The organism is Manganibacter manganicus (genome assembly GCF_002075885.1).
In the GTDB taxonomy this organism is placed as follows: Bacteria; Pseudomonadota; Alphaproteobacteria; order Rhizobiales; family Rhizobiaceae; genus Mesorhizobium; species Mesorhizobium manganicum.
In genome coordinates this window covers 55984-149146 of the sequence record NZ_MDET01000005.1, presented here as the reverse complement: position 1 = coordinate 149146, position 93163 = coordinate 55984, and the positions used below count along the sequence as shown (strand labels likewise).

General features: G+C 59.9%; 88 protein-coding genes, 3 tRNA genes and 6 pseudogenes (1 of these 97 cut by a window edge). 54 read left to right on the top strand and 43 right to left on the bottom strand.

What is annotated here, in order from left to right; all coding sequences use genetic code 11:
* Positions 1-89: 89 nt before the first annotated feature.
* Together BFN67_RS05115 and BFN67_RS05110 are read left to right on the top strand one after the other, a co-directional pair.
* A complete protein-coding gene (locus tag BFN67_RS05115) occupies positions 90-1133 on the top strand; it encodes an IS110 family RNA-guided transposase (protein ID WP_080918558.1) in 1044 nt (347 codons plus the stop codon).
* 290 nt (positions 1134-1423) lie between these two features.
* On the top strand, positions 1424-1654 hold the full coding sequence (locus BFN67_RS05110) for a hypothetical protein (RefSeq protein ID WP_080918557.1): 231 nt from the start codon (positions 1424-1426) through the stop codon (positions 1652-1654).
* A 547-nt stretch (positions 1655-2201) separates the two neighbouring features.
* Here the strand turns inward: BFN67_RS05110 and BFN67_RS05105 are convergent.
* On the bottom strand, positions 2202-3644 hold the full coding sequence (locus BFN67_RS05105; protein ID WP_080918556.1) for a dihydrolipoyl dehydrogenase family protein: 1443 nt from the start codon (positions 3642-3644) through the stop codon (positions 2202-2204).
* Between the two features lie 107 nt (positions 3645-3751).
* Between BFN67_RS05105 and BFN67_RS05100 the strand changes: the two genes are divergently transcribed.
* Entirely contained in the window at positions 3752-4330 is a 579-nt protein-coding gene (locus tag BFN67_RS05100; protein WP_080918555.1) for a TetR/AcrR family transcriptional regulator, read from the top strand.
* A 509-nt stretch (positions 4331-4839) separates the two neighbouring features.
* On the opposite strand, the gene cueR is transcribed toward BFN67_RS05100, so the two are convergent.
* The gene (cueR, locus tag BFN67_RS05095) at positions 4840-5289 is read right to left on the bottom strand and encodes a Cu(I)-responsive transcriptional regulator (RefSeq protein ID WP_080918554.1); all 450 of its coding nucleotides are present in this window, start codon (positions 5287-5289) and stop codon (positions 4840-4842) included.
* Between the two features lie 61 nt (positions 5290-5350).
* Complete coding sequence (locus tag BFN67_RS05090) at positions 5351-7858, bottom strand: heavy metal translocating P-type ATPase (RefSeq protein ID WP_080918553.1); 2508 nt, start codon at positions 7856-7858, stop codon at positions 5351-5353.
* A 162-nt stretch (positions 7859-8020) separates the two neighbouring features.
* On the opposite strand from BFN67_RS05090, the gene BFN67_RS05085 reads away from it, so the two are divergent.
* From BFN67_RS05085 to BFN67_RS05070, 4 genes are all read left to right on the top strand, one after another.
* On the top strand, positions 8021-8215 hold the full coding sequence (locus tag BFN67_RS05085; RefSeq protein WP_080918552.1) for a heavy-metal-associated domain-containing protein: 195 nt from the start codon (positions 8021-8023) through the stop codon (positions 8213-8215).
* Between the two features lie 14 nt (positions 8216-8229).
* Positions 8230-8625 (top strand): CopM family metallochaperone, encoded by a 396-nt coding sequence (gene copM / locus BFN67_RS05080; protein WP_080918551.1) that lies wholly within the window; start codon positions 8230-8232, stop codon positions 8623-8625.
* Between the two features lie 92 nt (positions 8626-8717).
* Positions 8718-9143 (top strand): hypothetical protein, encoded by a 426-nt coding sequence (locus BFN67_RS05075; RefSeq protein ID WP_080918550.1) that lies wholly within the window; start codon positions 8718-8720, stop codon positions 9141-9143.
* 52 nt (positions 9144-9195) lie between these two features.
* Positions 9196-10647: a multicopper oxidase family protein gene (locus BFN67_RS05070; RefSeq protein WP_080918549.1), complete on the top strand. Its 1452-nt coding sequence runs from the start codon at positions 9196-9198 to the stop codon at positions 10645-10647.
* 268 nt (positions 10648-10915) lie between these two features.
* On the opposite strand, the gene BFN67_RS05065 is transcribed toward BFN67_RS05070, so the two are convergent.
* On the bottom strand, positions 10916-11716 hold the full coding sequence (locus BFN67_RS05065; protein ID WP_080918548.1) for a helix-turn-helix transcriptional regulator: 801 nt from the start codon (positions 11714-11716) through the stop codon (positions 10916-10918).
* Positions 11717-11813: 97 nt separating this feature from the next.
* Between BFN67_RS05065 and BFN67_RS05060 the strand changes: the two genes are divergently transcribed.
* The 3 genes from BFN67_RS05060 to BFN67_RS05050 all read left to right on the top strand — a co-directional run bounded on the left by BFN67_RS05060 (position 11814) and on the right by BFN67_RS05050 (position 14184).
* Complete coding sequence (locus BFN67_RS05060; protein ID WP_080918547.1) at positions 11814-13274, top strand: MFS transporter; 1461 nt, start codon at positions 11814-11816, stop codon at positions 13272-13274.
* A 123-nt stretch (positions 13275-13397) separates the two neighbouring features.
* On the top strand, positions 13398-13595 hold the full coding sequence (locus tag BFN67_RS05055; protein ID WP_080918546.1) for a transcriptional regulator domain-containing protein: 198 nt from the start codon (positions 13398-13400) through the stop codon (positions 13593-13595).
* Positions 13596-13602: 7 nt separating this feature from the next.
* Positions 13603-14184 (top strand): DUF2285 domain-containing protein, encoded by a 582-nt coding sequence (locus BFN67_RS05050; RefSeq protein WP_425349744.1) that lies wholly within the window; start codon positions 13603-13605, stop codon positions 14182-14184.
* A 207-nt stretch (positions 14185-14391) separates the two neighbouring features.
* Here BFN67_RS05050 and BFN67_RS05045 read toward each other — a convergent pair.
* Both BFN67_RS05045 and BFN67_RS05040 read right to left on the bottom strand, forming a co-directional pair.
* Positions 14392-14641: pseudogene (locus BFN67_RS05045) on the bottom strand (2Fe-2S iron-sulfur cluster-binding protein); the annotation flags it as partial.
* A gap of 10 nt (positions 14642-14651) precedes the next feature.
* A complete protein-coding gene (locus BFN67_RS05040) occupies positions 14652-14918 on the bottom strand; it encodes a glutaredoxin family protein (protein WP_080918545.1) in 267 nt (88 codons plus the stop codon).
* A 321-nt stretch (positions 14919-15239) separates the two neighbouring features.
* Between BFN67_RS05040 and BFN67_RS05035 the strand changes: the two genes are divergently transcribed.
* From BFN67_RS05035 to kdsA, 7 genes are all read left to right on the top strand, one after another.
* A complete protein-coding gene (locus BFN67_RS05035; RefSeq protein ID WP_425349743.1) occupies positions 15240-15629 on the top strand; it encodes an ArsR/SmtB family transcription factor in 390 nt (129 codons plus the stop codon).
* Between the two features lie 132 nt (positions 15630-15761).
* The gene (locus tag BFN67_RS05030) at positions 15762-18539 is read left to right on the top strand and encodes a heavy metal translocating P-type ATPase (RefSeq protein WP_080918544.1); all 2778 of its coding nucleotides are present in this window, start codon (positions 15762-15764) and stop codon (positions 18537-18539) included.
* A gap of 303 nt (positions 18540-18842) precedes the next feature.
* Positions 18843-20102 (top strand): efflux RND transporter periplasmic adaptor subunit, encoded by a 1260-nt coding sequence (locus tag BFN67_RS05025; protein ID WP_080918543.1) that lies wholly within the window; start codon positions 18843-18845, stop codon positions 20100-20102.
* Positions 20099-23269: an efflux RND transporter permease subunit gene (locus tag BFN67_RS05020; protein WP_080918542.1), complete on the top strand. Its 3171-nt coding sequence runs from the start codon at positions 20099-20101 to the stop codon at positions 23267-23269. Before BFN67_RS05025 ends, BFN67_RS05020 begins: the two co-directional genes overlap by 4 nt.
* Before the next feature lie 136 nt (positions 23270-23405).
* Positions 23406-23855, top strand: coding sequence for a MerR family transcriptional regulator (locus BFN67_RS05015; RefSeq protein ID WP_080918541.1), 450 nt, complete (start codon positions 23406-23408; stop codon positions 23853-23855).
* Between the two features lie 41 nt (positions 23856-23896).
* The gene (locus BFN67_RS05010; protein ID WP_342587436.1) at positions 23897-25174 is read left to right on the top strand and encodes an FAD-dependent oxidoreductase; all 1278 of its coding nucleotides are present in this window, start codon (positions 23897-23899) and stop codon (positions 25172-25174) included.
* 64 nt (positions 25175-25238) lie between these two features.
* Positions 25239-26096, top strand: coding sequence for a 3-deoxy-8-phosphooctulonate synthase (gene kdsA / locus BFN67_RS05005; protein WP_111383230.1), 858 nt, complete (start codon positions 25239-25241; stop codon positions 26094-26096).
* A gap of 80 nt (positions 26097-26176) precedes the next feature.
* Here the strand turns inward: kdsA and BFN67_RS05000 are convergent.
* A tRNA-Leu gene (locus tag BFN67_RS05000) sits at positions 26177-26260 on the bottom strand.
* 158 nt (positions 26261-26418) lie between these two features.
* Here BFN67_RS05000 and BFN67_RS24280 point away from each other — a divergent pair.
* From BFN67_RS24280 to BFN67_RS04990, 3 genes and pseudogenes are all read left to right on the top strand, one after another.
* On the top strand, positions 26419-26556 hold the full coding sequence (locus tag BFN67_RS24280; protein WP_158083473.1) for a hypothetical protein: 138 nt from the start codon (positions 26419-26421) through the stop codon (positions 26554-26556).
* A 294-nt stretch (positions 26557-26850) separates the two neighbouring features.
* The gene (locus tag BFN67_RS04995) at positions 26851-27081 is read left to right on the top strand and encodes a helix-turn-helix transcriptional regulator (RefSeq protein WP_080918567.1); all 231 of its coding nucleotides are present in this window, start codon (positions 26851-26853) and stop codon (positions 27079-27081) included.
* Between the two features lie 107 nt (positions 27082-27188).
* Positions 27189-27347 (top strand): annotated as a pseudogene (locus tag BFN67_RS04990) (JAB domain-containing protein); the annotation flags it as partial.
* 78 nt (positions 27348-27425) lie between these two features.
* Here the strand turns inward: BFN67_RS04990 and tig are convergent.
* Entirely contained in the window at positions 27426-28898 is a 1473-nt protein-coding gene (gene tig / locus BFN67_RS04985; protein WP_080918539.1) for a trigger factor, read from the bottom strand.
* A gap of 318 nt (positions 28899-29216) precedes the next feature.
* Between tig and BFN67_RS04980 the strand changes: the two genes are divergently transcribed.
* Both BFN67_RS04980 and BFN67_RS04975 read left to right on the top strand, forming a co-directional pair.
* Positions 29217-29301, top strand: a tRNA-Leu gene (locus BFN67_RS04980).
* A gap of 67 nt (positions 29302-29368) precedes the next feature.
* Positions 29369-29740, top strand: a complete 372-nt coding sequence (locus BFN67_RS04975) for a hypothetical protein (protein WP_080918565.1) — start codon at positions 29369-29371, stop codon at positions 29738-29740.
* A gap of 412 nt (positions 29741-30152) precedes the next feature.
* On the opposite strand, the gene BFN67_RS04970 is transcribed toward BFN67_RS04975, so the two are convergent.
* The 3 genes from BFN67_RS04970 to BFN67_RS04960 all read right to left on the bottom strand — a co-directional run bounded on the left by BFN67_RS04970 (position 30153) and on the right by BFN67_RS04960 (position 32442).
* Entirely contained in the window at positions 30153-30665 is a 513-nt protein-coding gene (locus BFN67_RS04970; RefSeq protein WP_158083472.1) for a DUF2380 domain-containing protein, read from the bottom strand.
* 83 nt (positions 30666-30748) lie between these two features.
* Entirely contained in the window at positions 30749-31330 is a 582-nt protein-coding gene (locus tag BFN67_RS04965) for a GDYXXLXY domain-containing protein (protein ID WP_080918537.1), read from the bottom strand.
* A complete protein-coding gene (locus BFN67_RS04960) occupies positions 31330-32442 on the bottom strand; it encodes a DUF2157 domain-containing protein (protein WP_080918536.1) in 1113 nt (370 codons plus the stop codon). Before BFN67_RS04960 ends, BFN67_RS04965 begins: the two co-directional genes overlap by 1 nt.
* A gap of 237 nt (positions 32443-32679) precedes the next feature.
* On the opposite strand from BFN67_RS04960, the gene BFN67_RS04955 reads away from it, so the two are divergent.
* The 3 genes from BFN67_RS04955 to trmFO all read left to right on the top strand — a co-directional run bounded on the left by BFN67_RS04955 (position 32680) and on the right by trmFO (position 34769).
* Positions 32680-32820 (top strand): DUF1127 domain-containing protein, encoded by a 141-nt coding sequence (locus tag BFN67_RS04955; protein WP_080918535.1) that lies wholly within the window; start codon positions 32680-32682, stop codon positions 32818-32820.
* 47 nt (positions 32821-32867) lie between these two features.
* Positions 32868-33008, top strand: coding sequence for a DUF1127 domain-containing protein (locus tag BFN67_RS04950; protein WP_080918534.1), 141 nt, complete (start codon positions 32868-32870; stop codon positions 33006-33008).
* A gap of 354 nt (positions 33009-33362) precedes the next feature.
* A complete protein-coding gene (gene trmFO, locus BFN67_RS04940; RefSeq protein ID WP_080918532.1) occupies positions 33363-34769 on the top strand; it encodes a methylenetetrahydrofolate--tRNA-(uracil(54)-C(5))-methyltransferase (FADH(2)-oxidizing) TrmFO in 1407 nt (468 codons plus the stop codon).
* Between the two features lie 11 nt (positions 34770-34780).
* Here the strand turns inward: trmFO and BFN67_RS04935 are convergent, their stop codons facing one another.
* Genes BFN67_RS04935 through yajC form a run of 4 tightly spaced genes read right to left on the bottom strand, consistent with a single transcriptional unit; the run spans position 34781 to position 39006 of the window.
* Positions 34781-35623 (bottom strand): phytoene/squalene synthase family protein, encoded by an 843-nt coding sequence (locus BFN67_RS04935; RefSeq protein WP_080918531.1) that lies wholly within the window; start codon positions 35621-35623, stop codon positions 34781-34783.
* A 40-nt stretch (positions 35624-35663) separates the two neighbouring features.
* Positions 35664-36059 (bottom strand): Mth938-like domain-containing protein, encoded by a 396-nt coding sequence (locus BFN67_RS04930; protein ID WP_080918530.1) that lies wholly within the window; start codon positions 36057-36059, stop codon positions 35664-35666.
* Positions 36060-38615, bottom strand: a complete 2556-nt coding sequence (secDF, locus tag BFN67_RS04925; protein WP_080918529.1) for a protein translocase subunit SecDF — start codon at positions 38613-38615, stop codon at positions 36060-36062.
* A 49-nt stretch (positions 38616-38664) separates the two neighbouring features.
* Positions 38665-39006, bottom strand: coding sequence for a preprotein translocase subunit YajC (gene yajC, locus BFN67_RS04920; RefSeq protein WP_080918528.1), 342 nt, complete (start codon positions 39004-39006; stop codon positions 38665-38667).
* A 230-nt stretch (positions 39007-39236) separates the two neighbouring features.
* On the opposite strand from yajC, the gene BFN67_RS04915 reads away from it, so the two are divergent.
* A complete protein-coding gene (locus BFN67_RS04915) occupies positions 39237-40112 on the top strand; it encodes an ATP-binding protein (protein ID WP_080918527.1) in 876 nt (291 codons plus the stop codon).
* A gap of 72 nt (positions 40113-40184) precedes the next feature.
* On the opposite strand, the gene BFN67_RS04910 is transcribed toward BFN67_RS04915, so the two are convergent.
* The 4 genes from BFN67_RS04910 to serS all read right to left on the bottom strand — a co-directional run bounded on the left by BFN67_RS04910 (position 40185) and on the right by serS (position 44394).
* Positions 40185-41525 carry a peptidoglycan DD-metalloendopeptidase family protein gene (locus BFN67_RS04910; RefSeq protein ID WP_425349742.1) on the bottom strand — a complete coding sequence of 447 codons (1341 nt, stop codon included), beginning with the start codon at positions 41523-41525 and terminating at the stop codon, positions 40185-40187.
* A gap of 135 nt (positions 41526-41660) precedes the next feature.
* Complete coding sequence (locus tag BFN67_RS04905) at positions 41661-42317, bottom strand: protein-L-isoaspartate(D-aspartate) O-methyltransferase (RefSeq protein ID WP_080918525.1); 657 nt, start codon at positions 42315-42317, stop codon at positions 41661-41663.
* A complete protein-coding gene (gene surE, locus BFN67_RS04900) occupies positions 42314-43072 on the bottom strand; it encodes a 5'/3'-nucleotidase SurE (RefSeq protein WP_080918524.1) in 759 nt (252 codons plus the stop codon). The genes BFN67_RS04905 and surE overlap by 4 nt, the downstream gene beginning before the upstream one ends.
* Positions 43072-44394: a serine--tRNA ligase gene (gene serS, locus BFN67_RS04895; RefSeq protein ID WP_080918564.1), complete on the bottom strand. Its 1323-nt coding sequence runs from the start codon at positions 44392-44394 to the stop codon at positions 43072-43074. Before serS ends, surE begins: the two co-directional genes overlap by 1 nt.
* A 499-nt stretch (positions 44395-44893) precedes the next feature.
* Here serS and BFN67_RS04890 point away from each other — a divergent pair, with 499 nt between their 5' ends.
* Complete coding sequence (locus BFN67_RS04890; RefSeq protein WP_080918523.1) at positions 44894-46783, top strand: ABC transporter ATP-binding protein/permease; 1890 nt, start codon at positions 44894-44896, stop codon at positions 46781-46783.
* Between the two features lie 3 nt (positions 46784-46786).
* Here the strand turns inward: BFN67_RS04890 and BFN67_RS04885 are convergent, their stop codons facing one another.
* Positions 46787-47224 (bottom strand): MarR family winged helix-turn-helix transcriptional regulator, encoded by a 438-nt coding sequence (locus BFN67_RS04885; RefSeq protein WP_080918522.1) that lies wholly within the window; start codon positions 47222-47224, stop codon positions 46787-46789.
* A 142-nt stretch (positions 47225-47366) separates the two neighbouring features.
* On the opposite strand from BFN67_RS04885, the gene BFN67_RS04880 reads away from it, so the two are divergent.
* On the top strand, positions 47367-49145 hold the full coding sequence (locus BFN67_RS04880; protein WP_080918521.1) for a chloride channel protein: 1779 nt from the start codon (positions 47367-47369) through the stop codon (positions 49143-49145).
* 280 nt (positions 49146-49425) lie between these two features.
* Positions 49426-50790: a magnesium transporter gene (gene mgtE / locus BFN67_RS04875; protein WP_080918520.1), complete on the top strand. Its 1365-nt coding sequence runs from the start codon at positions 49426-49428 to the stop codon at positions 50788-50790.
* Between the two features lie 36 nt (positions 50791-50826).
* Here mgtE and gor read toward each other — a convergent pair whose 3' ends face one another.
* The 3 genes from gor to rpiA all read right to left on the bottom strand — a co-directional run bounded on the left by gor (position 50827) and on the right by rpiA (position 53630).
* On the bottom strand, positions 50827-52218 hold the full coding sequence (gene gor, locus BFN67_RS04870) for a glutathione-disulfide reductase (protein WP_080918519.1): 1392 nt from the start codon (positions 52216-52218) through the stop codon (positions 50827-50829).
* Between the two features lie 117 nt (positions 52219-52335).
* Positions 52336-52914, bottom strand: coding sequence for a DUF2059 domain-containing protein (locus BFN67_RS04865; protein WP_080918518.1), 579 nt, complete (start codon positions 52912-52914; stop codon positions 52336-52338).
* Positions 52911-53630 (bottom strand): ribose-5-phosphate isomerase RpiA, encoded by a 720-nt coding sequence (rpiA, locus tag BFN67_RS04860; RefSeq protein ID WP_080918517.1) that lies wholly within the window; start codon positions 53628-53630, stop codon positions 52911-52913. The genes BFN67_RS04865 and rpiA overlap by 4 nt, the downstream gene beginning before the upstream one ends.
* Before the next feature lie 150 nt (positions 53631-53780).
* Here rpiA and BFN67_RS04855 point away from each other — a divergent pair, with 150 nt between their 5' ends.
* The 4 genes from BFN67_RS04855 to BFN67_RS04840 all read left to right on the top strand — a co-directional run bounded on the left by BFN67_RS04855 (position 53781) and on the right by BFN67_RS04840 (position 56347).
* Positions 53781-54452: a phosphoglycolate phosphatase gene (locus BFN67_RS04855; protein WP_080918516.1), complete on the top strand. Its 672-nt coding sequence runs from the start codon at positions 53781-53783 to the stop codon at positions 54450-54452.
* A 346-nt stretch (positions 54453-54798) separates the two neighbouring features.
* Positions 54799-55083: a type II toxin-antitoxin system RelE/ParE family toxin gene (locus BFN67_RS04850; RefSeq protein WP_080918515.1), complete on the top strand. Its 285-nt coding sequence runs from the start codon at positions 54799-54801 to the stop codon at positions 55081-55083.
* A gap of 10 nt (positions 55084-55093) precedes the next feature.
* Positions 55094-55402, top strand: a complete 309-nt coding sequence (locus tag BFN67_RS04845; protein WP_080918514.1) for a HigA family addiction module antitoxin — start codon at positions 55094-55096, stop codon at positions 55400-55402.
* Positions 55403-55516: 114 nt separating this feature from the next.
* Positions 55517-56347, top strand: a complete 831-nt coding sequence (locus BFN67_RS04840; RefSeq protein ID WP_080918513.1) for a hypothetical protein — start codon at positions 55517-55519, stop codon at positions 56345-56347.
* A 583-nt stretch (positions 56348-56930) separates the two neighbouring features.
* Here the strand turns inward: BFN67_RS04840 and BFN67_RS04835 are convergent.
* Together BFN67_RS04835 and BFN67_RS04830 are read right to left on the bottom strand one after the other, a co-directional pair.
* Positions 56931-57005, bottom strand: a tRNA-Val gene (locus BFN67_RS04835).
* 109 nt (positions 57006-57114) lie between these two features.
* Positions 57115-58959 carry a L,D-transpeptidase family protein gene (locus BFN67_RS04830; protein ID WP_080918512.1) on the bottom strand — a complete coding sequence of 615 codons (1845 nt, stop codon included), beginning with the start codon at positions 58957-58959 and terminating at the stop codon, positions 57115-57117.
* Positions 58960-59144: 185 nt separating this feature from the next.
* On the opposite strand from BFN67_RS04830, the gene BFN67_RS04825 reads away from it, so the two are divergent.
* A complete protein-coding gene (locus BFN67_RS04825) occupies positions 59145-59540 on the top strand; it encodes a rhodanese-like domain-containing protein (protein WP_080918511.1) in 396 nt (131 codons plus the stop codon).
* Positions 59541-59550: 10 nt separating this feature from the next.
* On the opposite strand, the gene BFN67_RS04820 is transcribed toward BFN67_RS04825, so the two are convergent.
* Both BFN67_RS04820 and BFN67_RS04815 read right to left on the bottom strand, forming a co-directional pair.
* The gene (locus BFN67_RS04820; protein ID WP_080918563.1) at positions 59551-59904 is read right to left on the bottom strand and encodes a gamma-butyrobetaine hydroxylase family protein; all 354 of its coding nucleotides are present in this window, start codon (positions 59902-59904) and stop codon (positions 59551-59553) included.
* 31 nt (positions 59905-59935) lie between these two features.
* Positions 59936-60664 (bottom strand): class I SAM-dependent methyltransferase, encoded by a 729-nt coding sequence (locus tag BFN67_RS04815; protein ID WP_080918510.1) that lies wholly within the window; start codon positions 60662-60664, stop codon positions 59936-59938.
* A 222-nt stretch (positions 60665-60886) separates the two neighbouring features.
* Here BFN67_RS04815 and moaA point away from each other — a divergent pair, with 222 nt between their 5' ends.
* The 4 genes from moaA (at position 60887) to BFN67_RS04795 (ending at position 64383) form a co-directional block, all read left to right on the top strand.
* Positions 60887-61882 (top strand): GTP 3',8-cyclase MoaA, encoded by a 996-nt coding sequence (gene moaA / locus BFN67_RS04810; RefSeq protein WP_080918509.1) that lies wholly within the window; start codon positions 60887-60889, stop codon positions 61880-61882.
* A 105-nt stretch (positions 61883-61987) separates the two neighbouring features.
* Complete coding sequence (locus BFN67_RS04805; RefSeq protein WP_080918508.1) at positions 61988-62908, top strand: DMT family transporter; 921 nt, start codon at positions 61988-61990, stop codon at positions 62906-62908.
* A 48-nt stretch (positions 62909-62956) separates the two neighbouring features.
* Positions 62957-63469: a molybdopterin-guanine dinucleotide biosynthesis protein B gene (gene mobB / locus BFN67_RS04800; protein WP_080918507.1), complete on the top strand. Its 513-nt coding sequence runs from the start codon at positions 62957-62959 to the stop codon at positions 63467-63469.
* Between the two features lie 44 nt (positions 63470-63513).
* Positions 63514-64383 carry an NAD(P)-dependent oxidoreductase gene (locus BFN67_RS04795; RefSeq protein WP_080918506.1) on the top strand — a complete coding sequence of 290 codons (870 nt, stop codon included), beginning with the start codon at positions 63514-63516 and terminating at the stop codon, positions 64381-64383.
* 43 nt (positions 64384-64426) lie between these two features.
* Here the strand turns inward: BFN67_RS04795 and BFN67_RS04790 are convergent, their stop codons facing one another.
* The 4 genes from BFN67_RS04790 to BFN67_RS04775 all read right to left on the bottom strand — a co-directional run bounded on the left by BFN67_RS04790 (position 64427) and on the right by BFN67_RS04775 (position 66922).
* Positions 64427-64918, bottom strand: coding sequence for an Lrp/AsnC family transcriptional regulator (locus tag BFN67_RS04790; protein ID WP_080918505.1), 492 nt, complete (start codon positions 64916-64918; stop codon positions 64427-64429).
* 105 nt (positions 64919-65023) lie between these two features.
* Entirely contained in the window at positions 65024-65638 is a 615-nt protein-coding gene (locus BFN67_RS04785) for a uracil-DNA glycosylase family protein (RefSeq protein ID WP_080918504.1), read from the bottom strand.
* 6 nt (positions 65639-65644) lie between these two features.
* Complete coding sequence (locus tag BFN67_RS04780; protein ID WP_080918503.1) at positions 65645-66256, bottom strand: glutathione S-transferase; 612 nt, start codon at positions 66254-66256, stop codon at positions 65645-65647.
* Positions 66257-66298: 42 nt separating this feature from the next.
* Positions 66299-66922, bottom strand: a complete 624-nt coding sequence (locus tag BFN67_RS04775) for a thermonuclease family protein (protein ID WP_080918502.1) — start codon at positions 66920-66922, stop codon at positions 66299-66301.
* 74 nt (positions 66923-66996) lie between these two features.
* Here BFN67_RS04775 and BFN67_RS04770 point away from each other — a divergent pair, with 74 nt between their 5' ends.
* The gene (locus BFN67_RS04770) at positions 66997-68526 is read left to right on the top strand and encodes a sensor histidine kinase (protein WP_080918501.1); all 1530 of its coding nucleotides are present in this window, start codon (positions 66997-66999) and stop codon (positions 68524-68526) included.
* Between the two features lie 17 nt (positions 68527-68543).
* Here the strand turns inward: BFN67_RS04770 and BFN67_RS04765 are convergent, their stop codons facing one another.
* The gene (locus tag BFN67_RS04765; protein WP_080918562.1) at positions 68544-69542 is read right to left on the bottom strand and encodes a nicotinate-nucleotide--dimethylbenzimidazole phosphoribosyltransferase; all 999 of its coding nucleotides are present in this window, start codon (positions 69540-69542) and stop codon (positions 68544-68546) included.
* A gap of 153 nt (positions 69543-69695) precedes the next feature.
* Here BFN67_RS04765 and BFN67_RS04760 point away from each other — a divergent pair, with 153 nt between their 5' ends.
* The gene (locus BFN67_RS04760) at positions 69696-69935 is read left to right on the top strand and encodes a DUF1289 domain-containing protein (protein ID WP_080918500.1); all 240 of its coding nucleotides are present in this window, start codon (positions 69696-69698) and stop codon (positions 69933-69935) included.
* Positions 69932-70636: a TIGR02281 family clan AA aspartic protease gene (locus BFN67_RS04755; protein ID WP_080918499.1), complete on the top strand. Its 705-nt coding sequence runs from the start codon at positions 69932-69934 to the stop codon at positions 70634-70636. The genes BFN67_RS04760 and BFN67_RS04755 overlap by 4 nt, the downstream gene beginning before the upstream one ends.
* Before the next feature lie 113 nt (positions 70637-70749).
* Here BFN67_RS04755 and dusA read toward each other — a convergent pair whose 3' ends face one another.
* Positions 70750-71775 carry a tRNA dihydrouridine(20/20a) synthase DusA gene (gene dusA, locus BFN67_RS04750; protein ID WP_080918498.1) on the bottom strand — a complete coding sequence of 342 codons (1026 nt, stop codon included), beginning with the start codon at positions 71773-71775 and terminating at the stop codon, positions 70750-70752.
* A 111-nt stretch (positions 71776-71886) separates the two neighbouring features.
* Between dusA and BFN67_RS04745 the strand changes: the two genes are divergently transcribed.
* Positions 71887-72957 carry a site-specific integrase gene (locus BFN67_RS04745; protein ID WP_080918497.1) on the top strand — a complete coding sequence of 357 codons (1071 nt, stop codon included), beginning with the start codon at positions 71887-71889 and terminating at the stop codon, positions 72955-72957.
* A gap of 332 nt (positions 72958-73289) precedes the next feature.
* Here the strand turns inward: BFN67_RS04745 and BFN67_RS04740 are convergent, their stop codons facing one another.
* Both BFN67_RS04740 and BFN67_RS04735 read right to left on the bottom strand, forming a co-directional pair.
* Positions 73290-75302 carry a tripartite tricarboxylate transporter permease gene (locus BFN67_RS04740; protein WP_080918496.1) on the bottom strand — a complete coding sequence of 671 codons (2013 nt, stop codon included), beginning with the start codon at positions 75300-75302 and terminating at the stop codon, positions 73290-73292.
* A gap of 9 nt (positions 75303-75311) precedes the next feature.
* The gene (locus BFN67_RS04735) at positions 75312-76265 is read right to left on the bottom strand and encodes a tripartite tricarboxylate transporter substrate binding protein (RefSeq protein ID WP_080918495.1); all 954 of its coding nucleotides are present in this window, start codon (positions 76263-76265) and stop codon (positions 75312-75314) included.
* 316 nt (positions 76266-76581) lie between these two features.
* On the opposite strand from BFN67_RS04735, the gene BFN67_RS04730 reads away from it, so the two are divergent.
* The 5 genes and pseudogenes from BFN67_RS04730 to BFN67_RS04710 all read left to right on the top strand — a co-directional run.
* Positions 76582-77241, top strand: coding sequence for a GntR family transcriptional regulator (locus BFN67_RS04730; RefSeq protein WP_080918494.1), 660 nt, complete (start codon positions 76582-76584; stop codon positions 77239-77241).
* Positions 77242-77467: 226 nt separating this feature from the next.
* Positions 77468-77860, top strand: a complete 393-nt coding sequence (locus tag BFN67_RS04725; protein ID WP_204842124.1) for a RidA family protein — start codon at positions 77468-77470, stop codon at positions 77858-77860.
* A gap of 45 nt (positions 77861-77905) precedes the next feature.
* On the top strand, positions 77906-78811 hold the full coding sequence (locus BFN67_RS04720; protein ID WP_080918492.1) for an alpha/beta fold hydrolase: 906 nt from the start codon (positions 77906-77908) through the stop codon (positions 78809-78811).
* 7 nt (positions 78812-78818) lie between these two features.
* Positions 78819-79958 carry a pyridoxal-phosphate dependent enzyme gene (locus BFN67_RS04715; RefSeq protein ID WP_080918491.1) on the top strand — a complete coding sequence of 380 codons (1140 nt, stop codon included), beginning with the start codon at positions 78819-78821 and terminating at the stop codon, positions 79956-79958.
* A 131-nt stretch (positions 79959-80089) separates the two neighbouring features.
* Positions 80090-80430 (top strand): annotated as a pseudogene (locus BFN67_RS04710) (transposase); the annotation flags it as partial.
* A 276-nt stretch (positions 80431-80706) separates the two neighbouring features.
* Here BFN67_RS04710 and BFN67_RS04705 read toward each other — a convergent pair.
* Positions 80707-82185, bottom strand: coding sequence for an NAD-dependent succinate-semialdehyde dehydrogenase (locus BFN67_RS04705; RefSeq protein WP_080918490.1), 1479 nt, complete (start codon positions 82183-82185; stop codon positions 80707-80709).
* Between the two features lie 258 nt (positions 82186-82443).
* A complete protein-coding gene (locus BFN67_RS04700; RefSeq protein WP_245295158.1) occupies positions 82444-83649 on the bottom strand; it encodes a DmpA family aminopeptidase in 1206 nt (401 codons plus the stop codon).
* Positions 83650-84040: 391 nt separating this feature from the next.
* Between BFN67_RS04700 and BFN67_RS04695 the strand changes: the two genes are divergently transcribed.
* The 5 genes from BFN67_RS04695 to BFN67_RS04675 all read left to right on the top strand — a co-directional run bounded on the left by BFN67_RS04695 (position 84041) and on the right by BFN67_RS04675 (position 89002).
* Positions 84041-84745, top strand: coding sequence for an ABC transporter permease (locus tag BFN67_RS04695; protein WP_080918489.1), 705 nt, complete (start codon positions 84041-84043; stop codon positions 84743-84745).
* A gap of 2 nt (positions 84746-84747) precedes the next feature.
* Positions 84748-85422 carry an ABC transporter permease gene (locus tag BFN67_RS04690; protein ID WP_080918488.1) on the top strand — a complete coding sequence of 225 codons (675 nt, stop codon included), beginning with the start codon at positions 84748-84750 and terminating at the stop codon, positions 85420-85422.
* A gap of 92 nt (positions 85423-85514) precedes the next feature.
* The gene (locus BFN67_RS04685; protein ID WP_139789031.1) at positions 85515-86336 is read left to right on the top strand and encodes a transporter substrate-binding domain-containing protein; all 822 of its coding nucleotides are present in this window, start codon (positions 85515-85517) and stop codon (positions 86334-86336) included.
* 16 nt (positions 86337-86352) lie between these two features.
* On the top strand, positions 86353-87999 hold the full coding sequence (locus tag BFN67_RS04680) for a N,N-dimethylformamidase beta subunit family domain-containing protein (RefSeq protein ID WP_080918486.1): 1647 nt from the start codon (positions 86353-86355) through the stop codon (positions 87997-87999).
* Between the two features lie 142 nt (positions 88000-88141).
* Positions 88142-89002: an NmrA/HSCARG family protein gene (locus BFN67_RS04675; RefSeq protein WP_080918485.1), complete on the top strand. Its 861-nt coding sequence runs from the start codon at positions 88142-88144 to the stop codon at positions 89000-89002.
* A 110-nt stretch (positions 89003-89112) separates the two neighbouring features.
* On the opposite strand, the pseudogene BFN67_RS24700 reads toward BFN67_RS04675, so the two are convergent.
* The 6 genes and pseudogenes from BFN67_RS24700 to speB form a co-directional block, all read right to left on the bottom strand.
* A pseudogene (locus BFN67_RS24700) lies at positions 89113-89322 on the bottom strand (IS630 family transposase); the annotation flags it as partial.
* 16 nt (positions 89323-89338) lie between these two features.
* Positions 89339-89464 (bottom strand): annotated as a pseudogene (locus BFN67_RS04665) (transposase domain-containing protein); the annotation flags it as partial.
* Positions 89464-89838 (bottom strand): annotated as a pseudogene (locus tag BFN67_RS04660) (transposase domain-containing protein); the annotation flags it as partial. The pseudogenes BFN67_RS04660 and BFN67_RS04665, both read right to left, overlap by 1 nt.
* Before the next feature lie 68 nt (positions 89839-89906).
* Positions 89907-90263 carry an IS66 family insertion sequence element accessory protein TnpB gene (tnpB, locus tag BFN67_RS04655; RefSeq protein ID WP_080918483.1) on the bottom strand — a complete coding sequence of 119 codons (357 nt, stop codon included), beginning with the start codon at positions 90261-90263 and terminating at the stop codon, positions 89907-89909.
* Positions 90260-90706: an IS66-like element accessory protein TnpA gene (tnpA, locus tag BFN67_RS04650; RefSeq protein ID WP_080918482.1), complete on the bottom strand. Its 447-nt coding sequence runs from the start codon at positions 90704-90706 to the stop codon at positions 90260-90262. Before tnpA ends, tnpB begins: the two co-directional genes overlap by 4 nt.
* A 240-nt stretch (positions 90707-90946) precedes the next feature.
* Positions 90947-91894, bottom strand: coding sequence for an agmatinase (speB, locus tag BFN67_RS04645; RefSeq protein ID WP_080918481.1), 948 nt, complete (start codon positions 91892-91894; stop codon positions 90947-90949).
* 186 nt (positions 91895-92080) lie between these two features.
* Here speB and BFN67_RS04640 point away from each other — a divergent pair, with 186 nt between their 5' ends.
* Both BFN67_RS04640 and BFN67_RS04635 read left to right on the top strand, forming a co-directional pair.
* Entirely contained in the window at positions 92081-93031 is a 951-nt protein-coding gene (locus tag BFN67_RS04640) for a LysR family transcriptional regulator (RefSeq protein WP_080918480.1), read from the top strand.
* A 116-nt stretch (positions 93032-93147) separates the two neighbouring features.
* A protein-coding gene (locus BFN67_RS04635; protein WP_080918479.1) for a hypothetical protein crosses the window boundary here: on the top strand, positions 93148-93163 show its start. 197 nt of this gene lie beyond the right edge of the window; the window shows 16 of its 213 coding nt (coding positions 1-16); its start codon is at positions 93148-93150; its stop codon lies beyond the right edge, outside the window.

The following is a 93163-nucleotide window of genomic DNA, read 5'->3' as shown; positions in this document are numbered from 1 at the left end:
CCCTTGATGAGGTGGAACGGCCCGCTCCGACAGCATCGAAGTGCTAAAAGGTGGTCGTTGTCGCAAACGCCACAAGGAGGGACCGTTCCGTGAAAGATGTTACCACTATTGGACTGGACTTGGCGAAGCACGTTTTCCAGGCTTTTGGCGCGGATGCCGAGGGCACTCCGCTATTCAACCGGAAGCTTCGTCGCGCCGAGGTGCTGCGTTTCTTCGAGAGATTGCCACGGTGCCTGGTCGGGATGGAAGCCTGCGCCAGTGCGCACTACTGGGCGCGTGAGATCTCGGCCTTCGGCCACGATGTCAGGCTGCTACCGCCTCAATACGTCAAGCCGTTCGTCAAGCGCGGCAAGACCGACGCCGCCGACGCAGAAGCCATCGCTGAGGCGGTGACGCGAAAGACGATGCGGTTCGTCCCGGTTAAGACGGCTGAGCAGCAGGCTGCGGTGATGGTGCTCAAAACGCGGGCCCTACTGGTGCGTCAGAGGACACAAGCGATCAATGCATTGCGCGCCCATTTGGGAGAGCTGGGTATCATCGCTCCGACCGGCATCGCCAACGTCAAAGCATTGGCGCCAATCATCCGGGATGAGGAAGACACCCGACTTCCTCCGGCTGCGCGCTTTGCCCTGACCGAAATCATCAATCAGATCGAGATGCTCGCCACACAGATCGACAAACTCGAACGTGAGATCGTCATCCAGGCCAAGCAGGATGATGAGATGCGGCGCCTCGCGACCATCCCTGGCGTTGGCGCCATTATCGCCATGGCCGTAAAGGCATTCGTTCCCGATCCCGCCGGCTTCAAATCCGCTCGCCACTTTGCAGCCTGGATCGGGCTCACCCCGAAAGCGCATTCCAGCGGCGGCAAAGAACGGTTAGGGCGAATATCGAAGATGGGCAATCCGGTGCTGCGATCATTGCTGACGACGGGGGCGGCATCGGTGCTACGTCATGTGCAGTATCGCGACCGAGTTTGGCCGTGGCTGAAGAACATGCTCACGCGGCGACCCTTCAAGGTCGTGGCGGTGGCGCTCGCCAATAAGATCGCCCGGATGATCTGGGTATTGCTGACCAGAGGTGGAATCTACCGAGATCCAACAGGAATCGAGGCAGGACCTGTCGCCGCATAAGCGCAGGACCGCCGAGACGAGCTGCCCGGCGACCCCCGGCAGGTGAGGTGCACAACAGACGATGAACCACGGGACGAAATCCCGAAACAGGACAGGCCGAAACCCGTGACGCGCACAAAGCGCGCCCCCTTGATCCAGCCACCTGCTTCGCGGACTTCATCGAGGCCAGCGGTCATGACCGCACCAGTAGGCCGGACATATGACCGCACCGTCCTCATGTGGTGAAATCGACTGAAAAGCATCCTTGCACCGCGGGCCGTTCCACATACGCGGGTTGGCTTGGCGCGGCAATGGGTCTCCCGTTCACCTTTGTCGCGCTCGGACTGATGGCCGCATTGGCCGTATCGGTAGCAGTCCGCCTCTGGCCCGCGGCAGATCCCGAAGAACTCGACCATACGCATGAAACGCTTGAAGTGAGCCATCCCCACCTGTTGAATGCGATCACAGTCGACAACGGATATCGGCATCGCCACGCCTTTGTCATTGACCGCCATCATACTGAATGGCCGCGTTTCAGATAATGTCGCCGCATGATCGCGGTTCTGGTGATTGAGTACGCTGGTGGCCTGCTTGAATGTGTCCCTCGCGGCATTCTTTTCCGTCACGCTTGTGACGATGCAGTCTGATCTTGGTAGGATTGATGTTAACCTACATCGCCTTGTCTTTGGTCAGCGCTGCTGACTTAAACAACATAGCTTTCTCAATCGCCAACCGGGTGAGTACCATTGGTATCAAGTGTTTCCATCGGCGCTAAAATACCCCGCTTACGGCATTAGGCCGGAAATCTTACATCGACGCGACCGGACCGACAGTTTTTTATCGCCCTGGTTTGCTTGATAATCTAGGTCCTGCCACCACCGATTGCGTCCAGATCGACTTCGCCGTTTCGGCGATCCTTCCTATCGTCATTTGCAGGCGTCCGGCCGTGAACCCGACAATCGCACCAAGGATATTGGCCATTGCTGGCTTCCACCCAAGAGAGAATGGACAATCGCCCGACCCGTTGCCTACCACCTACAAGAATTGCGGAGGTCTCGGGCCGAGCAACAACCGATCGGAGGAGTACGTTTACCCCTGAAATACGGGAACTGTTTTCGCGACGTTCTTTAGCGACTCCGCCATAGTAAAGTAAGGCGACCATAGCGATGCCAATTGCTTGACTGTATAGCCAGCGGACATGACATAGGCTGCGGCGGCAATGACTTCACCGGCAGATTCGCCAACCATATGCACACCAAGGATTTTATCAGTTTCCCGGTTAGACACCAGCCTGATAATACCACTGGCATGGCGACTGACAATCGCGCGCAGCACGAAGGATACCGGGAACTCTCGGACCTCATAAGGAATTTTTGCTGTTTCTGCTTGTACCGGCGTGATACCTACGGTCGCAACTTCGGGCGCGGTAAAGGTCACGCGCGGTAGTGCAGTATAATCAAGCGAGCGGAACTCTTCCGTCAGGGCGTTGTGCGCAGCAGTTGTGCCCTGCTCGCTAGCAACATAGACCAGTTGCGCTAATCCCGTCACGTCGCCGGCCGCCCAGATACGCGGGTTGGATGTACGCAGGTACTCGTCCACAACCACCTCGTTGCGCGGGCCAATGGTTATGCCGACCCTATCCAGATCAAGGCCGGCGGTGTTTGGGCGCCGACCAGTAGCAAATAAAACTTTATCTGCAAAAAGTTTTAACTCTTCGCCCCTGACCGTGACGGATGCGGCAATACCATTGGAAGCATTTGCAATTCCGGTCAGATTGGCGTCTTCATAAATCTCGATGCCTTCCTCCGATAACGCCTGCTTGAGGACTGCGGATATGACAGTATCCTCGAACGGAGCAATACGTGGCGCCATTTCCACTACAGTAACCTTAGCACCTAGACGCGAGAACATCTGCGCCTGTTCCAGTCCAATCGCGTTCCCTCCTATTACCAACAATGACTCAGGCACACGAGCAAGAGACATCGCCGACGTAGAGGTTAGGTAATCGATCTCGGCAAGACCGGGAATATCGGGAACAAACGGGCTTGCTCCGCTTGCAATCAGAACATGTCTGGCATGAACGTTGATGACGTCATTCGCCTGATTGGTTACAATTACCCGCACAACGGCAGTTGTATCAGAGCTAGAGAAGGAGGCAGTACCGCGTATGACATCAATGCCAGCCTCAGCCGGGCCTTTTACATGAAATGTCTCGCGGAATCCGCCGATCATAAGATCCTTGTCTGCAACAAGTTGCGCCAGATCAACGGCGCCGGCCGAAGTTTCGAGTCCCTGAAACCGCGGTCGCTGTGCCGACAGACGCGTCGCTGCGGCGGCGATCAGAAACTTGGAAGGAACACAGCCGATATTCAGGCAGGTTCCACCCGCTACGCCATTTTCAATCATCGCAACGGTCTTGCCAAGTCGTCGCGCTTCGTTCGCAGCGGCTCTTGCCGCTGATCCCGACCCAATCGTAACCAGATCGTAGGATAAAACCTCTTTTTGATCAATAATTTGTGAGTTTTGTTGCATAAGACACCTCTAGAAACACAAGGAGACCGATTTGTCTCCTTGCCGATAGATAGACAAATCGGTCTCCTTGTGTCAAGATACGATAAAACACAACAGAGACGGGTCGGATGGACAAGAAAGAGCAACTGATCACCACCGCTTTTCAGCTATTCTATCGGCACGGTGTCCACGCGGTCGGAATCAATCGTGTGCTGGCAGAGTCCGGCGTGGCCAAGAAGACTCTCTACAATCATTTTCCTGGCAAGGACGACCTTGTCGCGGCTACAATCGATCACTGCGATCGGCGTTATTTTTCATGGCTAAATGGGCGTCTGGAAAATGTTGAGGACGGAGAGGAAGCATTATGGGCAGTTTTTGATGCGCTTGATGATTTGTTCAAAGGTCGTGATCCATCAGTACAGGCTTTTTACGGATGCTATTTCATCAACGTGGCCGCCGAGTTCAGCGACCCGAATGATCCGATCCATCAGAAATGCGCGCGCAATAAGATGGAAATGATGAAGCTGATAAGATTTCACGTCGCCCAGATGCTTCCCTATGAAGAATCCAAGCTCGAAATATCCGATACAATCGCGATGCTGATCGAAGGTGCCATAGTGAGAGCCCATGTTGCATCCGATGCTGACGCCGCATTGAAAGCCAAAGCGGCTGCGAAGCGACTATTTTCTACACAAGTCAAAGTGTAAGGAACGTGCCGAAGAATTTGTATTTTCTGAGCAAGAAGGCGCGGAAAAAGACCTCATTTAGCGTTGAGGATAACATTTATTCAATCATGTCTGCGCGCAAATCTTCCAGTTTGAACAGCAGATCGTCTGGTACGAACCCGTTCAGTCTCATAGTGCCAATGGTAGATATGGTGCATCATGGGGATTGACTGACACTTCAGCCTTTCGGCGCAACGATAATGGCCGCGGACTGCCTCACCAATAGCCGCATGCCCCAAGTTGCAAAGCGCGAAAGAGTCCCTAGTCTCGCTTAAGATCACTGCCGTTTTGTTTCTGGTACACACAATCCTGCACATATCCTGCGATGTTGCGATTAACTGGATGCTGTTCCCCCGGTCTCTTTAATCTTTGTGCCGCTCCTCTGGCAGGCGGCGCGCAAACCCCAAGCCTGAAACGACAAGTCCCCGCCATATCTGGCAGGGACGAAAACATCAGGCCGCTTAGGTTAGGCGAACGGGCCGAGTGTTACTCTACTGCACGGAACGAGCAATCGCACCGCTGCGCGGCTGGACCGTGAGGTCCTCATCGTCCTGATCGGTTTCAAGACGCTGGAGGATCGGGCAATGCGGGCGATGGTCGCCCTTGCAAGCGTTCACCAGCATCGTGAGCGTGTGCGCCATGTCCTGCATGTCCGCGATCTTCTTCTCCAGCGCGTCGATGTGGCTCTGCGCCAGACGCTTGACCTCGGCGCTCTGCCGCGTTTCGTCGCGCCACAGGCCGAGAAGATCGCTGATCTCGGCGACCGAGAAGCCGAGATCCCGTGCGCGTCGGATGAAGCGCAGCATGTGAATGTCCGTGTCCGAATAGTCGCGGTAGCCGGAAGACTTCCGATCGGCGGCCGGAATGAGGCCAGTCTGCTCGTAGTAGCGGATCATCTTGGCCGAGACGCCGGATGCCTTGGAGGCTTGTCCGATATTCATGCGTTTTCTCCCGTAAGGTACGACAGCCGACCCCGAATATAGGGTCGGCTGCTTCGTTTCATTAGGTTGTGACCTTGAAAGTCTTGAGCCGCAACGCATTGCCGAGCACGAAGACGCTCGACAGGGCCATGGCGCCGGCGGCGAAGACCGGCGACAGTAGGATGCCGTAGGCCGGATAGAGCGCGCCGGCGGCGACCGGGATCAGGGCCGTATTGTAGGCGAAGGCCCAGAACAGGTTCTGCCGGATATTGCCGATCGTCGCCTTGGACAACGCGATGGCGTTCGGCACCCCGGTCAGGCTGCCCGACATCAGCACCACGTCCGCCGCCTCGATGGCGATATCCGTGCCCGTACCGATGGCGAGGCCCACATCCGCCTCGGCGAGCGCCGGGGCGTCGTTGATGCCGTCGCCGACGAAGGCGACCTTGCCGTGCTCGGCCTTGAGGCGACGGATCGCCTCGACCTTGCCGTCCGGCAGCACTTCCGCCACCACCTCGTCGATGCCCAGGCGCGCAGCGATGGCCTTGGCCGTGCGCTTGTTGTCGCCGGTGATAATTGCGACTTTCAGGCCGAGATCGTGCAGAGCCTTGATCGCGGCCGGCGTCGTCGCCTTGATCGGGTCGGCGACCGCGATGATCGTCGCGAGCCTGCCGTCGATCGCGGCATAGAGCGGCGACTTGCCCTCGTTGCCAAGGCGCTCGGCCACGGCAGCGAAGCCCGCAACGTCATGGCCAAGCTCGACCATGTAGCGATCTGCGCCGATCTCAATACGCTTGCCGTCAACCACGGCCTTCACGCCGAAGCCGGTCACCGATTCGAAACCAGACACGGCAGGAAGAGCGATGCCTTCCGCCTCGGCCGCATCCACGATGGCGCGGGCGATCGGGTGTTCCGACTTGGCCTCGACGGCCGCGACCAGACCCAGCACCGTTGTCCGGTTGAACCCGGCGGCCAGCTCGAGGTCGGTCAGGGCCGGTTTGCCCTCGGTCAGCGTGCCGGTCTTGTCGACGGCCACGACCCTGGCGTCCTTCAGCAGTTGCAGCGCTTCACCCTTGCGGAAGAGTACGCCCAGCTCCGCGCCCCGGCCGGTGCCGACCATGATCGAGGTCGGCGTAGCCAGACCCATGGCGCACGGGCAGGCGATGATCAGCACGGCGACCGCATTGACCAGCGCGAAGGTGAGCGCCGGCGACGGTCCGAAATAGAGCCATGCCGCGAAGGTCAGAGCCGCGACGGCGAAGACAGCCGGCACGAAATACATCGTCACCTTGTCGACCAGCGCTTGGATCGGCAGCTTCGAGCCTTGTGCTTCCTCAACCATGCGGATGATCTGCGACAGCACGGTGTTGCCGCCGACCGCCGTGGCGCGGATCGCGAAGGCGCCCTTCTGGTTCACGGTGCCGGCGACGACCTCGCTACCATTCGTCTTGGAAACCGGGATCGGTTCGCCGGTGATCATGGATTCATCGACATAGCTTTCGCCCTCGATGACCTCGCCATCGACCGGGATACGGTCGCCGGGACGGACCTCCACGATGTCACCCGACAGCACGGAGTCGATCGGAAGATCGACCGTCTTGCCGTCACGGCGGACGCGCGCCGTCTTGGCCTGAAGGCCGACCAGACGCTTGATCGCTTCCGAGGTACGCCCCTTGGCGCGGGCTTCGAGCAGCCGGCCGAGCAAAATCAGCGTGACGATGACCGCGGCGGCTTCATAATAGACGTTGATCGTCCCTGCGGGCAGGAAGCCCGGCGCGAAGGTCGCGACCAGCGAATAGCCGTAAGCCGCGAGCGAGCCGACTGCCACCAGCGAGTTCATGTCCGGCGCCAGACGCCAGAGGGCGGGAAGCCCCTTGTCATAGAAGCGGATGCCCGGCACGAACAGCACCAGCGTCGTCAGCACGAACTGGAGATACCAACTGTTCGTCATGCCGATGGTGGATTCGATCACGCCATGCACGCCCGGAATGAGGTGCGAGCCCATTTCCAAAAGGAAGACCGGAGCGGTCAGCACCGCCGCGATGGTGAAGTCGCGGGTCAGCTCGCGGCGTTCGGCTTCCTTCTTCTCGGCGCGGTCATCCGTCTCGGCCTGGCTCGACCCGGTTGCCGCTGAGATCACCTTGGCGTCGTAGCCCGCATTCTCGATCGCCGCAATCACGGCTGCCGTGTCTGCGGTTCCCTGGATCGTGGCCTTCTCGGTCGCGAGGTTGACGACGGCGTTGGTGACGCCCGGCACGGCCTTCAGGGCCTTCTCGACGCGACCCACGCAGGAGGCGCAGGTCATGCCCTCGATCGCGACTTCAAGCGAGGCGGCCGCTTGTGCGGCAGGGCTCTCCGAAACCTCATAGCCGACATCCTCGATGGCCTTGACGAGCGTGGCGCGATCGACGGGAGCATTCGTCGTGATGCTTGCCTTTTCGGTCGCCAGGTTGACGACCGCATCGGCAACGCCGGGGACGGCCTTGAGGGCTCGTTCGACACGACCGACGCAGGATGCACAGGTCATGCCTTCTATTGACAGGGAAATTGCCGCGTTTCTGGTGTCCGCAGTTCGAACGGGGGCATTCATAGCCGCCTCCTTTTCTCGTTCCGAAATTCACGTTCGGACGGAAAATGGGGCTTCCAACCATGGGAAGGTCAATAGCGCATTTTCTTTTTTTTAGCCCTTGACCTTCCCACGGTTGGAAGCACCACCTTGGGCGACATGAGATCAAAACCAAGGAGAAATCTCATGGACCTCAAAATTGAAAACATGACCTGCGGCGGTTGCGCCAAGTCCGTCACCAAGGCGATTCAGTCGGTGGACTCCGCAGCCAAGATCGAGACGAACCCCGCCGCGCGCGCCGTCAAGGTCGAGACGACCGCCACGCCGTCCGCGATCTTGCAGGTTCTTGAAGAAGCCGGCTATCCGGCGACCGCAAACTGAACCGGAGCGAGACCATGAACAAGCTCACTCCGATCTTCATCGCAGGGGCCATCGCTATCGCGGGTGGCCTGGCATTCGCTCAGACCCAGATGAAAACGGACAACAACACGATGCAAGGTCACGACATGTCAGGCATGCAGACGCCAGGATCGGACTCGCCGTCGACGAAGGCATACGAGACCGCCATGGCTGCCATGATGAAGGACATGACGGTGCCCTATACCGGCGACGCCGACGTCGACTTCATGCGCGGCATGATCCCGCACCATCAGGGCGCGATCGACATGGCGAAGGTCGTGCTCCAGTACGGCAAGGATCCCGAGGTCCGCAAACTCGCCGAAGAGGTGGTCAAGGCCCAGGAGGGCGAGATCGCCATGATGAAGAAGTGGCTCGCCGACCGAGGCAAGTAACCAGTGTCGCCTGGAACCGCCATCGTGTGTCATCAAAAAAGACGCTCGGCGGCGGACGCGGCGAGCGCGTGGGAGCGGACCAACCTGGATGAATGCAAGCCGAGGGTGCGGATGATGTTGTCTTGCACGGCGTTTTGACGGCGATGCAACGGCTGTTCATCGCTCTGCTCATGCTCCTTTCCTTCGCCAGCGTGGCGTTGACCGTTCCGGCGCTCGGTGCTCGCTTGGCCAGTAACTCCCACGTAATGATTTCGGAACACGGATCGCAGCGTCCGGCCGCAGATACCGCTGCCGATCCGTGTCAGGAGCATCGAATCTGCAGCGGAAACGATGCCTTCTGTTACGCCCTATGCTCAGGCATGACGCACTGGCTTGCGCCTAAGTCGCCGACAAATGCCCCCGCTCCTACCGCAGCGATCTGGAGCTTTACCGAGATGCCGGACTTCGCCGGCATCGGCCCCGCACGCAACGATCGCCCTCCCAAAGACGGTCTTGCTGAACGCAAGTGGCCTGCCTAGTCGCACGCCGATCTGAATTCAGAGGGAGCATAGTCCTCCCAGGAGACCGAAAATGAAGCTTATCTCACGCCGCGGCTTTCTCGCCGCAAGCGCTGCCACGCTATCCGCAGCAGCTCTACCGCGCTTCGCCAACGCCCAAAGCGCGATGGCCCTCAGCGCCGCAACGCGCGTGCTGGACGTCGACGGGCGCGCCGCCACAGTCTTCGGCCTTGAAGGGGCGAGCGGGCAAGGATTGGTTCTCGACCCCGGACAACGCTTTCGCGTCGACCTGGCCAATCGTCTCGATGTGCCGACCCTGATCCATTGGCACGGCCAGATCCCGCCCAACGAGCAGGACGGCGTTCCGAACGTGCCGCGCCCGATGCTGCAACCCGGTGAAACGCGCTCCTATGACTATGAGCCGCTTCCCGGCACCTACTGGATGCACGCGCATATCCCGCTTCAAGAAATGAATCTGCTCGCTGCGCCGCTGATCGTGCGCAGTGCCGAAGACGTGAAGGCCGACCGCCAGGAGGTCGTGATGTTCCTTCATGATTTCTCGTTCAAGACGCCCGAAGAGGTCATGCAGGAGATCACCGGCGTACATGGCGGCGGCCATGATATGAGCGCGATGGGAGGCCAATCCGATCCCGGCGCGTCGATGGACCATTCCGGCATGAAAATGGATATGCCCTCGATGCAGGGCATGGCCATGGACCTGAACGACTACGATTGGGACGCCTACCTCACCAACGACCGCACCTTGTCCGATCCGCAGATCGTCAGGGTCGAAAAGGGCGGACGGGTAAAGCTTCGGGTGATCAACGGCGCTTCGGCCACCGTCTTCTGGATTGATACCGGCGAGCTTTCGGCGCGGCTCGTAGCTGTCGACGGCCATGCCGTGCAACCGCTTGAAGGCAAACGGTTCGGCGTCGCCATGGGCCAGCGTCTCGATCTTGAGCTGGAGCTTGCCGGAGACGGAGCCTGGCCTGTGCTGGCGTTGCGCGAGGGCGCAAAGCAGCGCACCGGGCTGATCCTCGCAACGTCGGGCGCGACTATTCAGAAGATTCCCGCACTCGGCGACGCGGATGCGCCTGCGTTCGACATCGAGCTTTCGCAAGAGCAGACGCTGCGGGCGTCGGACAATCTGCCACCGCGTGCCGCGCAACGCACCCAGATGGTCATGCTAGGCGGCTCGATGCAGCCCTACCTCTGGACCATCGACGGCAAGGTCTGGGGAGAGCACAAGCCGATTGTCGCAACGACTGGCGAGCGCGTCGAGATCATGTTCCACAATATGTCGATGATGGGCCATCCGATGCACCTGCACGGCCACGTTTTTCAGGTCGTGGAGATCAACGGCAAGCGGTTCGAAGGCGCGCGGCGTGACACCGTCTATGTTCCTCCGATGGGCATGGTGACGGTGGCGCTCGATGCTGGTGAGGCGGCGCGCTGGATGCTGCATTGCCACCACATGCCGCACCTTCAAACCGGCATGATGACCGAGTTCAGTGTATCAGCGTAATAGGGCGCCTGCGCCGCGAGGGATCTTCTTGTAAACCGCCTCGGCATCGCGCGAGCCGTGAGACCGGAGTTCATCAAACTCGGCACGGGCTTCGTGCAATTCCTGCACCTGTCGGGTGTTGCGGCCAGACGCCCATGACAGAACTCAACCGCAGCAGGATCGGGCGTGACCGATGGCGAGCGGCGCGGAGACCCAACATATCGCAGCGACGCCCGCCATCGCGCGGCTCGCCGCGCGAAGACATCTGGACGCTCAACCCTACTGTTCGTCAGGTTTCCGCAGGGTTCGATTTCTGCGCATAGACGACGAGTCGCAGATGCTGCCCGCCATCGACGGTGAGCGAGGTGTGCTCGAACTCTACGGGCTGCCCGCCGACACGGATCATGCGCGTGCCGGTGCAAGGTGCATGAACTTCCTGACTGCGCCACCAGTCTTTGAACTCGGGCGAAACTGCTTCCAGTTCCGCGACCAGCCCTTTGGCATCGGCGTCTTCCCGTGCAACAGCAAAGTCACGGCGGAAGCTGGCGAGCATCGCCGGGGCCTGTTCTTCCCAATGGACGATGGCGTCGCGCAGCGCGGGATCGGTAAAGAGCAGCCGCAGCAGGTTTTGCCGGCCGGAATCGTGGCGGTTGAACCCGAACAGCGAATCGGCGGGACCGTTGAAGGCCAGCACGTCCCAGCGCAGGTTGATGATGTAGGCGGCGTGGGGCGCGAGGTCTTCCACCAACCGCGCGGCGAGCGAAGGCACGATGCAGAACGTCTTGCCGGGTTCTGCCGGCGGACGCTCGTGGGCGAGCAGGAACAGATGCCGTCTTTCGGCGGCATCGAGCTTGAGCACGCGGGCGAGATTGTCGAGGAAATCGGCGGAGACCCCGATCTCGCGGCCTTGCTCAAGCCATGTATACCAAGTCAGTCCCACGCCTGCGAGGGCGGCGACTTCCTCTCGCCGCAGCCCCGGCGTGCGACGACGCTTGGCAGCCGGGAGGCCGACATCTTCCGGCAACAGCCGCTCTCGGCGCGTGCGCAGGAAATCGGCAAGTTCGGATCGGGTTCGCTCAAGGGTGCGCATCGGTTAGCCCATTACAAAAAGCAACAGTATAAGAAGTTAAATTGTAAAAGGATAATGGGCGTGGAATCGCTGGCGCGTCAACACAAGAGGACGCCAGATGAGTTCCGAAGCCTGCACCGCCGAACCGCCTTCCACCATATCGCCCGAAGCCATCCGCCGCCCGCCCTGGCTCGGTCTGTCCATCCTGCTACTCGCGGGGTTCGTGACGATCTTCGATCTTTTCGTGGTCAATGTCGCAATCCCTTCCATGCAGGCCGAACTCGGGGCGAGCCTGTCGCAGATCGGGTTCATCGTGGCGGGTTACGAACTCGCCTTCGGTGTGCTGCTGGTTACGGGCGGACGGCTCGGCGATCTCTATGGGCGGCGGAGGCTGTTCATTCTCGGCATGGCGGGGTTCACCCTCGCATCGTTTCTTTGCGGTATTGCCCCCACCGTGGAAATCCTGATGGGCGCGCGCGTATTGCAGGGGCTGGCGGCGGCGTTGCTCTTCCCGCAGGTCTATGCCTCGATCCGGGTGAACTTCTCCGGCGACGACAGCCGCCGCGCCTTCGGTTTCCTCGGCATGACGCTGGGGCTTGCCGCTATCGCAGGACAAATCGTCGGCGGCTTTCTGGTCGAGGCCAACATCTTCGATCTTGGATGGCGCACGATCTTCCTCGTCAATGTGCCTGTCGGGGTCTTCGCAATTCTGATGGCGCGCTTCATCCCGGAGACGCGCTCGCCCGAGCGCCCGACGCTCGACTGGCCAGGCGTGGCGCTGGTCAGCCTCGGCCTTACCCTGTTGCTCGTGCCGCTGGTGGAATCCCCGACCCATGGCTGGCAGCTCTGGAGCTTCCTGTCGCTCGCCGGGGCCGCAATCCTGCTCGCCACCTTCTACCGCCATCAGGAGTGCCGCCGGAAAGCCGGCCATCAGCCCTTGGTGGACATGGTGCTTATGCGCCAACCCCGCTTCGCGCAAGGCGGACTGCTGGTGCTGCTGATCTATTCGACGGCCTCATCCTTCTTCCTTTGCTTCGCGCTTTTGGTGCAGACGGGGTTCGGCCTCAGCCCGTTCGCGGCCGGCAGCGTCTTCGTGCCGTGCTCGATCGCCTTCGTCATCCTGTCCTTGAGCGCGCCGCGCCTCGTCGCACGCTTCGGCACGCCGGCCATTGCCATGGGGGCGCTCGTCTATGCTGTCTCGTTCGGCGTGCTTATCGGACAGGTGTGGATCGCCGGACCCGATCTGGTGGTCACCCATCTCATCCCGGCGCTGATCGTGATCGGAGGGGCGCAGGCGATGATCATGACGCCGCTGCTCAACCTCGTGCTCGGCTTCGTGGAGGAGCGGCAGGCGGGCATGGCCTCTGGCGTCATCTCGACACTCCAGCAGGTTGGTGCAGCTCTTGGTGTGGCAGCGGTGGGAATCCTGTTCGGTGCGGCTCTCGGGACGGGATTGGACGGACAGGCCGCGCGCTACGCCTCCGCCTTCGTCTCCGGCATGAGTTATAACGTCGCTGCCGCCGTCATCGCCGCGATCCTGCTGGCAAGACTGGCAGTCTATGGACGCCGGACGAACTAAATGTGCTGACCTAATCGATGCGGCGGCCGGCGGCGTTCACCACCAATGAGCGACCTTCAGTTAAGAGTCTCGCCCCTCTTGTGTCGGCCATCCAATCAAGGCGCGGCATGGAGGGAGGATGCTATGCTGCATATCGAGTGGTGGCACCATCCGGCCTACGGGTACATGTCACAGCTTTCTGCCGCCGATTTCGCTTGGGAGCATCTGCGCCGCGACGACGAATATCGCCAAGACTGCCAGACGTTGGCGCTGGCCAGCAGACAAAGCGCGCACCAACTGGAATCGTTTGCGCAGCGCTGGGGCTTGCTGTTTCCCGAGTGACCCTGACTTGGCGGCTGATCTGCAAGCTCTGCTCTGGTCGCCGCGCGTGTATGCGAACGCCTTCATGCTGTTGCCCGTCGCGCATGTAATCGACGCGAACGGGCCGACCATCAAGCTTGCCCATCTCGACGGAATCGACCTGCGCCGCGCGGCCGATGGCTGGCACGGCATCTGGCGTGTCGATGGCATCGCGCATCAATTATGGCTGCCTCGCGCTGCTCCCGACGCTGCAACCTTCTACGGCACGTTCTTACCTTCGGATGCCTTTTACGAACTGCGATCTCATGCGGCCCGGCGATTCTGGCGCTCCGTCGAAGGCCGCCCGCCGGGGCCGGACTTTCGGGCCATGCTCGCCCAACTTCGCCAATGGCACATCCTGTCGCTACGCGCCTTGGACGCACGGCTGCACGGCGCGAGCTATCGCACCATCGCCGAAGCACTACTTGGATTCAGGGGCAACAAGGAGGACTGGGAAATCGCCCCGAGCAAGAACAAGGCTCGCCGCCTCGTTGCACACGGCATCAAGATGATGCGCGGTGGCTATCGGTTGCTGCTGCACTATCCCATCAAGGCAGATGGGCAGCGCTGAACGGGCAACCTGCGAAGCCATATGCAGCGCCTTTTTCCTGCCTGTGCTCAAACCGGGATTGTGATGGATTTATGCTGGAAGTGCGATCTGGCACCAGCTTGATATCGTGCGTGAGGTCGTCGAGGCCGGTGACAGTCGCGTCCAGGCGTCGCGGCGTCTCCACGGCATCGTCGTCATCGCTGCCCAACCAGGCTACGGCCGCATCCGTGTGCGGCAGAGCGCGACATGAAAGGATCAGGCCATCGGCTTTCTCTTCCTCGGTGAGCGCGAAGCGTGAGTGCTGGAGCAATTCCACCTCGCCCTCGATCAGGCGGGACTTGCAGGAGCCGCAGCGGCCGGAGCGGCAACCGTGAGGATAGGGAATGCCGGCGGCGAGCGCGGCGTCGAGGATGGTTTGGTCCTTTTGGACCTCAAGGCTGGTCCGCGCCTGCCGGATATCAACGAACTTGATCGTCATCTGCGTCTCCTCACAGGCCCCCGGCGAGACCGAGCGCCTTGACGAGGCCCGGCTTCTGGCTCAGGAAAGTCCCGTAGAAGACGTCCGATCCTATGATGGTGATCGGAGCGACGCGGACGCCGGTCCGGGCCTTTGCCTCCTCGGCGATCTTCGGGTCGGTGAGGTCGCGTTCCTCGTAGGCGAGGCCCTGTTGGTCGAGCCAGCGTTTGAGCGCGTGGCAGTCCGGACAGGTCGGTGTGGTGTAGATGAGAATCTGGGGTTTGCTGCTCTCTGTCATCGGTCTTGCCCTTCTCTGAATTCGACTCGGTTGCCCCGCCGCCAGGCCGCACAACGGTAGGCGGATTTGGCAAGGTTGTCCGCAGCGTGCGGCTTCCAGCGATTGTAAGGTCAAGACTGTTCTTGCGCGGAAAAGGAAAATTCGAGATGTGACGCAGGGGCAGAGAAGGACTGCGCCAACTGTCCCGCCGATCGACAGCGACCGTGTTTCGCATTGTGATTGCGCGCCCATCCGGTAAACTGGGTGAGACCAATCAACACGGACAGCTCTTGGCGATCAAATGCCGGCAGGTTCCGTCCCGAACTCAGGTAAAGCTTGCAGATGACTGCTATCAAGAAGACGAACGCCAAGAAGCCGGACGATCGTGCGGCCCCCACGCATATGGAGGTTGAAGCTCACCTCCTGCTCCCGTCGCTCTCGCAGAACGAGGTCACGATCCTCGCGGAAACGTTTCGCCTGCTCGGCGATCCCTCACGGTTGAAGATCCTGCTGAGCTGCGTACCGGCGCCCATTTCGGTGGGCGACATCGCCGAGCGGCTCGACCTGTCCGTGACCCTCGTCAGCCACCATCTGCGCCTGCTGCGTGGCGCGCGTCTCGTCAAGGGCGATCGCCAGGGCAAGCAAATCTTCTACGAGATCGCCGACCACCACGTCAGCCATGTTCTTCAGGATATGGCGACGCATATTTCGGAGGACCATGCGGACGACTGATCTGCCTGGAAAAGAGCATAATTTTCCTGAAAACACTTGAATAACTGTTCAATTGTGTTATTGACTCCTTCCGAAGCCGCGCAGGGCGTGTGAGGACGCGCGCCCGCTGCGGCGGCCGGAAAGGAGATCGGAATGACAACTGGACTTTCAACGCCGGGCGCTAATGAACGGCTCGGTTTTCGTGTCGACGGCATGGATTGCGCAAGCTGCGTCGGCAAGATTGAGACGGCCTTGGGCCGTCTGGGGGGTATCTCCGACGTTGCCGTCAACTTCGCGACTGAGACATTGTTGCTCTCGCGCGATGCCACAAGCAAAACGACGTCGAAGGATATCGCCAAGAAGATTCGCTCGCTCGGGTTCGACGTGTCCGAGCTGCCGCCTTCTGCGATTCCCGCCGCGCCTGTGCAGCGCTCCGACGCCCATGCTGGTCATGATCACAAAGGCTGCGCCGGCGATCACGATCACGCAAGCCACGACGATCACAACGGCTGCGGCGGCCACGATCACAAGCACGACCATGGTCATGACGGTCACGATCACGCCGCGCACGGCCATCACGGTGCTTGCGGTGGCGATCAAGACCACGCTCACCACGACCACGAGCACGAGCACGCTCATCACGATCATGATCACGGCCACGGTGGCTGCTCTGGACATGATCACGCGGGCCGCGCGCCAACTCCCCGCGCCGCACCGGCCTCTCCACCCAATGTCTCGATGCGTGTCGAGGGGATGGATTGCGCAAGCTGCGTCGGCAAGATCGAGGTCGCCTTGGCGCGGATGCCAGACGTCTCCGACGTGCGCGTGAACTTCACGACCGAAACGCTCGAACTGACGCTTGCTGCCGGCGCGATCACCAAGGTCGCCGACATCGAAAAGACGATCAAGAGCCTCGGCTTCGGGGTGTCCAACACAGGCGGGCTTTCGGCTTCGTCCGATGCGGCCATCGACGTCGCGCCAGCGATGCGCAATCAGCGCTGGTGGCAGACCCGCAAGGGCAAGCATGTCATTGGGCTCGGTCTGCTGATGGGCTCGGCCTACGCCATTGCCCAATTCTTCCCCCTTTATGCGGAATGGATCTTTGCCGCCGCCGTCGTCGCGGGCGTCATTCCCTTCGCTCGCAAGGCATTCGCGCTCGCGACCTCTGGATCTCCGTTCTCTATCGAGACGTTGATGGTTGTCGCCTCGATCGGCGCCCTCGTGATCGGCGAGGCTGAAGAAGCGGCTGCGGTCGTGTTCCTGTTCGCGGTCGGGGAATTGCTCGAAAGCGTTGCGGCCGGGAGGGCGCGCGCCGGTATAAAGGCCCTTGCATCGCTCGTGCCGAAAACGGCCGTCCTGCTCGATCCGAATGGCGGGCAGCGCAGCGTCCCGGCCACGTCCTTGCGTGTCAGCGATCTGGTTCTGGTGCGGCCGGGCGACCGCGTGCCGGCCGACGGGCAAATCATCCAGGGCGCTTCCAGCCTCGACGAGTCGCCTATCACCGGCGAATCCGTGCCACGCTCGAAGGCCAAGGGAGACAGCATTTTCGCCGGCTCCATCAATGTCGATGGCGTTCTTCAGGTCCGCGTTGAAAAGACGGCTTCCGACAACACGATCTCGCGCATCATCCAGCTCGTCGAGCAGGCGCAGTCCGCCAAGGCCCCGACCGCGCGCTTCATCGAGAATTTCAGCCGCTACTATACCCCGGCGGTGATGCTGATCGCCGCGCTGATCGTCGTCGTCCCGCCGCTCGCGATGGGCGGTGATTGGGACACATGGATCTACCGCGGCCTCGCGCTGCTGCTGATCGCATGCCCCTGCGCGCTTGTCCTCTCGACGCCTGCGGCGATTGCCTCGGGCCTCGCCGTCGGCACGCGCCGCGGCCTCCTGATCAAGGGCGGTAATGCGCTCGAAACCATCGGCAAGGTGAGCGCCATCGCCTTCGACAAGACGGGTACGCTCACTGAGGGCAAGCCGCGCGTCACCGAAGTCTTCGCCTTTGGCAAGAATGAGGAGAGCGATGTTATCGCGTTGGCGGCGGCAGTCGAAAAGGGTTCGAGCCATCCGCTTGCAAAGGCGATCATCGGCCGCGCCGAAACCGATGGCGTCGCCGTTCCCCTCGCACAGGACGCATCGGCGACGGCGGGTAAGGCCGTGCATGCGACTGTTGCCGGCCGTCGCCTCGCCGTCAGCTCCCCGACACATGCCGCCCAGGTGACGACGCTCGGGGGGCTGGAGCGCAGCGCCATCGAGAAGCTCGAAGATCGCGGCAATACCGTTGCCGTCCTTTTCGACGAGCAGGCGAAGGAAGTCCTCGGCCTCATCGCCCTGCGCGACGAACCGCGCCGTGACGCGCGCGAGGGTGTCGCCCAGCTCAAAGCGATGGGGGTCCGCTCCGTCATGCTGACCGGCGACAACCGGCGCACCGCCCAGGCCATTGCCAAGGGTCTCGGTATCGAGTGGAGCGCCGAGCTGCTGCCGCAGGACAAGCTCAATCTCGTGAATGAGATGAAGCGCCAGTCGAAGGTTGCCATGGTCGGCGACGGTATCAACGATGCTCCGGCTCTGGCCTCTGCTGATGTTGGTATCGCTATGGGCGGCGGAACTGATGTCGCCATCGAGACTGCTGATGCGGCCCTCATGAAAAGCCGCGTCACGGATGTCGCCCATCTGGTCGCGCTGTCTCGCGCGACCATGGCGAACATTCACCAGAATGTGGTCTTCGCTCTGGCGCTGAAGGCGTTGTTCCTTGTCACCAGCGTCCTCGGCATCACCGGCCTCTGGATCGCGGTCCTTGCCGATACGGGCGCAACTGCGATCGTTACGCTGAATGCGTTGCGGCTCTTGCGTTTCAAGGGGGCGAAGTCTGCCGATGACGGTCGCGATGAAGGTATGCGTTCTCGCCCCCTCGTCCCGGCCGAAAGCCGCTAGTCCCACGCACTCAAGGAGCCGTCAGCCGGTTAGGACTGGCGGCTTCCCATGACTGGAGCCCGTCGCGGTAACGCTGATCCATCGCGCTCATTCGGGGACGGACTCCACTTCCTCCAAGACGTCGGCGAAGCAAGGCATGCGGTTGGCCGCTGCATGGCTAGGCGGCAGCGTCAAGGGTCCGTTCGGAAAAACTTTTCCAAGGCCCTTGACCTTTCCATCGTTGGAAACCGCACCTTCGCAAAAAAAATGAACGTCGCCGCATCCGGCTGGCCGGGAGCGCGCGTCTTTTGAAGGTGAACGAGAATGAGTAATAAAGCCGCCACCCTATTCCTGGCCGGCGCCGTCATCGCCGGTGGCACGCTTGCCACCGTCTATCGCGACGAGATCGGACCCTACGCCAAAAGCGTTCTGGCGCTTGCTTCCTCGACCGCTGCCTCGGAGGCTGTCGCGCAGCCGGCACAGATGCCTGTTCCGCAGGTGCCGGTTGCCGAGGTCATCACGCGCAAGGTCGCGCCGTCCGTTGAGTTTACCGGTCATCTGGAAGCGGCCAAAGCTATCGAGCTGCGTCCGCGCGTCGGCGGCGCGATCGTCACCGTCAGCGTTCCCGAAGGCGGTCTCGTGCGGCCCGGCGAGCTTCTCTTCCAGATCGATCCGCGACCGTTCGAAGTGGCCCTGAACGCGGCCAAGGCACAGTTGCAGCAGGCAAACGTTCTGCACGATCAGGCCGAGATCGACTTCGGGCGCACCGAAGCGCTGACTTCGAAAGGCAACGCGCCACGCAAGGCTTTCGATGACGCGCAGGCCATGCGGCGTCAACGCCAGGCGCAAGTCGACATCGCCAAGGTTGCCGTCTCGGCCGCCGAACTCGATCTCTCCTTCACCCGCGTCACCGCACCGATTGCAGGGCGCGTCGACCGGGTTCTCATCACAGAAGGCAATCTCGTCACCGGCGGCAATGCAGGCGCTGCGACGCTCCTCACCACGATTGTCGCGACCGACCCGCTCTACGTCTATTTCGACATCGACGAAGCCACCTATCTCGGCTTTGTAGCCAATGCCCGCGCACCCGAGACGGGAACGGTTGCCGGCAAGCTCCCGGTGCATCTGGGCTTGATGACCGATACGGGCTTCCCGCATACCGGCGAACTCGACTTCCTCGGCAACCGCGTGGACCGGAGCACCGGGACGATCCGCGCAAGAGCCATCGTCAAGAACCCGGACGGCAGGCTGACGCCCGGCCTGTTCGCGCGGGTCAAGCTCGTCACGGCCGAACCAGCCCAGACCGTGCTCATCGACGATCAGGCGATCGGTATCGACCAGGGGCGGCGCTACGTTCTCGCTCTCGGGGCCGACAACAAGGCGGAATACCGCCCGGTCGAAATCGGACCCATGATCGATGGCCTGCGCGTCGTCGCGGCGGGTCTCAAGCCAGCCGACAAGATCATTGTGAAAGGACTCGTCCGCCCAGGCATGCAGGTGGTGCCGCAGATGATCTCCATGCTGCCGGGGGATGCTGAGAACGGTGACCAAGCTGCCGCGGGATCGCAGGAGGCGCGTCAATGAATATTCCGCGCTTTTTCGTCGACCGCCCCATCTTCGCGGTCGTTCTATCCGTCCTGATGCTGATCGCCGGTGGTCTGACGCTTCTGAAGCTCCCCCTCAGCGAGTATCCGCAAGTGACGCCACCCACAGTGCAGGTTACCGCAAGCTATCCCGGTGCGAATCCCGAAGTGATCGCCGAAACCGTCGCCGCCCCTCTGGAGCAGGCTATCAACGGCGTCGAAAACATGCTCTACATGAGTTCGCAGGCGGCGACCGACGGACGCATGACCCTGACCATTGCGTTCAAGCAGGGCACCGACCCCGACATGGCGCAGATTCAGGTGCAGAATCGCGTTTCGCGCGCCTTGCCCAGGCTTCCGCAGGAAGTGCAGCGCATCGGGGTCGTGACGCAGAAGACGTCCCCGGACATCCTGATGGTCGTCCATCTCGTCTCGCCCGACAATCGCTACGATCCCCTCTACCTGTCGAACTTCGCGATCCTTCAGGTTCGCGACCAGTTGGCCCGGTTACCGGGCGTGGGTGACGTCATCCTCGGCGGAGCCGGCGAATATTCGATGCGCGTGTGGCTCGATCCGGCCAAGGTGGCCGCGAGGGGGCTGACCGCCAGCGACGTCGTTGGGGCGATTCAGGAACAGAACGTTCAGGTGGCCGCCGGCTCGGTCGGCCAGCAGCCCGAAGCCTCGGCGGCGTTTCAGGTGACGGTCAACACGCTCGGAAGGCTGTCCAGCGAGCAGCAGTTCGGCGAGATCGTCGTAAAGACAGGCACCGACGGTCAGGTCACCCGCTTGCGCGACGTTGCCCGCATCGAGCTTGGCGCAGACTCCTATGCCCTTCGTAGCCTCCTCAACGGCAAGCCGGCGCTCGCGATGCAGATCATCCAAAGCCCCGGCGCGAATGCGCTCGACGTATCGAGCGCCGTCCGCACCACCATGGCCGAACTTCAGAAGGGCTTTCCGGAAGGCATCGAATATCGGATCGCCTACGATCCCACGGTGTTCGTCAAGGCGTCTCTCGAAGCTGTGGTCATGACGCTGCTCGAAGCCGTCGTGCTGGTCGTTATCGTCGTGGTTCTGTTCCTCCAGACGTGGCGGGCGTCGATTATTCCCCTTGTCGCCGTTCCCGTCTCCCTGGTCGGCACATTTGCGCTGATGTATATGTTCGGTTTCTCGCTGAACACGTTGTCCCTCTTCGGCCTCGTTCTCTCGATCGGCATCGTGGTCGACGACGCGATCGTCGTGGTCGAGAACGTCGAGCGCCACATCGCGCTTGGGGAAACGCCGAAAGAGGCGGCGCGCAAGGCCATGGACGAGGTGACGGGGCCGATCGTTGCCATCACCTCCGTCCTGTCGGCCGTGTTCATTCCATCGGCGTTCCTCTCGGGCTTGCAGGGCGAATTCTACCGCCAATTCGCGCTGACGATTGCGATCTCGACTATCCTGTCGGCGATCAACTCACTCACGCTCTCTCCGGCGCTTGCTGGCGTGCTCCTGAAGCCCCACCACGGCGACGTGAAGCGCGATCTCCTGACCCGCGTGATCGACTTCCTGTTCGGCTGGTTCTTCCGGCTGTTCAATCGCTTTTTCGACGGCGCCTCGAACGCCTATGCCTGGTCGGTGCGCCGTGCCGCGAGGCTCAGTGGCCTCGTCCTGCTCGTCTATGCCGGCCTGCTCGGCATGACGTGGGTCGGCTTCCAGACGGTGCCGGGCGGCTTCGTGCCAGCCCAGGACAAATACTACCTCGTCGGCATCGCCCAGCTCCCGACCGGCGCTTCGCTCGACCGGACCGAGGCTGTGGTTAAGAAAATGTCGGAGATCGCGCTTGCCGAGCCGGGCGTGGAGAGTGTCGTCGCGTTTCCGGGGCTCTCGGTCAACGGCATGGTCAACATCCCCAACGCGGCTGTCATGTTTACGATGCTCAAGCCGTTCGACGAACGAAAGGACCCGTCGCTTTCGGCCTTCGCCATCGCCGGCAAGCTCATGGGCAAGTTCAGCCAGATCCCCGATGGCTTTGCCGGCATGTTCCCGCCGCCGCCCGTTCCGGGGCTCGGTTCGACCGGCGGCTTCAAGATCCAGATCGAAGATCGAGCGGGTCTCGGCTTCGAAGCGCTCGCTCAGGCGCAGGGCGCGATCATGGGCAGAGCGATGCAGATGCCCGAGCTGGCCGGAATGCTGGCGAGCTTCCAGGTGAACGCGCCGCAGGTGCAGGTCGATATCGACAGGGTGAAAGCGAAGTCGCAAGGCGTGCCGCTCAACACCATCTTCGAGACGTTGCAGGTCAACTTGGGATCGCTCTACGCGAACGACTTCAATCGCTTTGGCCGCACCTACCGCGTGATGGTGCAAGCGGACGCGCCGTTCCGCATGCAGCCCGAGGACATCGGCCGCCTGAAGGTCCGCAACGCAGCTGGCAACATGATTCCGCTTTCGGCTCTGCTGACCATCAAGCACAGCTCAGGCCCCGATCGTGTCATGCACTACAACGGCTTCCCGTCTGCGGACATCAGCGGCAGTCCCGCGCACGGATACTCGTTCGGGCAGGCCACCGCCGCCATGGAGCGCATCGCATCGGAAACCTTGCCCGTGGGAATGGCCTTCGAATGGACCGATCTCGCCTATCAGGAGAAGCAGGCCGGCAACACCGCCATGTATGTCTTCCCGCTGTCCGTCCTGCTCGCGTTCCTGATCCTCGCGGCGCAGTACAACAGTTGGTCCCTTCCCTTCGCGGTCCTGCTGATCGCGCCAATGGCATTGCTCTCGGCAATCGCCGGGGTGTGGTTCACCGGCGGCGACAACAACATCTTCACGCAAATCGGCTTTGTTGTTCTGGTCGGTCTTGCCGCGAAGAACGCAATCCTGATCGTCGAGTTCGCCCGAGCGAAGGAAGGTGAAGGCGTCGATCCCTTGACCGCCGTCCTCGAAGCGGCTCGCCTGCGCCTGCGACCGATCCTGATGACATCGCTCGCTTTCATCGCCGGCGTGATTCCGCTCGTCATCGCCACCGGGGCGGGCGCCGAAATGCGGCACGCCATGGGCATCGCCGTCTTCGCCGGCATGCTCGGCGTGACGCTGTTCGGCCTGCTCCTGACGCCGATCTTCTATGTGGTCGTGCGCCGGCTCGCGATCAGGCGGAGCGCGTCGCCCCAGCAGGCGACTGAAGCCCACGCCTAAGGAGGTCGGCACACGATTCCGCGCCGGGGCTGCCCGTGGCCGTCGCCGCACCTCGGCGTGGTCGGGCCACGAGGACCTCAGCGATCGAACACACAGCAAAACATCAACACGCGGCTATCCGGAAGGGACTTCAAACATGGATATCGGCATCGGCGAACTCTCTCAGCTCACCGGCGTCAAAATTCCTACGATCCGCTACTATGAGCAGATCGGGCTGCTGCGCGAGCGCTCGCGGAGCAAGGGAAACCAGAGACGCTACGACCACGGCGCGGTTCATCGCCTTCTTTTCATTCGCCGCGCCCGCGATCTCGGCTTCAGCATCGAGGCGATCAAGGATCTGTTTCGACTTGCCGACGTCTCATTCTCAAGTCCGGCCGAAGCGCTCCGCATCGCAAAGGAGCAACTCGCTGCGGTCGAGGAAAAAATCGTTCAACTGGAAACACTCGAAAAGGTGATTCAGCTCGTTGCCGAAAGCGAGAATGACGGGAATCTGATCCCGCTCGATATTTTGCCCTTGAATGACACCAGCCGCGATGGCGATGCTGAGGTGAAAGCTTCAAGCAAAGGCCGCGTATCGATTCACTAGCCTCATCCCAAGGACCCACGACGTTGAGATACTATTCCCATGTGAAAAGGAGCCAGAGCTGTATCGTGGTCGGTGCGGGACCGGCGGGCCTGATGCTCGGTCTCCTACTGGCCCGGTCGGGCGTCGACGTCACGGTCATAGAAAAGCATCAGGACTTCCTGCGGGACTTTCGCGGAGACACCATCCACCCGTCGACCCTCGAAGCGATCCACGAGCTTGGCTTCCTCGACGAGCTTCTCGCTCTTCCCCACCAGAAAGCCTACCAGCTCCACGCCGAGATCGCCGGGCGCAGCGCCACGATCGCCGATTTCTCCAGGCTACCGACGCGCGCCAAGTTCATCGCCTTCATGCCGCAATGGGACTTCCTGAATTTTCTGGCGGAAAAGGCTGGGGAATATCCGCGTTTCCGACTGCAAATGTCGACCGAAGTAACCTCGCTTCGTTGGGACAACGAACGCGTTGTCGGCGTGAACGTGCGCCAGGGCGACCGCGACCTCGTTCTGGAAGCCGATCTCGTGATCGGGGCGGATGGACGCAATTCGATCGTCCGCAAGGCGGCAGGACTTGACGTGCAGAGTTTCGGTACTGCCACCGATCTTCTCTGGATGAAGGTCTCGAAAGAGGCCGGCGATCCCCAGCAGGCGATGGGGCATGCCGGCCCGCGGCAGGGGCTGGTTTTGATCGATCGTGGCGACTACTGGCAATGCGGCTATGTCCTTGCCAAGGGAACCGTCGATACCCTGAAAGCGGAGGGGCTTAGCGCGCTTCGCGCGAGGATTGCCGAAGTCGCGCCATTGCCGAACGATCGCTTTGAAGAAATTCGCTCCTGGGATGACGTCCACCTCCTGAGCGTTCGGATCGACCGGCTGAAGACGTGGTGGAAACCCGGCGTGCTGTGCATCGGGGATGCAGCCCACGCCATGTCGCCGATCGGCGGTGTCGGGGTAAATCTCGCGATCCAGGACGCTATAGCCACGGCCAACACGCTGGCGGAAGCCTTGCGCGAGGGCCGGCTGCAAACATGCTTGCTTGATGCCGTACAGCGCCGACGCAGCTTTCCAACCAAAGCGACCCAGAAGCTGCAATTGATGATGCGCAGTCGCAAGCGAGCGGGTGAGGCGCGCAATACGCGAAGTCGGAAACCTCCACTCTTCATGCGGCTGATAGCCAGGTCATCTCTGCTGCCCCGGCTGACTGGCCGCCTCATTGGGATCGGCTTCCGTCCGGAGCATGTCCGCACCCAACTCGTCGATTGGACCTGTTCGCTGAAAGGCCCTCATAGACAGAAGCCGCACGATGACGCGCTGGAAGACCATTGATCGCACCACATCGAAACCTGCGACCTGTGCCACCGGCCCAGGCGGAGCGACAGTTGAACGAGGAGTGAATGTGAAGACCGTCAGGCTTGGGACGATAGAGTTTTGCAACACTCGACCGATGGTGTTTATGGGCGGCGTGAACGTGCTGGAAAGCCGCGATCTCGCCATGCGGGTGGCGGAGGTGATGACGACGGAGACGACGCGCCTGAACATGCCGTATGTCTTCAAAGCTTCTTTCGACAAGGCTAATCGGTCATCGAACCGATCCTATCGCGGGCCGGGGATCGATGAGGGCCTGAAAATCCTTCAGGAGGTACGCACGAGCTTCGGCGTCCCGGTCCTCACGGATATCCATCTTCCCGAACAGGCTACGGTCGCCGCCGAGGTCTGCGACGTGCTGCAACTGCCCGCGTTTCTGGCGAGGCAAACCGACCTGATCGAGGCGATCGCACGAACGGGCAAGGTCGTCAATGTCAAAAAACCGCAATTCATGAGCCCAAGCCAGATAGGGCATGTCGTCGAAAAGCTGGAGGACTTCGGCAATCATCAGGTCGTCATATGCGAGCGGGGAAGCAGCTTCGGCTACGACAATCTCGTTGTCGACATGCTGGGCTTTGGTGTCATGAAAACCGTGACGGCTGGCGTACCGATCGTTTTTGACGTCACCCATTCGCTGCAAATGCGCCAGGCCGGAGCAAGCAGCTCCGGCGGTCGCCGCGATCAGGCGTTCGAACTCGCTCGATCCGCCATGGCATTGTCGCTGGCCGGACTATTCGTGGAGGCTCACCCCGATCCGGACAGGGCCTTGTGCGACGGTCCAAGCGCCCTGCCTCTCGCCCAAATCCCGGCGTTCCTCGCGCAGGTGAAGGCCGTCGATGATCTGGTGAAGTCCTTTGCCGGAATTGGCCACGACTGCCAATAAGCCACATCAACGCCACTTGGCGTTACGGGTTTGCCTGGGCGGCCCAAACAATCCCTTCTCAGCGGTGAATGAGACGATAGTGCGGGCGGTCGTACACGAACCGACATATCCGTAAGGACGGCGGATTTTGAATGCGCTGCGTCTACCAACTCCGCCACGCCCGCACTTTGCCGCCGATCGCCCTCTAGGTCTCTGCCCCTAGCGCCATTTCGGCAGGATTCTCATACTCCACTCCCACACCGCCAGCCCGTTGAAAATACGATGTTTTCACTTCATCGTGATTTCCTGTTGATTGGTAGACAAACCCCTTTTTGAGACGGCGTTGTTCGACATCGCGATCCTGTTTCGGGAAGGCGGCTTCTACGGTCGGGTCCGCTACAAGACCAGCTCGCTCTATCCGTCAATGGTCATGCACGGCATCGGCAATTCCGTCGCGGTGCTTGAACGCCTGCTGAAGTGAAGGCCGTGCCCGGCGCGCGGGCGCCGAGGCGTTCACGTTGGAGACCGATTCGGCGTCGCCGGCCGGACGAGCGTCCGCGCGACCCGCCTATGTTTAACCGCCGATAGCCAGGAGCCCTACTCCGACCGAATCACCCTTTCCGCCCGTTGGATCGAACTACATGGTCGTTCGTGTAGCAGCGTGAGCCAATGCTCGCAGGCGGGCCCGACAGGGATCGGTATCTCCACTGAAAAGCGTCTCGCGCTTTCTCATCAGCAAACGATCGGCGACCTCACGCCGATCAAAGGAGGACGGATGACTGACGGAAAATTTCTCACCGCCGAAGAAGTATCGGAACGCTATCGCGGAGGAGTGTCTGTCGGCACGCTTCGCAATTGGCGTGCGATGAAAATCGGGCCTTCCTTCGTGAAGATCGGCAAAGCCGTGCTCTATCCCATCGTGGAGCTTGAGGCCTGGGACGAAACGAATAAGATTCGTTGCCGGGCTTCAAGGAGACTCACCGGGAGCGACGGGGATCAGGTGTGAGGTCACGTTCGATCACAAAAACAGACCCCAATTACCGGCACCTACTCAACAGACACATCGAAAAAAGACCGGAAATTCAACACTTTAGTAAATTACGTGGGACGTTCCACAACCACCCTTCCGGCGATCCGACGCCGTCGCGTGCCGACATCGACATGACCAAGGAGATTGTCGAGGCCGGAAAGCGGCTTGGTATCGCCGTCCATGATCATCTCATCATCGGCAAGAAGGGTTATATGTCGATGAAGGGGCTGCTGCTGATCTGAACGGGATCGTCCGGCCAGCAAAAAGGCCGCCCTTGCTAGGCGGCCTTTCGGGTCCGGTCGGTATAAACCGAAACCTTTTTATTCGGCGTCCTTGGCGGCCTTCTTCTTCGGCGCGGCCTTTTTCTTCGGCTCGTCCGTCGTCTCGGCTTTGTCATCCGCCTTGGCTTTCTTGGCGGCAGCCTTCTTCGCCGGCTTCTTGGCCGCAGTCTCGTCCTCGTCGTCCTCGGCCATCAGTTCTTCCTTGCTCACCTTGTTGTCGGTGACGGAAATCTGGCCAAGAAGATGGTCGACCACCTTCTCCTCGAACATCGGCGCGCGCAGCGTATTCAACGATTCGGGGCTGGATCGATAAAACTCAAACACCTGCTGCTGCTGGTCGGCGGGGAAGCGGCGCACCTGCTCGAACAGGCCGCGCTGAAGCTCCTCGTCGGAAACCGTGACGCCGGCCTTTTCGCCGATCTCGGCCAGGACGAGGCCAAGACGCACCCGGCGCTGGGCGAGGCGCAGATATTCCTCGCGCGCCTCTTCCTCCGTGGTGTCTTCATCGGCGAAGGTACGGCCCGCCGCCTCAAGATCGCGATTGACCTGGTTCCAGATATTGGTGAACTCGGCATCGACAAGCTTCGAAGGCGCCTCGAACTGATAGGCGGCATCGAGCTGGTCGAGAAGCTGGCGCTTGACCTTCTGGCGGGTTATCGAACCGAACTGGCTTTCGATCTGGCCGCGCACGATCTCGCGCAACTTGTCGAGCGATTCAAGGCCGAGCGCCTTTGCCGTCTCATCATTGATCTCCAGATCGCCCGGCTTGGCGATTTCCTTGACGGTGACGTCGAAGGTCGCTTCCTTGCCGGCTAGATGCGCCGCCTGATAATTTTCAGGGAAGGTCACGGTGATCTGCTTTTCGTCGCCGGCCCTGGTGCCGACGAGTTGATCCTCGAAGCCGGGAATGAATTCCTTGGAGCCGAGCACCAGCGGCTGGTCGTTGCCAGCACCGCCATCGAAAGGTTCGCCACCGATCTTGCCGACATAGTCGATGGTCGCGCGGTCGCCTTCTGCCGCCTTGCCATCCTTCGGCTCGTAGGAACGGGTGGATTCGGCAACGCGCTTGACCTGTTCTTCGATCTCGGTGTCCGGCACGTCGTAGACTGGGCGCGTCACCTTGATGTCGGAGAATTCTTTGAGTTCGATCGGCGGGATGACTTCATAATTGAGGCTGAACTCGAAATCGGTGCCGCCAGCCAGGATCTTCTCGGCCTCTTTCTCGTCCTCGGTCATCACGACTTCGGGCTGCATGGCCGCCTTTTCGCCACGGCCGGTGATGATCGTGCGCGATTCATTCAGGATCTCGTTGACCACTTCGGCCATGAACGACTTGCCGTAGACCTTGCGCAGGTGCTGAACCGGCACCTTGCCCGGCCGGAAACCGTTGATCCGCACCTTGTCGCGCGCATCCGACAACCGCGCCATCAGCTTGGCTTCCATGTCGCTGGCAGGCACGACGACCTTGATCTCGCGCTTGAGGCCGGTATTGAGCGTTTCGGTGACTTCCATCATCAAACCTTTGTTTTCACCTGTGCGGCCGTCAACGGTTCCTGCCGTTTACAGCCCGCCGGTATAATCTGCCGCGGATGGCTTTGGTGCGGACCGGCGACTTTCCCGCAAATGCGGCCTAGCCCCAAAAACGCGCTCCAAAATGTGAATAAGTCTTTGTTCTTCCTAATTCTTATCACATTTCGCAGAAGCGGATCGTCGCATTCCGTCACATTCGACACGCCTTTTGTCACAGGAGAGCCCGGTTTTCAACCATCTTCGGCTGCTCTTGGTGTCCGACATTGACAGAATGATGACCGCATGAGAATTCAGGCAATCGCGGATGTGGCGGAACTGGTAGACGCCCTGGATTTAGGTTCCAGTGCCGAGAGGCGTGGAGGTTCGAGTCCTCTCATCCGCACCAATTCAAAATCATTCAATCTTTTCATGACAACCTGCATATGATTCCAACGGTTTGGAAAGGGTTCCGCATGAAACGGGTAGCGTCGGGAATCGCTTGCCTGCTGGCTGCAACGATCACGGGCTGCGCAATCTCGCCCGCCGAATACGCAGCCACACTTTCGACCCAGGATCCGAAATGGCGTTCCCCGCAATGCGAACAAGCCCGCCAGCAGGCAGCGGAATATGATGCCGGAGAAAAGGACAATCTGGATTGGGCCGCTGCTCCATTGTTCGGTCCGTATGGAGTGGCGCTCGTCACCACCATCAAGGAGCAGGAGCAGAAGCAAAGAAAACGGTACTCCCGTGAGGTTCATTTGCAGTGTTCGAGCCTTCCGCTGCCGGATGAACTTCAGGCAGGCACAGGTCAATCCACCCGCGCACAAGCGACGAAATATCCGTAGCAGCGTGAGCAGAGCCTGACTCCGGCGGAAGGTTTTCGTTTCCTCCGGAAAGAACCTTTGATCGGCCGTATATTGACCTCGCCGCGTCAGCCCTGATGATACGGCACTGCGGGGAGCCAAGTCGAAGGACGATTGATGACCCGAAAGCTCCACCTTCTCGCCGCTGTCGGATTGGCTGCCAGTGCCCTGGCAGCATGCAGCCAAACCCAATCGCAGAACTCACAATTCCCGCCCCCGACCGAAGCACCTCCGCCACCCAGCGCCCCAAGTCCAGCATCGCCGGCGCCGGCGACGAACCCGCAGCCGATCCAATAGGAGCTGTAAAACCATACAGAAACCCCGGCACCGGCCGGGGTTTTCGTTCTGGATGCAAACCTCGCAAAGCGCCTTGAACACCACCACGGCCAAGTTGTCAGTGAAAACAAGCCCTGATGACATTCTTCGCGCCAAACTCGGCCGCCCGCCGCCACGCCTCCGCGGTATCCCCGCGATAGGTCAACAGACGATCACAAATCCGTCCGCTATTTTCCAGATCATAGACGATGAATTTGGCCCATCCGACCAGCGTGCTCATCTTGTGAATTCCGCCTGCGAGAAGATATCTCGCATTCGCCGTCCTTGCCTGGCTCGCAAGTCGATCGATGCCGGGATCATCCAGCGAGCAGCGATCCGAGCCGCATGGCAATGCGATCAGTTCCAAACGCTCGTCCGCCGACAGCGTTTTCTGCAACTCGGTGTCGAACAGGCGAAGTTGCTTTTCATGCCGAACCTTCTGGTCTTCAGCCTCACCGGAAGTGTCGACGAAATAGAAATGGGCAACGGCGATTACAGTCGAATGACCATCCTTGGCGAAACTGTTCCCGGTTCCAAGGCCCGTCATGATCGCCAATGCTGCCCAGAGAATGGATACCGCCGGACGCGCCATTGTGTCCTCCATCAAGGGAGTGCCCGCACCGACGGTAGCAAGGGGCCTCGCTACAGTCCAGCAGCGGCATTCTCGAGCGGATTCTAATAGAGCGGCTCCTCAAACAGCGTCCTGTCGCCATCGACCAGCGCCTTGATCTGCGCGCGGCCGTCTTGCGCCAGCGCGACGCGGATGCCGAACGGCCGAACACGGATATCGTTCTGGATCGCCAGCCCCTCGCCTTCCGGCACATAGAAGCGGCCGATCCCGTAATCGACCCGCACTGTCGAGCCCGGCTCTGTATTTGAGCCACCCAGGACATTGCCGGCAATATCGGCCTCGCCATCCGGTGCGGCATGCGGCGCCTTGCCAAGCCAGGCCGAGACCGCGTGCCAGTACCCGGCATCGCTCTTTTTGAGCCGCACCGTGACTGGTCCCTCGCCAATATAGGTCGATCCAGCCGCGAGATTGGCAATCAGGCTGACCGGCAGGTCCGAAATGTCGTAACCCAGCGCAACATAGTCGCCGCGCAGAAGATCACGCGGATCGATGGGTTTGACCTGAAGCAGAACCTCCGTGCCATTGCGCAGAATTGCCGCGCGACCCGCTATGATCCAGCCAAGAAAGCCGACCTGCAAAAGAGCGACAGCCGTCGCGGCAAGGATCAATCTTGCACCACGCGTCATCACGCCGCTCCCTGTATCGCTGGCGCCTTCATGCGCTTTTCAATCCGCGCTATCGCCAGGGCCAGGACGGCCAGGATGATAGCCGCCGCCAGGAAGAAGCCGGCCGTTCCGAGCATGGATTGCATCGTCACCGCGTAGATCAGGCAAAGCTCGAAAGCAAAGCCGAGATAGGCCAGCCATCGCACCGCCCGGCTTTGACGACCGACAAGTACGAGCGCCGCCACAATGCCCGCAAGGGTCAGTGCGGCAGCAAGGGCGAAATTGCCATGATCCAGCCTGTAGAACTGGATTGCGAACATCCCGGCCAGGAACCCGGCCAGCGCATGCAACGACAATCGCCCGCCGAGGCGGACGACCACCTCTGCCGTCGGCCCCGCAAACACCGCGACAGCAAAAGCCGCCGCCGACACGACGGAGAGCAAAATCGCAAGGTCCGGCCTGTCGTCGTCGATGGTCAGAAGCAGCACGTAGAAGATCAGCGAAAGCACGATCAGGTGCCGCGCCGGCTGGCTGCGTGTCCAATAAGAGACAATGAACAGACCGATCGCGATCAGCACGTAGGGATGCGGCAACTCAAGGCCGCGAAACAGATCGAACCTGCCGAATACGGCAATTACGAACCAGGCATCCGCTATGGCGACCGCGATTACCGTCAGCGCATTCGAGCGCAGAAGAATGGCGGCGAGCACGGTTCCGCCGCACCAGGTCAAAAGTGCCGAGGATTCGTCGCCCGCAAGATGATACATCTGGCCGATCAGCGCGATTGCACCGCCGAATGCGGCCGTCGCCACCACCCAGAGTGCTTCACCCAGGGCCGGATGGACGCGGACTTTCAGCACCGCGCCGCCGACATATCCCGCGAAAATAATGGCAAACAGCAAGCCGACACGAACGATGCGCGGAATGGTTTCCCAATTGGCGGCGACGAACAGCAATATTGCCGCTCCGAACAGGACAGCCGCCAGCATCGCCAGGATCGAGCCGAAATTCAGCGGATGACGCTCATTGGCAGCAACGTCCCTGGATAATGCATCGGCTGTCGCAGCGTCGATCAGGCCCCTATCGGCCCATCGCCGGATATCCCGCCCGACTCGCGTCGAATAGCTCCCCATTGACCCTTCCCTATCATTTTACTCGTATTACCAGCCGCCGAACATAAAGTGCTGGTTTGCAGTCATTTTAAGAAGTTCAGCGACATTGCGGCAAGGCCGTGAATGTGGCGGAATGTTGCATTGCACAATTTGCATTGCTGCCATGCGACATGGGCACTTTTAAATCGATATGACTGCTCCTATCTGGGTGTCGTACGCAGATGAAGTGAACGCAAGCAAGACGAAACGAGCACGACCATGAACCTGATCCGCAACTATCGCAACTGGCGCCGCTACCGGGAAACCGTGAACGAGCTGAGCCGCCTGAGCACCCGCGAACTAAACGATCTCGGCATCAGCCGCGGCGACATCTCCTACGTCGCCCGCAAGTCGATCTGACCTTCGGGCCGGTGACGGCCCGAACCCTTTCGAAAGAAACGAAGAAAATGAACCTGATCCGCAGCTACCGCAACTGGCGCGTTTATCGCGACACGGTGAACGAGTTGGGCCGACTTTCCAACCGCCAGCTCGATGACCTCGGCATCAGCCGCCATGAGATCAGACAGGTCGCCCGCCGCGCGATCTGAAGACCGGTTTCGTCAGCGCCGACCTCCTCCCCGGCCCTGACGGACAAGGCCAGCCTTTACCTCCTCCCAGAGGTTGGCCACCGAAACGGCGCCCGTCGGACCTCCTCCCCCGGCGGGCGTTGTAAACTCCAAGGTCTCGTCCCTTTTCAAAAAGGCGAGTGGAATTTCGCCAGAGCCGACCTCCTCCCCGGCAATGGCGAATAGATCGGCCCCCTCCTCCTCCCTGGGGTCGATCAGCAAAACGACACCCGCCGGACCTCCTCCCCCGGCGGGTGTTGTTTTTTTGCGCAGGTCGCACCCTGCTAGGGTCAGGCAGCAATTGCAATCGCACCGCGACAAGACTATCTGGGCGCCATGAATCCTATCCATATCGTAGGCGGCGGCCTCGCCGGTTCGGAAGCCGCGTGGCAGGCAGCGCAGGCCGGTGTGCCGGTCGTCCTTCACGAAATGCGGCCGGTGCGCGGCACCGATGCCCACAAGACCGAAGGGCTGGCCGAACTCGTCTGCTCCAATTCCTTTCGCTCGGACGATGCCGAGACCAATGCCGTCGGCCTTCTCCACGCCGAAATGCGCCTGGCCAACTCCCTCGTCATGGCCTGTGGTGACGACCATCAGGTGCCGGCCGGCAGCGCCCTGGCTGTGGATCGCGACGGCTTCTCTCAAGCTGTCACCGCGAAGCTGCAAGCGCACCCACTCATCACTATCATGCGTGAAGAAATCACTGGCCTGCCACCCGCCGACTGGGATCAGGTCATCATTGCCACCGGCCCGCTGACAGCGCCATCGCTGGCAGCGGCGATTGCGCAGGCGACAGGCTCGGATGCGCTTGCCTTCTTCGACGCCATCGCCCCGATCGTGCATTTCGACACGATCGACATGAACGTCGCCTGGTTCCAGTCGCGCTATGACAAGGTCGGCCCCGGCGGCAATGGTAAGGACTATATCAACTGTCCTCTCGACAGGGCGCAATACGACGCCTTCGTTCAGGCTCTTGTTGATGGCGAGAAGACCGAATTCAAGGAGTGGGAAGGCACGCCCTATTTCGATGGCTGCCTGCCCATTGAAGTTATGGCCGAACGGGGGCCGGAAACGCTGCGCCACGGCCCGATGAAACCGATGGGCCTGACCAATGAGCATGACCCGGCGGTAAAACCCTATGCGGTGGTGCAGTTGCGCCAGGATAATGCGCTTGGCACGCTCTACAACATGGTCGGCTTCCAGACGAAACTGAAATATGCCGCGCAGGTCGAGATATTCCGCACCATTCCCGGCCTTCAAAACGCCGACTTTGCACGCCTCGGCGGCCTGCATCGCAACACCTATCTCAATTCGCCCACGCTGCTCGACGGTTCGCTGCAACTGAAGAGCCGGCAGGGCCTGCGGTTTGCCGGCCAGATCACCGGCTGCGAAGGCTATGTCGAAAGCGCCGCCATGGGCCTGCTCGCAGGCCGCTTCGCCGCTGCCGCGCGGCACGGGACACCGCTAGCGCTCCCGCCCGAAACAACCGCTTTCGGCGCCCTGCTCGGCCATATCACCGGCGGCCATATCGTCTCCGCCGACGAACCCGGAAAACGGTCGTTCCAGCCGATGAATGTCAATTTCGGCCTGTTTCCGCCGATCGAGGCGCAAAAGCTGAACGGCAAGCGCCTGCGCGGCAAGGAAAAGGCCGTCGCCAAGAAAAAGGCGATGACGGCGCGTGCGCTGGCCGATTTCCGGCAATGGTTGGGCTTGCCGGCATCAGACGCGAAGGCCGCGGAATAAAGGCGAGTGTTTCAGTTCCACCCGCGCGCCGCCCGGCGATAAAGCAGCCAATGGCGCTGCCATGCCGGAATGCGGACTGCGCCGCGCAACGGCGACATCCCCTTTTCCATCCTGCCCAGATAAGCCGATGACAGCGCCAGCGGCAAGAATGCCGGACGCAGCGATGCCGGCAGCGCAGTTGCCCCTTTCTCGAAGGCGGCAAGATGCTCCCGCGCCAGCGCCAGCATCGCTTCGACCGCGCGCCGGCTGGCAGCGCTATCGCCGCCTCGCAGGAATTCGTCCCGTGAAGAACCGATCGCCGCAAGAATATCGGCCGGCACAAAACACTGCCCGCGCGCCTTATGACGCGGCAAAAGCAGCATCAGGCCGGTGATCGCCTGCGCGCAGCCGGCCCTTCCCGCCAATTCGGCGAAGTCCGGCGCGGCAGCCGGGTCCAGCACCAGACCGGCAAGCTGGATGAGAGCAGAAGCCGTCTCGCCGCAATAGCCTTCAAGGTCGTTGCGCGATGGCATCGGGTCGTCATACAGATCGAAGACGCGCGCATCGAGCATATTGCCGAATGCCGCTTTCGGCAGCTTGTAGCCGGAAATGGCCGCTTTCAGCGCCACGGCTGTAGGCTGCCCCGCCCCGGCCTCGTCATCGTCGGATTCTATCGTGTCGCGCCACCATTGCAGGCGCATCTCACCCGGCAACGGTTCATGGATGCGATCGCGTATGGCGGCAATCTCGGCATTGAAGGCATAGAGCGCGAATAATGCGGCGCGCTTGTCCTGCGGTGCATAGAGCGCGCAAAGATAGCGGTCATGATCGGCGGTACGCACCGCTTCCATGACGTGCCGGTCAAATGAGGTCATTGCAGACATTGCGCCACTTCGTACCGGAATGGCGCCCCGGTCAATCGACGGCGACCAGGGCGGCCGCGACAGCCCGCTGGTCGGCCAGAAGCACGTTGTAGGTCCGCACGGCGGAACCCGTCGCCATCGGTTCGCAGGCGATACCCGCTTCCTTCAGCCGGCTTCTGAGAGCCGCCGGCACAGGTCTCAAATCGACGCCGGTGCCGACAAGCAGAATCTCGACCGCGTCCATCTCGGCGAACAGCTTTCCGAAGTCGCCAGCGGCGAGCGCCTGCTTATCCTGCGGTTCCCAGCCATAAATGCCGGATGGCAGGCAAAGCAGCGATCCGCGGTGCGACATATCGGCAAAGCGAAACCCGCCATTGCCATAGGCCTCGATCGGCGCACGTCCGGGAAAGTGCGCCTCGCGAATGATGATGCCAGGCCCGCTCTTCACCTACTTGGCCGGCAGTTGAGCTGTCGCGTGCTCGGCCTCGGCCATTTCCTTCTGTGTCGTGGGACGCAGATGGAACACGATCAGGATCGGCGCAGCGATGAAGATGGACGAGAACGTACCGATGAAGACGCCGAAAAGCATCGACGCGACGAAGGAGCGAATGACCTCGCCACCCAGCGCGAACAAGGCAAGGAGGGCCAGGAAAGTCGTTACCGATGTCATCGTCGTTCTCGACAGCATCTCGTTGTCCGACAGATCGAGCAACTGGCCGAGCGGCATCTTCTTGAATCGTCGCAGATTCTCGCGAACGCGGTCATAGATGACGACCGTATCGTTGAGCGAATAACCGACGATGGTCAGGATGGCCGCAACGGTGGAAAGATCGAACTGGAGTTGGGTAACGACAAGGAAGCCGAGCGTAAGGATAATGTCGTTGATCGTCGCCAGAATGGAGCCGATGGCGAACTGCCATTCGAAACGAATCCAGACATAGACGAGAATCGCGCCCATTGCCGCAAGCACGCCGATGATCGCCGCCCAGGCGAGTTCGCCGGATACCGTCGGGCCGACACGCTCGGTGCGGCGGATCTGGTAATCCGAGGCCAGCGTGTCCTGCGCATTCTTGACGATCACATTGCCGGCTTCCTCGCCCTTTTCAGAAGCCGTACCGATACGGATCAACGCGTCGGTTGCATTGCCGAAGCCCTGGACCTGCACCTCGTTGATGCCGGCGGCATTCAGCCGCTTGCGGATATCGCCGACATCGGCATCACCGGACTTGGCGCGCACCTCGATGAGCGTGCCGCCGGTGAAGTCGATACCGAAATTCAGGCCTTGTGTGAAAAGCAGGCCGATCGAGGCAATGCACAGGCAGATCGAAACGACGAAAACCTGCAAGCGTACCCGCATGAAGCGGATATGTGTGACTTCCGGCACGATGCGCACATACCCTCTCGGAAGTTCCTTGGGGTGTCTGCGGCGCAGCCATTCGGCGACCAGCCAGCGGGTCAGCGTGAACGCGGTGAAGACGGTGGTGATGATGCCGATAGCCAGCGTCACGGCAAAACCGCGAACGGGGCCCGATCCGAGGAAGAACAGGACCACGGCCGCGATCAGCGTGGTGATATTGGAGTCGAGGATCGTCGCCAGTGCCTTGGCAAAACCGGTATCGATGGCCTGGATCAAGGATCGCCCGTTTCGTCGCTCCTCGCGGATACGCTCATAGATCAGCACGTTGGAATCGACCGCCATACCGACCGTCAGCACGATACCGGCAATGCCGGGAAGGGTCAGCGTCGCCCCCAGCAAGGTGAGGACCGCGACGATCATCGCGAGATTTGCCAACAAAGCCAGATTCGCGATCCAACCCAGGAATCCGTATGCCGCCACCATGAAGACGACAACGAGCACGGAACCGACAAGCGCCGACATCTTGCCCGCCTGGATCGAATCCTGGCCGAGACCGGGACCGACCGTACGCTCCTCGACCACCGTCAGCGTGGCGGGCAATGCGCCCGCTCGCAAAAGCACGGCAAGGTCATTGGCGCTCTGCGCGGTGAAATTTCCTGATATCTGGCCGGTGCCGCCGAGGATCGGTTCGCGAATCTGCGGCGCCGAGATCACCTTGTCGTCGAGGATGATGGCAAACAATTTGCCGACATTCTGTTGCGTTGCCTGGCCGAAGCGCGACGCACCCTTGGAATCGAAGCGGAACGAAACCACCGGCTCGTTGGTGCGCTGATCGAAGGTCGCCTGCGCATCGACGAGATTCTCGCCGGATACGATCACCCGGTTCTCGATCAGGTAAGGAACCGGCGGATCGTCCTTGGAATACATGATCGTATCGCCGGCTGGCGGCCGTCCGTTGAGAGCCTCTTGCACCGGCATGGACTGATCGACCATCTGGAAGGTCAGCTTGGCGGTCTGTCCGAGAATGTCCTTCAGACGCTGCGGGTCCTGGAGACCCGGCACCTGAACGAGAACGCGGTCCTCACCCTGACGCTGCACGATCGGCTCGGTCGTGCCAAGCTCGTTGACGCGTCGGCCAATCACCTCGATCGATTGTGAAACCGCCGCCGACATGCGGTAGCGCAGGCCGGCATCCGACATGGTGAAGCGCAACAGGCCGGGCTCCGGTTCGGCCAACTCAAGTTCCGTCACCGAACCGCCGCTCATGAGGCCGGCGGCAATCGGTTCCGTCAGGGGTTTCAGCGCTGCCTTTGCAGCATCGACCTGGCTTGCATCGCGGATGCGCACCTGCACCATCTTGCCGCTGCCCGACAGCCCGGTATAGCCGATCTTGGCGTCGCGCAACTGGGTACGGATCTCATCTCGGGTCGATTGCATCCGATCCTTGATGATATCGTTGGCGTCGACCTGAAGCAGGATGTGCGAGCCGCCCTGCAAATCGAGGCCGAGCGTCATCTGCTTTTTGGGCAGCCAATCGGGCAGTTTCGCAAGCGTCGCCTGGGAGACGAGATTGGGCGCGGCGAAAATAACCGCCAACAGCACCACAGCCCAAATGCCGATGGTCTTCCAGCGCGAAAAATAGAGCATGTCGAATGTCCGTTCGGGCGAAGGGGCGCGGCGGGCGCGCCCTATGCTGTTACTTCTTGGCGTTCTGGTTCGCCACCGGTTCGCCCTTGACGCGAACGTCGGAAATGGTCGAGCGCAGCGCCGTCACTTTCATTCCGCCGCCAAGATCGACCTCGAGTTCGTTGTCGTCGATCACCTTGGTCACCTTGCCGACGAAGCCGCCGCCGGTCACGACCGTATCGCCGCGACGGACCGCCGCCAGCATTTCTCCGCGCCTCTTCATCTGCGTGCGCTGCGGGCGGATGATGAGAAAATACATGACCACGAAGATCAGCACAAACGGCAAGATGCTGATCAGCATATCCGGTGTAGCAGCGGCTGCACCTTGAGCGTATGCCGGTGTGACGAACATTTGAAACTCCTGAAACCGTAGAGGGAAAGCCGCAAAACGGCCCGGAAAATTCCGCCGGAATATAGTCGCAAAACCCGTTATTGCAACCGTTCAGCGTCTTATCGCCACCTATACCGCCAAGAGAATCCCCTCGCAACGAGACTGCTTGCCAAAATCGCCGTTCCGTGACAGAACCGTACCGTACGGTACTATGCCGGGACAGGTTTACGGCTCTCGCTCGCAGGACGATCATGGCGCAGGAAAATATTGAAGTGTTGTCGGAAAAGCTCGACCGCCTGATCGCGGCCATCGAACGTCTGGCGCCTTCAAGCCCGCCGCCGCCGGATTTCAACGCCGCCGACTGTTTCGTATGGCAGGCAGAGACCGGCACGCCCGAGCCTGTGCGAAAGGTCAACCGGGTGGAAATCGGCCTGATACGCGGCGTCGACCGGGTCCGGGACATTCTCGTGGACAACACCGAACGTTTTGCCGCGGGCTTCGCGGCCAACAATGTTCTGCTGTGGGGCGCGCGCGGCATGGGCAAATCGTCGCTGGTCAAGGCTTCGCATGCCGCCATCAATGCCGGAACCGCACCGGAAGCGCGGCTGAAGCTGATCGAGATTCACAGGGAGGATATCGATACGCTGCCGAAACTGATGACGCTGCTCAAGCAGGCGCCTCACCGCTTCATCCTGTTTTGCGACGACCTTTCCTTCGACCATGACGACACATCGTACAAATCGCTCAAGGCTGCCCTTGAGGGTGGTGTCGAGGGGCGGCCGCAGAACGTGATCTTCTACGCGACATCCAATCGCCGGCACCTTCTGCCGCGCGACATGATCGATAATGAGCGTTCCACGGCCATCAATCCGTCCGAGGCGGTGGAGGAAAAGGTATCGCTATCGGATCGCTTCGGCCTCTGGCTCGGTTTCCACAAATGCTCCCAGGATGAATATCTGGACATGATCGACGGCTATGTCCGCCATCATGGCCTGGAAATCGACCCCGAGCTTTTGCGCGCCGAGGCGCTCGAATGGGCCACCACGCGCGGCAGCCGCTCCGGCCGCGTCGCATGGCAGTTCACGCAGGATCTGGCCGGAAGATTGGGCAAGACCCTGATCGATTGACAGCAAACGGCCCGCTCGGTCCGAGTGGGCCGCAAACAGAACATTAAATGGGTTGTTTGTTACCCTGCCCGTCTATTCGAGATAGGTGTTCGGATTGACCGGTGCGGAATTCTTGCGCACTTCGAAATGCAGCATCGGCGAATCCGCATCGCCGCTCATGCCCGACAGGGCAATCTGCTGGCCGCGCTTGACTGTCTGGCCGCGCTTGACGTCCAACTCGCTGGCATAGCCATAAACGGTGACCAGCCCGCTTTCGTGCCGCACCAGCACGGTATTGCCGAATTCCTTGAGCCCGTCGCCGGCATAGATGACGACACCGTTCTCGGCGGCCTTGACCGGCGTGCCGTTCGGCACCGAAATATTGATGCCGTCAGCCCCTGCAGTGCCGAACGCCTTGATGACGCGGCCGCGTACCGGCCAGCGCATCTTGCCGATGCCGGTCGAATCGGGAACGTCGACATTCTTGTCTTCCGCCTTCACAAGCTTGTCCTGCTTCGGCGGCGTATAGGAAGCCAGTTTCTCGGTCGGCGTCGAATCGGCCGGCTTCGGCGTCGATGCGGTCTTGACCGGATCGACCGGCGCCGGCTTCTTGACAACAGCCGGTTCCGCGCTCGCCACTGCTGTCGTCTCGCCAGAGGTGGGGATTTTCAACGTCTGGCCAATTCGGATCAATCCATCCTGCATGCCGTTGGCCTGCTTCAAGGCGGCAACGCTGACACCCGTACGGCGCGATATGGCAGAAAGCGTATCGCCACTCTGGACGGTATAGGCGCCGGACGAACCAGCCCCACGGGCGGCAGCCACCGTTTGTGCTGCGCCGCTGCCCGACTTGATAAATGGATCGCTGGTCGAAGCTACGGACGATTTGCCGTCCTTGACCTTCGGCTGCTGCGGCAACACGGCAACCTGCTTGGTTGGCGCATGAGCCGGCGTGGGAACCCGATCGGCCGGAAGGGCGGCGTCAGGCATATCCGCGACCTTTTGCGCACCGCTTTTTATTTCACGCGCCTTGTCGTTGAGCGTCTGCGGCGGCTCGCCAAGTTGGCTGGACGTAGCCTGCCGGGTCGTATTCGACGCCACCTGCGGCGCTACCGGAGCCGAACGGGGCTGCGGCTCGGTTGGCGGCGGAAGCGCCTGCGCCGTCACCGGCTCAAGACTCGAACGCGCAACCGAGCCATTATTATAAGTTCCGCCATAATTTCCGGTATTGACGGCAGTGGAAGACCCGACCGCCGGATAAGGCTGCTGCGATGCCCCATTGATGATCGTGTTTTGATTGGCGGTGGAACTGGTCGTTATTCCATCCAGGCCATCCGTGAAGCGGCTCGCCTGGGAACTGCAACCTGCCGCGGCGCCGGCGATAACCAGTATGGCGCAACTGCGCGTCAGATTTCGTCTGTTTGCTTTCAACATATTGAACTGCATCGCACTAACCCGCACAGACCCGGTACACATCGGGTATGATTAAAGCGCGTTAATGTTACCGGTCGGTTAAGCCGTTAGAATCCGAGACGATTTTTCTTAAAAACCTGGCTTTAAACGCGGAAGCTAGATGACCGACGCGACACCGGCGACCGGCGGCTGGAAACGAACCACGCCGATATCCTCGCGTTCGAAGCGGCTGCCGACCTTGGTAAGCTTGGCCACGATTTGCTCGCCCTCTTCCGGCCCTATGGGCGCCACGACAGAACCACCGCTCGACAATTGCTCCAGAAGGAAACGCGGCAGCGAATCGAACGCCACCCAGGCGACGATGCGGTCGAAGGGTCCCTCGCCTGCTAGCCCCGTCGCGCCGTCCGCCTGCCGCGCAATCGCATTTGAAATACCGAGCGCATCGAAACGCTGCCGCGCCTGCTCGGTCAACGTCTTGTAGCGGTCGATGGTGACAACCCGCGCGGCAAGCCGCGACATGACGGCGGCCGTATAGCCGGACCCCGTTCCGATTTCCAGGACGCGGCTGGTCGGCTCGATGGCAAGGGCGGCGATGACCGCGGCCTGCAAATCGGCGCCTTCGATGGTCTCGCCGCATTCGATCGGCAGCGTCCGCTCCGACCATGCCAGATCGTGAAAATGACCGGAGATGAAGCTGCGTCGCGGCGTTGCCTCGATCGCCGCGATCAGTGCTTTCGAGACCGTGCCCTTGCCGCGCAACCGCAGCAGGAAAGCCGCAAACCCTTCGCGATCGTCAGCAGAGAGCGAATTCATGCAAGCGCCTTGGCGAGTTGATCGCGCAGTTCGTGCGCGGTGAAATCCAGCTTGAGCGGCGTCACCGAAACCTGCCGGTTGCGCAGGGCATGCAGGTCGGTGCCTGTCCGCCCATCGGCCGGTTCACGCGAGAAGCGCAGCCAGTAATATGGCAGGCCCCGCCCGTCGCGGCGTTCGTCCACCGACACGCTGTAGGCCAGCTTGCCCTGCGACGCGACGACCGTGCCGGCGACTTCCTCAGGTGCGCAGTTTGGAAAATTGACGTTGATCAGGACACCTTCGGGCAGCGGACGCGCCAGCAGCTTCTTCAAAAGTGCCGGCGCTAGTGCCTCCGTCGTTCCATAAGGAACGTATCGATCTTCGTCGATATAGCTGTAGGCCTGGCTGATGGCGAATGAGGGCACGCCGAGCAAGGCGCCTTCCATGGCGCCGGCAACCGTACCCGAATACGTCACGTCGTCGGCGACATTGGCGCCGGAATTGACGCCCGACAGGATAAGATCGGGCATGGCGGGCAAAATCTTGCGCACGCCCATGATGACGCAATCGGTCGGCGTGCCACGCACGGCAAAATGCCTGGCGTCGATCTTGCGCAGGCGCAGCGGTTCGGAGATAGACAGCGAATGAGCATAGCCGGATTGATCCATCTCCGGCGCGACCACCCAAACATCGTCCGACAATTGCCGGGCAATCTTTTCGAGCGAGGAAAGCCCTTCGGCGTGAATGCCGTCGTCATTCGTCAAAAGAATACGCATTATTGTCGTTCTATTTTCTCAAGTCCGCCCATGTAAGGCCGCAGGGCTTCAGGAATGGTTACGCTGCCATCCGCGTTCTGGTAATTTTCCATGACCGCGATGAGAGCCCGTCCCACCGCTGTGCCGGACCCGTTGAGTGTATGGACGAACTGGTTGCCCTTGCCGTCCTTATCCTTGTAGCGGGTGTTCATGCGCCGCGCCTGGAAATCACCGCAGACGGAGCAGGACGAAATCTCGCGATAGGCATTCTGCCCCGGCAGCCACACTTCTATGTCATAGGTCTTGCGCGCGCCAAAGCCCATGTCGCCGGTGCACAGCACCACTGTGCGGAACGGCAGTTCGAGCTTCTTCAGAATCGTCTCGGCGCATTCCGTCATGCGCTCATGTTCGGCCAGCGAGCTTTCCTGATCGGTGATCGAAACAAGTTCCACCTTATAGAACTGGTGCTGGCGCAGCATGCCGCGCGTGTCGCGCCCGGCCGAGCCCGCTTCCGAGCGGAAGCAGGGCGTCAGCGCGGTCATGCGCAGCGGCAGCTTTTCGTGCGGCAGAATCTCCTCGCGCACCAGGTTGGTCAGCGGGACCTCGGCCGTGGGGATGAGGCCAAGCCTGCTCTCCCCATGCGGTGTAAAAAAAAGATCTTCCTCGAATTTCGGCAATTGCCCGGTGCCGTAAAGCGCCTCGTCGCGCACCAGCAGCGGCGGCTGCACCTCGGTGTAGCCATGCTCGCCCGTATGCGTGTCGAGCATGAACTGGCCCAGCGCGCGCTCAAGCCGGGCGAGTTGGCCGCTGAGCACGGTAAAGCGCGAGCCGGAAAGCTTTGCCGCGCGCTCGAAATCCATCATCCCGAGTTGCTCGCCGATCTCGAAGTGCTCCTTCGGCTTGTTGCCCATGCGCGGCTGGCGTTTGGCGATCAATTCCTCGCCGAAGCGGCGGACCTCGACATTGTCGCTCTCGTCCTTTCCGAACGGCACATCCTCCAGCGGCACATTGGGCAAAACCGCTAGCGCGTCTTCCAGCGCCTTGTCCAGCTCGCGCTCGCGCGCCTCGCCGTTCTGGATAAAGCTCTTGATCTCCGAAACCTCAGCCTTCAGACGCTCGGCAAGCGCGGCATCCCTGGCAGCCATCGCCTTGCCGATCTCCTTGGAGGCGGCATTGCGGCGCTCCTGCCTGGCCTGCAACTCGCTGACATGGGCGCGGCGCGCTTCATCGTCGGCGATCAACTCGGCGACCATTGCCTCGGCATCCGTCTCGGACCACGAGCGTTTGACCAACGCATCGGCAAGAGCCTCGGGGTTCTCGCGAATCCATCGGATATCAAGCATGTTCGGTAGTTCCTGAACGAAATATCCGCAGGGCGTAAACCGCATCCATGAACGATGCAAGCCTCATCGCAGCGGCCAAAACCCGCTTCATTTTTCAGCCTGGCGAATCAGACGCAACGGAACAAACCGCGCCATCATCGTGCCGCAAGAATTAATACGTAGCCGATCGACAGGACGGGCGACCCTGGGCGCTTTGCAACGGCAATCTCGCCGAACACACGAAATATCGAGATAAGTCATTGTCCTGAAATAATAATCCTTCAGGTAGTCAATCTACCCGAAGCAGCTTCAATTGTTGCAAACGGGCAACGCATGCGCCGTACATCCAAAGCGTTAACCAGAAAATTAAGAGAAAATGATCAATTGGTGTTACCATTCGTAACAAAACTAGATGGGTTTGGGCAGAACAGTGATTCGAGCCGACAGACCGGGACGAAAGGGACTCCAGCGCTGGTTTCGCCGCGGCGAGAAACAGCAGCGCCTGACGCCGGTTTCATCAATGCGCAACTTCTGGGGCCTGATGCGGGCCTACTGGTTCTCGGACCGGTGGAAGGAGGCGTGGGCGCTGACCCTGGTGGTCGCCTTCCTCACGGCGCTTTCCAGCAAGGCCGGCGTCTGGTTCGCGGAAGCCTCCGGCGCGCTCATCAATTCGATCGCGTATTATCACGATGCGGCCAACGCTGATCCGCTGTCCTCGCTGCTTTTCAACGCAGGCACGCTGGTTGCCCTCGTCATATTCAAGGATGTCGGCATCACCGGTTCGCGCACCTTCGTCTCGGCCACCCTGCACCGGAAATGGCGCGGCTGGCTCGACAGCCGCTTCAATGAAGCCCTGCTCGACGGCAATCACACGCATTTTCATGCCCAGCATGCCGGCGGCAGCGAAGCGCCCGACAATATCGACCAGCGCATACAGGAATCCATCAAGGGCATGGCCGGCGGCGCCATCGGCCTTGCCATGGGCGTCATGGCGGTGGCCAGTTCGCTGTTTTTCGTCGGCCAGAAACTGCTGGAAATGTCCACACAGGTCAGCGGGCTGGAATTCTTCGGCCGTTATGGCAGCGCCGTCCTCGCCTTGGCGGCGGTCGCGCTCTACGTCCCGGTGAACACCTTCATCGCCGTCAAACTCGGTGGGCTGCTGGAGCGCATTTCCATCAATATGCAGAAGGCGGAAGGCAGTTATCGCGGCGAATTGACCACATTCCTGCGGCGCAGCTTCCATATCGCGGCCTCGCGCGGCGAAAATGTCCAGAAAGACATGCATGGCCGCCTCTATGTCGACATCGACCGCACCTGGTCGCGGCTCAACGTCGTCAATGCCGGTTATGCGTCCTTCGAGCGGGTTTACAACTTCATCGGCGCCCGTATCGTCGCCTATGGTCCCGGCCTCCTGCCTTTCATTCACAGCCGCATAGACCTGCGCGCCTATATTACCGGCGCCGAACTGGTCAATTCGCTGATCAGCCAATGTTCGTGGTTCATCCACGTCATGCCCGCGATCGCCACGCTGAGGGCCAACAGCAAGCGCGTGATGGACCTTGCCGAAGCCATCGAGAGCGTCCAGCGGCCGGCCGACTTCTACCGCGAAACCGGTCGTTCCGAGTTCCACTACAGCAGCCAGAATCAGGTCTTCGGCCTGACCATCCAGAATCTGGAACTTAACCATCAGGGCCACGATACCGAACCGTTCGTGCGCGCGGAAAGGCTCCGCTTCCGGCGTGGCGAATGGACGTTCCTCAAGGGTGAATCAGGTTCCGGCAAGACATCGCTGATCAAGGCCGTGAACGGGCTGTGGCCCTATGGGCGCGGCACGATCGTCTTTCCGGAAGGCGTTCGCACCTTCTATGCCGCCCAGGAAGTCAAGCTGCCGCAAGTGTCGCTCAAGGAACTCGTCTGCCTGCCCGAAGAGTCCGCGGGCTACTCCGATCCGCGCGTGGCCTCGGCGTTGCACAAGGCGGGGCTCGGCGACTTCATCGAAGCCCTCAACGAGACGAGCCGCGAAGGCAAGAGTTGGGATCAGGTGCTTTCCGGCGGCCAGAAACAGAAGCTGGTCGTCGCCCGCATCCTCTTGCAGCAGCCGGGTCTGCTGTTTCTCGATGAAGCGACCGGCGCTCTGGACCCGGAAGGCAAGATCGCCTTCCATCAGGCGATCCAGGACAATTGCCCCGGCGTGACCGTGATCAGCGTCATGCATGAGGCGACGCCGCCAAAAACGGCAGCCGGCGAGGAATTTTATCACAGCGTCCTGACCATTGCCGACGGGGTGGCGACCAAGAAGCCGCTTGCGCCCCCCCTGCCCGCCGAGATCACGACCATTCTCAACCAGCCGCAGGCACGGCCGGTCGAGGAAGGTTGGCTGCGGCTGCGTCTCCGGCAACGGCAGAAATAGTCATTACGAGACTTTTCGGCGTGCGAGGATGCGCGAGAGCATCGGCTCGATACGCGAAAGCTCATCGAGATGCGCCATCGACAACTCTGCCAGATGATCGTTCGCCTGATCCGTCAGCATCAGCACGACGCGCCGCTGGTCGTTTTCGTCCTGCCGTCGCATGACGAGACCGGCTTCGCACAGCCGATCCACCAGTTCGACGGCACTGTGATGGCGGATACGCAACCGCTCGGCGAGATCGCCGATCGTCACCAGACTGTCGTCCGGGAAGCCTTTGATGGCCAAAAGCGCCTGATGCTGGCGTGGCGTGAGCCCAACGCCGCGGGCCGCTGTCTGGCTGAATTCAAGAAAGCAGCGCAGCAGATAACGGAAATCGGACAGGGCCTGGTAATCGGCACGCGTGATCTCGGAACGTCCCCTCGGTGGTGGTTTATCGCTCATCGACCCTCCGATTTCGCAAGCAACGGCACTTTGCCCTCTTGAATAATTATATCGTGATACGATAGAGAGCGCGCAACAGGCGTTTATCCGCCTTGCCGGCACCATAGCCACGGCCGCCCCTTTCCGGAAGAAGAAGACACCGATGAAATCTGTTCACGCCGACCAGCGCCACCTGGGCGACTTTACGACCGACGCACGCGTTCTCGTCATCGCCGCCATAGCGGTGGTGGTCGGGACCATCGCGCTTGGCGCCGGCGTCATCCTGATGGATCTCATCAAGCTGACCACGAATGTCGCCTATTTCGGCCGCTTCACCCTGGCTGACCTGAGCCTTGGCGACACGCCGCTCGGCTGGCTGGCGATGTTCGTTCCGGTTATCGGCGCCCTCATCATCGGCCTGATGGCGCGCTACGGCAGCGACAAGATCCGCGGCCATGGCATCCCCGAAGCTTTGGAAGCCATCATGCTGGGCCGCTCGCGGCTGGACGTGAAGGTGGCGATCCTGAAGCCGTTGTCCTCCGCAATATCGATCGGCACCGGTGGCCCGTTCGGCGCCGAAGGCCCGATCATCATGACCGGCGGCGCCATCGGCTCGCTGATCGCACAGGCACTTCCCGTCACGGATTCGGAGCGCAAGACGCTGCTGGTCGCAGGTGCCGCCGCCGGCATGACAACGGTGTTCGGCACGCCGATTGCCGCGATCATGCTCGCAGTCGAACTGCTCCTGTTCGAATGGACACCGCGCTCCTTCATCCCCGTCGCGGTGGCGTCGATCATCGCCGAGGTCGAGCGCACGGCGCTTCACCTGCCCTCCCCCCTCTTCGCTTTCCATGGCGGCATGGAATCGTCTTTCGCCGGGCTTGGCGGCTGGATCCTCATCGGCATAGCCGGCGGGCTGCTTTCAGGGCTTTTGACACAGATCGTCTATGCCTGTGAGGACGCTTTCCTGAAATTGCCGATCCACTGGATGTGGTGGCCCGCGATCGGCGGCGTCGTCGTCGGCATCGGCGGCCTGATCGAGCCGAACGCGTTGGGCGTCGGTTACGACAACATCGCGCATATGCTGGAAGGCAATGTCGTTACCAAGGTGGCAATCCTGCTGCTGGTGGTCAAGGCGATTATCTGGTCGGTCGCACTGGGTTCGGGCACCTCCGGCGGCGTGCTCGCACCGCTGCTCATCATCGGCGGCGCGATGGGCATCGCCGTCGCCGGTTTCCTGCCCGAGGCCAGTCCCGGCTTCTGGGCCCTGCTTGCCATGGCCGCAACGATGGGCGGCACCATGCGCGCGCCGCTGACGGCGACCTTCTTTGCCGTCGAACTCACCGGCAACACGCATGTCCTGGTCCCTCTGATCACCGCCTGTTCGGCCGCCCATGTCGTGACCGTGCTGTTGATGAAGCGCTCGATCCTGACCGAGAAGATCGCGAGGCGCGGCCTGCATCTGACCCGCGAATACCGCGTCGATCCCTTCGCGCTGACGCGCGTAAGCCAGGTGATGACCACGAATGTCGAAACGGTTCCGGAAACCATGACATTGCATGGCGCGGCCGCGCATCTGACGTCGCCCGAGACGCGCCATCCAAGCTTCCCGGTGGTGAACGCGCAAGGTCATGTACTCGGCATCATCGACCCTCCCGGCATCCTGCGCTGGCGCCGCTCCGGCGTGCATCGCAACACGACGCTGGGGGAACTGCTGGCCGGCGCCAGGAACACGCTCGCCTATCCGGATGAATACCTCGAATCGCTGGCCGACAAGTTGCAGACGGCCAATGTCTCGCATCTTCCTGTCGTCTCGCGCGACGACAACCGTCTGATTGGCTATATCGGCTGGAAAGACATCATGCGTGTGCGCACCAGGACGCGCTCCGAGGATCAGGATCGGGCGCGCTTCTTCCGCTTCCGGGGCAGTCGGCAGCAATAGTAGCGCGAACGGCCTGCTTGCAGGATCGGCTTGCGCTCACAATTGCCTGGCTCTCGTCGCCACAGCCCTCATCGACCCACCGTCTTCGCCGACCCACGGTCTTCGTCGACATTGACTCCGATGGGCAGGCGCCTATGTTGCGCGCGCTTGCAGATTTCAATTTCAACTCGCGAGCGGAAAGGTCAACCCGCCATGCCTGGCGACGGTCAAAGTCGAATGCAAAAGCCGTCTGCCTGACGTGACCTTGGGCTCACATCCGGCCGACGGCAAGGAGTGAGCCATGAACGAAGTTTCGCCCATCGCGGGCGGCGATGCTGTCGCCATCGCCCGCATTCTCGCAAACGATCACGTCGCCGATATCGTCGAGGCCCTGAACCGGGAGCCGCGCGAACTGGCTTCGGAACTGCTTGCCGAACTGCCGTTCGAGCGTGCCGTCGAGATATTCGACCAGCCGGAACTCGACGACGCTCCCGAATTGATCGAATCGCTGCCGCGCGACAAGGCAGGCAGGCTGCTCGCCGCCATGTCGGTGGACCGTGCCGCCGATGTCGTGCGCGAATTGTCCGAACCGGCGCGCACCGATCTGCTGCACGCGATCACGCCGGCGCTGCGCCACACGATCCTGGCCATTCTCGGCTATCCGGAAGGCAGTGCCGGCTCGATCATGACCACCGAATATGTCAGCGTGCCGCCGGATTGGACGGTCGCACGCACGCTCGACCATATCCGCGAAGTGGAGAGGACCCGCGAGACGATCTACGCGATCTATGTCATCGACCCGCAAAGCCGCACATTGCTGCGGGCTTTCGGGCTGCGGCGGCTTATCGCCAGCGCGCCGGACGCGCAGATCATGGCTGTGACGCCCGACAAGGCGCCCGTCACCGTTCCGCCGCTGATGGACGTCGAGCAGGTGGCGCAACTTATCCGCAAATATGACCTCCTTGCCGTCCCCGTGGTCGAGAACGACAGGATTATCGGGCTTGTTACCGTGGACGACATTCTCGACACGATGATCGAGGAAACGACGGAAGACGTGCATCGTTTCGGCGGCATGGAGGCGCTGGACGAGCCCTATATGAAGATGGGCTTCTTCTCGATGATCGGCAAGCGCGGCGGCTGGCTCTGTGCCCTGTTCCTCGGCGAGATGCTGACGGCCAGCGCCATGCAGGGTTACGAGCATGAGTTGGAAAGCGCGATCGTGCTGACCCTCTTCATCCCTCTCATTATGAGTTCCGGCGGCAATTCAGGCTCTCAGGCGACTTCGCTGGTCATCCGGGCTCTGGCGCTGCGCGAAATCTCGCTCGGCGACTGGTGGCGCGTGGCGGTCCGTGAACTGCCGGCCGGCATCGTGCTGGGTGCGATGCTGGGCCTGGTCGGGGTGGCGCGCATCACCTTGTGGCAATATGCCGGCTTCTACGATTACGGCCCGCACTGGGAATTGATCGCGGCGACGGTCGGGATGGCGCTGATCGGCATTGTCACCTTCGGATCATTGACCGGCTCCATGCTGCCTTTCATCCTGAAACGCATAGGCTTCGATCCAGCCAGCGCGTCCGCGCCGTTCGTCGCGACATTGGTCGACGTGACCGGCCTCGTCATCTATTTTTCGGTCGCGCTTGTCATCCTGCGCGGAACCTTGCTGTAGACACGGCAATTCCCGCCACAATCGAGGCGGAGCGGATCAATCGACCCGCTCGCCGTTCCGCACCAGATAGCTCGGCTTGTACATGGTGACGAGTTCCTCGGCCGCCGTCGGGTGAACCGCCATTGTGCGGTCGAAATCATCCTTGGTCAGGCCGGCCTTGAGCGGAATGCCCAGAAGCTGCGCCATCTCGCCGGCATCCGGCCCCAGAATGTGCGCTCCCAGAACCTTGCGACTCGCACCGTCCACGACAAGCTTCAACAGCATCTTCTCCTCGCGGCCCGACAGGGTATGGCGCATCGGCCGGAATGAAGCCCGGTAGATTTCAAGCGCCTCGAAACGCTTCGCCGCCTCGTCCTCGGAAAGGCCGACCGTGCCGATCTCCGGTTGCGAGAAGACAGCCGTGGCGATGATCTCATGGTCCGGTCTCGTCGGGTTGCCCTTGAAGGCCGTCTCGACGAAGCACATCGCCTCGTGAATCGCCACCGGCGTCAACTGCACACGATCGGTCACGTCGCCCACCGCCCAGATATTGTCGACGCTGCTGCGCGAATAAGCGTCCACGGTAATCGCGCCCTGTTGTGTGGTCTCGACGCCTGCGGCCTCAAGGCCCAGGGACTCGGTGTTGGGGACGCGCCCTATGGCCAGCATCATCTGATCGACGCTCAGCGTCCGGCCGTCACCCACGGCCACGTCGAGGCGGCCGTCAGGCCGTCGCGACACGCTCTCCACCAGGCTACGGCACAAGATGCTGATGCCCTTCTTTTCCATCGTCTCGTGCAGCGCCTTGCGTATATCCATGTCGAAGCGGCCAAGAATCTCCGTGCCGCGATAGACAAGCGTGGTGTCCACGCCGAGCCCGTGGAAGATATTGGCGAACTCGACCGCAATGTAACCACCGCCTTCTATGGCGATCGCCTTGGGAAGTTCGGCAAGATGGAACGCCTCGTTGGAGGTGATGCACAATTCATTCCCCGGCAAGGCCGGGTGAGCCGCCGGTCGCCCGCCGGTTGCGATCAGGATCTGGTCCGCGCTTATCGTGCGGCCATCGGCCTCCAGCCGGACCGTGTGGCGATCAAGCAGCCTGGCGCGGCTCTGGAAGGCTTCAGCGCCGGCGCCCTCGACATTCTTCTTGTAGATGGCTTCGAGCCGCGCGATCTCGCGGTCCTTGTTGGCGATCAGCTTCTTCCAGTCGAACGTGGCTTCCGGCACTGTCCAGCCATAGCCGGCGGCATCCTCGAAATGCTCGGGGAATTGCGAGGCGTAGACGAACAGCTTCTTGGGCACGCAGCCGCGAATAACGCAGGTGCCGCCGAAGCGGTATTCCTCGGCGATGCCGACCCGCTTGCCGAGCGCCGCCGCCACACGCGCCGCGCGAACGCCGCCCGAGCCGCCACCGATGACGAAAAGATCATAGTCATATGCGGCCATGCTGCAGCTCCCTTATCGCAGATACCCGACACAGCTATGACGCGGGCCGCAAAAAGGAAAGCCCGGTCGTCAATACCGGGCTTTTCAGAAATGCAAACCGATATGACGATCTTACCGTCAATTCGCCCCATCGGCAGGCGCCGCGTCATTGGCCGGCGCATCACCGGCAGGCGCCGCATCCGTGGCGGGAACCTTGGCTTCCGTAGCCGCGAGCGTTTCGCCAACCTGTTGGGCGAGGTCGCGGGCAATGCCGTTCTGCCAGATATTGGCTGCCTTGACCAATTCGCGGCTGACGAGAGGCCCATCCTTCAGCAATTTCTTGCCGGCCTCCGATGAATAAAAGGCAGCGATGCTCTTGAGTTCATCTTCAGAGAAGACCTTGGCATATGCGTTCGCGGCCTCTTTCTCGAGATCGGCGCGGCGGGATGCCAGCGCAAGTGCCTTTTCCGAAACCGTCTCGATGATAAGCTGCTGCAGGTTTGGGTTCTTCTGGATGAGTTGCGATTGCAACGCGCTCGCCGCCTGCGGCAGAATGCCGTCGAAAGAATCCGTGGCGTGGATCGCTTCTATGGCATCGCGTGCGGCCTGCAGGTGCGAATCGCTGATATCCTGCGAAAACGCCGGCGCGGAAAAGGCGACGATGGCAGAGGCCGCCAGAACGACGGAAAAACGGCGAATCCGATTATGCAACATCATGATCGATCAAACTCCTGATTACCGGCGGCTAGAATTGTTTCGACGCCGTCGCCGCCGGCGATGACCGCCGCTGACGTCAGCCCGATGAAAAGACCATGCTCGACCACGCCGGGGATGGCGTGCAGAGCATCTGAAAGCGCTCTTGTATCCGGAATGAGGCCAAAAGATGCATCCAGGATAAAATGACCGCCGTCTGTAACAAATGGCTGGTCGCCCGTCATCCGCAAAGTCAGCGGGCCGGACAGGCCGAGCCGCTTCGCCGCTTCAGCAACCGCTATCTCCGTCGCGCGCAGGCCGAAGCGGTTGACCTCGATCGGCAGCGGAAATCGTCCAAGCGTGTCCACCAGCTTCGATCTGTCGGCGATGACAAGCATGCGCTTCGAGGCTGCGGCAACGATTTTTTCGCGCAGCAATGCGCCGCCGCCGCCCTTGATCAAGGTCAGGGCCGGATCGATCTCATCGGCGCCGTCGATGGTGAGGTCGAGTTCGGGCGTTTCCTCCAAAGTGGAAAGCGGCACGCCGAGTTCCCGGCAAAGGGCCGCGGTGCGCTCCGAGGTCGGCACGCCAAGGACGTCGAGCCCGCCGGCGACCTTTTCGGCGAGCAGGCGCACGAATTCTTCCGCCGTCGAACCGGTGCCGATGCCCAGCCGCATGCCGTCCGCGACATGGCCAAGCGCCACGCGGGCCGCATCGATCTTCAATTGCCTGGCATCCATGAAAGAAAGTCCGCTGCGCCGATGGTGGTGGCCGGCTCGTAGCTTTTTTTGGCCGTTCGGTCAAAGGGAGGTTCCACTGCGAACCGGCGTCATCTTGCGCCCTCCACAGGCACGGGCTATCGCGGGTGCAGCAAATTGGCAGGAGCAGACATGACACGACCGATCATCGTTTTCGACCTCGACGGCACCTTGATCGACACCGCGCCTGATCTACTGGAAAGTCTCAATCACAGCCTTGCCGCCGGAGCGCTGCCGGCCGTCGACCATCTCGGTTTCAAGCGTTTCGTCGGCAATGGCGGCCGCGCCATGATCGAACGGGCCTTTGCCGAGAAAAAAAAGCCACTGACTGTCGAAGAGCATGAGCGCCTGCTCAAGCTGTTCATCGATCACTACACGGCCAATATTCCCGGCAAGTCCCGCCCCTATCCCGGCGTCATCGAGGCGATCGCGCGATTCGAGGATGCCGGTTTTCTGGTCGCGGTCTGCACCAACAAATACGAAGCGAATTCCCTTGCGCTGATCGAGGCTCTGGGATTGACCAGGCACTTCACCGCAATCGCCGGGCAAGACACGTTTCCGTTCCGAAAGCCCGATCCCCGTCATCTGCTCAAGACCATCGAACTGGCCGGCGGCGATCCGGCCAAAGCCGTCATGGTCGGCGATTCGAGAACCGATATCGACACCGCCAAGGCGGCAGGCATTCCGGTCGTCGCGGTCGATTTCGGCTATACGGACCGCCATGTCAGCGAATTCGAGCCGTCGGTCGTCATCTCGCATTTTAATGAATTGACCGTCGATCTGGCCAACAGGCTGATTGGTTGATCCACCGGCCGCCTGATCATATACCGCGATACGCCGCGTTCGAGCTTCTATCCCGGCGAATGTATCGACAGAGGCGGCAGCCAACGCTCCACGCTGCGAGAGAACGCCATTTCGCTCGACCTGCCTGAAAAGCCGCGAGCGGCCTTGATCGCGTCCCGGTTCTTCCACGGATCGGGCTTTTTGTTCCGGTTCGGTTTCGGGAGGCAAACGGATGGCAGGGACAGAGAACACCTTTCCCACGATCCGAGACGTACGGGATCGGATGACTTTCACGTTTAACGTGACATTCCACTTTTAAGTTGAAATCTGGAACGTATCATGACATGGTACGGCCTAGAAGGGCAGCATGATCCGTTCGTACAAGGATAAGACGACAGCGGCGATTGCTGCGGGGAAATCTCCGAAAGGTTTCCCTCCCGACCTAATCAAGGCGGCGCGGCGCAAACTGGTGATGATCGACAATGCGGCTGTTCTTGACGATCTGAAATCGCCGCCCGGCAACAAACTTCATCCCTTGGAGAGGGATCGCGCCGGGCAACATGCGATTTGGGTCAACACACAGTTTAGGCTTTGCTTTCGCTGGACCGATGCCGGCCCGGAAGACGTTGAAATAACCGATTACCACGACTGAGGAGAACGTTATGACCACTCTTGGCTTTTCTGTTCATCCTGGCGAAATTCTGCGCGAGGAGTACCTCGTACCGCTCAAGCTCAAGCCTTATACGCTGGCGAAGTATCTCCATGTGCCGCGCACACGTATCGAGCGCCTAGTTGCCGAGCACACCCCGGTCACTCCCGACACCGCGCTTCGGCTGGCTAAGTTCTTCGATACCACGCCGCAGTTCTGGATGAACATGCAGACCGCTTACGATCTGGCCACTGAAGGAGCCGTCAAGAAGGACGAGATTGCCGCTATCGACAATTACGCCGAGGCTCGGTTGGCAGCATAATTCCTCGTACCGAATGCACTCTTTGAAAGACAACAAGAATTGCGGCCCGGCGACGGTGTTTTAAAAGCTCAGATTGCAAATCACTTATTAAGTGACTGGGAGCAAATTGAGAGGATGAAACGCCTTCGTCCTCTTCTCATTGTCCCTCTTTTTGCTGCCGCCGCGGTTCTTGTCGGTATTTTCAACTTATCTTCTTTGGCTAGCTTACGAGAGCAGAGCCCACAAATATTAATGGCTTTTTGGTCGTTATGGGACTTGGCTTGGGCTTGGCTTTTAACACCGCCCCTATGGGCAACGATTACGGCGCTCTGCATTATGACGGTCGCTTATGTTGCTAGTCTACTCCCCTTGGATCAATGGTTGTCCATTCTTTGTTTTCTTTACTGTGGAGACTATCGCACAGCGCAATTCAAGAAAATCGTCGATGACGAGGGCATTTCTGCCCTCAAAAAGTCAGTACTGGCAAGGCGGGTTTTAAAGCAAATCTCATGGGAGCCGTTTCCGCCCCCTCCACTCCCGCCATTTACAAGTTCCGACGAAGCCACAACAGCGATGAGTAGTGATCAATGGTACATTTACGCCGACCGCCTTTGGGCTTTCTCCCCACGGACGAAGTTTCTAGACATCCTCATGATGGCGAGGCTTGACCAATTCGATATCGATCAGAAGTTTCTAAATCGAATAAACCAGGCCATTTCGAATGCCGGCAAGCGCGCGTATGATAATCGCGCCTCATGGGAGAAATATGAACGAGGCCGCTACTTCCCAAATGACGAATCGCGGAATCGTTGGCATGAATGGCGGGTAGAAGCAGACGAGGCTAATCGATTGCTTCCCGAATTGAAGTCCGCGCTGGAAACTCAGGCAAAGGCATGGGAACGCGCCATCGATGCTGACACTCGGACGCAGTTGTTAGAAGACATTGGGGATGAGATGTTCCCTTAGCTGTTGTTAGGTTTGTCCAATACAGTAGCCATATTGTTCTAGACCACGCCATTCCACTTGTCAGATGCCGCATTCTGGACAAAATTGATCGTCTGTTTTGCGACCCATCGTCAGCGAGGAACGTATTGCCGGTGATATTCACCTGTGTTGTCCGAGGAAAGACTGTCGAGAAGAGCGGCTGATTCACTATTGCCACCCTTCCTACGTTTCCTTTAAGTATCAACGTCTTTATGTAGTTCGACGCACTGTCGATATTGATGTCGATGCCGTAGTTGACAGGATTTTTATCCATCCGCCATTCAGGTTGACGCGTGTACACACATGGGCGACGTGGATGCGGCGCTATGGCGGCCTGCTGGCCACCGGGACATGGAGAGACGCGGTTTCGGCCCGATTCTACGAGCACGTCGTAGCATCGGAAGAATCAAAGAAGACTGATTTGCTGCCGGCGCCCGTGAACAAACGAGGAAACAGTCCACGGAAAATCCGCGGATTTCCATGCCAAGTTCTGCCGATGGTCTCCGTTCCTTGCCGGATAGCAAAAACGGAACTCGCAATAAGTGACTGAATATGCTGTAGAAAATGGTGGGCGATGCAGGGATTGAACCTGCGACCCCACCCGTGTGAAGGGTGTGCTCTCCCGCTGAGCTAATCGCCCGAAACCGCCGGTAAGGCAGTCTGCGCCGCGATATAAGGGAGCCGCATTGCGGAAGTCAACTCCCCTGATCGCGCATAGCGCAATGCCCTGCGCAGTCCCGCCGCGAAGGTCAGGTCGCAGGCTGGCGAACCGCCTCTGTCGCCTCGAAAGCCTGCTCGACATGCGCATCGCGACCATAGATGTCGTTGAAATATTCGACCTTGCCCGCCATGTCCGGCCAGGCCGTGAAATAAGCCACGTAAACCGGAATCTTGCGCGTGACCTTTGCGCGCGAATGGCCTCCCTTGAGGTCCTGCGCGATCTGGTCGACCGAGGTGCCCAGCACTTCCGCCGCCATTCCACGCGGGTCCTGCAGGCGCACGCAGCCATGGCTCAGCGCCCGCACGTCACGCTTGAAGAACGATTTCTGCGGCGTGTCATGCATGTAGATGGCATGCTTGTTGGGAAACAATATCTTGAGTTCGCCAAGCGCGTTCGCTTCACTCGGCAATTGGCGAACATTGTAAGGGACCTTACCGCCGAAACGGTTCCAGTTGATTGAGGAAGACGGGATTCGCCGCCCTTTGGAATCCGTGACTTCGTAGCCGGCGCGGTCAAGATAACCCGGATCGCGCCGCAACCGGGGCAACATCTCGTTGACGATGATCGACTGCGGAACGCCCCAATAGGGATGGAAAACCACCTCCTCGATCTGATCGTAGAAGAACGACGTCTGGTTGGTGGTGCGGCCGATGACCACGCGCGTCTTGAGCTTTTCCTGCCCGCCTTCGATATAGCTTGCGGTAAAGGCGGGCTGGTTGATGAAAACGCGCGGGCTGCCGAGATCGGAGGGCAACCAGCGCAACTCCTCCATCGCGATCTTGACCTTCTCCAGCCGGTCGGCCTTCGACAATCCGGCCAATGCACCGACCGTGCGCGGACCGATGACGCCGTCCGTTTTCAGGCCTGCCTTTTTCTGCGCCGCCTCGATGACGGGAACCAGTTCGGGCGTGTAAGTCTCGCTGGTGGAAAGGACCGCCAGGGTCGGCCCGTAGCGGCCACCCATGTCGTCGTCGAGATTGCGGGCGATCAAGGTCAGCAGCTTGGGCAGTTCGGCGCTTGTTTCACCGGGCTTCAGCAGCAGATCCGGATCGACGACGATCTCGTTCTCGGAGCTTTGCTCAAGCGCCTCAAGCTCCACGCGCAATGCCTGGAATTCCGGATTCTGCGGATGCCGCGATTCGAGATAGGTGCGCACTTCCTCGGTATGGGCCAGCGCATTGAGGGCACCCACGAGATCGAGCGGCTTGGTGGGGAAATCGTAATAGGTGGAAATACGGCCCGGATCGATACGGCCATTCTGCGCGTCGTGGATATAGCGCAGAACACGCGCCGACAGCGCCATTTCGAACTGGATCAGGTTCTTTTCACGATCCGGCCCGGCGGCGTCGGCAGCCGGCGCCTCGACCGAATAATCGGATGGCACCAGCCCAAAACTGTCCGCCTCGCCGAGCACCCGCAAAGCCTCGTCGGCTCGCGCGTTCGGCCTTGTTCCCGTGACCCAGATGAAATCGGGATGTTTGGAATAATAGGCGACGAGGGCTTTGCCGATATTGCCCTCGGCATAAAGATCATAGCCATCCAATCCGCCCAGCGCGTTCCGAAAAACGGAATCGGCGGCATCCGGCGCAAAAGCCGCGTTTTGCGGCGCCGCCACCAAGGCTGCGAAATCCACCTTCTTGAGCGAATCGGCCTTGTAGGTGTTGTAGGTCGGGCTTGAGATGCGCTTGACCGGAACCGCCCGGTGCACCTTGGGGGCCGGCGGAAATTTCCCGCGCGGCTCCTCATGGCGCGGCTGGTTGCGGAACAGCATGTCGAAAAGCCCTTCCGCGCGCGCCTGCGGAATACCGAAAGCAAGCGTTGCCGCAAGCGCGGCCAAAGGCAGCGTGAGGGACTTCTTTTCGAACGACTTCATGGATCACCGCTCCGGCAGGTGCCGGTCCTCTGCGCGCCGCTGGACGATTTCGCCGATCACCTGGAGGGATGTATCAAGCGACTATACCGATTCATACGGATTTCGTTAAGCATTCATAAATTTTCGAAATATGCTGATGCAACGACGTCACAACCGCGTGACGACCCGAAACGGAAGGAGCAGCCATGAAAAAGGGATACCGTCAGCTTCTGGATGAAGCCAATGCCGAGATCGAAGCGGTCTCGCCGCAAGATGCGGCGCGCCTGCTTGATGACGGGAACACGGTCTTCATCGACTTGCGCGATCCTCGCGAACTGGAGCGGGACGGCAAGATACGCGGCGCAAAACACGTTACGCGCGGCATGCTGGAATTCTGGATCGACCCGGAAAGTCCTTATCACAAGCCGTTCTTCGCCTCCGGCAAGACATTCCTCTTCTATTGTGCCAGCGGCTGGCGCTCGGCGCTCGCCACCAAGACGGCGCAGGATATGGGCCTGTCACCGGTCAAGCATATAGAGGGTGGATTTGGAGCCTGGAAAAAGGCCCGCCTGCCGGTCGAAACAGTTGAAAAGAAGGAGTAGGCCGAGGGCGTCAGCGATCCCGGCTCATTCCCTTTTCCTGTAGTTCATCGAGATAGGATTGCCAGCGGCTTTCCTTTTCTTCGCCCAGCGTGCGCAGATAGGCCCATGTGAAAATGCCGGTGTCGTGGAAATCGTCGAAGGTGATGCGCACGGCATAATTGCCGACCGGTTCGATCTTGACGATCGTCACGTCCCGCTTGCCGGGCACTGTCACGCGCTGGTCGGGCGAATGGCCCTGCACCTCCGCCGATGGAGACAGCACGCGCAGCATTTCCGCCGGCAGTTCAAACGGGCCATGGCCGGGAAATGTCACGGCCAGAAGCTTGCGATCCTTGGAAACGCGCAGTTCGGTGGGGGCAGTCATCGTCGTTCCTGACTTGGTGGTGACGTTGCGGTCAGCGCCGTGCCGCAAACAACATGAAGGTGGGGCGCTGGCGCTCCTGCGCCAAGGCCGGATTGGCTTCGATCTGGGCATCACTCGGCCCCCATTCTTCCAGATGGGTCAGCGCAAATCCCGCCTCAAGAAGAAGACGCGTATAGGTTCCGATGGTCCGGTGCTGCTTGACCACGCCCGGCGCCAGCCAGTTGGTCACGCGCGCGCCCTCAACCAGGTAATCATCCACCGGCCATGTCGGGCGGCCTTCGGCATCCGTCACCCAGCCGGGCCGCGAAGGTGCGGTCAACAGGGGATGCTCGGCCGAAAAGACCAGACATCCGCCGGGCCGCAACGCCGAATATGCGACACTGAACAGCCGTTCGAACCCCGCGACATAATGAAACGCCAGCGAGCTATAGACCAGGTCGCAGGATTCCTTCGGCAAGGAGAGCTCTTCCAGGTCGGCGCGAACATAACGGATCGCGCCGCCATGCGTCTGCTGCCGTGCCCGTTCCAGCATGTTGTGCGATACGTCGACGCCGAGAACCTTTGCCGCGCCCTCGCCTCTGGCCCAGCGGCAAAACCAGCCGAAGCCGCAACCGAGGTCAACGACGCTCTTGCCGCCCAGCGGCGGAATCAGCGCCCGCAAAGACGCCCATTCCGGCGCGCCCTCCAACCCGTCCACCGAGCGCGGCAAGCCGCTATAACCCTGAAAGAATTCCGGATCGTCGTAAATGTTCTGCGTCATGGCCTGCTGTCTGGATCCTGGCTATCTGCCCCGGCAATCGCTGCATGTTGTGCGCCCGCGAAGCGCGTTCCGGCAAGTCGCTCCGAAAACATGACCGAAGGTCGAACCCGCCCGTCTTGAACCAAAGGCTGGATCGTATCACATAGTCATATATAACGAAGCCACGATGCGCATGGAACGTCGTTACGATGCCGGCATGCGTCAGCAGCGAAGGAACGTCAAATGGATATGGTCGACCCTTTCGGCCGCACGATCAGCTATCTGCGCGTTTCCGTCACCGATCGCTGTGACTTCCGCTGTGTCTATTGCATGGCCGAGGACATGACCTTCCTGCCGAAGAAGGACCTGCTTTCGCTGGAAGAGCTCGACCGGCTTTGTGCCGTCTTCATTGAAAAGGGCGTGAGGAAGCTCAGGTTGACCGGCGGCGAACCGCTGGTGCGCAAGAACATCATGCATCTGATTCGTGAGCTTTCCCGCCACCTCAAGAGCGGCGCGCTGGACGAACTGACGCTGACCACCAACGGCTCGCAGCTCTCGCGCTTCGCCACGGAACTGGCCGATTGCGGCGTCAGGCGCATCAATGTGTCGCTCGATACGCTGGATGCCGACAAATTCCACGCCATCACCCGCTGGGGTCATCTGGACAAGGTTCTCGCCGGCATCGATGCCGCGCAGGCGGCCGGCATCAGGGTCAAGCTGAACGCGGTCGCGCTGAAAGGCTTCAACGACGTCGAAATCCCCGAAATGCTGCGCTGGGCGCATGGGCGCGGCATGGATTTCACTGTGATTGAGACCATGCCGATGGGCGAGATCGACGAAGATCGCACCGATCAATATCTGCCATTGTCGCTGCTGCGCGCCCAGTTGGAGCAGCAATTCACGCTGACCGACATTCCCTACAAGACCGGTGGCCCGGCGCGTTATGTCGAGATAGCCGAAACAGGCGGGAAACTCGGCTTCATCACGCCGATGACGCATAATTTCTGCGAGAGTTGCAACCGGGTGCGCCTCACCTGCACCGGCACGCTCTATATGTGCCTCGGGCAGGACGATGCCGCCGATCTCAGAGCGCCGCTGCGCGCCTCGGAAGGCAACGACCTTGTGGCGTCGGCAATAGATGAAGCGATCGGACGCAAACCGAAAGGCCATGATTTCATCATCGATCGCCGCACCAATCGGCCCTCGGTTTCCAGGCATATGAGCGTTACCGGCGGCTGACCGGCACCGGCTTTCCGGTTCACGATCTGTGGCCCATCGCTTTGCCGTTGCTGACCGCGCAAGCGCTGCTAGAGCATTGGCCGACCGGCAATCGGAATCGCTCTGGTGTCCCTGCCCCCAAATCTTCGCGGCGCACTGTTCATGGTGGTGGCCATGGCGGTGTTCACCGCCAATGACGCGATCACCAAACTCGCTTCCGAATCCATGAATATCGGCCAGATCATTCTGGTCAGGGGGCTTTTCGCTTCCGTGCTCATCGGGGCGATCGCCTGGCAGCAGGGCGCCTTGAGGTCACTGCGCGCCGCCCTCCACCCGCTGATCCTTTGGCGCACGCTGGGAGAAGCCGGCGGCACGATCACGTATCTCGTCGCGCTTTCGCATATCCCTCTCGCCAATGTGTCGGCCGTGCAGCAGGCGTTGCCACTGGCCGTGACCATCGGTGCCGCGCTGTTCTTCGGCGAGGGCGTCGGCTGGCGCCGCTGGCTTTCCATTGCCGCCGGCTTTACCGGCGTCATGATCATTGTCCGGCCCGGTTTCGAGGGCTTCAGCGCCTATTCGCTCCTGGTCATGGGTTGCGTCGTCTTCTGCGCCGTCCGGGACCTCGTCACCAGGCAGATCACCGAGGACGTCCCGACATTGCTGATCTCCACCGTGACCGCGGTTGCGATCACCCTGCTCGGTGCTGTCCTGACCCCGCCGATGGGAGGCTGGACACCGATGGCGCCGCGCGAAACCGGGCTGCTGGCATTGGCCGCCGTGCTTCTGTTCATCGGCTACCAGTTCATCATCAAGGCGATGCGCGTCGGCGACGTCTCCTTCATCGCCCCGTTCCGCTACACCGCCCTGCTCTGGGCCATCCTGCTCGGCGTCGTCATCTTCGGCGATTTCCCCGATATCCCGACCGTCGCGGGCTCGATCGTCATCGTCTGCTCCGGCATCTACATGCTTTATCGCGAGCGTACCGTCGGCAAACACAACACCGCCGCCGAAAGCACTGGACCGGCCATGGCTCCGGACGGCATATAGGCATGTCTGCCTGAGTCATCGCCGAGCATTGCAAGGAGCCTCACCCGAATGACACAACGCGTCTTCGGCATCACCGGCTGGAAAAATTCCGGCAAGACAACACTGACGGAACGACTGGTGGCCGAACTGACCCGGCGTGGCCGGCGCGTGGCGACGGTCAAGCACGCCCATCACGACTTCGACATCGACAAGCAAGGCACCGACAGTTTCCGCCATCGACAGGCGGGGGCTTGTGAAGTCGCCATCGTGTCCAATCGCCGCTGGGCGCTGATGCATGAATTGCAGGGCGAGGATGAGCCGACGCTGGCGACGATCCTGGCACGGCTCTCGCCTTGCGATCTCGTCCTGGTCGAGGGCTACAAGCGCGAATCCCATCTCAAGATCGAGGCGCGCCGCCGTGAAGGAAAAAGCAAGGAACCCCTGGCGGCCACCGATCCCCACATCGTCGCCATCGCAGCCGACCATGCACAGCCTGGCGAGACGCTGCCTGTCTTCGATCTCGACGACATAGCAACCATGGCCGATTTCGTCGAACGGGCAACCGGATTGATTGAACAATAGCTGCGTCGTAAGAAAACGGCACAACGAGTTGAAAGGATTTGGATATGGCAAGTGTGGCTTTCCTTGGTCTCGGTGTCATGGGCTTCCCCATGGCCGGGCATCTCAAGAACAAGGGCGGCCATGACGTCACCGTCTACAACCGCACCACCGCGACCGCGGAAAAATGGGTGGCGCAACATGGCGGCGCGCTGGCCGATACGCCTGCAAAGGCGGCTGAAGGCAAGGATTTCGTCTTTTCCTGTGTCGGCAACGACGACGATTTGCGCTCCGTGACCATCGGCGAAAATGGCGCGTTTGCGGCCATGAAGAAGGGCGCGATCTACATCGACAACACCACGGCATCGGCCGCCGTCGCGCGCGAACTCGCGGACGCGGCAAAGCAAGGGGGCTTCTCCTTCCTCGACGCGCCGGTTTCCGGCGGTCAGGCCGGTGCGGAAAACGGCGTGCTGACCGTGATGGTCGGCGGCGAGCAGAGCGCGTTCGACAAGGCCCGCCCCGTCGTCGACGCATTTGCCCGCATGGTCGGCCTGATGGGGCCGGTGGGCGCCGGCCAACTCACCAAGATGATCAACCAGATCTGCATTGCCGGGCTGGTGCAAGGCCTGTCCGAAGGCATCCATTTCGGCAAGAAGGCCGGGCTCGATATCGAAAAGGTTGTCGAGGTGATTTCCAAGGGCGCCGCCGGCTCATGGCAGATGGAAAATCGGCACAAGACCATGAATGCCGGAAAGTATGACCACGGTTTCGCTATCGACTGGATGCGCAAGGATCTTGGCATCTGCCTCGACGAGGCCAACCGCAACGGCGCAAGCCTGCCGGTCACGGCGCTGGTGGACCAGTTCTACAAGGACGTGCAGGCGATGGGCGGCAGGCGTTGGGACACTTCTGCCCTGCTCGCCCGGCTGGAGCGGTAAGCGCCCGGCAAATCCGTTTGATCGCGCCGAACGCAGCCGGCTGTCAGGCTGCGTTCGCTCCTGATTCCTTGTCCAGAACCATATAGTCCAGCGGCATCTCGGTCGTGTATTTGATCTGCTCCATGGCGAAGGAGGACGACACGTCGCGGATTTCGATCTTGGCGATCAGCCGCTTGTAGAACGCATCATAGGCGGCGATATCCGGCACCACGACGCGCAGCAGGTAATCGACATCGCCGCTCATGCGGTAGAACTCGACCACTTCGGGAAAGTCCTGGATCACCTCCGAGAAGCGCCTCAGCCACTCATGGCTGTGCGAGTTGGTGCGGATCGACACGAAGACGTTGACGCGCACATTGATCTTCTCGGGGCTCAGCACCGCCACGCGGCGGCGGATGACCCCCTCTTCCTCCAGTTTCTGGATTCGCCGCCAGCAGGGCGTCGTGGACAATCCCACCTTCTTGGCGACATCGGCGACGGCCAAGGTCGAGTCCTCTTGCAAAAGCCGCAGAATTTTTCTGTCGAGGCGGTCCATGAATGCATCTCCGGAATGATTTCCCTATCATCCGCCATATACCGCCCATTACAAGAAAGAAATTCTGAAAAATCCCGCGTATACGAGTGATATTTTGCGCGTTCGTCAACCAATTCGATGCCGGATTTCCGCTCTCAGGAAAGGCAGCAAATCCGTTTCGAACCAGGGATGGCGCTTGAGCCATCCTGTATTGCGCCATGACGGGTGCGGCAGGGGCAACACCTTACGCTCGGCCTGCGCATCCCAGACCGCTCGCCACGCCTGCACTGTTTCGGTCAGCGAAGCCCGCCGCAACTTGCCCATATGCCAGGATTGGGCATACAGGCCGATGGTCAGCACAAGGTCGATCTGCGGCATGGCCGCCATCAGCGGTTCGCGCCAGGCCGGCGCGCATTCGCGGCGTGGCGGCAGATCCGATCCCTTTGCATCCTGACCGGGAAAGCAGAACCCCATCGGCACGATGGCGAACCTGGCCGGATCATAGAATTCTTCCGGGCTGACGCCGAGCCAGTCTCGCAGCCTGTCGCCGGAAGCGTCGGTGAACGGCCTGCCGCTGGCATGCACCTTGGTGCCCGGCGCCTGGCTGGCGATCAGGATGCGCGCCTCGCGCGACGCCACCACCACGGGTCGCGGTTCGTGCGGCAACGGCTTGCCGTGCGGGTTGTCAACGCAGATGCGGCACGCGCTGATTGCGCCAAGCAGTCGATCGAGGTCAGTCATAAGGAATCAGGCGCGGGCACTGGGACGGCCGGAAACGGCCTTGTGCCAGCGCAGCACATTGCCGCAATCCTCCGGCACGGCGATGCGGGCCGGCTTCATGAAATCGACAGCGATCATACCGGTGATGTCAGCAACCGAAAAATTATCGCCGGCGACGAATTCGCGGTCGGCCAATTCCGTGTCGAGCAGTTGCAGGAAAGCCAGCGCCTTCGGCTTGTTGGCTTCGCCCCATTCGGGAATTTGCGGCACCTCCCATTCCTTCATCGCCGGATGGATATGCCGGAAAGCCTGCGCAACGGCGTGAAACAGATTGAGTTCGACACGCCTTTGCCACATCTCGACCAAGGCCTTGCCAAGTGCGCCCTTGCCGAACAAGGCAGGATCGGGCTGAAGTTCCTCGAAATAGCGGCAGATGGCGATCGATTCAGTCAGGATCGTGCCATCGTCCAGTTCCAGCACCGGCAGACGCTGCAACGGATTTCGCGAGGCGACAGCCTGTTGCCTGTGCTCCATCGCGCCCATATCCACCGCAACGAGCGGTATCTCCATGCCCTTTTCCGCCAAGAAGACGCGCACGCGGCGAGGATTGGGCGCGCGGCCACCGTCGAAAAGCTTCATTTGCGTCTCCTTATCGTCACCGCAATCATAGGACCTTCATCGTCAGAAACGAAAGAGTTCACGTAGCCGCGTCAACAACGATGGCCGCGTATGATCGCGCATCTCGGTTGTCGCGTCCGGCCTTTCGTGCCGTCGCCGCCACTCCTGCGGCCGCTCGAAACTGCCGGCCCAGATGCCGCGCCCATCGGCCCGCGCCGCTGCCTCGTCGTGCTCGAAATCGCCATAGGCGACCGCCCACCCTGAAAGAACGAGTTGCCGGTTGAGGTTCGTATCGCCTGCGCTGCAATCGCCCAGCAGGCGGCCGTAGCGATCCAGCCGCGAGCCATCGCAAGAGACCGGACGTCCGGCTATGAGTTTTGCCAACGCCTGCCGTGCCTGCTTGCCGCACGCATAATCGGTGCCGTCTTTTCGGCAAAGCTGGGCGGTTTCCGGTGCATCGATGCCGCGCAGCCGCACACGCGTGCGGCCCAGCCTGATCGTGTCGCCGTCGACCACCGAAGCGGCCCCTGTTTCAGTGCGCCTGTCACGCTCTTCAAGCCGCGCCACGAGAAAAGCCAGAAGCAGCAGCAGGCCGATGGCAAAGCCATAATCGGCAAGCTTGCGCCACAGGTTTCGCCAGGGCGCCGGACGCCTTTGCCGCCGCCTTGCACGCCAATTCCGGTTCATATGGCAAACAATGTCTTAATCATTGCGAGATAGCGTTGACGACTGAGTTCGGCGCCCGCGTAAGTTGAATTTTCATGTCGTTGCAACGCTCGAATACAGCGGACAAAATCATCGTGGACCGCTCCAGGCGTCACCGCAACAGCGATGTCGCGCGCACCGTGAGGCAGACGCGCGATCGCCTCTCGCAACGGGTCGGCAATCCGGCTTTCGATCGCGAACTGCTGAAGCTGCATGCCCGCGCGATGATCGGCAGCGCCACCGCCATTCCGCTTCTGGTGGTGGCGATTGCCATTGCCGGCCTCTTTGCCGGGCTGAGCGGCCAGGTGCTGGTTTGGGCGCTGCTGACCGTCTTGTGCTACACCGGCGTAACGATCATCGCGCGCCGCATCGACGAGACCGGCACTTTAGACATCAAGCCTGCCCGCACGCGCCGCAACTTCCTGTTTGCCCATTTCGTCAGCGGCCTCGGCTGGGTGTATTTCGCCACCGTCGGCTGTGGCGACTGCGCATTCGATCAGTTCCAGGTGGTCAAGGCCGTGATCATGCTTCTCGCCATGGCGGCGACCGCTATCATGGCGGCATCGCTGAGCGGCGCGTTGATCGCCACTTTCGGCCTGCCCATCCTTGTCTATGCCTATGCCGGCGCTCGCCTCGATATGCCTTCCGAAGCCATCATGGTCGCATTGCTGGTCGTGGCCCTACCCTTCTTCTCCTATGTGGCCTATCACCTGAATCGCTCGTCAGTGATGTTTCTGTCATTTCGTTCGGAAAACGACGCGCTCATCGCCGAACTCGAAACCGCCAAGGCGATGTCGGACGAGGCGCGCCGGCGCGCCGAGGAAGCGAACCTGGCGAAGTCGCGCTTTCTGGCATCGATGAGCCATGAATTGCGCACCCCGCTCAACGCCATATTGGGATTTTCGGAAGTCATGGGCAATGAGGTGCTGGGGCCGATGGGCAACCCTACCTATCGGGATTATGCGCGCGACGTGCACGATTCCGGCCAGCATCTGCTCGATCTCATCAACGAGATTCTCGACCTGTCGCGCATCGAGGCCGGCCGTTATCAACTTCATGAGGAACAGATCGCTCTGCTTTCGATCGTCGAGGATTGCTGTCATATGATGGAGTTGCGGGCGCGCAACAAGGACATCCGCATCGTGCAGGATTTCGAATCCGTGCTGCCGCGGCTTTTTGCGGACGAGCGCGCGGTGCGCCAGATCGCGCTCAACCTTCTTTCAAACGCGATCAAGTTCACCCCGTCCGGCGGCGAGGTCCGGGTTCGGGTAGGCTGGACGGCAGGTGGCGGCCAATACATTTCGGTAAAGGACAACGGTCCGGGCATTCCCGCCGACGAGATCCCGGTGGTGCTGTCGGCTTTCGGCCAGGGCTCCATCGCCATCAAGAGCGCCGAACAAGGCACCGGGCTTGGCCTGCCGATCGTGCAGGGTCTGCTGGCCATGCATGGCGGCGAGTTCGAGCTTCTGTCGAAGCTGCGCGAGGGCACCGAGGCAATCGCCATTTTCCCGCCGACGCGCGTGCTAGAAGAATTGCCGGCGATGCCGACGCAAATGACAACGGCTGTCGGCGGGCGGCGGCGATGACTCTGCCATGGCGACGATCAGGGGCGTGCCGGAACCTCGGCCAACCCCGAGGCGATCTGCGCGGCAGCTTTGACCAGGCCCGCAGCAAGCGCCGCGCCGACACCACCCTGCGTGGTCAGGCCAAACTCAAGCAGCGGCCTTAGGCCAAACTGCTGAGCAGCCTTTTGACCGGCCGCCCCCACGGGTAGATTCGCCAGCATGCAATGGTCGAGCGCCGCCGCATTGGCGGCCTTGAGCACCGCGGCCGCAGCCAGCGCCGGCAGGCCGTCCAGCAAGACCGGAATCTTTTGCACGCGCGCCGCGACAATGGCGCCGGCAATAGCTGCGAATTCGCGCCCGCCGACACGCCGCAACGCCTCGAGCGGATCTCCCAGATGCCCGCGGTGAAGTGTGAGCGCGGCATCCACCGCTTCGATCCGACGCGTCGTCATCGCCACATCGGTGCCCTCTTCCACCCATTCGCCAACATTGCCATTCAACATTGCACTCAACAATGCTGCCGCCACAATTGAATTGCCCACGCCGAGATCGCCAAGGCAAAGAAGATCGGTGCCACCGGCGACCGCTTCCATGCCGAAGGCCATGGTCGCAGCACAGCCGCGCTCGTCAAGCGCCGCCTCCTTGGTGATATCGCCGGCCGGAATATGCAGGGCAAGATCGAAAACCTTCAGGCCAAGATCGTGTGCGAGACAAACCTGATTGACCGCTGCACCGCCTGCGGCGCAAAGCTCGACCGCCTCGGCGGTCGCCGTCATGGGCTGCGTCGAAATCCCGTTATGAGTGGCAATGCCGTGATTCCCGGCAAAGACTGCGACAAGCGGCTTTCTGATAACCGGCGGGGAAAGCCCGCTCCACGCCGACAGCCATGTCGCAATCTCTTCCAGCCGTCCAAGGCCGCCTTGTCGGCTGCGAGACTGCCCCAATATTGCCATTGTGCCGCTTCGCGCCGCCTCATTTGCGGGCGGTAACTCAACAATCAAACTGCGAATATCGTCGAAGGGCAATCCGCTGGTCATGATATCATCCATCTGGTTGTTATTAGCGCAATAACTGCCCGCTACCGTCGAGACAATCGCAATGGCGTCCCTGGCCAAGCCTGCGGCGATTTTGGGCAGGCTTGCATTGCCATTCAAGTTGCACCATGTGGAAGGTAACGCGGAACAAATACCATGACAGCCATTGAATCTCCTTGCATTCTTGTCTGCTCCATCGACATGAAAACGGGCTATTGCTTCGGCTGCGGCCGCACGCGCGATGAGATTTCCGGCTGGCTGGACATGACTTCTGAAACGCGCAGGACCATCATGGCCGAGTTGCCGGCGCGGCTGGAAACCGTCGAGCGCAAGCCGCGCCGCGAGACCCGCCGTGCCCGCATGGCGCGCGAACGCGGCGAGGTCATCGGATCTTGAACGGCCTGCTTTGGGTTCTGCTCGCCATCATTGCAGCTACGGCTATCCTGTTGATTTTCAACAATTCCGCCGGCAGTACATTCGGAATCGAAAATCATGATTTCAGCCAACTCGTCTGGCTCGGCCTGTTCGCTGTCGTGATCGGCGCCGGCCTGCTTCGCTCCCACCGCTCCATGGGCGGCATGGCGCGGCAGTTCGGCGGTTGGGTATTGATCGTGCTGGTGCTGATTGCCGGCTATCAATACCGCTACGAATTGCAGGACTTCGCAAGCCGGGTGACGGCCGGCCTCGTTCCCGGCAGTCCTTTGGCGCTCGGAACCGAGGACGGCCGTGCGACTGTGGCGCTCGACAAAGCGAATAACGGCCATTTTGAAGCGCGCATAGAAGTCAATGGCAAGCCGATCCGCGCTGTTGTTGACACCGGCGCCACGTCAACCGTGCTCGCAGCCCCGGACGCTCGCGCCGTTGGCATCAACCCCGATCAGCTTCGCTATACGGTGCCGGTGTCGACGGCCAATGGCAGGACCGAAGCGGCGGCCGTCAGGGTCAGCGAAATCGGCATCGGCGCGATCGTGCGGCACGACAAGACGGTGCTTGTCGCCGCACCGGGAACGCTGGGCACCAGCCTGCTCGGCATGGATTTTATCGGTTCGCTATCGGGCTTCGATGTGCGCGGCGACCGCATGATCCTGCGTGATTGATTTAGAGCGCCGTGCGTTCAATTGAATGCACAAAGGACGCTCTAACACTTTGATGGAGCACCGGAATAATCCGAAAGCGATAACGACTTTTCGGTCCGATACTCTGGCTACATTCAGGCCGCAACCTCCGCGGTGTCGAAATCGAGCGCAGCAAAGGCCGCATGCAGGACCTCCGGCCCCGCGCCTGGTTTGGCGGCATTGGTGGAGAGGACTTGCCGCCAGCGCCGCGCGCCCGGCATGCCATGGAACAATCCAACCATATGGCGCGTCACATGGCCAAGTCTTCCGCCATCCGCAATATGACATCCGGCGTAATCGGCCATCGTGTCGATGACGCGAGAAAGATCGAGGGCGACGGAAGGCTCTCCATAGAACGCTGTATCGACACCGGCGAGGATACCAGGCATATGATAGGCGGCGCGGCCAAGCATCACGCCATCGACATGCCGGCGATGCTCCAGCCCTTCATCGATGGATTGGATACCGCCGTTTAATCCGATGAATCTATTTGGGTATTTTTGCTTGAGCCTATACACTCGTCCGTAATCGAGCGGCGGAATATCGCGGTTCTCCTTTGGGCTGAGTCCTTGCAGCCACGCCTTGCGGGCGTGGACCCACAGCGCATCGGCCCCAGCCTCGAAAACCGCCCGCGCGAGCCTGTCCAGCGCCTCCTCCGGGTCCTGATCGTCAACCCCGATGCGGCATTTGACCGTGACCGGGATCTCGACCGCCATCTTCATGGCGGCAACGCATTCGGCTACCAGACCCGGCGTTTTCATCAGGCAGGCGCCGAATGTCCCTGACTGCACCCGGTCGGACGGACAGCCGACATTGAGATTGATCTCATCATAACCGAAACAGGCACCGATCCGAGCTGCCTCGGCAAGTTTCCGTGGGCCGGACCCACCAAGCTGTAACGCGGCCGGATGCTCGGCTGTATGAAAGCCCAGCAGACGCTCGCGCTTCCCATGGATGACAGCGTCCGCAACCACCATTTCGGTGTAGAGCAAGGCATGGCGCGTCAACTGGCGATGGAAATACCGACAGTGCCGGTCAGTCCAGTCCATCATCGGCGCAACGGCGAAAACAGGAGCCTTGAAATATCTGCTTTTTCCTTTTTTATCAGGCTCTTGTGGCATTCTTTTCTCCGTCTCGTTCACGCTCGTTTTGTACCAAATCCGCCGGTTTCGGAGCTGGACTTGGCACAATGTACCAAATAGAATCCCCGTGTACCAAATGAGGAAGCGATAATGGGCACAATTACCGCGCGCAAGCGCAAAGATGGCAGCGTCGGCTACATGGCGCGAGTGCGGGTTATGCGGGATGGCGCAACCTATCATGAGACGGAGACTTTTGACAGACGTCCAGCCGCGGCGGCTTGGATGAAAAAGAGGGAGCGTGAGCTCGCAAAGCTAGGCGCCATCGACGAAATCAAGGCGGCAGATCCGACATTAGCCAAGGCCATCGACAGATACACCCAAGAGTCCATAAAGGAGATCGGTCGGACGAAGGCACAAGTGCTCAGAGCGATCAAGAACTACGCGATAGCCGATATGCCCTGCTCCACCATCAAGTCGAGAGACATCATCGAGTTTCTTCAATCGCTGACGAGCCAGCCCCAGACAGTGGGCAACTATGCCAGCCATCTCGCCGCGATATTCGCTATCGCGCGGCCGATGTGGGACTACCGGCTGGATGATCGGGAGATGAAAGATGCGATTACGGTCGCACGCCGTATGGGCATCATTTCGCGATCCGTTCAGCGCAATCGGCGACCGACTCTCGAAGAACTCGACAAGCTGCTGGCTCACTATGTTGAACGGCGCAAAAGGACCCCCCAAGCTATGCCAATGCACAAGGTCGTCGCGTTCGCGCTCTTCTCGACCCGGCGACAAACTGAAATCACGCAAATCGCTTGGGACGACTACCAGAAGCAGCACAAGCGCGTGCTCGTGCGCGACATGAAGCACCCTGGTGAGAAGATCGGGAATGACACGTGGGTCGACCTTACGGTCGAAGCCATTCGAGTCATTGAAAGCATGCCCAAGAATAGGGCGGAGATCTTCCCCTACTCGGCCGACGCCATAACGGCGAATTTTACCCGGGCGTGCAAGCTGCTTGGCATCGATGATCTGCACTTCCACGATCTACGGCACGAGGGCATTTCCCGTCTATTTGAGATGGGCTGGAACATCCCTCATGTGGCGGCAGTCAGCGGTCATAGGTCCTGGGTTAGCCTCAAGCGCTACACCCACATTCGCGAATCTGGAGATAAATACGCAGACTGGGGCGGGCTGGACCTCGCAATTGGCAACGCATGAGATCAAGAGACACATATTGGTTGCCGGAGTCAGTGCTGATTGATAACAGCATCCTTGTCGAATTCGAGGCCCTAACCAGTCACGGACGGCGCAACAGCCCGCTATTGCGGACATCTGCGGACCTTGGCGAGCGCGCTGTCCTTGTAGCCAACGAGCATCGGCGTCGATTTGGTCCTGATGGGCCCAATTGACGCCGGTCAGATTCGCTTTTCTGCCGGGAGCAGCTTTGAGCCATCCGGTAGCAGTCGCCCTCCATCTCGAATCCTGCGCCGATCCTATCGCCGCCGATGGTGGCGATTTCCTGATTGCGCTTATTCACTGTTTATATCGATTCAGAAAAGTAGTCCGTCGGGCATACGCAACAGCAGGATGTTTGCCATGAGCCACCAGAATCCGGTGCAAATCGCCGCTCCCGCAGCAATCCAGACGACCCACGTCGACAGCGGTGGGCGATCGTAGTTCGCAATTGCCGTAATTGTGATGAAGGCGGCTATGCTCGTGACCAAGAAGCCGATCATGGGCACAAGAAACACCCATAACAACATGACCGCACCCAACAGCAGGCGGCGATTGCCGCCCATGTCGAGCGCTAAGACGATTCGGTCTGCCGGGCCTGCCAAGCCTACCGGACGCTGTATGTTTTGGACGATTAAGAGCAGAGAGAAGATCCCGAGCGCAACTGCAATCGTGCGAGGGAAAACTGAGCCGAGCATCGACATCTCGGAAGCCCCCATCCAGATCCCCAACCCAAGCACCAGAAAACCTGCGGCGAAGGCCACAGCTGCGATGTCGCGGATCTTTATCGCGGGATCGATCGACGCGTCGGTGTCGTCGGAAGCAGGAACGGCTTCCAGTTGCTTGCGTCGCTTGGCCTTCCAGTCAGCCCAAATGGGAAAGACCAGAGTGATTAGTGCGGCGACGACGATCCCGATGCTGATAGGGCGGCCGAAGAACATCTCGGGCAAGCGGCCTGAGGCATTGCCAATGAGCCACGTCTGAACAAATCCCTGCTCTGCGATCGACCCGAGAACAAGACCGAGGACAATTGGTGACGGCTGGAACCCATAGCGACTCAGGAACCAGGCGAGTATGCCTAGTCCGACCATGAGTTGAGCGTCTTCCACATTCGAGTGAATCGCAAAGGAGCCGATGATTGTGAGCAGGGCGACCGTAGGCGCAAGCACTGCCTTGGGCACCTTGACGATGGAGGCATAAGCATAGCGTCCGATCAGCAAACCAACCGGCAGCATGAGTAGGGTGGCGATGAGCAGTCCCCAGATGAAGGTGTAGACGACAGGCGCATCCGTGGTGAAAAGCGTCGGCCCGATCTTAATCCCTTGCACGAGTAGCGCGCCGAGGATGATCGCATCGGGTGGGGTGCCGGGGATGCCCAGAACCAGCGTCGGGACGAAACCTCCTCCAACCGTAGCGTTGTTCGCAGCCTCGGTTGCGATAATCCCATCCGGATTGCCTTTGCCGAACGTCTTGGGCTCGTTTGATGATCGCCGCGCCTCTGAATAGGACACCAGACCGGCGATGGAACCACCGGCTCCGGGCAGTATTCCTATCACCGTTCCTATCACGGACGAGCGCAGTAATAGGAACTTGCGCTTGGTGGTCAACGCAAATCCCTCCCTCAACCGAAGCCCTCCTTGAGCGGATGGTTTGAGATGCGGTTCGGCGGTCGCGACGAGATCCAAGATTACCGGCATGCAATAAAACCCGATGATGGCCGAAGTCAGATCGATACCACCAAGAAATCGCTGCATCCCGAGCGTATAGCGAATATCCCCGCCCACGACGGCTACGCCGATCAGCGACAGAAACAGTCCAATGCAGGCCCCGATTAACCCTTTGATTGTATTGCCGACCGACAAGGCCGCGATAAGCGTAAGGCCGAAGACTGCAAGCCAGAAGTACTCAGTCGGGCCGAATGTGAGCGCGACTTTCGCCAGTGGCGGTGCTAGCAGAAGTAGCGCAACCGCCCCAACGATCCCGCCGACCACCGAGGCAATGGTGGCGATGGACACCGCCAGACCGCCGTCACCTCGCTTGGCCATCGGAAAGCCATCAAATGTAGTCGCGATCGACGACGGGGTTCCTGGCGTATTGACTAGGATCGCCGCGAAGGCACCCCCGTATATAGCGCCGGTGTAAATCGCGCCGAGCGCAATGAGGCCGGCGGCCGGGTTCATGGTGAACGTGAATGGGACAAGCACGGCAACCGCCATGGTTGCCGAGAGCCCAGGCAACGCGCCAATCACCGTCCCCAGCGCCACGCCAGCGAGCGCAAGGATGAGGTTAAGTGGTGTAAGAGCGTCCAAAAGATAGCCGAAGATGTCCATCTTTTCCGCTCACTTGACGAGTCCGAGCGCCTTAGCGCCGGCGGTATATTCTTCGATGCGCGCAGCGACGAATTCGGGAACCTTGTCATAACCGATATCGATCAGCACAAAGCCCGCGTCTTCCATCTTCTCGATGAAGTCCGGTTGGCGGTTGATCTCGGAAACGATGTCGGAAATTCGTTGACGCAGATCCTCTGGTGTGGCTGCGGGAACGGCGACACCACGGTACGCGCCGCCGACGATGTCGTATCCAAGCTCCTTAAAGGTCGGCACGTCCGGAAAGGCCGGGAGACGCTCGGCAGAGGCAACAGCCAGCATCCGCAGTGCGTCGCCTTGGCTCACACCGGAGGTCGCGTAGTTGAAACCGGCCATCGTGGATCCTCCGAGCACGGCAGTTATCGAAGGGCCGGAGCCTGAGAAGGGAACGTAGGTCGTTGTCACGCCGGCTTGCTCGTCGAAGCGAATGGCGGCGAGGTTGTTCGAGGAGTTCGAACCCGAACCCGCAAAAGTAATCAAGCCCGGATTCGCCTCGGCATAGTCCACGAGCTGCTTCAGTGTCGTAAACTGGCTTTCCTTCCGCACAAAGATTGCGTCGGGTGTGTAGTGGAAGTAGTTGACCGGCGTGAGATCTTTGGTCTCGTAGCCGGCCGATCCAGTGAGTGGCTGCAAGACCGTGTGCGGCATGATGATCTGCATGATCGAATAGCCGTCACCCGGCAACGAGTTGAGTTGCGACCACGCCTGCGCGCCACCGGCCCCGGGCTGGTACTGTATGATCACCTGCTCCCCTGTGACGTCCTCCCACTCCGACTGTTGGAAGCGCGACGAAATATCGGATTCACCGCCGGGGCTGAAGGGAATGATGTAGGTCATCGGTTTGTTCGGGAAGTCGCTCACCGACTGCGCCGCCAGAGGGGCCGTTGTTGCAATGGTCAGCAATACGGAAGCAAGAGCGATTTTCATGGTTTTCTCCTCCTTTGAATTTGCTCGATTTTGAGCAGGCAGGGCTGCGATCACGCGGATACGGGAAGCTTTACAAAAGGCCGTGAAGGCCATCGGTCGATTGAACTGCCGTTCTCAGCTGCCGAACAAGCGTCACTGCAGACCTCATCGCAGTGTTTTTGAGATGTTTTCTAAGTCACCCCTCCTTGTTTTGGACTCCGTGTCTGGGCTTGGGCCTAGACACGCGAAAAGGCATTCCTGCAGGAACAGGAAAAACATCTGGCATTCCAGTTATGCCTCTTGACGCTGCAGCAGTCAATCTGGTATTCCAGTTTTTATGACAGACAGATTGGAAAATTTGAGCCTGAATGCGGAGACGTTCATCCGCGAAGGCATTATCAAGGGGCGCTACGCCTTCGGAGAACGGCTCTCTGACCGAAGCTTGGCCGCCGCGATGGGCATCAGTCGTACCCCAGTGCGCGAAGCGTTGTCGCGACTCGCCGCTGCAGATTTGGTCGTAATTCGTCCGCAGAGCGGAACATTTGTCGTCTCTTTGACGTCGGAGATGATCCGGTCAGTGTGTGCTATGCGCGGAGTTCTTGAATGTGGCGCCTTGCGCCTTGCCGCAGGTCAGGATCCGGAGAGACTCGCGGCCGCAGTTTCAGTCCCCTTGGCCGGCGGCGCTATAGCGATCGAAGAAGGTGACCTGACCCGCGCGGAAGCCATGGATACGGCGTTCCACAATGCCTTAATCGCGTCCGCGAACAATCCCCTTTTATCTCGCGCCTATCGCAGCATTATCGATTATGTCGAAGCCATCCGGCACCGTCTGCCACGAGACATTAAGCGGATGCAACGCGCCGTTCATCAGCATCGCAGAATCGTTGACCTTACGCTCGCGGGGCGCCTCCCCGACGCAGAAGTCGAGCTGCTGTCCCACGTGAAGATTGTCGAGGGCATCTCGGCTACTGTCATTCGCGAGAAAGGTTCGCTGTGAACCAATAGGTAATCACCGGAAGGTGCGCGTCGGATGACATACAGATCGCCGGATACGTAGCGCCCAACAATCCAGCACCGCAAGGTATCTACTTTGTTCCCGAGCCTTGGCGCCTGCCAGTGTCCTGCGCCGCATCAATTCTGCGTTCGGCAATCAGTGAGCGCGACAACAACAACTCCAAATTATCCGGGATCGACCGTGACTTGTTAAATAAAGGACTTCGAGAATGAAGACACAATCTGGAATGAAGAAAATATTCTCGTCAAATGCACCCGTCCCTGCTGGTCATTATGAGCAAGGATGGAAAACTGGCGATTTGGTTTTCGTTTCTGGTCAGCTGCCTATCGATCCCAAAACGAAGGCAAACAACGATGGCACCGCCGCCGAGCAAACCATGCAGAGCCTGAACAACGTCAAAGCCGTGCTTGAGGCAGCGGGAACCAATCTCAATCGGGTCGTGAAGGTGACAGTATACGTCTCCGATATTGCGAAGTGGGACGAGATCAATGCCGCCTACAAAGACTTCTTTGGCGAACATAGGCCAGCCAGATCCGTCGTCCCCACGCCCGAATTGCATTATGGCTTCCAAGTAGAAATCGAAGCCATCGCAACTCTCTAATCCAACGATTCTTTCCGCTAGACAATTTGGAACCAGGAGAACGCAATGATCATCAACGGCCTCAAGGGCGAGTATGCCACTGTGAATGGCATACGGATGTTCTATATGCACGGGGGGGGCGACAAGAAAAAGCCTCTTGTTTTGGTGCATGGATTATTTCAGACAGGAATGATGTGGCGCAGGGTCGCCGCAAAGTTGATGGAAGATCATTATTTGATCGTTCCCGACAACCGCGGCTACGGTCTATCCGAAAAGCCTGCCAAAATGGAGGATCTGACTAAAAGACTGCAAGCACAAGATATTTATGAACTGCTCACGCACTTGGGTATTGACAAGTGTGTAATGCTCTCGCACGACCGTGGCGCCCGGATTGCCAGGACTTTCGCCATGGACTACCCGGAAATGCTTCTGGGTGTTTCGTTCATGGACATGCTCCCGACCGAATACATCTATCAAGAGATGACCAGTACCCAGACCGGCTCGCATCATTGGGACCAGTTGTTCAAGCTGGCCTCCCCTATGGCCGAGGATTTGCTGGATGGCAACGCAGCGAACACCAGAATTTACGTGAATAACTTTTACAATAGAACGCCGGGTTTTGTGGATATTCTTAAGGAAGACGGCGTCTATGACTATTATATGGACTGTATTCTCGCCCCTGGCGCCATGATGGCGATGCTCAATGATTACCGCGCAGCTTATCACATCGATGTGCCACGGATCCGTGCGGCGCTCGACAAAGGTGAACGGATTTCCATTCCGGTGCAACTGCTTTGGGGCTCCAAAGGCAATGCATCCAAATCCCCCATCATGGATATCTACAAAGTGCGGTGTTCCAACTCAATCGAAGGCAGTGTCGTGCCGTCTGGTCATTACCTGGCTGAGGAAGAGCCTGAGATCACTCAGGACCTGTTACTAGGCTTCAGCGACAAGTGCTTCTCCAAAGCCTGACCGAATTATGGGAAACTACTCCGATCCGATACTAAAGTGTCACAGCTGCGGGAGCGAGTTCCCGCAGTATTCTCCTATCTGGAGATGTCCCTGCGGCGGTGTGCTCGACGTTAGAGGTGCAAGCATCTTTCCCAGAGATCAGCTTGCGCGACGTCCCATGAATTTCTGGCGATACCGCGAGTCTCTGGCCTTACCGGAAGACGAGCCCCGCATCTCCCTGGGCGAGACGATAACCTCGCTCCTTAGGGTTAGGTTTCGAGACTGGGATGTCTCGATGAAGCTGGACCATACGTTGCCAACAGGTTCTTACAAAGATCGTGGGGTCGCAGTTTGCTTGAACCACCTATACAAGATGGGCTTCCAGATAGTGTCCGAAGATTCCTCCGGCAATGCGGGCGCGTCTACAGCTGCTTACGCTGCGGCGGCTGGTATGCACGCGAACATTTTCGTTCCCGAAACAACTTCGCCAGCCAAGATCAATCAGATCAAAATTTACGGCGCCGAATGCCACTTGGTCTCCGGTACCCGGACCGAAGCAGCCAAAGAAGCTCAAATAGAGCGACAAGCTACTCAATACATCGGGCACAGTTGGAACCCATTCTTCGCCTGCGGCATCAAGTCGATTGCCTACGAGATCGCGGAGCAATGCGATTGGTGCCCGCCCGATTGGATCGTTACCCCCGTCGGCGGGGGAAGTCTGGTGATGGGACTGATTGACGGCTTTGGGGATCTCCTTGATGCGGGCTACATCCAGAATATACCCAAGATTGTGGCAGTTCAGTCAGCTGCCTGTGCGCCGATTTATCAGGCTTGGTCGCGTCATGAGCCCAAGGTGACTAGTGTGGAACTTCAGCAGACCTACGCCGAGGGCGTTGCGCTTCCCAATCCGCCTCGAGGAACTCAAGTTCTGGAAGCGATCCGGCGCACCGATAATGTGATGTTATCCGTGGATGATGCCGATTTGATATCTTGTTGGAGGGATATGGCACGGATCGGAATCTTTATGGAACCAACCTCCGCCCTTACGGTCGCCGGGGCATATCTCGCAAGAACCGGGCGCGAAATAATCGCGGAAAAAGATAAGACGGTCATCATAGTTACAGGACATGGGTTGAAGACGAAATCGACGTTAGTGAATGTCACCTAGCACCTGTGTTCACACAGCTAACCTGAAAAATTCGTGGGGGGTTGGCGGATGTGGCACAAGCCGTTGAAATGACGTAGGATTTGGTTGCTGAACTGGCCGATCCGCGCCATTTCCCGGAGACCACACCCGCCATGAGTGATCCTACGCTGCCACTGACCAGTTTGTCATCTGTTCGTGGTAAGTGCATCGTCGCCCGTTTCGACGGCGGCATGCTGTCGTCCAACAGTGGTGTTCTGGCTCTGGTGAGGTGGGAAAGCGGCTGCGTGTTGCCGAGCGTCTGGCGCGGTGCATCGATGATCCGCGCTGCCCGGACCAGATCGTCCACGGCCTGACGGATATGATCGGCTTTCGCATGCAGATGATTGCCGCTGGCTACGAGGATGGCAACGACGCCAATCGGCTGCGCTCCGATCCGATCTTCAAGATGGCCCAGGATACGTTGCCGTCGGGTCGGGACCTGGCCTCCCAGTCGATGACCTGCTCCCCGTTTTGTCCGCGTCTATAAGTTAGCCCTGTTCACGTTGCGGGAGCTCGCAACTACGGATACCGATGTCAATCGGCCAGATTACAAAGCTCAAGCTCATCAAACGGCAAATGTACGGCCGCGGAAAACTTGATCTACTTGAAGCACGCATCGTCGAAGTGCCGCGATGTCTTCGAGATTGCATCAGAGCTCAGTTACGACGCCGGTTGACAGCAAGTGCCTTATCAATAGCCTGAAAGGCTTCCTGCACCCTTCGATAGGGCGTCACACGTTAAGGCAAAGATACTTTACCTCGACATAATCCTCGATGCCGTATTTTGAACCTTCGCGGCCCTGTCCGGACTGCTTTATGCCGCCGAACGGGGCGACTTCAGTGGAGATCAGACCGGTATTGATACCGACCATGCCGTATTCTAGCGCTTCTGCCACACGGAAGATCTTCGACATGTCCTTGGAGTAGAAGTAGGACGCCAGACCGAACTCGGTGTCGTTGGCCATTTCGATAACGTCTTCTTCTGTATCGAATTCGAAGAGCGGCGCCACCGGACCGAAGGTCTCCTCGCGCGCGACCTTCATCTCCGTGGTCACGCCGGTCAGGATGGTCGGCTGGAAAAACAGACCGCCCTTGGCGTCTGGCTTGCCGCCAACCGCGACCTTGGCGCCCTTTTCAAGCGCGTCAGCGATATGTTCAGCGACCTTCGCCACGGCGTCCTCCGTGATCAGCGGGCCTGCGTTCACACCGGGCTCGAAGCCATCGCCGACCTTCATAGTACCGACCTTATCGGCGAGTTTTTCGGCAAAAGCGTCGTAGACGCCCGATTGGACATAAAGGCGGTTAGCGCACACGCAAGTCTGGCCGTTGTTCCGATATTTCGAAATCATCGCGCCTTCGACCGCCGCATCGAGATCGGCGTCCTCGAAGACAATGAAAGGGGCGTTCCCACCAAGCTCAAGACCGAGCTTCATGATCTGCTCTGCGCCTTGGCGCATCAGAATCTTCCCGACTCCGGTCGAACCGGTGAACGTGAGCTTGCGGACCTTCTCGTTCTCGGTGAACTCCTTGCCGACCGACGACGAATCCTGCGATAGGATGACGCTAAAAATACCACCCGGAACGCCTGCCCGCTCGGCAAGAAGCGCGAGCGATAGCGCTGAGAGAGGCGTCTCGGCAGCTGGTTTGGAGACCATCGCGCAGCCCGCAGCCACAGCCGGTGCAAATTTGCGCGCCAGCATGGCATTTGGGAAATTCCACGGCGTTATTGCCGCCACCACCCCCACTGGCTGCTTGATGATAATAATACGCTTATCCTGCTGGTGACCGGGAATGGTGTCGCCGTAAACTCTCTTGGCCTCCTCGCCAAACCACTCGACATAAGACGCTCCGTAGAGCACTTCGCCCTTCGCTTCAGCCAGCGGCTTACCCATTTCGATCGTCAGGATCGCGGCGAGATCGTCTGTATTCGCGACAATCAGGTCATAGAGCTTGCGCAGTACGACGGCGCGTTCCTTGCCTGTTTTCTTGGCCCATTCTTTTTGTGCCTTGTAAGCCACGTCGATGGCACGGGCCGCCTCCGCACGGTTCATATCCGGAAGCGTAGCAATCACCTCGCCATTGGAAGGGTTAATGACCTCAAAGGTCTGGCCGCTATCGCTCTTAGCGATCCACTCACCAGCGATGAGTGCCTTGTCGGTAATGAGGGAAGGATCCTTGAGCTTGGAGAGCAGGGTCTGGGAAATGGGCATGGATCGAACAGCAGCCTCTCTAGCAAATTCGCGGAGCAATTCTTCGAGGATTTCGAGTGCTTTCGCAAATAAATCGTGTTGGATAGTAATCGGGGCGAGGAAGCGAACGTATCGCTGCAAGAGCTGCGGTCAGCTGAGGCCAGTTCGCTCTCAGAAGCATGGTCGTCGCTTGCAGTGACATTTGTTCACTGTCTCCGTGAGCGGTCCGTATTGAAGGAGATTTGGTTGGTACTCCGGCGGGCAATGGGCGAGACCAAGTCACTTCGCCTGCTGCCTGCGATACAGCCCGAGAATGTGCTTCAGCTCATCGTGCGGCAGGCCGAACAAGGTGTAGCCGTCTGCGCCCGTCATCGTGCGGGCGGCGACCAGAGCGTTGACGATCGCTTCCTCCGTGGCTTCCACCGTTGCCTGAAAGACGGGATCGAGCTGTCCCGTGGCAACCATCGGGCCTTCCTTCAGCTGCTCGTCCGGCACATCGTTCGCGGCAGAGGTCGTGGAGAAGGATACGACCAGGTCACCGGACCCATTGCCGGAAAAGGACCCGAGGCGGCCGATGCCAAGCGACGCGCGTCGCGCGACACGATTCAAAACCATCGAACTCAACGGCACATCGGTTGCCACAACGACGATGATCGACCCGTCGTCCGGAACGGGCTTCCCGCCGGTGCCGTCGGCCTGGCACTCCGGCTCCTTTTTCTTGGCCGATTGGCCCGGCGCGTAGCAGGGCAGCCACTTTGCGTTCAGTTCTTGGCCAACCGGAACCCCTGAAATGCGCAGGACGTCGCGCGCGCCCGTGTTGCATTGGACGAGCACCCCCACAACATAGGGCTTCTTGCCGATGGAAATCGTCCGCGACGCTGTTCCGATACCGCCCTTGAAGCCGAAGCAGCGCATGCCGGTGCCCCCGCCCACATTGCCTTCGGCGACGGGACCGCCCTTCGCCCGTTCGATCGCCTCCATCGCGTGCTCTGGCGTGACATGAAAGCCCTGGATGTCATTGATGCCGCCATCCCACGTCTCGGCAACGACAGGCGTCGACGCCTCGCCGAATTTCTCCGCGGTCCAGCGCTGTATCCCGGCATAGACCTGACCGATGGCATTGGTGTTGGAGATGCCGATGGGGCCGTAAACGAGGCCGAGGTCCTGGAGATAGGACTGGCCAGTCATTTCACCGTAGCCATTCAGGTTGAAGAAGCCGCCATTTACCGGCTTCGAACTGGCATGCCCTCTTGGCAGCACGACCGTCACGCCGGTTCGCACGGGACCTCGGCCCACCTCAGTCGGCCCTTCGCCCTCGATCAGGGTAACATGGCCGACCTCGACGCCGGCAACGTCGGTAATCGCGTTGAGTTTGCCTGGCTTCCCGTCGAATGCAACGCCCAGGTCGCGAGCCCGGTCGCCAGCCGCTGCCATGGAGCTCGCCAGCGATGCCGCAAGCAGGGCCGGAATGAATTTTTTAAGCACGCTAACCCTCCCTAAGTTGTGTATTCGGCCAACCTATCGCTCCTGAAAGACAGACAAATAGCAACACCGGGGACATTGCATCGCATTGATCGATGTAATCGACAGGGCTCTCGTAAGTGCAGATCTTCTCTGGCGCGAGTTGCCACTCACGTGGATTCGAAGCGTACGCGGCGATAGACCGGGATAATCATGCTCGCTCGGGACCATTCGCGATACGGGCACAAAGCACCTGCACCCTTTGCAAGTTGACTATGCAGGTCCGAGGCGGATCGCCCTGAACCAACCGGATACATCGACAATCACGATGTTTATGCAGTACGTTGCGGATTTATCATTTTAAACGCGCAGGGACTAATCCGATCCATGTGGTTGGTGACGGGAGGCATACTGCATGGAGTTATTAGGTTTTGGTGCAGGTGGCTGGGGCTGGTCCTTTCTGAGTGGACTGCTCGTCACCGTAGAAGTCGCAATCCTCGCCCTCCCTTTTGGTCTGCTCTTCGGTCTCATGATCGCATTGGGTAGACGGAGCAAATCGCGCCTCCTCAGGATCGCATCGGTTGGCTATGCAAACGCATTCCAGGCGATACCAGAATTGTTGACCATCTTTGCGATATACCATGGTTGCTCACAGCTCATTCAATTCTTGATGTCAGAACTCGATATTCAGGCGTCTTGGAGCGTTCCTGGTGTCGCGGCGGGCTCGTTCGCTCTCGGTCTCGTGTTCGCTGCGTACTCGAGCGAGATCTGGTTGGCTGCTTTGGCGGGCATTGGGCGAGGCCAATACGAAGCAGCAATGTCTCTCGGACTTCCGGGCATCGCATCCCTGCGAATTGTCATATTGCCCCAGGCATTTCGGCTAGCCCTTCCCGGGCTCGGCAATCTTTGGATCATCCTCCTGAAAGATACCGCGCTTGTCTCGCTAATATCTGTCTCCGAGTTAATGAGAGAAGTGAACTTGGCGGTTGCGGCAACGCACAGATACTTCCTGCTCTATCTATTCGCCTGCCTGGGTTACATCGTCCTGACAAAGATATCGGAGTTTGTTCTCGAGCGATTGAATCTGAGAGCAAGCCGTCACCTTGTGCGGGTGGCATAACGATGGATACTTCGCTTGTTGTCGAAAACGCCGGACGTCTTTACGAGGGATTCAAGCTAACGCTTGCATTGGTAGGGTCGGCCGCCGCCTGTGCCGCCATAATAACCGTCCCGCTGGTATTGGGATTGCGCTCCAATTCGCGGATCCCTCGGGCTTTTTCCCGCACTTATGTCACCTTCTTTCGAGGGTCTCCGCTTCTGGCTCAGCTTTTCCTTCTCTACTATGGAAGTGGTCAACTTCGACCCCTGCTGGAAGACCTCGGCGTCTGGTGGCTTTTCCGCGACGCTTTTTTCTGCAGCGTTCTGGCGTTTGCCCTCAATTCAGCAGCCTATGTCGCTGCATTGGTGAACGGAGCGATCGACGGTCTACCCGAGGGACAATGGGAAGCCGCAACTGCCCTTGGGCTTGGTTGGGTCGCCACGCTCCGAAAAGTAATCATGCCACAAGCCATTCGGCTAGCCCTGCCGGGCTACGGAAACGAGATCATTCTCTTGATCAAGGCTAGTTCCATCACAATGGCCGTAACGCTCTATGAATTACTTGGCGTCGTCAAGGTTATATATTCGAGAACTTTTGATATTACAATCTATATCTGGGCCGCCTTGATCTACATTTGCATCGTTTCGATCGTCAGGCTTGCCTTCAAGTTATTGGAGCAGTCATTTTTTCGATGGTGACCGTTCGATACGGAATTCCGGACCGATGGCGATGACAGCGGTATTTGGTCTGAATGAATACCATATGGCCTCAACTAGGAGCTTAACGGGGCTTGGAAGAAGAAGCAGTTGTCAAAACGGGAGAACCAAACAAAATGAAGTCAGTAAATCACTATAAAGTGCTGCTCACTACGGCACTGCTATCGCTGAGTGTCACTTCTGCAATGGCTGAGCAGCGTACACTCAAGATTGGTACCGATGGCCTTTATCCGCCTTTCAGTGTCGTCGATAACGCTGGCAAGGTGACCGGCCTTGACATCGAAATCGGCAACGCGATCTGCGCCAAACTCGACGCAAAATGCGAGTGGACGGCGCAGGACTTCGAAGGTCTTATCCCCGCTGTCCAAAACGGCCGTTACGACATGGTGATTGCATCGCATTCGATCACGGACGAGCGAAAGAAGGCGGTGGATATGATCAAGTACTACAACAACTCCGCGAGCTTCCTGGTGCCAAAGAATAGCGATGGTTCTGACCTGTCACCGGATGCGTTCGCGGGAAAATCAGTGGGTGCCCAGATAGGAACTGTTCATGCTTCGTATCTCGAGAAGAATTTCTCGGATTCGACGCTGAAATTTTATCCTTCTCAGATTGAAGCTTACGCCGATCTCAAAGCAGGTCGCATCGATGCCGTGATGGGCGATACCCCAACTCTCTATACGTGGGTGCAAAACGAGGGAAAGGATTGCTGCAAGGTCTCGGAGGCCAAGATTTCGGGCCCAGCCGTTGGAGATGGCGCCGGGATAGTCATCAAGAAGGGCAATGAGCCTTTGCATTCGGAGGTTCAGAAAGCCGTCGATCTGATGTGGTCAAATGGTGAGTTTGATGCGCTTTGGGCCAAATACTTCCCTTTCCGCATCGGAAACGACAAGTGACTGGGGTTCTCGCGCCATGAGCGGTCCATCTCAAACGCAATCCCCTGATGTCAATTGGCGGCGCGAGGCCGTACAGGGAAACTACGCAGAAAGGCCCCCCTCCGATCCGGGGGGCCCAATCCGGATATGGCTGTATGCAGATCGTATTTCATACCGACCAGGCGACCCCATTCAAATCTCGGTCAACACTAACGCACAACGTTATTCGATCGAAATATACCGAGACGGCGCACATCGCCAACCAGTGGTTCGCCGGACCGGCCTTCCAGGGACTTGGTCTGCCACAAACGTCAATTGTTCGGAGGTGGGCTGCGACTGGCCAGTCTCGGTAGTCGTATCCGATACCGAAAGCTGGCGTTCCGGCGGTTTTGTTATCAGGGCTTTCGTTGCATCCGATTGTGACGGCGTTGTCGCCGAGAGCGAGCACGTCGTCATTTTCGGGCCAAGCCGTCAAACGCGGACGACTGAGAATAACGACAGGCTGCTTCTAGTAGCGGCCACGGCCACATGGACTGCCTATAACGATTGGGGCGGCTCCAATCATTATCAGGGCCTGTCCGGGCCCAATGGAAATGATTTCGCGCCGCGTCTGAGCGTCCAGCGACCTTACGCCCGCGGTTTCGTCAGCATTCCCGATGAGGCTCCACGTGCAGTGCTGATGGATCAGCCCGGCATCCTGGAAGAACCGGAATACCCCCACATGGAGTGGGCCTATCGCAATGGATACAGCAAAAAATATGTCTCTGCCGGATGGGCAAGTTTCGAACGCCGATTTGTGATTTGGGCCGAGAAAGCGGGCTATCAGGTCGACGTCATATCTCAAACCGATCTGCATAACGATCCAACCATTCTGTCCGGTTACCGATGCGTGGCAACTATCGGCCATGACGAGTATTGGTCCTGGGAAATGCGCGACGCGATTGATGCTTATGTTGATTGCGGCGGCCGCATTGCCAGGTTCGCAGGAAACTTCATGTGGCAGATCCGCCTGGAGGACGGTGGAAGTACGCAGGTTTGCTACAAATACACAGCTCGTGAGCGAGACCCATTGATGAACACGGGACCAAGGCATCTTGTTACGGAGTCATGGGAGGCTGGTGAGATAGGGCGACCGGGCGCTTCAACGTTCGGCCTTAACGCAACGCACGGCATGTATGCGAGTTGGTCCGGGTGTTCACCCCGGGGAGCCAAAGGATTCCCGCTGTATCGTCCGGATCATTGGGCATTCGCGCAAACCGGCCTTTATTACGGAGACATCATCGGCGGCCAGAGCGGCGTGTTCGGCTACGAGGTCGACGGGATCGGCTATGAAATCCGCGGCGGCCTGCCGTTCGTTGCTCCAGGAGCGCTCGCACCGGACTGCATGGAAATACTGGCTCTGGGCCTCTCATCGACCATCGAGGAGGGTGAATCAATTAAGCCGGGCCACACGTTCCTGGGCCGAGAAGACGCCGAGTATGTGGCTATGGTTCTGACCGGATCTGCTGATCAGGCCAGCATCGAGAAGACAAAACGGGGATGTGGAGCGATCGTCTACTTCCAGCGCGGAAAGGGCCAAGTCTTCCATGCCGGGACTTCGGACTGGATAATGGGGCTGGTCCGTGATGACCGGATCGTTATTCAGATCACAAAGAATGTACTCGATCGGTTTCTAGGCCCGTAACGGCTCAAGTGCATGAAAAAACGCTGAGAAAGTCCTGCGGTCGAATCCTCTGAATCCGGTCTGCGATGAGCGCACTCATGCCACCGGCACGCACCTCGCCCGGCAGCGCCAGCCATATCACTCAACTCCGGACCCAAAGACCATGATTTCCACCAAAACTATTCTTGTAATCGGCGCAACCGGCAAACAAGGTGGAGCCGTGCTGAGGCATCTACTCCAACGAGGCGCCCGGGTGCGTGCCTTGACGCGCGATCCCTCGAGCCCGAAGGCGAAAGCACTGGCCGCCCAACAGGTTGAGATCGTCAAGGGCAACCTCGACGATCCCGCATCGATAGCGCATGCCCTCAACGGGGTCGACGCCGTCTTTGGCGTGCAGGACCCGTGGGCTCATGGCGTAGATGCAGAAATCCGCCAGGGCATGATGCTGGGCGATCTGGCCAAGTCTGCCGGCGTCCGGCGTTTCGTACAGGCTTCTGTGGCGTCCGGAGATGTCTCAACAGGTCTTGAACATTTCGAGAGCAAGGGGATCATCGAGCGGCATCTGCAGTCGCTCGGCCTCGATGTGACAGCTGTCAGGCCGGTGATGTTTATGGATTCGCTGCTGCAAAGCTCAGAGCCGCGCGCCCATTATGTTCTTGAGTTGCTGCGCCACGGTTTGCGTGGCAGACCTGTCCAATTGGTCGCAGTCGATGATATCGGACGCGTCGCCGCAGAGGCTCTCATTGAAGATCGGCCAGAAAGGCCCGGACTGCGGGGGATTGAGCTGGCAGGCGACGAACTGAGCTACAAGCAGATCGTCGAGAATTTCGTGCTTGTAACGTTGCGCCAACCAAAGGTGGTCTACCTCCCCACGATCGCCATTCACCTTCTGGCGCGCAAGCCTTATTCCAGTTACCGCTGGATGGGCAGGCACGGATGGCATTACGACCTGAACGTCCTGCGCGCCGAGCGGCCTTGGCTACAGACATTTGAGACTTGGCTGCGCGCAAACGCGGATAGGTGACCGACCGGGGCGAGAGCGGACGCCGCGTTGGAGGCGGAAGCCATGCGCCGAGGCCATTCGCTGTTCGTCTTTCAGGAGAGAAGGCTTGCCCGGATCCTTACCGTTGACCAGCCCGTCGGAACCCGAGTATTGAAGCGAACAACCCAATCGCGCACAATCTGAACGTTGCTAAACCGGTCAGCATCAGCGCGCGAGCCGCCATCATAGATCGATGCGAGCGCCAGAAGCCGCCGCTTCTGATCGGCATCGCGTGTCTGGCGAGCGAGATGCCGCAAACTGGCTCCGTCGAAATCAGACCGTAACGTAAGGTAAGCGCGCAGCTGAGGCCGTTCAGGCCTAGTAGTTCCACGGCATGAGCTGATCGATTTGGGAGATCGGCCAGCGGTTGGCGATGCGGCCAAGGGTCTGGGTGAGCCAGGCGAGTGGATCGACGTTGTTCATTTTGGCGGTTTGCAGAAGGGTATATCTTCGCCAATCCGGTGTAGGCCGTGGCGACAGCAGGGGCAGGCATGGTCCTCGATGTCGACGACCATCTCGATGCGCGGCAGATGCGGCGGCAGCGCACCCCGGTTCGTCCGCCGCTTTGCGGAGCGCTCCCTGCGCGCGGCAAGATCGCCACGTTCGGCCTCTTCCTCGCCGGCTGCCTCGATCTGCTCTGCCTCTTCCAGCCCCAGCAGCAATTGATCCGCGGGAAGCGTCTCTGCGCGACGACCGAAGCGATGACGCTGCAATTCCTTGATGATCTGAATCAGGCGAGCATTCTCGACGTCGCGCGCCAGGACCATCGCCTTCAGCGCGTCCGGATCGTCGGGAAGCTGGTCAGCCGTGATAGCCATCAGCGGATCAGACCATATTCGCCGACGCCCGGCGACAGCGGAATTAAAGCTGATTCACTTGGTCGCGGTTAGCTCGCCTGCACCGGAACGCGGGTCTGGCGCGCTTCATGGACCCGTCGCCAGTCGAGACCTTCGAGCAGCGCCGACAGCTGCGCGGCCGTCAGCTGCATCATGCCGTCATGCACTTTCGGCCATCGGAACTCGCCGTCCTCCAGGCGCTTGGCGTAAAGGCAGACCCCGGTGCCATCCCAGAAGATCAGCTTGATCCGATCCGTCCGTTTTGCCCGGAAGACATAGACCGCACCGCTGAACGGATCAGCGCCCATCGTCTCACGCACCAGTGCGGCAAGACCTTCCGCGCCCTTGCGGAAGTCGACCGGCTTGGTCGCCACCATGACCTTGACCGCGCCCGTCGGCCCGATCACGTCGTCGCCTTCAGCGCGCGGATGACTGCCGCTACCGTCTTGGAATCGGCTCCGCGGCCAACACGCATGGCGACGCCGTCGATCTCCAGTTCGATCACGCCGGCCGCTCGGGCGGCTTTCCTTTTGCGTATTGGCGACCGCTTCGCCGCCGGATCCGGTATCGGAGCCGCCACCACTGCCGGCACGAACAACGATTCCGGCACCGCCGTCCTCTCGGCTGCCGGCTGCCGAGCGGCCCGACGCCAAGCGAACAGTTGCTGCGGCGACAAAGCGTATCGGCGCGCGACAGCACAAACCGTTTCGTCGGTCGCGTAACTTTCCGCCACGATCCGTGCCTTGTCCTCCGGCGACCATTCGCGCCGCCGGCCAGAGCCCGTAAAAACTTCGAACCGGCGCACCGGCTCCAGATCGCTGGACTTAAGCGTAAACTCTGAAATCGTCATATGTCGAAGCCCTCAAAGGCTCCGAACATCGTCCCCTATGCCCCCGCGCGAAAGGTGCCCTCAAAACAGCGCTTACCGTAGACATACAACTTGGCACCAGTCTGGATCGCTCGTGCCAAATGTCGCCTGAAGCTTTGCCTAAAACCAGATGGGATGCCCTTGGCGCTTACAACGTAAGCGCTAAACCCACCCCAGGATCTAGCCTGGCTGGCGCGCGCTGAGGCGCGCCAGCTCCATTCGCTATCGGCTGATTACGCCAGGTAGGACACAAAGCAGTTCAAACAGGAGGTTGGCAGCGGTAATCGCTGTTGTTCCCGTCGTGTCATAAGGGGGCGACACTTCGACGAGATCCGCGCCAACGATATTCAACCCGTGGCATCCCCGAATGATTTCAATGGCCTGGATGGTCGTGAGCCCGCCGATCTCTGGCGTTCCTGTACCGGGGGCGATTCCAGGATCAAGACTGTCGATATCGTAACTCACATAGACAGGACCTTCGCCGATCTGTTGGCGGACTTCAGCCATGAGAGGGACAAGCGACTTATGCCAGCAATCTTCCGCTGGAACGACGCGGAACCCCTGCCCGCGCGGCCAGTCGAAATCTTCGGCGGCGTAGCCGGACCCTCTTAGCCCTATCTGAACCACACGCTTGCAGTCCAGAAGACCTTCCTCGACAGACCGCCGAAACGGTGTTCCATGCGCGATTGCTTCGCCAAACTGATGCTCATTGATGTCGGCATGTGCATCGATATGGATAAGCCCAACTGGACCATGCTTGCGCGCCATCGCCTGCAGGATCGGATATGTGAGTGTGTGGTCTCCCCCGATTGCGAGCGGCTTGCAGTCGAACTGCAAGATACCGTCGAAAAATTCGGAGATGATACCAATCGACTTTTTCAAGTCGAAAGGGTTTGTCGGGACATCTCCGATATCGGCCACCTGGAGGCTGTCGAATGGGGCGGCTCCAGTTCCCATATTATAGGGGCGTATCATCACCGATTCAGCGCGAACCTGACGAGGACCAAAGCGTGTGCCGCTTCTGTTCGACGTGCCAATATCCATTGGGACGCCGATGAAACAAGCATCCAAACCCTTCGCGTCCGGCGCGTGAGGTAACCTCATCATGGTTGGAATGCCCGCGAAGCGGGGCATCTCATTGCCGCCAAGCGGTTGATTGAACGTTGTCATGATAGCTTCTCCAATTCCTTTTTCATCCGGCACATGCGAGGTGGCCAGAACCAGGAATTCTCAAAATCGGGCCGCTCTCACCAAATCTTCCATGACGAATTTCTTACTTCGCAAAAATAGTGATCAAGCCGTATTGCATCGGGAGTGTCGATGTAACATCCTTTGATACTTACTGAGGAGGATGGAATGCGCGTTCACGACTTTGATCTGAAGTTGCTTCGTACATTTCGCGCGATCGTCGAGGCAGGTGGCATCGTGGGGGCGCAGCTTACTTTGAACGTGTCTCAATCGACGCTTTCGACACAACTGGCCGATCTTGAGAAAAGGCTGGGATTTCGCGTCTGTTACCGAGGCCGGTCAGGATTTGCGCTTACAACGGCCGGGCAGCAGATCTATGACGCCTGTGAGGATCTGTTCTCAGCGGCCGACAGATTTCAGAACACCGCCGCTTCAATCTCAGGTGAACTCAAGGGTGTATTGCGGCTAGGCATTGTAGACGCGATGGTCACAAACCGGGCATGGGACTTGTCGGCAATCATCGGCGAGTTCAACGACCGCGCTAAGAAGACCGTGATCGAAATCTACACGGACTCTCCCGGCAATATGGAGCGATTGTTAATCGAAGGGGCACGAGACGTTACTATCGCCGGTGCCTTTACCCGTAAAACTGCCGGCATTGTCTACATCCCTCTCTTCAATGAGCAGCACGCGCTATTTTGTTCAAATGAGCATGCTCTGGCGGGCCAGGAAGCTGTCGAGCTCGCCGAGCTGAAACGTTATGCTTTTGTCGCGCGTCGGTATCTGCACCGGTACGATCTCGAGCGGGTTGGGCATATCAGCCCAGGCGCGGTCGTCGAGGAGATGGAAGCCCAAGCGCTTTTGATTCGATCTGGACGCTTCATGGGCTATCTCCCGGTGCATTATGGGGAGACCCTGCCCTCGCTCACGAGGGTCAGGACCAGCGAGAACGTCGACTACTACTCTCCCTTCTACCTCCTTCACAAAACCAACGCGGAAGAGAACTTGCTTATCAGAAACTTTATCAACAGAGTGCGCGAGGCGAAGCTGCTGAAATCAGAGCGGGACCCACAACCGATACAGCCGCTTGACGGCGGGATAAAGAAAAAGAGGCGCTGACAAATTTTACATCGGAGTATTCGATGTAAGACATAGTAAGATCGGATAGACGAGGACGTCTCGCGATCGTTAGCTCGTTCCCAATCACACACATCGTGCCGGATCCGGGAATTACAATGATCACAAATGCCA

Bases quoted from the DNA above. Each gene is read 5' to 3' on its own strand.
- BFN67_RS04830 (WP_080918512.1), bottom strand. From the start codon at position 58,959: ATGAAGTCGTTCGAAAAGAAGTCCCTCACGCTGCCTTTGGCCGCGCTT.
- copM (WP_080918551.1), top strand. From the start codon at position 8,230: ATGAACAAGCTCACTCCGATCTTCATCGCAGGGGCCATCGCTATCGCG.
- BFN67_RS04965 (WP_080918537.1), bottom strand. From the start codon at position 31,330: ATGACGCGTGGTGCAAGATTGATCCTTGCCGCGACGGCTGTCGCTCTT.
- BFN67_RS05085 (WP_080918552.1), top strand. From the start codon at position 8,021: ATGGACCTCAAAATTGAAAACATGACCTGCGGCGGTTGCGCCAAGTCC.
- BFN67_RS05020 (WP_080918542.1), top strand. From the start codon at position 20,099: ATGAATATTCCGCGCTTTTTCGTCGACCGCCCCATCTTCGCGGTCGTT.
- gor (WP_080918519.1), bottom strand. From the start codon at position 52,218: ATGGCCGCATATGACTATGATCTTTTCGTCATCGGTGGCGGCTCGGGC.
- BFN67_RS04730 (WP_080918494.1), top strand. From the start codon at position 76,582: ATGACAGACAGATTGGAAAATTTGAGCCTGAATGCGGAGACGTTCATC.
- BFN67_RS04735 (WP_080918495.1), bottom strand. From the start codon at position 76,265: ATGAAAATCGCTCTTGCTTCCGTATTGCTGACCATTGCAACAACGGCC.
- BFN67_RS04855 (WP_080918516.1), top strand. From the start codon at position 53,781: ATGACACGACCGATCATCGTTTTCGACCTCGACGGCACCTTGATCGAC.
- yajC (WP_080918528.1), bottom strand. From the start codon at position 39,006: ATGTTCGTCACACCGGCATACGCTCAAGGTGCAGCCGCTGCTACACCG.
- BFN67_RS04905 (WP_080918525.1), bottom strand. From the start codon at position 42,317: ATGAATTCGCTCTCTGCTGACGATCGCGAAGGGTTTGCGGCTTTCCTG.
- BFN67_RS04890 (WP_080918523.1), top strand. From the start codon at position 44,894: ATGCGCAACTTCTGGGGCCTGATGCGGGCCTACTGGTTCTCGGACCGG.
- BFN67_RS04760 (WP_080918500.1), top strand. From the start codon at position 69,696: ATGACAGCCATTGAATCTCCTTGCATTCTTGTCTGCTCCATCGACATG.
- BFN67_RS04770 (WP_080918501.1), top strand. From the start codon at position 66,997: ATGTCGTTGCAACGCTCGAATACAGCGGACAAAATCATCGTGGACCGC.
- BFN67_RS04725 (WP_204842124.1), top strand. From the start codon at position 77,468: ATGAAGACACAATCTGGAATGAAGAAAATATTCTCGTCAAATGCACCC.
- rpiA (WP_080918517.1), bottom strand. From the start codon at position 53,630: ATGGATGCCAGGCAATTGAAGATCGATGCGGCCCGCGTGGCGCTTGGC.
- BFN67_RS05035 (WP_425349743.1), top strand. From the start codon at position 15,240: ATGACTGCTATCAAGAAGACGAACGCCAAGAAGCCGGACGATCGTGCG.
- BFN67_RS05075 (WP_080918550.1), top strand. From the start codon at position 8,718: ATGCAAGCCGAGGGTGCGGATGATGTTGTCTTGCACGGCGTTTTGACG.
- BFN67_RS04715 (WP_080918491.1), top strand. From the start codon at position 78,819: ATGGGAAACTACTCCGATCCGATACTAAAGTGTCACAGCTGCGGGAGC.
- BFN67_RS04995 (WP_080918567.1), top strand. From the start codon at position 26,851: ATGACTGACGGAAAATTTCTCACCGCCGAAGAAGTATCGGAACGCTAT.
- BFN67_RS04960 (WP_080918536.1), bottom strand. From the start codon at position 32,442: ATGGGGAGCTATTCGACGCGAGTCGGGCGGGATATCCGGCGATGGGCC.
- BFN67_RS04690 (WP_080918488.1), top strand. From the start codon at position 84,748: ATGGATACTTCGCTTGTTGTCGAAAACGCCGGACGTCTTTACGAGGGA.
- BFN67_RS05090 (WP_080918553.1), bottom strand. From the start codon at position 7,858: ATGAATGCCCCCGTTCGAACTGCGGACACCAGAAACGCGGCAATTTCC.
- BFN67_RS04640 (WP_080918480.1), top strand. From the start codon at position 92,081: ATGCGCGTTCACGACTTTGATCTGAAGTTGCTTCGTACATTTCGCGCG.
- serS (WP_080918564.1), bottom strand. From the start codon at position 44,394: ATGCTTGATATCCGATGGATTCGCGAGAACCCCGAGGCTCTTGCCGAT.
- BFN67_RS05110 (WP_080918557.1), top strand. From the start codon at position 1,424: ATGGGTCTCCCGTTCACCTTTGTCGCGCTCGGACTGATGGCCGCATTG.
- BFN67_RS05030 (WP_080918544.1), top strand. From the start codon at position 15,762: ATGACAACTGGACTTTCAACGCCGGGCGCTAATGAACGGCTCGGTTTT.
- mgtE (WP_080918520.1), top strand. From the start codon at position 49,426: ATGAACGAAGTTTCGCCCATCGCGGGCGGCGATGCTGTCGCCATCGCC.
- BFN67_RS04975 (WP_080918565.1), top strand. From the start codon at position 29,369: ATGAAACGGGTAGCGTCGGGAATCGCTTGCCTGCTGGCTGCAACGATC.
- BFN67_RS04795 (WP_080918506.1), top strand. From the start codon at position 63,514: ATGGCAAGTGTGGCTTTCCTTGGTCTCGGTGTCATGGGCTTCCCCATG.
- BFN67_RS04950 (WP_080918534.1), top strand. From the start codon at position 32,868: ATGAACCTGATCCGCAGCTACCGCAACTGGCGCGTTTATCGCGACACG.
- BFN67_RS05040 (WP_080918545.1), bottom strand. From the start codon at position 14,918: ATGACAGAGAGCAGCAAACCCCAGATTCTCATCTACACCACACCGACC.
- BFN67_RS04675 (WP_080918485.1), top strand. From the start codon at position 88,142: ATGATTTCCACCAAAACTATTCTTGTAATCGGCGCAACCGGCAAACAA.
- tig (WP_080918539.1), bottom strand. From the start codon at position 28,898: ATGGAAGTCACCGAAACGCTCAATACCGGCCTCAAGCGCGAGATCAAG.
- BFN67_RS05100 (WP_080918555.1), top strand. From the start codon at position 3,752: ATGGACAAGAAAGAGCAACTGATCACCACCGCTTTTCAGCTATTCTAT.
- BFN67_RS04740 (WP_080918496.1), bottom strand. From the start codon at position 75,302: ATGGACATCTTCGGCTATCTTTTGGACGCTCTTACACCACTTAACCTC.
- BFN67_RS04955 (WP_080918535.1), top strand. From the start codon at position 32,680: ATGAACCTGATCCGCAACTATCGCAACTGGCGCCGCTACCGGGAAACC.
- BFN67_RS04880 (WP_080918521.1), top strand. From the start codon at position 47,367: ATGAAATCTGTTCACGCCGACCAGCGCCACCTGGGCGACTTTACGACC.
- BFN67_RS04935 (WP_080918531.1), bottom strand. From the start codon at position 35,623: ATGACCTCATTTGACCGGCACGTCATGGAAGCGGTGCGTACCGCCGAT.
- BFN67_RS04680 (WP_080918486.1), top strand. From the start codon at position 86,353: ATGAGCGGTCCATCTCAAACGCAATCCCCTGATGTCAATTGGCGGCGC.
- BFN67_RS04910 (WP_425349742.1), bottom strand. From the start codon at position 41,525: ATGTTGAAAGCAAACAGACGAAATCTGACGCGCAGTTGCGCCATACTG.
- BFN67_RS04785 (WP_080918504.1), bottom strand. From the start codon at position 65,638: ATGACTGACCTCGATCGACTGCTTGGCGCAATCAGCGCGTGCCGCATC.
- BFN67_RS04815 (WP_080918510.1), bottom strand. From the start codon at position 60,664: ATGACGCAGAACATTTACGACGATCCGGAATTCTTTCAGGGTTATAGC.
- speB (WP_080918481.1), bottom strand. From the start codon at position 91,894: ATGACAACGTTCAATCAACCGCTTGGCGGCAATGAGATGCCCCGCTTC.
- BFN67_RS04845 (WP_080918514.1), top strand. From the start codon at position 55,094: ATGACCACTCTTGGCTTTTCTGTTCATCCTGGCGAAATTCTGCGCGAG.
- tnpA (WP_080918482.1), bottom strand. From the start codon at position 90,706: ATGACGATTTCAGAGTTTACGCTTAAGTCCAGCGATCTGGAGCCGGTG.
- BFN67_RS04745 (WP_080918497.1), top strand. From the start codon at position 71,887: ATGGGCACAATTACCGCGCGCAAGCGCAAAGATGGCAGCGTCGGCTAC.
- mobB (WP_080918507.1), top strand. From the start codon at position 62,957: ATGACACAACGCGTCTTCGGCATCACCGGCTGGAAAAATTCCGGCAAG.
- BFN67_RS04970 (WP_158083472.1), bottom strand. From the start codon at position 30,665: ATGGCGCGTCCGGCGGTATCCATTCTCTGGGCAGCATTGGCGATCATG.
- moaA (WP_080918509.1), top strand. From the start codon at position 60,887: ATGGATATGGTCGACCCTTTCGGCCGCACGATCAGCTATCTGCGCGTT.
- BFN67_RS04720 (WP_080918492.1), top strand. From the start codon at position 77,906: ATGATCATCAACGGCCTCAAGGGCGAGTATGCCACTGTGAATGGCATA.
- BFN67_RS04695 (WP_080918489.1), top strand. From the start codon at position 84,041: ATGGAGTTATTAGGTTTTGGTGCAGGTGGCTGGGGCTGGTCCTTTCTG.
- BFN67_RS05055 (WP_080918546.1), top strand. From the start codon at position 13,398: ATGCTGCATATCGAGTGGTGGCACCATCCGGCCTACGGGTACATGTCA.
- BFN67_RS04865 (WP_080918518.1), bottom strand. From the start codon at position 52,914: ATGATGTTGCATAATCGGATTCGCCGTTTTTCCGTCGTTCTGGCGGCC.
- BFN67_RS05070 (WP_080918549.1), top strand. From the start codon at position 9,196: ATGAAGCTTATCTCACGCCGCGGCTTTCTCGCCGCAAGCGCTGCCACG.
- BFN67_RS04840 (WP_080918513.1), top strand. From the start codon at position 55,517: ATGAAACGCCTTCGTCCTCTTCTCATTGTCCCTCTTTTTGCTGCCGCC.
- BFN67_RS04705 (WP_080918490.1), bottom strand. From the start codon at position 82,185: ATGCCCATTTCCCAGACCCTGCTCTCCAAGCTCAAGGATCCTTCCCTC.
- dusA (WP_080918498.1), bottom strand. From the start codon at position 71,775: ATGCCACAAGAGCCTGATAAAAAAGGAAAAAGCAGATATTTCAAGGCT.
- BFN67_RS04775 (WP_080918502.1), bottom strand. From the start codon at position 66,922: ATGAACCGGAATTGGCGTGCAAGGCGGCGGCAAAGGCGTCCGGCGCCC.
- cueR (WP_080918554.1), bottom strand. From the start codon at position 5,289: ATGAATATCGGACAAGCCTCCAAGGCATCCGGCGTCTCGGCCAAGATG.
- BFN67_RS04790 (WP_080918505.1), bottom strand. From the start codon at position 64,918: ATGGACCGCCTCGACAGAAAAATTCTGCGGCTTTTGCAAGAGGACTCG.
- BFN67_RS04820 (WP_080918563.1), bottom strand. From the start codon at position 59,904: ATGACTGCCCCCACCGAACTGCGCGTTTCCAAGGATCGCAAGCTTCTG.
- BFN67_RS05060 (WP_080918547.1), top strand. From the start codon at position 11,814: ATGAGTTCCGAAGCCTGCACCGCCGAACCGCCTTCCACCATATCGCCC.
- BFN67_RS05015 (WP_080918541.1), top strand. From the start codon at position 23,406: ATGGATATCGGCATCGGCGAACTCTCTCAGCTCACCGGCGTCAAAATT.
- BFN67_RS05065 (WP_080918548.1), bottom strand. From the start codon at position 11,716: ATGCGCACCCTTGAGCGAACCCGATCCGAACTTGCCGATTTCCTGCGC.
- BFN67_RS04765 (WP_080918562.1), bottom strand. From the start codon at position 69,542: ATGACCAGCGGATTGCCCTTCGACGATATTCGCAGTTTGATTGTTGAG.
- BFN67_RS04825 (WP_080918511.1), top strand. From the start codon at position 59,145: ATGAAAAAGGGATACCGTCAGCTTCTGGATGAAGCCAATGCCGAGATC.
- surE (WP_080918524.1), bottom strand. From the start codon at position 43,072: ATGCGTATTCTTTTGACGAATGACGACGGCATTCACGCCGAAGGGCTT.
- BFN67_RS04850 (WP_080918515.1), top strand. From the start codon at position 54,799: ATGATCCGTTCGTACAAGGATAAGACGACAGCGGCGATTGCTGCGGGG.
- BFN67_RS04915 (WP_080918527.1), top strand. From the start codon at position 39,237: ATGGCGCAGGAAAATATTGAAGTGTTGTCGGAAAAGCTCGACCGCCTG.
- trmFO (WP_080918532.1), top strand. From the start codon at position 33,363: ATGAATCCTATCCATATCGTAGGCGGCGGCCTCGCCGGTTCGGAAGCC.
- secDF (WP_080918529.1), bottom strand. From the start codon at position 38,615: ATGCTCTATTTTTCGCGCTGGAAGACCATCGGCATTTGGGCTGTGGTG.
- BFN67_RS05025 (WP_080918543.1), top strand. From the start codon at position 18,843: ATGAGTAATAAAGCCGCCACCCTATTCCTGGCCGGCGCCGTCATCGCC.
- BFN67_RS05105 (WP_080918556.1), bottom strand. From the start codon at position 3,644: ATGCAACAAAACTCACAAATTATTGATCAAAAAGAGGTTTTATCCTAC.
- BFN67_RS04885 (WP_080918522.1), bottom strand. From the start codon at position 47,224: ATGAGCGATAAACCACCACCGAGGGGACGTTCCGAGATCACGCGTGCC.
- BFN67_RS04780 (WP_080918503.1), bottom strand. From the start codon at position 66,256: ATGAAGCTTTTCGACGGTGGCCGCGCGCCCAATCCTCGCCGCGTGCGC.